Raw genomic sequence first — 115,343 nt, forward strand, 5'->3', positions numbered from 1 at the left:
ACAATACGGTAGTTTTCTTTGGCCTGCTGAATGGCTTCTTCAGCAATTTTAACTTTCTGGTCCGTTTCTTCAAACTTTTTATACGCTTCGTATACATTGTGTCTGATGTTCTCTTCATTTTCCTCGATCTGAAGTTTGGCAAGATCAATATTTTCTCTGGCTTCCTGCATTTTATACTTATTCTTGTACAGGCTTTCAATAGGATAGGTAAGATTTACCCCAACCATTCCCAAACGGTAAGCATAGGGTTCAGGTGGGAAGAACATCATATTCGGATATTTTAAAAAATATTCTCCGCCAGCGGTGATTTTAGGTAAATAATTAGCTTTGGTAATTTTCTGATCCAGTTCCTTCAGTGAAAGATTTTTATGGGTAATTTCAACAGATTCATTTTTGCTCAATGCGGTTTCAGTGAGTTCATCAACATAAGGAATTGAAGCATTATCTGAAATCAGATCTTCTGTATCAGCGTGCATTTCCTGGCTTTCCGGAAGAGAAAGAATTGTTTTTAGTTTGTGTTCTGCAATCTGAATATCATTATCCAGTTCCGTCCAACTCATTGTATGATTGGAAAGCTGCAGTGAAGTTCTTAAAACCTCATTTACTGTCACAACGCCATTAGCTTTCAAAGCTTTTACCTGTCTGATGTTAACGGAATCTTCTTTCATTTTATCATTAATAAGACTTTGCTGCTCCTTTAAATGATGAATCTGCAGGAAAGCAGTAATGATTTCCATTTTAAGCTGTCTTTCATCAAGATGGGTTTTCAAAGCTGAAATTTCAGTATCAATACCCGCTTTCTTTTCTGTGTTCTTGATTTTGCCACCCATATATACAGGAATAGAAGCAGATAATGTAAAGTCGTACATACCATTGATGACATCATATTGGGTTGCTTTGTTAAATACGCCATTCTGATGCTGGAACAGGTTGGTAACCTGATTGTAGCTGGTGTGAAACTCAATATCCGGAAGTTTCTCCATTTTGAGATCTTTCTCTTTGGTCACGGACATTTCCTGTTTCAGATGACTGATCTGTATATTTTTATTGTTTTTCAAACCAATTTCTATAGCTTGCTGTAAGCCAAGATGCTGGTAGTCTATCATCTGTGATTGTAAAAAACTGCTCAATAATAAGCACAACGCTATGCACAGATACCGGCATGCGTTAAATATGATATTCATAAATTAATTAAAGGATTTTTGCTGAAAATGATTTTGATGCAGCAAAGTTACGACGTCATGCATAGTACCCGATTTGTGAAAACAGAAAAAGATTTGCTCATTTGAGCCAAATTGAAAATTCTTCCATACCTTTATGCTATGAACGACAGTCATTTTAAAGCGGTAGAAGAGGATGATGCGGAATTTTATGTCTATCACGTCCTCACAGGTAACGTAACCACGGAGATTCATTATCACAGTTCTGCACAATTGGTTTATGCAGAAGGCGGTATTGTGCATGTTTTTACTGATCAGAAGCACTGGTACCTTCCTGCCAGATGTTTTATGTGGATTCCTGCCGGAACTCCCCATTATATTTTCTCTACCAGTCCCAAGGTGGATTTATATAATTTTTATTTCAAAAAGAAGAAAATGAAAGTGGCTTTTTTGATGAAATCAATATTTATTCTGTCAATAATCTCCTTCGCGAGATGATTTTCTACACTAAAGACTGGGATGGGAAAATCACAAAGAATGATCACTCTAAATATTATTTTCTCAAAGCACTCAAAGGAGTTTTACAGGAAAAAAGCACAAGCATCTGGCGTTTCCCATACAACATCCCTTCCCCAAAGATGAAACACTCCTGAAGGTTGCAAGATACATTCATGCTAACCTTGAGAAGCCCCTTACGATTGAATCTACGGCTAAAGAATTCGGAATGAGCACAAGAACCCTTTCAAGGAAATTTAAAGAGATTCTGGGCATGAATTACGTTCGCTTTCTACGCGCATTACGAATTACCCGTTCCCTTGAACTGATGCTGGAAGGAAAATATAATATGTACGAAATTGCTATGATGGTAGGCTACAACAGCCTGTCGTCATTCAGTAATATTTTCAAGAAAGTTATTGGTATTGCTCCTACGGAATATCAGCATAAACTGAGAGGGGATAAGTAGAGTGGGAGCGTTGGAGGGTTTGAGATCCTGTGATATGGATTCGTTTATAGTGCAGGAAAAATTCCTTACCTGTTTTTTACATGTAAGGTTGTGACACCGTTAATTTAACGAGTAATATCAGTTAATATTTCCTGAATTCCCCTTCCCTGAAGGGGTGGATTTTTGCAAGCAAAAAGACGGGGTAGTTAAGAATCGCCCAATCAATAATTATCATACAAATAAAAAAACCACCTCAATAAATTGAAGTGGTTTATATTGTGAGAAATTCTCAGTCGCTTATTAAGCTTCTTCAGTTTTAGCTTCTTCTTTTTTAGGAGCTGCCTCAACCGGAGCATCAGATACGATATCAAACTCGTAGTTGTACTCAACATTTCTGTGAAGTCTGATAAGAGCTGCGAATTTACCAGTTCTCTTAATCGTGTTACCAGGAATTTTGATGTATTTTTTCTCTACAGAAACACCAGCTTTTTCTAAAGCAGCAGATAGATCAGCATTGTTGATAGATCCGAATAGTTTATCACCAGCACCTACTTTTGCAGGAATAGTGATAGGCGTTTTCTTCAATTGCTCAACTACAGCGTTAGCAGCAGCGATTAATTTAGCTTCTTCTTCTTTTCTAGCTTCTAATGTAGCTTCTAAAGCAGCTTTGTTTTTAGGGGTAGCTAAAAGTGCAAATCCTTGAGGGATTAAGAAGTTTCTAGCATAACCTGGCTTTACATTTACTGTATCAAACTCAAGTCCTAAGTTTTCTACGTCTTTTTTTAGGATAATTTCCATTGTTGTTGTCCTTTTTTAGATTTTAGTAGTCTAAAATCAAGTTAGAATTAATGATGTATTCAGCAACAAAAGAAGAGGTTGCCCTCTTCTTTTATTTATTTTTTGTCTTATTTCAATAAGTCAGCTACGTATGGTAGTAATGCAAGGTGTCTTGCTCTTTTGATAGCAGCAGAAACTTTTCTTTGGTATTTTAAAGAAGTTCCGGTGTATCTTCTTGGTAAAATTTTACCTTGCTCGTTTACGAATTGTAATAAGAAATCAGCATCTTTGTAGTCAACGTGCTTAATTCCGTATTTTTTGAATCTACAATATTTCTTTTCAGATTTTGTATTGATATCAAGTGGAGTAAGGAATTTTACTTCTGATTCTCCTCCTGCTGAGGCTTGTTTAGCCATTTCATCTATTGCCATGTCTTGTCTTTTTTAAAAATAGGGTTAATAATTAAGCTTTAGCTGCTTTTACTTTAGCTCTTCTTGTTACAGCGTACTCAACAGCGTGTTTGTCAAGTTTTGTAGTAAGGTAACGGATTACTCTTTCGTCACGTTTGAATGCCAATTCTAAGTCAGCTACTACAGAACCTTCTCCTTTAAATTCGATTAAAGTGTAGAACCCATTCTTTTTCAATTGAATAGGGTAAGCCAATTTTTTTAATCCCCAGTTTTCTTTAGCAACGATTTCGCAGTTCTTTTCTTTGATTAGATCTTCGAATTTTTTCACTGCTTCCTCCACCTGTGCATCAGATAGAACGGGAGTTAAAATGAAAACAGTTTCGTAATTGTTCATAATGTTAAAAAATTTGTTAATTATTTCGAGGTGCAAAAGTAGAAAATATATTTCTTATATACAAGAGAATGGAGGAAATAGTTGGAAGTTACTGGTCAGATAATAAACATGAAATCTTATTTTTGTATTTTAGTGATCTGAAAAACTTTTAATTAATGAAAACTGAATTGTATCTCCTGCCACTATTATTAATGGGCACTGTTGGCTATTCCCAGGACAAAATTTCCATGAAAAACGGAACTTCGCTAGATGTTAAGCTTGTCGAAATCGGGACCTCAAATATCACCTATAAAGAATTGGATAATTTGGATGGGCCTACTCATTCTTTAGATAAGTCGAAAATATATAAAGTCACTTACAGTAATGGTAAAATAGATATTCTGGGAAAATTTCAAAGTGCTGATGAAGTAAAAAGTTTTATAGCAAATAAAATTAGTGAATACGGGGTGGATCGTGATAATGGTATGCTGAGGCTTACCGCTGAATTTGAAGGAAATAATATTAAAATAAATTCTGTCAGCAATAAAGGCCGTATTTATCATGAAGATAAGTATTGGTGGGACTTAAGTAGAGTCGTAGAATTTCATAATATTTCAAGAAGAAATAATGGTGCCGTATTTTTGAATATAGTGACCTATAAAAATAGAAAATCAAAAACAGAATTGGATAAATTGGTCATTAAGATGGTTGATTATGAAGCAGCAGTTGCATTATTAGATGCATTTAAAGATTTAAATCTTATGCTGAAAGAGAACTAAAAGATTAATTAATTTAATTGGATTTTAATCTTTCTCTCTCAATTCCGCCAGAAAATTCACCTTCAAAACATCATACAGGGAATGTCTGCTTACTAATATGGAAGCAATAGAGGATACCATTCCGGCAAGCATCAGATGGAATATTAATGAATGTCTGTCGGTCATTTCCAGAACAATAATTGCTGAAGTAAACGGCGCTCTGGTAATTCCTGTAAGAAAAGCAACCATTCCGGCCAGGACCACAACATTCGTTTCATTAGGTGTCAAATGAATAGCTCCTGAAATCACGGAACCTATACTGGCTCCTGCAGTAAGGGCCGGAGCAAAAATTCCACCTGCACCTCCGGAAGTAAAGGAAAGGGCAGGGCCAAGCATTCTTAAAACAGGAACATACCAGTCTTCATGTTTGTCTTTGGTAAAAAGGACCCGCTCCATGATTTCTTTTCCCGAACCCAGAATCTCTCTGTTGATGAAATAAGCAATCGAGGCAATAATTAATGCACAAATTACCAGAAATATCACATTCGCCTTATCTGTTTTCAGTTTTTTCTTTTTCCAGCCGTTAATTTTAAGCATGATGACCGAGAGCTGACTGGCCAGTATGCCTGCCGTTGCGGCAACAAGAATGATCGGGAACATCACCGTTAAAGAAACGTCATTGGTTTTCGGATATCCCAGGTATAGATAAGATCCAGCCAGTGTCTGTGCAGTAAGCCCCGCAATAATTACTGCCGTAAACAATGCTGTTTTAAAGTAATTGATATGGGTTTTTGACAATTCCTCTACTGCAAAAACTATTCCTCCCAGCGGGGTGTTAAATGCTGCCGCAAGTCCCGCTGCTGCTCCTGTCATAATCATGTTTTTCTTGGAAATCTTAGGCCACCATTCAGGAAGGTATTCATTGACTTTTCTGAAAACAGATCCTGCAATCTGAATTGTTGGCCCTTCACGTCCCACAGCACCCCCTCCGATTACCAGGATAACGGAAGACAGGATTTTGAAAAAATAATCTTAAGGCTAAGAAGGTTCCTGATTTTCCGGTGTTCTTTAGGATTGGCAAGCTCTACAGCTGCCATCACCTGCGGAATACCGCTTCCTTTGGCATTCGGAGCAAATTCTTTGACGAGCCACCATGAAAGAACAAATCCGATGGGAGCAATAATGAAAATCATCCAGGCATGCCAGTCAAAAATGAAATTCATCAGATGTTCGCCCCATGCAAATACCTGCGCATACATCACCGCAAAAAAACCTGTGATCACAGACCCGATCCAAAAGGGAATCGCCTGAAGCAGGTTATGCTTCAGCTGTTCGTTCCGGATATTGTCGAAGGAATTTTTGAGGGATTTCCGTATCAGGATGAAAATTTTCAGCATTTGCAGGTTTTGAGGGATGAATTTACGGTAAAATTTTGGAAATTATATTTCGTTTAAAAACTTTGAAATCATTTCAGCATTTTCAGCCGTAAGAATATCAGGTATACCAAAGCTTAAAATGCTGTTTCTGACTTCAAGCTTAAAGCCTTCATCAGGGAAGTTTTTTATCATTTCTTTTCTTTGTGTGGTCAGAAAACTCATGGTTTTAAATGAATCACTTCCCACAACATAAAAATCTTTAAAGTCATGATCTTTAAAATTAATGGTAAAACGGCTGAAGATTCCTGCAATCCTATCCATTAACTTCTTTTTATTAATGGAAATATATCCAAAGTCTTCTTCTAGGTTTTTGAGTCCCCAAAGCTGTATCGTGTCATATTTACGATCTAAACGTCCGCCTTTGGAATTTATCCCCACTTTGCTGACGATAAAAAGATAGAAAGGGGTATTGTTCACATCCTTTACCAGATAACAGATGCGTGGAATGAATAACGGATACATATCAAAAGAGCTGAACTGTTCGTAAGGAGACTCTTTAATATCAATAACTGAAATATCATAAGATAGAGAAAGCAGATCATAGATTTCAGTAATGAGCTTTTCATCCTGTTCCGTGAAATCAAAAAACCTTGTAACATCATATTTCCTGTAATCCGGATCCATTTTCTTATATATTATTTGTTTAAAAATAATGCTAATAAATTTAATTTCCAAAAACTTATTATAATATAAGATTGAATTTGGATTATTATTGTTTTGGTATGTAAATTTAAACTTTATTGATTATTTAATAATGATTTTATTTATTGTTTGTTCTTTTGGAATTTACTGGGCTTACCTAAATTAAAAACAAAAAAACCTCCGATTAAATCGAAGGTTTTGTATTTAAAATCTGCAAACTTACTTATTGCTGATTAGTCATTACTTATATTTCTGTGTTCAGATCCCAGTTTTCAAGGTAATCGTGAACATGCTTCAGCATCATTCCTCCCAAAGAACCGTCTACTACTCTGTGGTCATAAGAGTGAGACATGAACATCAGGTTTCTGATGGCGATTACATCACCGTCAGCGGTTTCAAGAACTGCAGGCTTCTTAACAATAGCTCCGATGGCTAAAATAGCTACCTGAGGCTGAGGAATAATCGGGGTTCCCATAAGGTTTCCAAAACTTCCCACGTTAGAGATTGTATACGTTGCACCTTGAGTGTCTTCTGGTCTTAATTTCTTGTTTCTTGCTCTGTACGCCAGGTCATTGATTGCTTTTGCAAGACCTGAAAGAGAAAGCTGATCAGCATTTTTAATTACAGGAACAATAAGGTTTCCGTCCGGAAGGGCAGTCGCCATACCAATGTTGATATTTTTCTTTTTGATGATGTTATCACCATTTACAGAAACGTTGATCATTGGGAAATCCTGAATTGCCTTCACTACAGCTTTTACGAAAATAGGCATGAAAGTAAGTTTTTCACCTTCGCGTTTTTCGAATGCTGCTTTGTTCTTATTTCTCCATTTTACAACGTTGGTAACGTCAGTTTCAATGAAAGAGGTTACGTGTGGAGCAATTTGTTTTGCTTTCACCATGTTTTCAGCGATGATCTTTCTCATTCTGTCCATTGGAATGATCTCATCACCTGCATGTACCGGAACCGTAGCTGCAGGAGCAGATACTGATACTGCCGGTTGTGGGGTAGAAGCTGCCTGTACAGGAGCGGCCTGCTGAGCCGGCTGATTTCCTCTGTTGGCAACGTAAGCTAATATATCTTCTTTTGTAATTCTTCCTTCCAAACCGCTTCCTTTGATGGATTTCAGTTCCGTTTCAGAAATATTTTCCTGTTGTGCGATAGATTTTACGAGTGGAGAGAGATAAAGATCTCCAGAGAATTCTACGTTTGAAGCAGCTGCTGTCTGCAAAGGCTGTTCAATCGTTTTTAAAGTTTCAGCATCCGGAGCAGCCGCCGGAGTTTCAGTTTTTGCTTCTTCTGAAGCTGTGCCTTCTCCTTCAATTTCTAAAATAGCAATGGCTTCACCTACTTTTGCAACTTCATCTTTTTGCTTTAAAATTTTCACGATTTTCCCCGAAACTGGTGTCGGAACGTCTGAATCTACTTTATCTGTTGCAATTTCTACTACGGAGTCATCCTCCTTTACGTTATCACCCTCATTGAATAACCAAGTGATAATTGTCGCTTCCATAACACCTTCTCCCATGGAAGGAAGCAATAATTTGTATTCTGCCATTTTTGATTTTTAGATTTTGACAAATATATAAAAAATCGGTTTTTTTAAGAAATATATAATCTTAGCTAAATTCGATGTAAATATTTTCTCCCACATTCAGTCCAAACAGGCTTTTGGCGCCGTTTTTCTTGCTTCCTTTGTAGATGGTAAGCTCCAATAGCTGGCTATCATTGAAAATAGCAGCAGACTGTCCGTGGAATTCCGTCTCTCTGTCCCAGTCCGAAACCACTTCCGTATGGCTGGAAAATATCCTTGAAAGGCTTAAATTTCTGAATTTTATGGTAAAACCATTGTAGCCTTTACTGATATTTTCGAAAAAATCTTTATTAATATTTGATATTATATTTCCGAAATTGTCAATATAGGTAACTTCTCCAATGATCATACCTTCCGATTCATTGTAAACAGCCCTCGGGAACATTAATTGTTTCGCAGAATGTATTTTTCTTCCTATCACTTCAGGAAGCCCGCCATTGGCAAGATGTACCGCTGCAGGAACAAAAATATCCGTAGAAGTAAAGTTGATGACATCATCAAAGCGGTTGTTCAGCGTAAGTTCATAGATCGCTTCGGGCTTAATGTCAAAAAAGATAAGGCTTAAAAGGCCGTTATCTGCTGCCAGAAAGTAAGATCCGTCAGCTTTATAAATGATATTTTTTCTTGATTTGTGGTGAAAACTGTCTACCGAAAGGATATGGATGCTTCCTTTAGGGAAATATTTGTATGCATTTCTTACAATATACGAAGTCTGTATAAGGTTAAACGCCTGGATTTCGTGGGTGATATCAATAATATTAACCTCAGGGTTTAGAGACAGAATTTTGCCTTTTACAGCGGCAACTCTGTAGTCCAAATTTCCGAAATCCGAAGTAAGGGTAATAATTGACATGAGTAATTTTAGAATAGTGTAGTATTGCAAAGTTATTTAAATAAAAAGAAAGCCCGAAAGATTGTTGAAAAGAATTTGATATAAATTTGAAAAAAGCTTTAATTTTAAAATCTAAAAATAAAAATACTGCATGTTTGAATTAACATATGATTTGGAAGATATCGACGCGAAAATCTTCTATGGAGTTAATAACCAATATTTCAACTTAATAAAATCAAGCTTTCCAACCATTAAAATTACAGGAAGAGATCATTTTATCTTTGCTATGGGGAATCAGGAGGCTTTAGACATACTGAAACAAAAACTGGATGATATTGTCAGTTTTATCTCCAAAAACAATTCAATAGGACTGAAAGACGTTGAAAATATATTGAATATTAAAGACGAAAACGAGAAACAGCTGGTGTTCGACCAGGATATTATCGTAAAAGGAGTCAACGGAAAAGTGATTAAGGCTAAGACGACCAATCTTAAAAAACTGGTGAAGGAAACGGAGAAAAAAGACATGGTCTTTGCCATTGGTCCTGCAGGAACCGGAAAAACATATACCAGTGTGGCATTGGCTGCAAGAGCTTTAAGAGATAAAGAAGTAAAAAGAATTATCCTGACAAGGCCAGCTGTAGAAGCAGGGGAAAGCCTGGGATTCCTTCCCGGTGACCTTAAAGAAAAGCTCGATCCGTATTTACAGCCATTGTACGATGCACTTCGTGATATGATTCCTCATGAGAAACTGGAAGGTTTCATGGAAAAGAAAGTCATTGAAGTGGCACCATTGGCCTTCATGAGAGGGCGTACGCTGGACGATGCTTTTGTGATTCTTGATGAAGCACAGAACACTACCCATGCACAGATGAAAATGTTCCTGACCAGAATGGGGATGAATGCCAAGTTCATTATCACAGGAGATCCAAGTCAGATTGACCTTCCGAAAAATCAACAGTCAGGTCTGAAGGAGGCTATGAGGATTTTAAACGGGGTGAAGGAGATCGGATTTGTACATCTTACAGAAGAAGATGTGGTAAGACACCCGGTAGTAAGAAAGATTATCCTTGCTTATAACGATGAAGAAAAAGATTGAGAAATGACTAATTCTGTATCAGTAAAAGTTTTGTTAACCTTTTATTAACCTTAAAATTAAGACAAAATTTGGTGTTTTAAAAAAAATAATTAGTTTCGCAGTCCTTAAATGTAAAACTAATTAAACATGAAAAAACTTTTACTTGCTGCAGCAGTCGCTGTAATGGGAATTTCTGCAAATGCACAAGAATTCCGATTTGGTCCAAAAGCCGGATACTCTTATTCTACAGTTAAATTAAAAGGAGATAATCAGTCTGAAACTTCAGATCCTTTGCATACATTTTATATCGGTGGTATCGCTGAATATAAACTGAGTGATAAATTTGCCCTACAGGGAGAACTTTTATACTCACCGCTTGGGGGAAAAATAAATGTAGCTGAAGCTGATCCGGAAGATCCGACAACCTTTTTAAATGTAAAAGCAAAGCAGACCTATCATACTTTATTGGTTCCTATTTCTGCTAAGTATTTCATTACAGAAGGATTATCAGTTTCTGCAGGAGCAAGCTTCGGATTTATTCTTTCTGCCAAGCAAAAGCTTACTGCTGACTTTGGATTCGGAATTCCTGGGTTCGAACTTGATGCCAATGACGAAAGAGATATCAAAGACCAGCTGAATACCTTGAACATCGCTCCATTCCTGGGTGCAGAATATGCATTGGAAAACGGATTGTTCTTTGATGCAAGGTACAATCTTGGAGTTTCTAACCTTGCTAAACATGCTGAAGGGAATGAAAAGTTAACCAACAGCTTCGTACAGGTAGGTGTAGGTTTCAAATTCGGAGGAAACTAATTCTGGAATTTTAATATCAATCATGATATAAAGCAGGGCAAATTTTTGTCCTGCTTTTTTCGTTGTAGACTGTTTTGTCTTAATGATGAAAATAATTAGTATTTTTGCAAAGTAAAATTTAAACTTAAAAAAAATGAAAAAACTATTATTACTAGGTGCTTTTGCACTTTTAGGAGGTGTTGCCCAGGCGCAGGAAGGTTTCAAATTGGGTGGACATATTGGTGTTCCTGTATCTGATGCAAGTGATGTATCTTCATTTACATTAGGTGTGGATGCTGCTTATATGTGGAATATTACTAAAGGTTTCGACCTTGGGGTAACAACAGGATATTCTCATTTCTTTGGAAAAGATAACTTTGATGATTTCGGATTTGTTCCTGTAGCTGTTTCCGGGAAATATAAATTTAAAGGTGCTCCTGTTTTTGTAGGATTAGACCTTGGATATGGTATTTCTACAAAGGATGGGGTAGATGGAGGCTTCTATGCACAGCCTAAATTCGGATACCAGATGTCCAAAGGAGAGTTGTATATCGGATATCAGTCTATCAGTAACAGACGTGATTATGGTTGGTACAAGCATAATTGGAACGTAGGAGCTGTCAACTTAGGATTTAACTTCTTTATCAAATAAAGACAGCTTAAAAATAACTGAACTCCGGCCGAAGGCCGGAGTTTTTTAATATATAATAAGCTATACGGATGTTTTTTGACGGAAGTTTTTAAATAAAATGGACGTTACAGCGGACACAAAAGCGAAAAACAGAACCGGATAATAAACATTTGTTTGAATTTTAAGAGTTAATAACTTAAAAATTAACAATTTAGGTTAATTGTTTTTGGCATTTTCCCAGAACTCAAAGTAATATAGAGAAAAAACAAAAATTTAAAAAATTAAATATATCTGGCTCTTGTTGATAAAATGTGATTTTTTTATTCATAATATTGTGAAAAACTCAAAAGTATCTCTTAGGTAGGATTTATTTTTATAAAACCCTAAAATTTAGTACTGATATTAATCACATTAACAAATTTTAATATTCGTGGCGGCCACTGTAAATTTGCCCTCAGAAAGTATTAAAATTTTTTACAATGAAAAAAATATTATTAGCGGGTGCTGTTGCACTTTTTGGTTTATCAAACGCTCAAATTGCTAAAGGAACTACATATTTATCAGGATCTGTTGGTTATTCTCAGGAAGAAACTAACAACGGTAACGATAAAAAAGAAAACTTCAACGTATTACCTACAGTTGGATATTTCGTAAACACTAACTTAGCTATCGGATTAGGAGTTGGTTACCAAACTGAAAAAATACCCTTACTAGTACTGTGGGTAACACAGTAAGCGAAAGCGTAACTAAGCAACCAGCTTTTGTTGTGGCTCCATTCGTAAGAAAATACTGGACTTTATCTGATAAGTTATATTTCTTCGGTCAATTAGCAGTTCCAATGCAGTTTGGAAAAACTGAAAATGAAACTAACTCTGTAACTACAGTAGGAAACACAGTTGTTACAAGCTCTACTTCTACTGAAGCTAAATACACTAAAATTGGTGTTACTGTGAAGCCAGGTTTAGATTATTTCTTAAACAAAAACTGGTCTATCGAAGCTACTATCGGTGAGTTCGGTTATAGCAACTACAAACCAAAAGATGGTGATGCTACAAACAACTACAACTTCGGATTGAATTTATCTTCTGTAACTTTCGGAGTTAAATATGTATTTGCAAAATAATAAACAAAGCATATAGCAAGAAAGCCCTGAGAAACTCTTAGGGCTTTTTTTCTGTAAAACTAATATAATAATCATGAAAAAAATCGTATTGATGGGCGCTGTAGCACTTTTCGGTTTATCGAATGCACAGATTGCAAAAGGAACTTCTTATCTTTCAGGTCAGGTAGAATATTATCATAATGAAAAGAATGAATTCGAAACCAAAACAAAGGATGATGTAATCAGAATTCTTCCTACAGCTGGTTATTTCGTTGGTAACAACTTGGCAATAGGGCTTGGTATAGGCTATAAGAGTGCTGTTACAAAATATAACGTAAGTGGTTTTGGATTCCTTAATACAATTGAAATTAAAAATACGGATAATGCATTTGTTGTTGCTCCCTTTGTGAGAAAATACTGGACTTTATCCGATAAATTATACATCTTCGGACAACTACAGGTTCCATTGGAATTCGGTAATGAAAAACTGGATTTTAACAGTGAAGGTGATGGCGGAGATCCTATACTTTCCGCTCCGTTTACAGAAAAAAATAACTACACCAACATCGGAGTGAATATTAAGCCGGGTCTGGATTATTTCCTGACTAAGAACTGGTCAATTGAAGCTACAATAGGAGAATTCGGGTACAATACTTACAAAAAAGACATTGAAGGAGCAAAAAGAACTGATAATTACAAATTTGGAATCAGTTTAAGTTCCGTGACTTTTGGAGTTAAATATGTATTTGCAAAATAATAGACAAGAATATACTTTAGCCCTGGGTCGATATTCCGGGCTTTTTAAGTTTGAAAACTATTTAATTAATAATCATGAAAAAATCTTATTAGCGTCTGCAATCGCTTTATTTGCAGGTCTGAATGCACAAACTACATTCGGTGTGAAAGCAGGTTATGCTTTATCAAAATTAAATTCCAGCGAGGGTGATTTCGAATTTGGAGGATTCGAAGCCAGTTTAAAATCCAAATCAGGGTTTTATATCGGAGGTTTGGTTGAGCATAAATTCAATAATAAGTTTGCCGTTCAGGGAGAGGTAGAATACGCTAATCTTGGCGGAAAAGCTGAAGTTGGAATACCAGGTACAGGTATTACTTTAACTGAAAAGATGAATCTTAACAGAATTGTTATTCCTGTATCTGCAAGATATTATGCAACGCCGGAACTAGGAATTTATGCAGGTCCTTATGTAAGTTTTAAAACGAATAATAAAGCAAAATTTGAAGTAAGTGGTCCTAATGCCGGTATGGTAGATCCTTCCGGGCTTAAAGAAGGAGAACGTTATTTGGAAAAAGAGCTGAATGACGGTTTGAAATCTACCGATTTTGGTCTATTCCTGGGAGCGGATTACAACGTATACAAAGGATTATTTGTAGATGCACGTTATAGCTTTGGTCTTACCAATATGATCAAGAATCCTGCGGATGGTGAAACATTAAAAATGAATTTCTTCCAGTTAGGAGTAGGATACAAGTTTAAATAGACAGATATCTATATAAAAACAAAAACTCTCAGAATTTCTGAGAGTTTTTTTATGAATGATTTTGTCTTTCTTTTTCTTATTTTCCGAACATTCCACCCATTCCAGGCATATTCGGCATTTTGCTCATCATCTGCATCATTTGTTTTCCCTGAGGTCCCTGCATCATCTTCATCATTTTACCCATCTGGTCAAATTGCTTCATCAATTGATTCACATCTTCGATTTTTCTTCCGGCACCTTTGGCAATCCTGTTTTTTCTTTGTGTATTGATAATAGAAGGTTTTCTTCTTTCTTCAGGAGTCATAGAGTAGATAATTGCCTCAATATGCTTGAATGCGTCATCGCTGATTTCTACATCCTTGATTGCTTTTCCTACTCCGGGAATCATTCCCATCAGATCCTTCATATTACCCATCTTCTTGATCTGGTTGATCTGCTTAAGGAAATCGTCAAAACCGAACTCGTTTTTAGCAATTTTTTTGTGAAGTTTTTTAGCTTCTTCTTCATCAAACTGCTCCTGAGCTCTTTCTACTAAGGAAACAACGTCTCCCATTCCCAGGATTCTGTCCGCCATCCTTTCCGGGTAGAAAAGATCCAAAGCTTCCATTTTTTCTCCTGTGGAGATAAATTTGATTGGCTTTTCAACAACAGAACGGATTGTTAAAGCAGCACCCCTCTTGTATCACCGTCTAATTTTGTTAGAACAACTCCGTCAAAATTCAAAGCATCGTTAAATGCTTTTGCTGTATTCACCGCATCCTGACCTGTCATAGAGTCTACTACGAAAAGGGTTTCCTGCGGTTTGATGAAATAATGTACGGATTTGATCTCGTTCATCATCTGCTCATCAATCGCCAAACGGCCTGCAGTATCCACAATCACAACATCATGACCGTTTGATTTTGCAAAATTGATCGCATTTTCAGCAATTGTAGACGGGTTGGTAGAACCTTCTTCAGTGTAAACGGGAACCTTGATCTGCCCTCCCAATACTTTCAGCTGGTCAATCGCAGCAGGACGGTATACGTCACATGCTACCAGTAAAGGTTTCTTATTTCTTTTTGTTTGTAAATAATTAGCAAGCTTTCCTGAGAAAGTTGTCTTACCGGATCCCTGAAGACCTGCAATAAGGATTACAGTTGGTTTTCCTGAAAGATTGATTCCCTCCTGAGAACCTCCCATCAGGTCTACCAGTTCGTCATGAACAATTTTTGTCATCAGCTGTCCCGGTGTAAGGGAAGTGAGAACATTTTGTCCTAATGCTTTATCCTGAACTCTTTTTGTAAGGTCTTTTGCAACTTTATAGTTAACGTCGGCATCCACCAATGCTCTGCGGATTTCCTTTACGGTTTCCGCCACGTTGATTTCAGTAATTTTTCCTCTACCGGAAATATTATGCAATGCCTTGTCTAATTTATCCTGTAAACTATTAAACATATTTATTGTAAATTATAGGTTTGCAAAAATAAGGAATTTTTAGCATATCCAAAGTGTTTGGGCACGTAATATTATATATATACGCAATATTATTATACAGAGAAAAATGATATATATCAAATCATATGATAATACGATAGAAAAAGTCTATTTTTGCGATCAATTAAAATATAGAATGAAGATCAATCCCAATATCCTTGTTGTCGTTTTATTCTTTCTGACTTTCCTGGTGCATTTTTCTCTATGGAAATTTGTTTTTCACCTGGATGAAATAGTGATCATAAAATTTTATCTTTTTCTGAGTGTCATGTTTATGATGATGATCACCCTTATCATTTTAATCAATAGGGTAGCGCCGGAATTTTTAGGGTTGTCCGTCATAGGTTTGATTCTTTTAAAATTCGGTTTGATGTACCTAATCAGAAAAAAACTGAACTTTGAAGTGATTCCAGGCTATAAATTTCATTTTATTATCCCATATTTTGTCCTGACAGCACTGCTTACATACTATGCCATCAAGCTGATTAATCATGATAAAAAACAGTAAAATAATTTATTGAAACTAGAAAAAATATCATATTTTTGCACAACGAAAAAACCTATCAATGTTTAAGAAATTCGCAGTTTTATTCTACAGTATTTTTGTATTAAACTTAGTGTCTGCACAGCACGGTGAAGCTACTGCTGGGGCAGCTCCTGCTCAAGAGCTTTCAGAGAAAGACAAAGTAAGCAAGGAAAACAAGGAGTTCATCGATCATCACTTATTAGATGCACATGATTTCACATTGATGGTTGATAAAGAAGGTCACCATATCGGTTTCCCTCTTCCTGTTATTTTCTATGATAATGGTTTCCATTCTTTCATGAGTAACAAAGAAGGGTTCATGCACGGAGAGCCTACGGAAGTAGATGGTTCTTATTATGTACTGCACCATGAGAAAATCTATAAGACGGATGCAAAAGGAACTTTAACACTTGGTGAAGATGGTCATCCAACTAATGAAAAGCCTTTGGATCTTTCTATTACGAAAAGTGTACTGATTATTTTATTGGTGTCAATCTTTATGTTTGTATTATTTGTTGGAATCGCTAAATCTTATAAGAAATCAGCTATCCCTACAGGTGCGGCAAGATTCTTGGAGCCTCTAATCATTTTTGTAAGAGACGAAGTTGCTATTCCTAACATCGGACATAAGTATAAGAGATTTATGGGTTATTTATTAACTGTATTCTTCTTTATCCTTTTCCTTAATGTTCTTGGATTAATGCCTTTCGGAATTAATGTAACTGGTAATATTACAATGACATTCTTCCTTGCGATCCTTACTTATCTGATTACAACATTCTCAGCGAATAAAGATTACTGGAAACACATTTTCTGGATGCCAGGAGTTCCGGTTCCAATGAAACTGATTATGCTTCCTATCGAATTATTAGGAACAATCACTAAACCATTCGCTTTGATGATCCGACTTTTTGCAAACATGACAGCAGGTCACATCGTAGTAATGAGTTTGATCGGATTGATCTACGTATTCAAAAACTTTATTGCAGGTGTTGCATTCCCGTTCCTTACATTGGTAATTTATTTACTAGAGGTATTGGTAGCGTTCTTACAGGCTTATATCTTTACAATGTTATCTGCTCTGTTTATCGGAATGGCAGTAGAAGAGCACGAACACGAACATCATGCTGCTCACTAATTGAAATTTAATTAAAGTAAAACAAATTTTTTAAAATTATATATTATGGAAATCCCTAAAATTGTAGGTGCTGGTATCGTAGTACTAGGTGTAGGTATCGGTCTTGGTAAAATCGGAGCTGCTGCTCTTGAAGCTATCGCTAGACAACCTGAGCAATCTGGAAAAATCCAAACAGCTATGCTTATCGCAGCTGCACTTGTAGAAGGTGTTGCGTTTGCTGCTCTATTCGCAGTAAACTAATTAAAATCAAACCATTATCTGTAACGGTTGGTTGCAGGTAATGGTTCTTTAAAAAGTAATAATTATTTATACATTTATATAATGGAATTAATTCATCAGTTTTCATCAGGATTATTTATTATCCAGTCTGTTATTTTTCTAGCATTATTATTTTTGTTAGGTAAATTCGCTTGGAAACCTATTTTAAAGTCTATCAATGACAGAGAAACCTCTATTGTTGACGCTCTTAATCAAGCTAAATTAGCAAGAAAAGAAATGGAAACTTTAAAAGAGGATAACGAAAGAATCATTCGTGAAGCTAAAATCGAAAGAGATGCTATCCTTAAAGAAGCTAGAGAAATTAAAGACAGAATCGTAGGAGAAGCTAAAGATGTTGCTAAAGCTGAAGGAGACAAAATGATCGAAGCTGCTAAACAGACTATCAATGCTGAGAAAAATGCTGCTATGGCAGACATCAAAACTCAAATCGGTACTTTATCTGTAAACATTGCTGAATCTATCTTGAAGCAAAAGCTAGACAACAGCGAAGCTCAAAACGAATTAGTTCAAAATTATTTAAACAAATCAAACCTTAACTAAGAATGCTTACATCTAAAGTAGCTAAAAGATACGCACAAGGTTTACTTGACTTCACCAACGAAGCAGGGCAAACGGCTACTGTATTTTCAGAAATGAAAGATGTAGTAAAGGTAATGGCTGAATCTAAAGATTTAAACAAGTTTTTCCTTACTCCTTACATCGATTCTAAAAGAAAATAGAAGTAGCAAACGAAATATTCAAAGGTTTATCTGTTTCTTCTCAAAATCTGATCAGATTGGTGATTAAACACGGACGTGAAAACCAATTGAAAAATATCGCTCAGGAATTCATCAACAAAGTAGAAGACCTTAGTGGTGTACAAAGAGTAACGCTTACTACAGCAACTCCGCTTTCAAAAGAAAACCTTGACCAGATTTTAAGATCTACAAATCTTGTAAATGCTGATTCAAACTTTGATCTGAAAGTAAATGTTAAGCCTGAAATTCTTGGAGGATATATTCTGAGAGTAGGTGACCAGCAGGTAGATGCGTCTGTGAAGACAAAACTGAACCAAGTTAAAAAAGATTTCCAATTAAATTAAGAAAAACAACCATACAATGGCAGAAATAAATCCGGCAGAAGTATCTGCGATCTTAAAACAGCAATTGGCCAACTTCGATACTCAATCAAACGTTGAGGAAGTAGGTACAGTTTTAACCATCGGTGATGGTATTGCTCGTGTATACGGGTTAGAAAACGTACAATACGGAGAGTTGGTGAAATTTTCTAGTGATGTAGAAGGTATTGTACTTAACCTTGAAGAAGACAACGTAGGTGTTGCTCTACTTGGTGAAAGTAAATTAGTAAAAGAAGGTGATACAGTAAGAAGAACAAACAGAATCTCTTCTATCAAAGTAGGAGAAGGAATGTTAGGAAGAGTAGTAGATACTCTTGGTAACCCAATCGATGGTAAAGGTCCTATTACTGGGGATTTATACGAAATGCCATTGGAAAGAAAAGCTCCTGGAGTTATCTTCAGACAGCCGGTAACTGAGCCTTTACAGTCAGGTATCGTTGCAATCGACTCTATGATCCCTGTAGGAAGAGGACAGAGAGAGCTTATCATCGGTGACAGACAGACAGGTAAAACTACTGTTGCGATCGATACGATCATCAACCAAAAAGAATTCTTTGATGCTGGTAAACCAGTATATTGTATATATGTTGCTATCGGTCAGAAAGCTTCTACTGTAGCACAAATCGTTAAAACTCTTTCTGATAAAGGAGCTTTAGCATATACTGTAATCGTTGCGGCTAACGCTTCTGATCCGGTTCCGATGCAGGTATATTCTGCGATGGCAGGTGCTGCTATCGGGGAATTCTTCAGAGATACAGGTAGACCGGCGCTTATCGTTTATGATGATTTATCTAAACAGGCTGTTGCTTACCGTGAGCTTTCTCTACTATTAAGAAGACCACCGGGCCGTGAAGCTTATCCTGGAGACGTTTTCTACCTTCACTCAAGACTATTGGAAAGAGCTGCAAAAGTAATCGCTGATGACGAAATTGCTAAGCAAATGAACGATTTGCCAGAGTCTCTTAAGCCAATCGTAAAAGGTGGTGGTTCATTAACAGCCCTTCCGATTATCGAAACTCAGGCTGGTGACGTTTCTGCATATATCCCTACAAACGTAATCTCTATTACAGACGGACAGATCTTCCTGGAGTCTGATCTGTTCAACTCAGGGGTTCGTCCTGCAATTAACGTAGGTATCTCTGTATCAAGGGTAGGAGGTAATGCTCAGATCAAATCAATGAAAAAAGTATCTGGTACGTTGAAGCTTGACCAGGCTCAGTATAAAGAATTGGAAGCGTTTGCTAAGTTCGGTTCTGACCTTGATGCTTCTACGTTGGCAGTAATCTCTAAGGGAGAAAGAAACGTGGAGCTTCTTAAGCAGCCGGTAAACTCACCGCTTCCGGTAGACAGCCAGGTTGCTATGATCTATGCTGGTACTGAGAACTTATTGAGAAACGTTCCATTGAACAAGATTAAAGAATTCCAGCACGAGTATATCGAGTTCCTTAGATCTAAGCACCCTGATACAATGGCTGCTATCAAATCTGGAAAAATCGATAACGATATTACAGGTGTTCTTAAGCAGGCAGCTAACGATTTAGCTTCTAAATACAACTAAAAAATTCAATGTTTAAGGTTTAAAATATAGCGTTTTAAGCCTTAAACTTTAGACCTTAAACTTTGAACCCAAATTAATGGCAAACTTAAAAGAAATACGAGGCAGAATTACGTCAATTTCATCTACGATGCAGATTACACGTGCTATGAAAATGGTTTCCGCAGCGAAACTTAAAAAAGCACAGGACGCAATCGTAATGCTAAGACCTTATTCTGAAAAATTACAGGAGCTTATCCAGAATGTAAATTCTAGCTCTGATCCTGACCAGGTTTCTGTATATGCTCAGAAAAGAGAGGTTAAAAGAGTACTTTTCATCGCTGTTACTTCAAACAGAGGTCTTGCGGGAGCTTTTAACTCTTCTATCGTAAAGGAGCTTAACATCCAGTTCCAGAACAACGCTCAGTATGAGATTGAAGTTCTTCCGGTAGGTAAAAAAGTATATGATGCTGTAAGAAAAAACCGTTCGGTTTATGCTAATGGAAGCTCTGTTTATGATAATCTGAACTTTGATACAGTTGCACATATTACTGAAGGAGTAATGACAAGCTTCAAAGAAGGAAAGTTTGATGAAGTTTATGTTATCTATAACAAATTCGTTAATGCAGCTACTCAGGAAGTAACCACAGAAAAACTTCTTCCGATCTCAATGCCTGAAAATACAGAGCCACAGGTTGAAACTGATTATATTTTTGAACCTAACAGAGCTGAAATCCTTGATAATTTGATTCCAAAGTCTATCAAAACTCAGGTTTTCAAAGCGATCTTAGATTCAGTAGCATCTGAGCACGGAGCGAGAATGACAGCAATGCACAAAGCAACAGATAATGCTCAGGCTTTAAAGAATGATCTTGTGATCTTCTACAACAAAGCAAGACAGGCAGCAATTACCAACGAAATCCTGGAAATTGTTTCCGGAGCAGAAGCTTTGAAAAATTCGTAAAGAATTATTTTAACATACAATTAAAGCACCGAACTGATCGGTGCTTTTTTTATTTTACAGCTTGAAAATGCCATTTAATGTCCAAAAAATGCCTTATTGATGTCATAATGAGAATATACCTCAATTATTTTTTTATTGAGAAAAACAGGCCAGATCACTTCAAATTCATCTTTCAAAATTCCTTCATCGAAATAATCTATCCCGGATTCAGGTTATTTTTATTTTACATATCTTTGTACTTAATAAAATTTATACAACTTCTAAATGGACTCGGACATAGTCAGGCTTTTGCTGGCCTTATTTCTTGTTTTACTAAATGGCTTCTTCGTAGCCGCAGAATTTTCAATTGTTAAAGTTCGTTATTCGCAAATTCAGTTAAAAGCTGCAGAAGGAAATTCTATGGCTAAGCAGGCAGAACATATCATCAAGCATCTTGATGAATATCTTTCCGCTACACAATTAGGAATTACATTGGCATCCCTAGCCCTGGGTTGGGTAGGAGAAAGTGCCCTGCATCATATTGTTGAAAATATTTTCCATTCCCTTAATATGGAAATGAGCCAGGCTTCCATTACTTCGGTATCACTGGTGATCAGTTTCGTATTAATCACCATCATGCACATTGTGTTTGGTGAGCTTATTCCAAAATCAATTGCGATCAGAAAATCTGAAGCAACGACCATGGCAACAGCAGTTCCATTGAGAGTTTTCTACCTGATCTTTAAACCGTTTATCTGGTTGATGAACTCGATGTCAAATGGCTTCCTGAGATTAATCAAAATCCATCCGGCTTCCGAACAGGAGATCCACTCTACGGAAGAACTCCAGCTTCTGGTAAAACAGAGTGCGGATAGCGGCGAGATTGAAGAGGAAAACTATGAGATCATCAAAAATGCATTTGATTTTACAGACCATTCTGCCAAGCAGATCATGGTGCCGAGACAGAATATTACTTCCATAGACTTTGAAGAAGATATCAATGAGATTATCAACAAGATTATGGACAGCGGATATTCCCGTATTCCTGTATATATTGATTCAATTGACAATGTGATCGGGATTTTCTATACCAAGGAAATTATAAGGGAATATGTAAAAAGAAAAGGAGACCTTGATCATGAAGACCTTAAAGATCTCATGAGGGATGCCTTCTTTGTGGTGGAAAGCAAAAAAGTTTCAGATTTACTGAAGACCTTTCAGCTTAAAAAACAGCATATTGCCATTGTTATTGATGAATTCGGAGGAACAGAGGGGATTATTACCCTGGAAGATATTCTTGAAGAGCTGGTAGGGAAATTCAGGACGAAGAAGATGATGAGGAAAAAATCGTTGATAAAATTGCTGAGAATACCTATTGGGTACAGGCTACCCAGCCTTTGGACGAAATCAATGAGTTCTTACCTAAAAAGCTGCCGCTTTCTGAAGAAAGTGAATATAATTCATTAGCAGGATTTATTCTTTACGAACTGGAAGAGATTCCTGAAGAAAATCAGGAGTTTGACCTGGCTAACTACCATTTTAAAATTCTGAAGATGAATAATAAAAGTGTTGAGCTGGTAGAGCTGGTGTATGAAGAGCCCAGCACTGTAGATAACTTGGCAGACAAAATCGGAGAAGTTTAAAACAAAACCGTAACAATGAATTTTTATAACAGTATAAAAGATTACGAAAACCCAAAACGTCAGTATGAAGAAGAAGTCCTTGTTCTGGATGATACGGATGACGTTTATAAGCTGGTACTGCACAATGACGATATTCATACCTTTGATTATGTAATTGACTGCCTGATCGAAATATGCAAACATACCCTGGAGCAGGCTGAGCAATGTACAATTCTTGTTCACTACAAGGGTAAATGTACCGTAAAAACAGGTTCAATGGATGTATTGAAACCTATGCATGAAAAATTAATTTCGCGCGAATTAACAAGCGAAATCGTATAAAAATAAAGTCCGGTAATAAAATTTACCGGATTTTTTTATGAAATCCAGAGAGTAAATTTGAGTAATAACAATAAATCATAAAGACTGGCCGGTTTCCTGAAAATATTTTAATCTTTAAAAGCTTTAATCTTTTAATTTCTCAACACACTTACATTGTCACATTTTATCTAAAATAGTATATTTGCACCAACTATAAAGAAACAAAAAAACAATGCTTGTAATAGGAATTGCCGGTGGTACAGGATCCGGCAAAACTACAGTTGTTGACAAAATACTTCAGCAGCTTGATATTGAGGGAATGAATATCCTCTCTCAGGATAATTATTATCACGACAACCAGGGTCTTACATTGACGGAAAGAGAGGCTTTAAATTATGACCATCCAAAATCAATAGACTTTGACTTACTGATAAAACATGTAAAAGCTTTAAAAAACAACGAGCCGATTGAACAGCCGATTTACAGCTTTGTTACTCATTCCAGAACAGGAGATCATGTCACTGTAGAACCTAAAAACGTATTGGTAGTAGAAGGAATTCTTGTTCTTACCAACAAAGAATTACTGAAAGAATTTGATCTGAAGGTATTCGTTCATGCTGATTCTGACGAAAGATTAATCAGGAGGATCAGAAGGGATACCCAGGAAAGGGGAAGAGATCTAAGTGAGGTGCTGCACCGTTATCAGACCACTTTGAAACCCATGCACCAGGAATTCATTGAGCCGTCTAAAAATGAGGCCGATCTTATTATCCCCAATATGAAGCAGAATTCCGTAGCGATAGATTTTTTAACTACTGTTATTAAAAACTCGTTGAAAAAACATTAAAAAAATGGAAGAAAACAACCTTATCAAAGACATTCAGCCGAAATCTGAAACATTCAAACTTATTCAGAAATATGTTTTGAACAAGTATACCATTACGATCTGTCTGTTTTTGGTATGGATGATTTTTTCGACAAAACCTCATTTCTTGTTATTAACGAACTGAATGGTGAGATTCATAAATATGAAGAGCAGCTGGACTATTATAAAAAAGAGTACGAGAAAAATGATGCTTTTTATAAAAAACTGATGAATAACAAATCAGAGAAAGAAAAATATGCAAGAGAAAATTATTTTATGAAAAAACCGAATGAAGAAATCTTCATTTTGGTGGTAGACAGTACAAAAGCCACTAAGAAATAATAAAGTTGAATAGAATTTCAATGTGAAATATATTTAATTTCAAAAATTCACTTGCCAAGCAAAATTCACTATTGACAATTCACAAATAAAAAACTAATGTCAAATACAGATATACTTTCAAACTGGGAAAATTTAGTCAGAAAACAGCTTAAAACAGAGGATATTTATCCTGTTTTAGAGAAACAGAATCTGGAAGGAATAGAGGTGAAGCCTTTTTATACAGAAGTGCAGAAGCCTTTGGCAAACCTGCCCAGAGTTGAAGAAAGTACCCATCTGGTAGCAAGATACCATGAAAGTCTGGAAGAGGAAGTATTTGCATTTATGCTGGACCAGAACGTAGAAAATCTGGATCAGAAGACTCTTTTTGTGAATAATAAAGATCTTGCAGGGCATATCAGTCCTAAAGAAGAAGATCAGTATTTTTCGCTGATCGATGTTTTTAATGAAAAAGAAGGAAGTATTGATGATCAGCTGGCAAAAGAATTGCTGGCAAAAGGTTTTAAAAGAAACATCTGTGTAGATATATCACTCCACCAGAATGCAGGAGCGGCGATTTATCAGCAGCTTGGTATTGCCCTTGCCAAAACCAAAGAATTGATAGAGGCATACGGTGCTGAAATTGTAAACAAACTTATTTTCAGAATAGCGGTAGGAGGAAACTATTTCTTTGAAATGGCAAAGCTGAGAGCTTTTAAAATAGTCTTTAACCAGCTTTCCAAAGAATACGGACTGGATGAAGTTCCTTACATCTTCGCAGAGACTTCACTGCGAAATAAAGCCATTTCAGACAATGAAAACAATCTGATTCGGTCTACACTGGAACTTGCTTCAGCCATGATTGGAGGAGCTGATGCCGTTTTTTCCAACAATTACCTTGTTGACAGAAGTACAGATAACTCGGAAGAAATTTCCTTCAAGCAACAGATTGTTCTGGCCTACGAAAGTATCATCAATGTATTTGAAGACGCATCTAACGGAAGTTATTATGTTGAAGATATTACCCGTCAGTTTGCTGAAAAAGCATGGGCTTTGTTCGTTGAAATGGAAGAAGCGGGGGATATCTTGAGTTATTAAAACAGGGAGTTGTTCAGAAAAAGATCTACGATCATGCGATTGAAGAACAGCAGTGGATTGAAGAAGGAAAAATAAAGCTGATCGGAGTAAATCTATACCCTAAATTAGACGTTAAAAAGTCTGTTGCTGATCTATACAACGAAAAAGAAATAAAAGCGGTTCGCTGGGCTGAAATGTTTGAATAAACTGTATTGTTCCCGCAGATTTCTCAGATGACACAGATTTTACAGGTAAACTGTAGAAACTAAATTATAACACAAATGAATGAGAATGAGATACGTTTTTACATCAGAAAATCTATTTTTTCTGTATATAGTGAACTGGGACCAGGTTTATTGGAAAAAGTTTACGAGAAAGTTTTGGCACTTGAATTGAAAAATAACGGTTTAAGCGTTAAAACCCAAGTCCCAGTACCCATTACGTTTAAAGGAGTTTTATTGATTCAAGCTTTATTGCAGATATAATTGTGGAGGATAAAGTTATTATCGAAATAAAATCAATTCCTGAAATAATTAATGTTCATCACAAACAGCCCTTAACCTATTTGAAATTGACCAACCTGAAATTAGGAATACTGGTTAATTTCAATACTGATTATATTGATAAAAGTATTATTCGAAAAATAAACGGAAACATTTAATAAGCATAATAATCTGTGCAATTTGTGAAATCTGTGGGAAACAAATTACTAAACAAAGAAATCCAAAACTACATCAATGCAAATCTGAATACAGATTTACACACATTACTGCTGAAAAAATCCCCGTTTCCGGAAGTATCCATGCATGAAATTGCTCAGCAGATCAAAGGAAAACAGGTTGCAGAGAGAAAATTTCCTTTTCTGTTGAAAGAAGGGATCATTTTTCCGCCGCAGCTTAACCTTGAGCAGTCATCATCAGAAAAAACAGCCCTTTACAAATCGGAAACTTTACAAGGAAATAAATTCATTGATCTGACAAGCGGCTTTGGTATTGATGCTTACTACCTGTCTCAAAACTTTGATGATATTACTTTAATAGAGCAGAATACAGAACTTATTGAGATTGTTGAACATAACTGGAAGATTTTAGGACGTCAGGCAAAATTTATCAACAGCAAACTTGAGGATTTCCTAAACGAAAATCAGGAACATTTTGATGTTATTTATCTTGATCCGGCGAGAAGAGACCAGAATAAAAACAAAGTTTTCCTTTTGGAAGATCTGTCGCCTGATATTCTTGAAATTCAGGGAAAATTACAGTCTTTTTCCAATCTGGTAGTCATTAAACTTTCTCCGCTCATTGATCTTAAATACCTTGTTTCAGTGCTGCCGGGTATTGTAAGAATTGATATTATTGCCCTGAAAAACGATGTGAAAGAAGTAGTTGTATTTTTATCCAACAAAAATACGGGCAAGATTCTCTGCAATTGTGTAAACCTTGATAACAATGAATCTGCTTTTACTTACACGTTTGGGGAAGAAGAAACTGCACAAGCTGAATACTCTGAGCCTGAAAAATACATTTATATCCCCAATAATGCTGTTTTGAAAGCGGGAATTTTTAATTTGGTTTCACAGAAATTCGGATTAAAAAAGCTTCACCCGAATAGCCATCTCTATACTTCCGGTGAAAAAATAGAAAACTTTCCGGGAAGAATTTTTGAAATGGTAATAATTGATTCTAAAAGTATTAAGAAAAAAGATCAGTTTAATATTATTTCAAAAAATTACCCTTTAAAACCCGAAGAAATCAAAAAGAAATATGGCTTAAAAGACGGAGGAGACCGGTATCTTATTTTTACACAATCCAAAAAAGGAAAAATTATATTAAAATCAGTATAAAAATGTTGCCGAAAAAAGCAGGATTTCTTACTTTTGGGCAATCAAAAATTTAAGCATGAGATCGCTTGCTGTTTGGAAGATTATACAGACTGAAAATAGTGCGGTTTCATATTACCTTTAAAAAATAATTTTACATATGAAAAAATTAGTGATATGTTTGGCGATTGCAACGGTGGCGGTAAGCTGTAAAAAAGTTCCGCAAGGAGGAAACAGAGGTGCTTTGAAACTTGAAGAAGGAGTAGAAAGATATTCTGATGATCCTCAGGGTGGAGCTCACGGGCATGAAGCTGCTGCAGAGCACAAAGAAGAAACTCCTGCACAACCGGAAGCTGCTGCTCCGAAAACAGACAGTACTGCGGCTGCAAAACCTGCTGAAGCTGAAAAAGCTCCAAAAGCTGAACACTAATTACAAGTACAAAATATATAATTGCCCTGTTTCTGCAGGGCATTTTTTATTAAAAAGAGTGCTATAGGGCTCATTAGCATGACGTTGGGAAAATCCTGCCTTTTTGTTTGTCCCTGCCGGCCATTTTTTTTAATTTTAACAAAATAAATTTTTACAATGCAAGAGACATTAAATTACATTAACGAAAACAAGCAGCGTTTCGTGGATGAATTATTTGAGTTATTGAGAATTCCTTCTATTTCTGCAGATCCCGCGTATAAAGATGACGTTTTGAAATGTGCAGACGTAGTGGCAGAACACCTTAAAAATGCAGGAGCTGATCATGTTGAAGTTTGCCAGACCAAAGGATATCCAATTGTTTTCGGAGAGAAAATTTTAGATAAAAATTTACCAACAGTACTGGTATACGGACATTATGATGTTCAGCCGGCAGATCCGTTGGAATTATGGAACAAACCACCTTTTGAGCCTTATATTGAGAAAACGGAATTACACCCTGAAGGAGCAATCTTTGCCAGAGGCGCTGCAGACGACAAAGGGCAGTTTTTCATGCACCTGAAAGCTTTTGAAGCCATGATGAAAACCAATGCTCTTCCTTGCAACGTTAAATTTATCTTGGAAGGAGAGGAAGAAGTAGGATCCGTAAGTTTAGGCGACTGGGTAAATGAAAATAAAGAAAAATTAGCCTGCGATTGTATCTTAATTTCCGATACACATATTTACAGTAACGAACAACCGACTGTTACAACAGGATTAAGAGGATTAAGCTACGTAGAAGTAGAAGTGGAAGGTCCGAACAGAGATTTACACTCAGGGCTTTACGGAGGAGCGGTTCCAAACCCTATCCACGTTCTTTCAAGAATGATTGCTAATCTGATTGATGAAAACGGTCATATCACCATTGACGGATTCTACGACAATGTAGAAACGGTTTCAGATGCAGAGAGAGCTGAAATGAATAAACTGAAGGACAATCCGGAAGAATTCAAAAAATCAATTGGATTAAGCAATATTGAAGGAGAAAAAGGATACACAACTTTAGAAAGAACATCTATCCGTCCTACCTTAGACTGCAACGGAATCTGGGGTGGTTATACAGGAGAAGGTGCAAAAACGGTAATTCCTTCAAAAGCTTTTGCTAAAATTTCAATGCGTTTGGTTCCTTACCAGACTCCACAGGAAATCACAGAAAAATTCACGAAATATTTTGAAAAAATCGCTCCGGATACAGTAAAAGTTAAAGTGACCCCTCACCACGGAGGGATGCCATATGTTTTACCAACGAATACCAAAGAATTTGCTGCAGCAAAGCAGGCCATGGAATCTGCTTTTGGAAAAGAAGTACTTCCATACAGAGGAGGAGGAAGTATTCCGATTACAGCGATGTTCGAACAGGTTTTAGGCGCTAAGTCTGTACTTATGGGATTCGGATTGGATTCTGACGCCATTCATTCTCCAAACGAACATTATGGACTATTCAACTTCTATAAAGGAATTGAAAGTATTCCGTTATTTTTTGAGAATTATTCAAAATAATTAAACAAAAACAAGATATGATAAGGTATTTCTGAGAAGAGATACCTTATTTTTTTGTTTTATTTTCTATCATAAAATACATTTGGAAGGCTGTTTTTAAAGGGCTGAAAAATTAAATTCCCTGATAATAAAAGCGTTATTTTTTATTTGCAATAAGTTATTTCACTATTCATGGAAAGTTTATATTTTTAATACAAAACTTGAATTACTATGAAAAAATACTACTCAATTGCATTTTTAATATCGTCAGTTTGCATTTTTGCACAGCAGTCCATATCCTTTGAGTCTACTGAGGGATTCAGTACTGGAGATATTAACGGCCAGGCAGGATGGATCAGTACTCCCACTGGAGGGGTTCCTCAAAATGTAACCCATCAGACCGTCAGCCTGGATAAAGCAAGCGATGGCAGCAGCTCCTGAAAATTGTTAAGGAAAATACTTACGGGACCCAGAGTGCACCCATTATCGGAGGGTTTTATAACTTGCCGGCGCCTCTTGCCTGCAACAATTTTTCTGTATCATTCGACATTAATATGTCACAGCTTAACGGCTCTGATTTTGGTTTTCAGGGAGTAAATGATATGGATGACCAGTTTGTTGTGAGGCTGGATTTCGAAAAAACAGGATTGGTAAAGCTCCTGAATACGGTATCAGGCATACAGAACCTGATTCCTGTACCTTCAACCTGGCTGCCTAATATCTGGTATCGGATTAAAGTAGTAGGGACCGCTACGGATGTCAGATATTACCTTAATGATCTGTTGATTTATACAGGCCCGCCAGCAAGTTCTTTGCCTATAAATCAGCTTCGTTTTGTGCATAATAATGCATTGGGTTCTGCCTATATTGATAACATTAAAATCAATAATCAAGCAACTTTATCTACAAAAGATCCGGTTAAAAATGAGGTGAAATTATCTGTTTATCCAAACCCGGCTACTGAGGTTATAAAGATCACAACTTCTCAAAAAATAAGGCATATTGAAGTATATGACCTGTCAGGAAAAAGAATGGATGCAACTGTAAGTGGTGATCAGGTATATGTGAAAAATCTGTCTTCCGGGACTTATTTACTCAATGTGGAAACAGACGGAAGAAATTTTACAGAGAAGTTCATCAAAAAATAATTCCTGATAAATTAGCATCAGCAAAACGTTCCGATTGGGGCGTTTTTGTTATTTTAGAGAATTAAAATTTTAATCATATGCCAGAAAATAAAACCGCTTATATAACAGGAGGAACCAAAGGAATAGGTTTCGGGATTGCGAAAATTTTGCTTGAAAACGGCATCTCTGTCGCATTTTCAGGAAGAAAAAGAGAGGATGTGATGAAGGCGGAAGAAGAACTCAGACAGTATTCACAAAACGTATTAGGAATTGTTTCTGATGTAAGAAACCTGGAAAGTGAACAGGAAGCGGTAAAATATACGATTGAAAAGTTCGGAAGACTGGATTATGTAGTGGCGAATGCAGGATTGGGGATTTTTAAGCCAGTAGATGAACTTACCGCAGAAGAATGGAACGATATGATAGAGACCAACCTTACAGGTGTTTTTTACACCTTAAAGCCTCTGTTGAAGAACTTAAAAAAACAGAAGGTTATTATATCACCATTTCCAGTCTCGCAGGTGCCAATTTCTTTGAAAACGGAACAGGGTACAACGCTTCAAAATTCGGGGTAGTAGGTTTCACACAGGCCGCCATGATTGATCTAAAAAAATATAATATTAAATCTACTGTGATTATGCCGGGCTCTGTAGCCACTCACTTCAATGGAAACGTTCCTTCGGAAAAGGACTGCTGGAAGATTCAGCCTGAAGATATGGGGAATCTCGTATTGGATATTCTGAAGATGAATCCACGGGTTTTGCCAAGTAAAATAGAATTCAGGGCAACAAAACCTTTGTAATGATAGCGCTGAAGTATCTCTGTAATAAATGCTTTTAAATTATCAAATTAACCTCTAATGTATTAATCAATACTATTTTTATTCGTACGCAGCTTTCAGGATGTCTGATTAGTCGTAATCTTCAGGAATACGGTGTCTTTATCGGTAAATCTACCTAATAATTGGTATTGATTTCATTTGTAAACTGAAGTAAGTTTGAATCTGAATTAAAAATAGTATATGAAAAATTTTCTATCAATTAATGCATTCTTGTTGATTCTATTTCAAACATTGAACGCCCAGACACTGGAAAGTGACAGTTTTAATGCTTATACCATCGGAAATGTCGGAACGGATATCACTGCATCTGTTCCAGGACAAGGAGGGTTTTATACAGATTTTCCCGGAGGTTCAAATTCAGATGCACAGATTGTGAATGTAGATGCTTCACACGGAAAATCTCTGCAGCTTACCGGAAGTGCGGGTGCATCAGCAACAAAATTTATATGGAAGAACGGGCTGGGAGCAGCCTGGGCGGCAAGAACCTCTGGAAATGATATTCTTAAACTGAGCTTTAGTCTTTACACAGGAAGTCCCACAGGAGGTGTAGGAAGAGGGACTGTTTTAATATATGACGGGACCACTCATAAAACGCTGCTTGGTGCAGGATACGAGTATGATACACAGAGAATTGTAGGAATTGCATATTACACTAAAATATCAAATGGAGTAACAGGCAACTATCTTTTTTATCTGGAGCCACCTGCCTATTCCTATCCACCTAATACCTGGATTACTCTGAACTGTACATTTAATAAAACTACAGGAGCAGTTACGTGGACAACGCCTGGAGGTGTTACTTACGGGCCTGCATCCACGCATGTTCCGGCAGCGGCGGGTGTAGATCCTTTTGAGCTGGATTTTGTATCAGTAGCTGGTGTAGGGAATACCGTAGCACATATCACTTCTTTTGATGACTATATGGTAACCGCAACAAATAATGTGACATTGGTAACCAGAGAGGCTGTGGCGGAAGAACCCAATGTTTCAGTCTATCCGAATCCTGCAGCTGATTTTATTCATATACAATCTGAATCCCCTGTCACTAAAATTGAAATTGTTGATATTGCAGGAAGAAAAAGGAGATGCATTTTGATCATGATAAAATAGATATCAGAAATTTGACTCCCGGAATTTATATCATCAGCATGGAAATTAAGGGAAGCAAATTTTCTAAAAAGTTCATTAAAAAATAAGGCCAATCATTATTTTAATAATCTGTAAACGCCCTGAAATAGGGCGTTTTGTTAATTTTAATGCTCTGAATAGCAAATCAATATATATTATGCATGCATAATATATTTTTTGCTTATATTAGCAAAATTAATTCAAACAGAATCTCTGCAAAAATCGTCATGGATTAATGCACCAAAGGGAAAATAAAATAGTACGCATGAAACCGTAAGGTGACATATGACAATAAAAACAATAAGCAACATATGAAAATATTAGTTTGTATCAGTAGTGTTCCGGATACTACTTCTAAAATTAACTTTACAGCAGATAAATCTGCTTTCGACAAAAACGGAATTCAATGGGTGATCAACCCTCTAGATGAATTTGCATTGACAAAAGCGGTTAAACTTCAGGAATCTCAGGGAGCAACAGTAACAGTAATCAACGTAGGGGATGCTGCTACAGAACCTGTCATCAGAAAAGCTCTGGCTATTGGTGCTAATGATGCAGTAAGAGTAAATCTAGATCCGAAAGACAGTTATTCTACAGCAAAAGAAATTGCTGCAGTAGCTCAAAACGGAGGATATGATCTTATCCTTTGCGGAAAAGAATCTATCGATTATAACGGAGGTTCTGTTCCGGGAATGGTAGCTCAGTTATTAAACCAGCCTTTTGTAAATGCATCAGTAGGATTAGACGTAAACGGAAGCGAAGCTACTGCAGTAAGAGAAATTGAAGGTGGAAAAGAAACTATTTCAGTGAAATTACCGGCAGTTATTGCAGGTCAGAAAGGGTTGGTAGATGAGAAAGATCTTATCATCCCGAATATGAGAGGAATTATGTCTGCAAGAACAAAACCATTGCAGGTAGTAGAGCCTTCTTCTTCAGAAGTAAAAGTGCAGGGTGTATCTTATGACAGTGTTCCGCCAAGAGCAGCTGTGAAAATGGTTTCTCCTGACAATCTGGATGAGTTGGTAAGATTACTTCACGAAGAAGCTAAAGTAATCTAATCTTTAAATTTTCAATCTTTAAATTTTTAAATGTAAAACAATGGCAGTATTCGTATACGCAGAAAATATAAACGGAGTTTACAAAAAAGCGGCTTTCGAAGCAGTTTCTTATGCTAAAGCTATCGCTGATAAGGCAGGAGATAGCGTTACAACAATCTCTGTAAACCCCACTGACTCTTCAGATTTATTATACAAATATGGAGCGTCAAACGTAATCAATATCAAAGACGAAGGTCTTAAGAACTTCTCAGCAAAAGCATTTGCACAAGCGGTAAGCGAAGTGGCAGACGGAAATATCATCGTTTTCCCTCACACTACTGATGCTTCTTCTGTTGCTCCTATGCTTGCTGTGATGAAAAACTATTCTTTAATCACTAACGCATTGGAAGCTCCTGAAAGCCTTTCTCCTTTCCAGGTAAAAAGAAGAGCATTCTCCGGAAAAGGTTTCATGCATGCTAAAGCTGAAGGAAACGGAGTAATCGTTACGGTTTCTCAAAATGCTTTCGGTGTTAAAGAAAATGCAGTATCAGGTTCAGAAGAAGTGAAAAACTTATCTGTAGCGAATGAAGATACAAAAGTAATTTCTCACGAGCAGAGTTCAGGTAAATTAGACCTTAAAGAAGCTGAAATCGTTGTTTCTGCCGGTAGAGGGATGAAAGGTCCTGAAAACTGGGGAATGATCGAAGATTTAGCAAACGTTTTAGGAGCTGCTACAGCATGTTCAAAGCCTGTGTCTGATATCGGATGGAGACCTCACACAGAGCACGTAGGACAAACAGGTAAAGCGATTTCACCAAATCTTTACATTGCTGTAGGGATTTCCGGAGCAATCCAGCACCTTGCAGGGGTTAACTCTTCAAAAACGATCGTAGTAATCAACAGTGATCCTGAAGCACCATTCTTCAAATCTGCTGATTATGGAGTAGTAGGAGATGCTTTCAGATTATTCCTGCATTAACAGAGAAAATTAAAGCAATTAAAGGATAAGAGAGTGAATTGTGAATAGTTAATTCCCTTTGCTCGTCAATTTTTAATTAAATAATTCACTTGCGAAGCAAAATTCACTATTGACGTTTGACAATCATCAACAATACAAATAAAAGCTCGGCTTTCCGGGCTTTTATTTTTGCGTAAAAAGTGAAAACACAACAAAAAATTAATCTATATTTGTAGCTATGGATTATAAACAGCTAATTATTCGCGGAATATCGTACAGCCAGACCCAATCAGGCGCGTACGCATTGTTACTGGAGCATGAAGAAACACACATAAAATTACCTGTTGTTATAGGAAACTTCGAAGCCCAGTCTATCTCTCTAGGATTGGAAAAAGATATTCATCCGCCGCGTCCTCTTACCCATGATTTATTCACAAAATTTATAGTTTCTGCCAATTATGAATTGGTTTCTGTCATTATCTACCAGATTGTAGACGGAGTATTCTTCTCCAATATTAACTTTAAAAATAAAGTGACTGAAGAAGAACTGATTCTTGATGCCAGAACTTCTGATGCTGTTGCAATGGCTGTAAGATTTGATGCACCGATATTTACAACCCAGCAGGTATTAAATGAAGCCGGAATTTTACTGGAGCTGGAAGATGTTTCAAAAGAAGACCAGTCTTTCTCAGAAACTGTACAGACAGAAGATAATCTAAAATCTCTTTCTATGGAGGAGCTTCAGAAACTATTGGATGAAGCTGTGAAAGAAGAAGACTATGATACTGCCCTTGAGATTCAGGAAGAAATCAAGAGGAGGAAAAAGAAAATTGACTAAAGAGATACTTTTTATATAAACTATGAATTTAAAATTACGACTGACCATCCTCAGTTTCCTCCAGTTTTTTGTTTGGGGAGCATGGCTGATTACGATGGCAAACTTTTGGTTTGGCACAAAACATTGGGACGGAACTCAGTTTGGAGCTGTCTTCGGAACAATGGGAATTGCGTCCATCTTTATGCCAACCATTACTGGAATTATTGCTGACCGCTGGGTAAATGCGGAACGTATATTTTCAGTACTCCACATCCTTTATGGGGTTATTCTTTTCATACTACCTCATTCTGCAGATCCTAATTCTTTTTTCTCGGTAATGCTTGTGGCAATGTGTTTCTACATGCCTACCATCGCACTGGCCAATTCAATTTCTTATACAATCCTGAAAAATAACAATCTGGATGTAGTGAAAGACTTCCCGCCGATTCGTGTATGGGGAACTATTGGTTTTATTGTTGCCATGTGGATCACCAACCTTAGTGGAAATAAAGCTACAGAAGGACAGTTTTATATCGGAGGAGCCGTAGCAATGTTCTTAGGAATCTATGCACTTACATTACCAAAATGTCCGCCGCAAAAACTGATTGATAAAAATTCACCGTTATCCGAGCAATTAGGTTTGAATGCCTTTAAGCTTTTCGGAAACTATAAAATGGCATTGTTCTTTATGTTTTCCATGCTTTTGGGAGCAGCACTTCAGCTTACCAATGCCTATGGAGATGTTTTCTTAAGTGAATTTGCCCATTTCCCCAAATATGCAGATTCATTCGTAGTACAGAGATCTACCATCATTATGTCTATTTCACAGGTTTCAGAAACATTGTTTATTCTTGCAATTCCTTTCTTCCTGAAGAAATTTGGAATTAAAAAAGTGATGTTGATGTCAATGCTCGCATGGGTTCTAAGGTTTGGATTCTTTGCTTATGGAGTTCCGGACGGATTCGGGCTTTCGTTGATTATTCTTTCCTGTATTGTATACGGAATGGCCTTCGATTTCTTTAATATCTCCGGTTCACTTTTCGTAGAAACAACTACTGATAAAAAAATACGTTCTTCAGCTCAGGGATTATTCATGATGATGACGAACGGTTTCGGGGCTGTTTTCGGAAGTTATATTGCAGGATGGGCCATCGACAAATTCTTTACCCATAAGTTTTCAACCGCTGCAGATCTGTCTGCTTATCTTGAAACCAGCCCTGATAATCCTACTTTCCTTGAAATTTTGAAGAACAGCTTCAATGCTGCTGTTAATTCAGATGGTACACTATCTTCTGTAGTGATGGTAAAAGACTGGCATCAGATATGGCTTTCTTTCGCAATCTATGCGTTAGTACTGGCGATATTCTTTGCTGTTTTATTTAAACACAAGCACAATCCGGAAGATGTTTCATCCGTAAAACATTAATTGAAACTTACATTGTATTAAGATATTAAATTGCATTTTGAAAAAATGCAATTTTTTTATTTTAAGGTGATTATGCGGAGTAAATCTGCTTGTTCATAAGTACTTTACTTCTGCTTTTAATAATAATGCTTCACTGAACAAAAAATATGGTCTTCAGATAGGAATAAGAATAGCAAATGGTAATTTAAAATTTAATAATAAATTCATTTTTTCTTTACATAATAATTAAAAATATCAAATATTTTTTATGTCTAACAAGTGTTCGGGTGCTAAACTTCTATTTTTAAAACACACTGTTTAAAAGTGTGTTTTTTTTTGTATTTTGGCACTTTAGTAAATATGAAAAATATTCAGTTATTAGGATTAATTTTAGTCATCGTAGGCAGCTTTTTACCCTTGGTACATGTGCCTGTCATCGGAAACTGGAACTATTGGAAGCTTGATCATTATCTGGCTATTATGTGCTGGATTTTTCTGCTTGTGCAGTTTTTGGAATTGTAAATAACAGTACCGGGGTCGTTAGATTTTTTGGTATTCTGCTTATCCTTTTATTCGGATTTACCTTAGTTGCAGTGAAAATGCAGTCGCTTCAATACTTTAGCTTTTTACCATTCAAATCTTGGCAGGAAACCTTTGCAGGAATTGTTAAGCTGAAATGGGGATGGGCGGTAGAGTTCTCAGGTGCTTTGATGATGGTTTTCGCAGGAGGAAATAAAAAAGTAAACAATAGAACACAGATATAAAAATGAATTTATTAAAAATATTTTCAGCTGGAATTTTGCTGACAGCAGCTATTCAGGTAGATGCTCAGGCAACAGGACAGAAAAAGCCGGATAATCCGCCTAAATGCGGCAATATAAAAGAAGGAAAATTTGTAAGACCCAATTATCCGGAAGAAATATGGCATATGACCATTAAGGATAATATTCAGACTGAATATTTGAATAATGGAAAAGATTACATCAAATCGACACTGGTTTTTGTGGATGACTGCAATTACAAGGTAATCGTGATGGAAAAATCAGATAAAAATAATCCTGCACAGATAGGAGATGTCTTCAATAATAAAATTGTAGCCACTCAGGACAACCTTCTGAAAGTGAATACTAAAATTGAAGGAACTCAATTTGATGTGGTGTACGTAAAAGTAAAATAAATTCAAACTATAAAAAAGGGAATTAAATTCCCTTAGCTAAAATAAAAATTATATACATGAAAGAAGTATTCATTGTTTCCGCAGTAAGAACACCTATGGGGAGTTTTATGGGAAGCTTATCAACAGTTCCGGCTACAAAACTGGGAGCAACTGCCGTAAAAGGAGCATTAGATAAAATCGGTTTAGATCCCAATAATGTTCAGGAAATCTATATGGGGAATGTTCTTCAGGCAGGAGAAGGCCAGGCGCCGGCTCGTCAGGTGGCTTTAGGAGCAGGTCTTTCAATCAATACTCCATCTACTACAGTAAATAAAGTTTGTGCTTCAGGGATGAAGGCTGTAACAATGGCTGCTCAGGCAATCAAAGCCGGTGATGCAGACGTAATTGTTGCAGGAGGTATGGAGAATATGTCTTTGGTTCCCCACTATTACAATGCAAGAGTGGCCACTAAATTAGGCGATATCAAAATGCTTGACGGAATGGTACTTGACGGTCTTACAGATGTATACAACAAAGTACATATGGGTGTATGCGCAGAAAAATGTGCTGCAGACTATAATATTACAAGAGAGGATCAGGATAACTTCGCTATAGAATCTTACAAAAGATCTGCAAAAGCATGGAGCGAAGGAAAATTCAATGAAGAAATTGTACCGGTTTCTATTCCTCAGAGAAAAGGAGAACCAGTAATCTTTGCTGAAGATGAAGAATACAAAGCAGTAAACTTCGACAGAATTTCAACACTTCCTACCGTATTCAAAAAGAAGAAGGTACAGTAACAGCAGCAAATGCATCTACTTTGAATGACGGAGCTTCCGCATTAATCCTTGTTTCCAAAGAAAAAATGGAAGAACTTGGACTGAAGCCTCTTGCAAAGATCGTTTCTTATGCTGATGCAGCTCAGGTGCCTGAAAACTTTACTACGGCTCCGGCAAAAGCGCTGCCTATCGCTCTTAAAAAAGCAGGATTGGAAATTTCAGATATTGATTTCTTTGAATTCAACGAAGCATTCTCCGTAGTAGGATTGGCTAACAATAAAATCTTAGGACTGGATGCTGCCAAAGTAAACGTAAACGGAGGTGCTGTAGCATTAGGACACCCACTGGGAAGTTCAGGCTCAAGAATCATTGTAACTTTAATTAACGTATTGAAGCAAAATAACGCAAAATACGGTGCTGCAGCAATCTGCAACGGTGGTGGAGGTGCTTCTGCTATCGTGATTGAGAATATCTAATATTCTGTTTCAGAATATATTACCATTAAGGAATCGATAATTTTTTTAAAAACTTATCCATTTCTTAATGGTTTTTTTATTTTTGTGCTACTAATATTTATTTGAAATGTCTGAAACTGAGAATCGACAGCCTAAAAACATAAAGAATAATCCGAAGATTATGAAGGCCTGGGCTGTGTATGACTGGGCAAACTCCGTGTATTCCCTGGTTATCACCTCTACCATTTTCCCCATTTATTATTCTATCCTTACCACTGCTTACGAGAAAAAAGAATATGTAGCAGAAACAAAATCCTGGATAGATGTCCCGGTAAGGCATACCATCAAAATTTTTGGAGAAGGATATCAGCCGGATGCTGTATATGGGTATTCACTTACCATATCGTTTTTTATTGTAGTATTGTTGTCGCCGTTTTTATCTTCTTTGGCAGATACGATAGGAAACAAAAATCTTTCCTGCAGTTTTTCTGCTACCTGGGGGCAACTTCATGTATGGGACTGGCTATGTTTACAGGAATGCATAATGTCTTTCTGGGGCTTCTATTCAGCATTACGGCCAGTGTCGGCTTCTGGGGAAGCCTGGTGTTTTATAACTCGTTCCTTCCCGATATTGCCACTCCGGACAGGCAGGATGCACTTTCTGCGAGAGGATATGTTTACGGATATATCGGCTCCGTAGTGTTAGTGGTGATCTGTTTGGTACTGATTCAGGTTTTTGCCAAAGGAGCTGCTCAGCAACTACTGTTTACAAGAATCAGTTTCCTGCTTACAGGAGCATGGTGGTTCGGGTTTTCTCAATATACGTTCAAACATCTTCCTCAGTTTGGGGATGTAAAGGATAAGCTTCCTAAAGATCTTGTATTGCTGAACTATAAAAATATCTTCAAAAAGCACGAAGAGCAGGGAGGTTTTTTTGAAGTATTTAAAGATAATCTTAGCTTTTATAAAGATATTGCAAAAGAAAGTTTCCATGAACTGTTCAAAGTAGGCGGAGAGCTTTTCAAAGACAAAAATCTGAAATTCTTCCTGTCAAGTTTCTTCTTTTACAGCGTAGGAATGCAGACTATTTTCCTGATGGCAACCTTATTTGGGAAAAGTGAAATCAACCTGGCTCAGGATAAACTGATCGGAACGCTTCTGGTCATCCAGATTGAAGCGATTATCGGGGCTGTTATTTTCTCAAGATTATCTAAGAGAATCGGTAATAAAAATGTTATTTCAATTGCTATTATACTTTGGATTATAGCTTGTATCTGGGCTTATTTCCTTAATAAAGAAAATCCTACAGTAGAATATCAGTTTTACGGGGTAGCCGCAGTGGTAGGCCTTGTAATGGGTGGACTTCAGGCAATGTCCAGATCCACATACTCAAAGCTGCTTCCGGAAAACTCTATGGAAAATACCACCTACTTCAGCTTCTATGATGTACTGGAGAAAATAGCCATCATCATAGGAACATTTATCTTCGCTACATTAATTGAACATTTCAACAATATGCGTATTGCCGCATTGTCAATGACCATATTCTTCGGCGCAGGGCTTATTTTAATCCGCTTCCTGAAGGTCAAAATGAGAAAAGACAGAGAAACATTATAAAATTGAAAAGGCGTTATTTTTAACGTCTTTTTTATTGCCTTTTTCTTTAAAATTATATTTATTTATCATATTTATTTCGTATTTTTAATAAAAAAACTGAAGAAAGTAAAATAGAAAACAATTCGGCCTGAGTTTTGCTTATATTCAGCGGAATAATTTTAACTTTGCAAAAAGATTTATTGTCAAAATGACCAACCCTTTATTTTATGCAAAAATAATCCTGTTTGGAGAATATGGAATGATTGAAGATTCCCAGGGGCTTGTAGTACCTTACAGCTTCTATAAAGGGACTTTAAAGTTTTCCGGTTTGGCTTCTGAATTTGAGCTTAATTCCAACAGGCATCTGCAGAAATATTCTGAATTTCTTACAAAACTTGATCTTTCCGACGATTTCAAACTGGATATTGAGAGTTTCAAAAAAGATATTTCAAACGGACTTTTCTTTGATTCCAATATTCCGCAGGGATATGGAGTGGGAAGTTCCGGTGCGCTGGTAGCTGCTATTTTTGAAAAATATTCAGTCAGTAAACTTAATCCTGAGAACATCTCCAAGGATAATCTTAAAAAATTAAAAGCTGTTTTTGGTGAAATGGAGAGCTATTTCCATGGCAAAAGCTCAGGAATGGATCCACTGATCTGCTACATGAACCTGCCGATTCTTATCGAAAATAAAGAAAATCTAGACCGGGTAAATATTCCCGAAGGTGAAGAAGGAAAAGGAGCTATATTCCTGATTGATTCCGGTATGACAGGGGAGACAGGACCTATGATTCAGATTTTCTTTGAAAAAATGAAAACAGAAGGTTTCCGAAAAACCCTTAAAGAAGAGTTTATCCGTTACAATAATGCATGTATTGATTCTTTCCTTAAAAAAGATATGAATCCTTTCTTCAGAAATCTTAAAAAGCTTTCTCATTGGGCATATGAGCATTTCCGTCCTATGATCCCTGAAAGTATCTTTAATATCTGGAAAAAAGGACTGGATTCTAACGCTTATTATCTGAAACTCTGCGGAAGCGGTGGAGGCGGCTATATCTTAGGATTTACCAAAGACTATGCAAAAGCAGAAAAAATGCTTGAAGGCTTCCAGAAAGAAGTGATTTACAGATTTTAAAAAGATTGGAATGAATTCTGAAAAAGAACCTTTCCAATCTAAAAACGATCTCTCAAAATCTCTATTTTACAGATTTTCACAATTCGTGGGCTTTTTGCTCGGAGCACGCTTTTTTGTAGCTGCCCTGCTGACATTTGCCCTCTATGTTTCTACTTTTTCCTGTTTAATCAGGATGAATCTTTCAGAAATTTCGTCTTCGATTTTAAAGTACACGGTATTATTTTTTGTACCGTCCTTACCATCCTGGCTGGCGGTATCATCAACCAGTTCTATGACCTGGAGAAAGATCATGTGGTAAAACCATTCAGAACAAGGCTTCAGAGCTTTATCAAACAAAAATATTTCCTGTATGCTTACCTGGCGCTGAGTGCTGTTTCTTTGGGTATTGCCTGGATGATTTCCCACAACGTTTTTGTTTTTTTATAATCTATCAGTTTTTTATGTGGTTTTACAGCCATAAACTGAGCAGAATACTGATATTAAACAACCTTACTTTTGTCAGTCTCACGCTGTATCCGTTCTTTGGAATGATGGTTTACTATGAGACGTTTTCCAAAAAGGTATTCCTGATGGCTGTTTTTCTTTTCCTTATCCTGTTATGTATTGATATTGTAAAAGATACCCTTACCCGAAGTGTAGATAAAGCATTCGGGTATATTACCATTCCTAATTATTTTAAAACCAGAAATACAAAAATCATTCTGACTTCCTTATTGATAATTACGATGGTAGTTTCTATGAAGATTATTACAAAAACCGGTATTACCGGATTCATGGCATATTATTTTGCCGGCGGCCTTTTTGTCATGATCGTATGTATTTATCTTCTTATAAATGCTTCCCGGAGAAGTAACTTCTTTACATTGAATATATTACGGTTCTGGGTTTTCATAGGAATCATAGCAATGCTCTTAAACGGAATAGAGCATAAATTATAAAAAAATTCTTTTAAATAAACTGAGGTTATTATTACCTTTGCATAACTAAATTTAATAAATAGGAATGCCCATTTTTAATGATACTAAAATTGCATTTGCAGACAAGTCTGATGCACAATTGAGAAAGGCTTACTGGATGTTTAAAATGATTGAACAGCCCGCTCTTACAAGCCTTGGAACATCTGTTCTGAATTTCACAGTACATAACAATTTTCCTTTCGTTACAGGAATTGTAAAGAATACCTTATTTGAACAGTTCTGCGGTGGAGAAACCCGTGAAGAAAGTATGAAAGTTGTGAAGCAGCTTTTCAAAAGAGGAGTCGGAAGTATTTTCGATTACTCTATTGAAGGAAAAGAAGATGAGGAAACTTTTGATGCAGTTTGCAAGGAAATTAAGGATATTGTAAGATTCTCAGTAGGAAATCCGGCAATTCCTTTTATCGTATTTAAGCCTACCGCTTTCGGAAGAATTGATCTTTATGAAGCCGTTGGGAAAGGGGCAGAACTTACTACAAGCCAGAAAGAAGAATGGGAAAGAGTGGTAAGAAGATTTGATGAAGTATGTGGTCTTTGCCATGAGAACGATAAAAAAGTAATGGTAGATGCTGAAGAAACCTGGATGCAGGACGCAGCAGACCACCTTTGCGAAGAGATGATGGAGAAATACAACCAGCAGAAACCTATCGTTTGGAATACCATCCAGATGTACAGAACCGGAAGGCTGGAATATATGGAAGCTCATCTTCAGAGAGCAAGAGAAAAAATTATTTCATCGGTTATAAAATTGTTCGTGGTGCTTATATGGAAAAAGAAAGAGCCAGAGCAGCAGAAAAAGGATATGCAGATCCGATTCAGCCGTCAAAAGAAGCTTCAGATAAAAACTATAATGCAGGAATCGACTTTGTAATGGAGCACCTGGATAAGGTTTCAGCGTTTTTCGGGACCCATAATGAAATTTCTTCGGAACTGATTATGGATAAAATGAAGGCAAAATCTCTGGAAAACGGTAACCCACATGTCTATTTCGGACAGCTTTACGGGATGAGTGATAATATCACCTTCTATCTGTCAGATAAAGGCTATAATGTGGCTAAATATCTCCCATACGGACCTGTAAAGGATGTTGTTCCTTATTTGACAAGAAGAGCCCAGGAAAACACCTCTGTGGCCGGGCAGACCGGAAGAGAGCTTGGACTCATCAAAAAAGAACTGGAAAGAAGAAAGAAACAATCATAATAATTGTTCTTAATAAATCAATAAGACCTGCAGTTTTGCGGGTCTTTTTTATTGGGTTAATTCCTTAAATACTGTTAATTGCTGAATCAAAAAATTAGAAATTTAAATTAATTTAATAATAACCAATCCATTTACTGTTTATATTGATTATATATTAAAATAATTATATTTTTATTGTTGATTTGATTTTAAATATTTATATTTGATAAAGACATAAAAACTAACAAATGGAAATGTTTTCACTGACTGTGATAAGTCCCATGGACATCTTACTCATATGATAAGCCACAGTAATTACCCCTAAAAAACCGGCATTATAAAATTATAAAACAGGAGCAGATGATTATAAGATAAATTCTATCAGCTGAGCTCTTGTCAAAAATTTTAAAAATAAAATAAAGCAATAGCTTTAGTTTTCTTCTTCAAATATTTTTTAACCTGATCATTTCTCTGATCAGGTTTTTTAAAACTCAAAACTTTCGAATTTTCCATTTTCGTAGAAGAGAACTATACGTTTTATTTTACTTTGCTGATTACCAAACAGTTGCCCTAAAATCTGATCACCGGAATTTTCTAATCGCTGAGAATCCGATATTTTTTCCTGAGCCTTATCCTTGTCCGTTATAAACGATTCTCCAGCACTTGATTTCGGAGCCTCTGCTTCTGTTTCTTCACTTCCGAATTCCTCATCATCATTCATCATCGTAAAAAGATCGGGTAGTGGAGTTGTTTTTATTTTCTCCTCTTCGGTATGTTCTTCGTTAATTTCTGATGCCGGCAGTTGGGATTTCAGCATCTCACCCTCACCGGTAACCAGCCAGTCCCATAAAAGTTCCGGGAAACGGGATTTTATTTTTATGATAAATTCAAGAGACGGTTTGTTTCTTCCTGATGTGATATGTGAAATGGATGAACGCTGCACATCAATCTCATCAGCAAACTCAGAAGGAGTAAGATTGGAATACTCTATAATTTTTGAAATTCTTTCATTTAAACTCATAAAAATAAGTCTTTAATTATTTTACAAATGTAACATATATAATTTACAAATGCAAAATACAATTGTAAATAAATTTACTTTTGTCTGTATACATTTGTAACCTGATAATAACTCATTGTCAATCAATATAGTATACAGTAATTACAATTGTATTAATAGCAAAATTGTTCTAAATCCTGCCATGAGTAATTTTAATAGGCCTATGGGTTAAACAGCTTATTTACTTAAAAATAAAGTTTAATATTGTAAATTTCTGCTTTTATTAATAACTATTTTGACCTTAAAATTCTCCTGAAAAACTTTATTTACATTATTAATCCATTTTTGATAGGCTGATCTGTTGTAATACCATATTTATATGATTAATAAGCATTTATTTATTATATACAAAAGTAAATTACTGATGTAAATACGGTTTTTAGCCTAAATAAGCATCAAATCTTGAGAAATTATCTTGTTGATAAACTACTTATTTTTCTACCTTTTAAAATTCATGGAAAACAGCGATAAAAAATAAAATATTCCATGGAAATTCTGATTTTTAAGGTATTTACATTTGTATACGCGAATAGATATCTAAGTTTTCCACAATTAGTATGTTTAAAAAAATAACGCTCAATCGCCCTTATACAGCATTATTTTTACTTCAAGTATAGTTCTAAATGTAATTTAAATAAATTTTATAACTAGTTGAATTTAAATATTTTAAATATAAGTAATTAAATTATTCGCAATCCACAATTTTATCCACAGACAATTTGTCCATATGTTTTGTTTAACAATGTTACAAATGTTAACGGGCTTACTTAACTTAAAATTGGTGTGGGTTAAATTTTGTAAATTCATCTTCAACCAAGATGTTAAATGTAAATTCGGTTATTTTATTGATGTTTACAAATGTTAAATTAAATTTTAACCCAAAAATGGCTAAATTTGATTCCTGTAATTATTTCGCAAAATGAATTTTGAACAAATCTATTCTCAGAACCCCGATTTCTCAAATCGCTATATTTCTCCTGAAAAATTATTTTCTTATCTACAGGCAAATCTCAGCGATTACATTCACCAGATCGGAACATCCTATTTAGATAAGCCTATTTATCAGTTAAGTATCGGAACAGGAAATATCCAGGTGCTGGCCTGGTCACAAATGCACGGCAATGAATCCAATGCGACTCATGCTATGCTTGATCTGTTGGTAAGTCTTAATAAAGCTCAGGAAATGAAAGAAGACTTATTCAGTAAAATAAGGCTTGATTTTATATTCATGCTGAATCCCGACGGATCTGAAAGATGGACCAGATTGAATGCAGCTAATATCGATCTGAACAGAGATTTTCACAACGAAGCAAGTAAAGAGATCAAATTCTTGAAAAAAGCAGCCGCTTCCAGGAAATATGATTATGCGTTAAACCTTCATGAGCAGAGAACCATTTTTACCACTGACGGTATTCATCCTGCTACACTTTCTTTTTAGCTCCGTCCGAAAATGTAGAGCGTACCGTGACTGAAAACAGAAAAAAATGTATGGCAGTTATCGGAAGCGTATACAACCATTTAAAAGAATTGATTCCTAACCAGATCGGAAGATATTCCGATGAATTCTATCCCACTTCTACGGGAGATAATTTCATTAAAGCCGGAATGCCGACTATTTTATTTGAAGGCGGACACTTTGTGGATGACTATACCAGAAAAGGAACCAGAAAATATTATACCATTGCCCTTTATTATGCCTTGAAGGCAATCAGTGAACTCAACTCTGATATTACAGGTTGGGAAACATACCTTGAAATTCCGGAGAACAGGGAAACTCATTATGATATCATTTACAGGAATGTAAAATTGAATACTGACCATGAATGTATTTTGGATATTGCCGTTCAATACAGGGAAATCAAAGAAGAAGGAAAGGATGATATTTCTTTTATTCCTTTCGTAATGGAAGCCGGAGATGTGAAACAAAAAAGGCTGGCTGGAAATAGACTGCACCGGAAAGAAATTTATTTCTGCAACCAAATATCCTAAACTGGATGCGGTTGTGGACTTTAAAATAGAAGATTAAAAAGACTTTAAATAATCTTCTTATAAAGTTTCGGCAGCCCTTCAGGGCTGCCGAAACTTTTATAACTAATTTCCAAAATTCAAATGGCTGTCCACTCAATTTATAATGTTATTCAATAGGAATGGGCTTAGCCAAAACTTAATTTTAGAATGTGATTCCTCTAAAGGTTAGTTAACCACTTTAATTCCGTTAGCTACAAACCTGATTTCCTCTTTTGGCTGAGTGATAGCATCAATTTCAGACTGAGGCTTTTTAGCGTCTTCCGCATAATGTTTCTGTTCATTCACAGAAGTTACTTTTCTTTCTGCATTCCCTTCCAGTACTACATTTTTTCCCTTTAAAGCTGTAGGTACAAAGAACGCATAATCTTTCATTTTTACAAAAAACTTGGAATTGTCTTCCGTCTGAATAGTAAGCCAGCAGCCTTTTTTGTCGCAGACATCAGTTACCTTTCCTTTAACAGCAACATTCTCAACTTTTTTATTGTCTTTTTTAAGCTTTTTATTCAATTTATCTGCTGTGATCGCTTTGGATTCAGCGGATGAACTTACCTGATCTCCATAAGTATCACCTACCAAAGCCTTTCCTTCCGGAGGACCGGATTGGGCAAATGCTAATGACGAAGCTGTTAATGCTGCACCAAATAATATTGCTTTGAATTTCATGTCTAATATTTTTTCCAAAAATACTAATTAAAATTGAATCATAACGGAATAAAGAATAACAAAAGGCAGTTGTTTTAAGGAATTTTCAACAAATTTGAAAATCAACGGCAGATTTGATTATATTTGATCCCTATACTTGACTATGCAGAAAAAACTGAAACTATGGGATGCCATCATGCTGGTGATGGGATCGATGATCGGAAGCGGAATTTTTATCGTAAGTGCTGATATGATGCGGAACCTGGGATCAGGTTTTTGGCTGATAATAGTATGGGTCATTACAGGAGTGATGACTGTGGCAGCAGCTATAAGCTACGGAGAACTTTCTGCACTCTTTCCGAAGGCCGGAGGGCAATATACTTATCTGAAAGAGATTTTCGGGAAAAAATGGGATTCCTTTACGGATGGGGACTATTTACGGTAATACAGACCGGAACTATTGCTGCAGTGGCAATGGCTTTTGGAAAATTTACCGCTTATTTAGTTCCGTCATTGAATGATGCTGCCCCGATTTTTCAAAGTGGTGAATTTAAAATCACATGGATCCAGATTCTGGCGATTGGTGTGATTTTGCTGCTTACCTACATTAATACCAGGGGAGTAGAAAGTGGTAAAATACTTCAGAATATCTTTACAGGCTCCAAAATTATTGCATTATTAGGCTTAATTGCTGCCGGTTTTATATTGGTAGACATCTCTCATTTATCAGGAAACTTCAGCTGGGGAACAGATTCCTTTAATAACCTTAAAAAGATCTGAGTGGCAATTTCCTGAAAGAAGGCTGGGAACCAATCGGAGGAATGACTCTTCTTGGGGGAATTGCCGCAGCAATGGTAGGTTCCGTTTTCAGCTCTGTTGCCTGGGAAAGTGTAACATTCGTTTCCGGTGAAATTGAAAATCCTAAAAAGAATGTGGTAAAGTCCATGATTTACGGTACTTCTGCTGTAATGATTCTTTATATCGCAGTAAATTATGTCTATCTCAATGCGCTTGACAGAGATAATATTGCGTTTGCAGCCAATGACAGGGTAGCAGTAGCAGCCTCTCAGAATATATTTGGAAGTGCGGGAACCATTATTATCGCTTTATTGGTGATGATTTCCACATTTGGATGCAACAACGGACTCATTCTGGCAGGAGCCAGAGTTTTCCAGACGATGGCAAAAGACGGTATGTTCTTTAAATCAGCAGTACAAAACAATAAAAATGAAGTTCCTGAAAATGCTTTATGGATGCAGGGAGTCTGGGCTTCTATCCTGTGTCTGAGCGGGCAGTATGGAAATTTGCTGGATATGATCTCTTTCGTAATCGTTCTTTTCTATATGATTACGGTTTTTGGAGTTATCTATTTAAGAATGAAACAACCGGATCTGGAAAGACCTTATAAGACATGGCTTTATCCGGTAACGCCTGTTATTTACCTTCTGATAGGAACCTGTTTTTGTATCTTATTGCTGATTTACAAACAGCAATATACATGGCCTGGCTTTATACTGGTATTACTCGGGCTTCCGGTGTATTATTTTATCAACCGTAAAAAGGCAGATCAGTAAAATACGATACAGAAGAAAAGGGATATAGAATATTCAGGGCTTTCAATTCAGGTTGAAGGCCCTTATTTTTCAATAATATTTTAAAGTATTGTAGCCATTATTTGCCGAAAATGCGTATTTTGGTATTTCGTTTTTAAACAGGACCATGAAGTAAAAACAATAAGTTATGGATACACCAAATTACAGAATGCCTTTCGTACCGTCTACTTTAATGACCGAAGGCGGAAGTATCGATACCTGCGATATGGGGGAAAGTATTGCCCACAATATTATGCTGCTGATCACTACCAAAAAAGGAGAGAACAGATACGATGAAAACTATGGAAATGATGTCTGGAACCTTGAATTCGATAATGGAGTTACAAGCGCCATCTGGGAAAGCGTTTTTATCAAAAGCCTAAGAAGACAGATTCAGGAATATGAACCAAGAATCGTAAACCCGCAGATTGATGCTCATATACAGTTTGTAGAGCACAGCTACGATACTAAAGAACACACCGAAATTAAAAAGAAAGTAAGAATTGCCATCAATGCAAAAATGGAGGAAACAGGAGAACGTTTCAGTTTTTCAACAGAACTGTTTCTGAGTCCAATGTCTATTGATTAATATTTTTAACAGCGAAAGAAAATTATGAATTTAGATCAGAATATTTATTCCAAAGAATCTGTAAAAGCAAGAATGCTGCAGAATGCAACTAAAGTATGGGGATTGAAAAGCCCGCAGTCTTTAGATCCTTTTGTAAAACTGCTGATAGATGCATTCAGTACAGAAGTTTTCAAGGCGAATAATGAAATACAGACGGTAAATGCCCGTATATTGGAAAAGCTGGCAAAACTGCTTACACCATCCATCTACACCCATCCTATCCCGGCTCATTCTGTGGCTTTTACACAGCCTTATGAGTCTTCTGAAATTTTACTGGAACATACAGAATTCTTTTTCCGCAAACAGATGACGTCCACTGTAAAATCAGAATCAGACAAGCAGCTGAACATTCCTTTTACTCCTGTAGGAAATGTAAGGATCAATAAAGTTCATACGTCTGTCATGTTTGTAGGAAATACCTGTTACAGTATTGATGACCGGTTCAATAAAATTCCTGTTGCAAGATTTCAGGGCAGGCCGGAAGATTACAGAAAAATCACAATAGGAGTAGATGTAAGCAAATATGTAAGTGAAAACTTTCCCAAATACCTGAGCATTTTCTGCTCCAATCCGGCTTTTGAGCATCTTGATTTTGTATATAAATTATTGCCTTACATCACTGTGTCAAGTAACGGTAATCCATTGTTTGTAAGGGAAGGATTAAGTTATCTTACAGAAAGTCATTCGGATGGTTACGAACAGATGTTCAAAGAACAATCCATCAGAAATAAGGTCATTGAAGATATTAAAAGCATTTACCGCCATAAGTTTATTGAAGTAACGGGAATCTCCCAAAGCCTTTTTCAGAACCGGGGAGCTTCCGCAGAACCTTGATTTCCTGGCAGGAAAAGAAGAAATCACTAAGTTCCTGGATAATAAACGTTACCTGTGGCTTACTTTTGAGTTTCCACCACAATTTTCAGCAGAAATCCTTGACAATTTTTCCTTTGTTCTGAATGCTTTCCCCATATACAACAGAGGCTGGAAAAAAACAGAATACAGCCTTGATATCATGGGAAATAATATTCCTTTGGTAACAGATGAAGGGGAGCACTTCCTGTATGTGGATGAAGTACAGGACGGTGACGGAAGAAAATATACTGAAATCCCTTTCACTCCGGCTGATGATCTTAAAAAAGGTTTATATACCGTAAGAAAAGGAGGCATGGAACGTTTTACCAGCAGAAATGCCGTTGATATGATTGCCAATGTTCTTGAACTGACAAGGGACGAAATTGCCGCATTTTCCCTTTTGAACAGAGATAATGTAAAAGGAGTTCTCAGCGAAATGTCCGATAAAATGAAATCCATGGTGCAGAAAGTAAACAATGCCAAAAGGAATATCAGACAGGAATTGAACTACGTGATTATGGAGCCCGTAGAAAAAACAGATCATACTTATGCCTCTTTCTGGGTAACACACTGTACCCTGGCCAATCACATGCGTCCGGGAACTGAACTTTCTAACCAGCTAAAGTCTCAAACGGTTGTACTGCTTACAGAAACATTGGGTGGAGCTGAAGAGCAGAAAGGTACTGACAGTATCCAGGCTTATAAATACGCGCTGACAACCAGAGATAAAATTATTTCTTTGGAAGATGTTAAAAACTACTGCCGTATGATTCTGAAAGATGAGGTAAAAGAAGTAAGGGTAAGAAGGGGGACAATGATCAGCAATAAGCCGAAAGAAGGTTTCGTAAGAACCGTTGAGGTAGAGATTGTTCCTCAGAATTATTCCTTCTATGGAAGAGCCTATTGGGAAAATATGGCCAATATTATCAGAAACCAGATTATTTCCAAGGCCATCGACGGAATCGAGTACATCGTAAGGATTACCAATGAAGATGTTGATTTCCAGGATATGTAATTTTTAAGGAAATTAACCAGTTTAAAATATAAATGCCGTCATTAATTAATACGGCATTTTTTGAATGATATCAATAGGAACGGGCTTTAGCCCGTTTTTTATTCAATAAAATTTTCAATCGGCTTTAGCCAAAACATAATATCTAAAACATATGAAATCAAATCAGGAAAATGTAAGAATATAAGTTCCGGTCTGTTAACAAAACCTAAGAATTTTTTATGAAACTTTTATCCCTTTTATATTCAAAAAAAGTCTATAAAATTTCGTATTTTTGCACGTTGTGATTTTCAGGCAAAATCACCCCAAATTATGAGTAAATCAACAGAATATATAGAAGTTTACGGGGCACGTGAACACAATCTTAAAAATATTAATGTAAAAATTCCACGCAACGAATTAGTCGTGATTACCGGCCTTTCCGGAAGTGGAAAATCATCATTGGCTTTTGATACCATTTTTGCCGAAGGCCAGCGTCGTTATATCGAAACATTTTCTGCTTATGCACGCCAGTTTCTGGGCGGATTGGAGCGTCCTGATGTAGATAAAATTGAAGGACTTTCTCCGGTTATTGCCATTGAGCAGAAAACAACCAATAAAAACCCGCGTTCTACCGTAGGAACGGTTACCGAGCTGTACGATTTTCTGCGTCTGCTGTATGCAAGGGTTTCGGATGCTTACTCTCTGTCTACAGGACAGAAGTTGGTGAGTTATACCGAAGAGCAGATTCTTGAAACCATCAAAGAAAACTATAAAGAGAAGATCATGCTTTTGGCACCAGTGGTGCGTTCCAGAAAAAGGGCATTATCATGAACTTTTTGTACAGATGGCCAAAAAAGGATACGGGCAGGCAAGAATTGACGGTGAGCTGCAGGATATTGAATATGATTTAAAACTTGACCGTTATAAAACCCACGATATCGATATTGTCATTGACCGTTGGATCATCGGGGAAAATGCTTCCGAAAGCAGAATGGAAAAATCATTGCGTACTGCAATGGAAATGGGAGAAGGAATTATCGGAATCCAGAAGCTGGGAAGTACAGATATTGAGTACTTTTCCAAAAACCTGATGGATGCAGAAACCGGACATTCTCTGGCACTGCCTGAACCGAATACCTTCTCATTCAACTCACCGAAAGGAAGCTGCCCGAACTGCAAAGGGTTAGGGACCATCAAAAAGATCAATACAGATTATTTCGTAGATAATCCAAAACTATCCATCAATCAGGGAGGATTATTGCCATTGGAAGATATCAAATCTAACAAATGGATACTGTCACAGATTAAAAATATCCTTGAGATTTTCGGATTAGGATTAACAACACCTTTAAAAGATATTCCGGAAGAAGCACTGGATTATATCTACAACGGATGTCACAAAGAGTTCAATAAAGACCTGAAATACGCAGGAATTACCAAAAAAATAAAAATAGGTTTTGATGGTCTGATTGCTTTCATGGAGGAGATTATTGATGATAGAGACTCGTACGAAGCTGTTTTATTGGAAAGACATTTTACCACAGAAGAAACCTGCCCGGAATGTGATGGCACCCGTCTTCAGCCTTCAAGTTTAAGTTTTAAAATTGATGGAAAAAATATTGCTGAAGTCAATGCTTTAAGCTTAGCGGATTTAAAAGACTGGCTGGCTGATGTTAAAGATAAATTCTCAGAAAAAATAAAATCATCGCTCATGAGATCTTAAAAGAAATTGAAACCAGGCTTCAGTTTCTGCTGGATGTCGGTTTGGATTATTTAAGTCTGAGCAGAAGCTCAAAAACCCTTTCGGGAGGAGAATCGCAGAGAATCCGTCTGGCAACACAGATCGGATCTCAGTTGGTGAATGTTTTATATATCCTTGATGAACCAAGTATCGGACTTCACCAGAGAGATAATGAAAGACTGATAAACTCCCTGAAAAACCTCAGAGATATCGGAAATTCTGTACTGGTGGTAGAGCATGATAAGGACATGATCCTGGAAGCTGATGAGGTGCTGGATATTGGTCCAAAAGCCGGGAAATTCGGTGGGGAGATCCTTTGGCAGGGGAAACCGAAAGATCTGGTGAAAGCAGATACCATCACGGCTCAATATATCAATGGTAAAAGAAAGATTGAAATTCCTGCAGAAAGAAGAGCAGGAAGTGGTAAAAATATTGTATTAAAAGGAGCTACAGGAAACAACCTTAAAAATGTAACCCTGGATATTCCTCTTGGAAAACTGGTTGTTGTAACCGGAATTTCAGGAAGTGGGAAATCTTCTTTGATCAACGGAACATTATATCCAATCCTTAACAAGCATTTCTACAGAGCGGTTCAGGAGCCGTTACCTTACAAAAAAATTGAAGGCTTAGAGAATATCGATAAAATTGTAGACGTAGATCAGACACCAATTGGAAGAACACCACGTTCAAACCCTGCTACCTATACCGGGATGTTTACAGATATCAGAAACCTTTTTGCAGAGCTGCCGGAAAGTAAAATCCGCGGATATAAGCCGGGAAGATTCTCTTTCAACGTAAAAGGCGGAAGATGCGAAACCTGTCAGGGTGGGGGATTGAAGGTGATCGAAATGAATTTCCTTCCGGACGTGTATGTTCATTGTGAAACATGTAACGGAAAACGTTTCAACAGAGAAACCCTGGAAGTCCGTTACAAAGGAAAATCAATTTCTGATGTATTGGATATGACGATTGATGAAGCGGTAGATTTCTTTCAGCCGATTCCAAAGATTTTTTCAAAAGTGAAAACATTGCAGGATGTGGGATTAGGATATATTACGCTTGGACAGCAGTCAACAACCCTTTCAGGAGGTGAAGCACAGCGTATCAAGTTAGCAACCGAACTGGCGAAAAGACAAACCGGAAATACCCTTTATATCCTTGATGAACCAACAACAGGATTGCATTTTGAAGATGTGAAAATCCTGATGGATGCCATCAATCAACTGGTAGAACTCGGAAACTCATTCATTATTATTGAGCATAATATGGATGTGATCAAATTAGCTGACCATATTATTGATGTTGGTCCGGAAGGAGGAAAGCATGGCGGACAGATCGTTGCGCAGGGGACTCCTGAAGAAATTGTGAAGTCTAAGAAAAGCCTGACAGGGAAGTTTTTGAAGAGAGAACTGGAGTAAAGATTTAAAAAATTATGCAGCATTTTTGTCATTCCAAAGAATCTAAATAATTTATTTCAGAATATTGATCAACTTTTAAATTAAAAATTGAGATAATAATTGGCTAAGCTTATCAGGTTTAGCCTTTTTTATGCTTAAAAACTACCTCTAATATTAAATTTTCATTTATTTTTAAAATTTATTTTACTGATAATCAATCAATTAAATCCTAATGTTAATTCAATGTTAACTGAATGTAAAATTAATATGAATTATTTTTAATAACTTTGGTTAAGAGATACAAAGATAGGTTAGTATAATATTTAAAACCAGTTAGTTATGAAAAATAGAATTCAAATATGCATTGCTTCACTTTTTGTTTGCGGATTTGCTGCTGTTTTAAACACTGCTAAAGCTCAGACTACAGATCATAGTACCATTCAGGAAATTCAACTGAATAGAAGTGAAACGTTTAATGATATCCGAAATAAACTGGAAGCCAACTTTGACCTTACCAATCCTGATTATAAACAGGGAACTGTAAACTCAGTGGTGAAATTTGATATTGCCAAAAACGGGAAAATCGTTAATGTTCATTCTACAGGAGACTGCAAGACCGTAAGCAGGGAAATTGAAACGGTGCTCAGCGATCTCGACTATAGAGTAGACCGCAAAAAACTGACTGAAAATATGGTTGCCTATACTTATGTAATGCCCGTGACAGTCGAAATTCACAGCAGATAATATTTATTGCATATTATTCAAAAATGTGTGAATAATGAAATCTTATCGTATTAAATTATAATAAAGAATAAACAGATATGTTTTAGTTTTGGGCTACCATAAAATTAAAACTATATGAAAAATTTAAAGAAACTGACAAAATCAGATTTGAAGTCAGTGAACGGAGGAGAGCCGGTAAAATACTGTACATTTTGCGAATGGGCAAATAAAGTAATTTGCAGCGATGTTCCAATCGTTCAATGCCCGTAAAAAACAAAGCCGCTTTTATAAGCGGCTTTTCTATTGTCTTGTACTTTTAACAAATTCTGTTAATCTTGCTTTAAGATCCCTGGAATTCCCTATTGTATCAAAAGCAATATTATCTATCTTCCATTCTTTCCCTGTATTTGTCAGATGTATGGTATCTGTCCATGTTACTTTCGGTGAAGAAAGGTTGTACTCAAATGCCACCGGTACTTCTGCAGTGGTATTGTTTATTCTGACCGATTTAATTTTATAACCTGTAAATCCTTCATATAAACTGGAGAAAAGAGCACCTTCAAAGATTAAAGGCTTTTCATCAGGATGATCACTGTTTTTTACCTTCTCTATATCTGCTTTTGAAGCATTGATAGCCTCTTCCAAAACTTTTTCAGATCTCCGGAAAACAAATCTTCCGGAATGGGTTGATTGTAAATTGCTTCATTAGACTTTCCATAAGCAGTATAAAGCTCATTTACTTTTGCATTGATGGCTGAATCCTGGGTTAAAGCTGGTTGTGCTTCATTTTTTTTACAGGATGCAAATAATAGAAAGATTCCTGAAAGGAGAAATAATTTTTTCATGATGTATTTTATAATATCGAAATTCACAGTCCAGATGTCAAAATTTATACCAACCGTCAATAAATTATTTTTTGCAAATCACAAAAATCAATATATTTGAGCAGATAAAAAAAATTGTGGATCCTATTCTTAACGTTGTTGTCCGTTCCCTCTGCGTTTACCTTTTCATGGTAATTGCCATCCGTTTATTTGGTAAAAACCAGCTTTCGCAGCTCAATGCAGGTGATGTAGTACTCTTACTGCTGATTTCAAATGCTGTTCAGAATGCGATGGTAGGGCCGGATACTTCTTTGCAGGGGGTATTGTTGCAGCACTCGTTTTGTTTCTTGCCAATTTTATTTTAAAAGACTTATGTTTTCCAGCCGTTCCTTTCAGACCTTTATGGAAGATGAGCCGGTTGTTCTTATCAGGGACGGAATAGCAGATCAGGCAGCTCTGAACCGCGTAAAAATTACAGAAAGCGAACTTGAAGAGGCAATAAGGGAACATGGAATTGAAAATATAGATGATGTAAAGCTGTCTGTACTGGAAGTAGACGGGAATATCAGTGTCGTTTCTCAGGATGAAAAAAGCAAGCAGACCCATTATTCAAGGATTAAAAGAAAAATCAAAAGAAAATATCACTAAAACGATGAATTACGAATTAAGAGAAATGCTTCCCACTGATGAAGCCAGGTCCTGGAAATTTTCCGCCAGGGAATAGACGGTGGAATTTCCACTTTTGAAACAGAAGTCCCAACTGCTGAAGCCTGGAGCATGGGATATTTTAACGATTGCCGCTGGGTATTGGAAAATGAAAATAACGAAGTTGTGGGATGGTGTGCCTTAAAACCGGTCAGTAAAAGAGAATGTTATAAAGGAGTTGCAGAAGTAAGCATTTATTTTGATAACGGATACCAGGGAAAGGGATTGGGTTCCGTATTGCTTAAAAAACTGATTTTAGACAGCGAAGATCATGGATTCTGGACATTACAGACCAATATTTTCTCCGAAAATGAAACTTCTATTAAATTTCATCAGAAAAACGGTTTCAGAATGGTAGGTGTCCGAAGAAAAATCGGTAAGCTCAACGGAGAGTGGAAAGACGTTATTCTGATGGAAAAAAGAAGTGAAATCATTTAGAATTATAATTGATGATTTTTGATAAGCGCTAATCTCCATAACAAAATTCACTATTGACTTGCGAAGCAAAATTGACCATTGACCATAAGACACTTTCATATTGCATCTTTAAACCCTGGACTTGAATTTTTGGCATTACCATTGTTATATTACATCAAGTTGAAAAAATAGAAATAATGAAAAATTTGTTTAAGATTACAGGAGTTCTTATCGTGATGTTTATGATGTCATCATGTATAGTTCATGACAACGGCCGTCGCGTTAAAACGATTCCGCCGGGACAGGCTAAAAAAGTATTTGGTGGAAGCGCAAAAGATTATGCTCCGGGACAGGTGAAAAAAAGATATGGTCACTAATCAGGAATAAAAGATTAACAGTTAATTTTTATCTGCGCAACGTTGATTTAAATATTTTTTGGCATCATCATTGATATATTTCGCTATCGAAATTGAAAAAGTGAAAATAATGAAAAGTATGTTTAAGATTGTTGGGGTAGGCGCAGTCCTTTTAATGCTGTCCTCTTGTATAGTGCATGAGCCGCATGGGAGAAGAATTCCGCCAGGCCACGCTAAAAGGTATTACGGAGGAAGTGCAAGATATTATGCACCGGGTCAGGTAAAGAAAGTTTATATTTATGAAGACCGTGGTCATCATCACAGAGGACGCGGTCACGGACATCACAGATAAAAAAGAAAGCACTGAATTTTTTCAGTGCTTTTTTATGATCATTATAATCTTGTTTTTTTCGGATTAAGGAAAGTATTAAAAACCATCACTTCCTGCCCGAACTTTTTCTCAATCCTTTCAGAAATATTCAAAAGCTCACTTTTAATAAAATCTTCACGAAGATCGTTATTATCAAAAATTAACAGAAGATTATAATTTTTTCCTTCCTCAATGAAGTCGCTGTGCACTTCAGAAAGAATATACTTGCTTACATCCATCAGGTTTTCAGTCATTAAAACCAGTGTTTCATCAATATAATTTTCCCATTCTTCTAGTCTGTCTTTTGTGCAGTGGAAAGTTATACTTAATACGCTCATATTTTTATGAATTTTTAAGATTTTTTGGATAAATTCTACAGCAAAAATCGGCATTTTTTTCGTAAATTAGCCCGTTAATAAAAATTGGAAATAAATAATTTTCAGACTTGCAGCTAAGGGTCTGAATATCATTACAATAAAATTTGTTTATGCAAAAAGAAGGAGAAAGACTGATTCCTATCAACATTGTTGATGAAATGAAGTCGTCTTATATCGATTATTCGATGTCGGTTATCGTTTCGAGAGCGCTACCGGATGTAAGAGACGGCTTGAAACCCGTTCACAGAAGAGTACTTTATGGTATGTATGGACTAGGGGTGTTTTCTAATAGAAAATATTTAAAATCTGCGAGAATTGTTGGGGATGTTTTGGGTAAATACCACCCGCACGGAGATTCCTCTGTATATGATGCTATGGTAAGAATGGCTCAGGACTGGAGCTTACGTTATCCTCAGGTAGACGGGCAGGGTAACTTCGGTTCTATGGATGGTGACCCTCCTGCAGCAATGCGTTATACTGAGGCAAGACTGAAAAAATCTCTGATGAGGTTCTTTCAGACCTGGACAAAGAAACGGTTGATTTTCAGAATAACTTTGACGACAGCTTACAGGAGCCGACAGTGATGCCGACAAAAGTTCCGAACCTTTTAGTAAACGGTACTTCAGGTATTGCAGTAGGGATGGCAACCAATATGGCACCGCACAACTTATCAGAATCTGTAGATGCAATCTGCGCTTATATCGATAACAAAGAAATTACGATCGATGAATTAATGCAGCATATCATTGCTCCGGATTTCCCTACAGGAGGTATTATTTATGGTTACGACGGTGTAAGGGATGCTTTCCATACAGGAAGAGGCAGAGTGGTTTTAAGAGCTAAAGTTAACTTTGATGAAATCGGAAACAGGAACGCTATTATCGTTACTGAAATCCCTTATCAGGTGAACAAAGCTGAAATGATTGCCAGAACAGCAGAGCTTGTTAAGGATGAAAAAATCCCTGGTATCCATGAGATCAGAGACGAATCGGACAGAAAAGGACTTCGTATTGTTTACGAATTGAAAAACGATGCCATTCCGAATGTTGTCCTTAACCTATTATATAAATATACAGCACTTCAGACTTCTTTCAGTGTAAATAATATTGCATTGGTACACGGAAGACCGGAGCAGCTGAACCTTAAAGATATCATTCACCACTTTGTAGAGCACAGACATGAGGTAATTGTAAGAAGAACTCAGTTTGAGCTTAAAAAAGCAAAAGAAAGAGCACATATCCTTGAGGGCTTCATGAAAGTGATTGGCACTCAGGATGCTTTAGACAGAGCTATTTCTATTATCCGTCACAGTGCGAACCCTCAGGCTGCAAAAGAAGGCTTGATTGAAGCTTTTGAACTTTCTGATATTCAGGCGCAGGCGATCCTTGATCTTAGATTAGCCCGTCTTACAGGGATGGAGCTTGATAAGATCCGTGATGAATACGATGCGATCATGAAAGAAATCGCGAATTTGGAAGACATCTTAGCGAACGAGCCAAGAAGATTCCAGATCATCAAAGAAGAATTGCTTGAGATTAAAGAAAAATACGGAGACGAAAGAAGAACTGAAATAGATTACTCAGGAGGAGAAATGTCTATCGAAGATATTATCCCGAACGAATCTGTAGTTCTTACTATTTCTCACGCAGGATACATCAAGAGAACTTCACTTTCAGAATATAAAATCCAAAGCAGAGGAGGTGTAGGTAATAAAGCAGCAACAACAAGGGATTCCGACTTCCTTGAATATATCGTTTCTGCAACCAACCACCAGTATATGCTGTTCTTTACAGAAAAAGGAAGATGTTACTGGTTAAGAGTATTTGAAATTCCGGAAGGCTCCAAAACAGCAAAAGGAAGAGCAGTACAAAACCTTATCAACATTGAACCGGATGATAAGATCAAAGCCTATATCAGAACCAACAACCTTAAAGATTCCGAATATGTAAATCAAATGAGCGTTGTAATGGTAACCAAAAACGGAACCATTAAGAAAACATCATTGGAAGCCTATTCAAGACCGAGAGTAAATGGGGTGAATGCTATTGAGATCAGAGATAATGACCAGCTATTGGGAGCTTACCTGACAAACGGAAATTCTCAGATCATGATCGCTACCAAAAATGGTAAATGTATCCGTTTCCCAGAAGAGAAGGTAAGAGAAGTAGGTAGAGGATCTATTGGGGTAAGAGGAATCTTGCTTGAAGACGGTGATGAAGCTATTGGTATGATTGTTGTGAACGATGTAGAGAACGAAACAGTACTTGTGGTATCTGAAAAAGGATACGGTAAGAGAACTGCAGTAGAGGACTACAGAATTACCAACAGAGGAGGAAAAGGAGTTATTACCCTGAACATTACCGAAAAAACAGGTAATCTGATTGCTATTCAAAACGTAACAGACGAAGATGGATTGATGATTATCAACAAATCCGGTGTTGCCATCAGAATGGGAATGGATGAGATGAGGGTAATGGGTAGAAATACTCAGGGAGTGAAACTGATCAACCTTAAGAAAAATGACGAAATTGCAGCCATTGCAAAAGTAGAAATGGATAAAGATGTAGAGGAAGATTCTGAAGAACCTGAAGAAACAGAAGAAGGAGTTGTAGGATCGCTATTTGATAACCAGGAAGACAATACAGTATCTCAGGCTGAAAATGAAGATTCAGCAGAGGAAAATGAGAATTCTGATTCTGAAGAATAAATTGTACAATTAATATAAAATAGTTATTATGAAGAAACTAATTTTAGGAATGGCTATCGTAGCGTCTGCTTTTGCTTTTGGGCAGAAAAAAGATGCCAATGCTCTGAACGCTCAGCTTCAGGAAACCAACAAGGCCGCTATGGATGCATACAATGCAAAAAATTATGCAGCTGCAGCCTAAGTTTATTGAAGTTTATGACTTATTGAAAGCTAACGGACAGGACAACAAAATATACATGTATTATGCCGGATTAAGCCACGCGTTAGCCAATAACAGTGACCAGTCTATCAAAATATATACAGATCTTGTTAATTCCGGATTTACAGGAGTAGAAACTACTTACACTGCAAAAGAAAAGAAAACAGGACAGGTTGTAAATCTTGATAAAGCGACATGGGAGCTAATGAAGAAAAATTCAGACTATACTGATTTCAAAACAGAACAGACAAAAAGTATAGAACCGGATTTATATGAGACCCTTGCTTCATTACTTCTTAATGCAAAAAAACCGGAAGCTCTTGCTGTTATCGAAAAAGGATTGGCAAAGTTTCCTAATAATGCAAAGCTTAAAGAAGCTCAGACTACAGCATACCTTCAGTCAGGAAATACAGACAAATTCGTTTCAGGATTGAAAGAGCAGTTAGCTAAAAACCCTAACGATGCTACAAACTGGTACAACCTTGGAGTAATGCAGGCTAAAAACCCAGCTACAGTTAACGATGCTTTAGAAGCGTTCAAAAAAGCAGTTGAGCTTAAACCTGACTTTTCTGATGCATATCAGAACTTAGTATACACTACTATCGGTGATGATGCTAAAGTAGTAGGTGAAATCAATGCATTGAGAAAAGACAAGCCGGATGAAGCTTCTAAACTGATCGACGCAAGAAGAGAAAGATTTGCAAAAGCATTACCATATGCTGAAGGATGGTATAAAGCCAATCCAAAAAGTCTTGATGCGGTTTCTGCATTAAAAGAAATTTATGTAGTAACTAAAAACATGGATAAAGTTAAAGAAATGAAAGCTAAAGAAGCTGAACTTACAGCAGCTGGAGCAAAATAGTCATTTTGATAACAACAGATATAAAAACCGGAACAGAAATGTTTCGGTTTTTTATTTTAAACAGAAAGTGGTGACTGAGGTTCTATAGGAGCTTTAAATCTGTTATAATTTTGAATTAAAATCTATAAACCTAACAGGTTTCAAAAACCTGTTAGGTTTAATTTGTTACCACCCGGCTATAGGGTTTCTGTTTAAAATTCTCCATGCCCAATTTATGCATTCAAAATTTCTGTTTTTAGAGATGAACCTTAAATTTCACCTTCAGAAATTCTCTGTAATTCCGTATCTTTGAGAAAAATTTTTATAAGATGATCGAGTGGAAAACCGCCAAGGAATACGAAGATATTACCTATAAAAAATGTAACGGGGTAGCAAGAATTGCTTTCAACAGACCTGAGGTACGTAATGCTTTCAGACCTAAAACAACTTCGGAATTATACGATGCTTTTTATGATGCCTATGAAGATCCTTCAATAGGGGTTGTATTGCTTTCAGGAGAAGGGCCAAGTCCTAAAGACGGAGGATGGGCATTTTGCAGCGGAGGAGATCAGAAAGCCAGAGGACACCAGGGATATGTAGGAGAAGATGGAAGACACCGTTTGAATATCCTTGAAGTTCAGCGTCTGATCCGTTTTATGCCAAAAGTAGTTATTGCAGTGGTTCCGGGATGGGCAGTTGGTGGAGGACACTCACTTCATGTAGTATGTGATCTTACGTTGGCAAGTGAAGAACATGCTATTTTCAAACAAACAGATGCTGATGTTACAAGTTTCGATGGTGGTTACGGCTCTGCTTATCTTGCTAAAATGGTAGGACAGAAAAAGCCCGTGAAATTTTCTTTTTAGGAAGAAATTATTCCGCTCAGGAAGCTTTCGAAATGGGAATGGTAAATAAGGTAGTTCCTCATGCAGAATTAGAAGATACAGCTTACGAGTGGGCGCAGGAAATATTGGCAAAATCTCCGACTTCTATCAGAATGCTGAAATTTGCGATGAATCTTACAGACGACGGTATGGTAGGGCAGCAGGTGTTCGCCGGAGAAGCTACCCGTCTGGCTTATATGACAGAAGAGGCTAAAGAAGGAAGAAATGCATTCCTTGAAAAGAGAAAGCCTAATTTCGGAGAAGATCAATGGATATCTTAAAATTGTAAAAAGTACAATGTAAAATGTATTAATGACATTCATTAATGTATTTACATTGTACATCATGCATTGTACACTATACAAATTATGAAGGATTGGATAAAAGCCGCAAGGCTAAGAACTTTACCGCTTTCTTTAAGCGGGATTATTATGGGAGCTTTCATTGCAAAATGGAGACTTTACGGAGAAGGAGGAACCTGGGACTGGAAGATTTTTGCCCTTGCCCTTTTGGTAACGCTTTTATACCAGATTTTATCAAACTATGCCAATGATTATGGTGACGGGGTAAAAGGAACCGATGCCAAAAGAATCAATGAAGCAGAAGCAAGAGCGGTAGCCTCAGGAAAAATTACGGCAAAACAAATGAAAAATGCAGTGATTCTTTTCGCAGCATTATCATTCATTGCAACCATTGCTTTACTGTACGTAGCTTTCATTCCAAACTATATGAATGAATTCTATATCTTCATAGGATTGGGAGTGGCAAGTATTCTGGCAGCCATCGGCTATACAGTAGGTAAAAAGCCTTACGGATACATGGGGTTGGGAGATATCTTTGTGTTTGTCTTCTTTGGATTGGTTTCTGTGTGTGGAAGCTATTTCCTGTTTACAAAAACTTTCAGCTGGGATATGTTATTACCGGGAACAGCCGTTGGAATGATGAGTATGGCGGTTCTTAACCTGAACAATATGAGAGATATTGAAAGCGACAGATTATCAGGAAAAAACAGCTTTGCTTTGAAAATAGGATTCAAAAATGCCATGATCTATGAAATGGTGCTGTTACAGCTTCCATTATTGCTTATTCTTACGTTTTTAGGAATAAACGGATTCATGCAGGAGCAGAACTATTATGTTTTCATTGTAATGATCCTGTTATTCCCGTTATCAAAACTGAGAAGAAAGATTTTATCTGTAAAAGAGCCGAAAGAATTAGATCAATATTTAAAGCAGGTAGGGATCATGACTTTTGTAATGGCAGTCCTTACAGCAGCCGGACTTAATTTATTTCACTAAAAATCCAAAATATTATATCATGAATTCTAATGCATATGTTGACGCTCAAATGCTTATCCGAAAATCGGTTGAAGATGTTTTTGAAGCATTCATCAATCCGGAAGTGACCACTAATTTCTGGTTTACCAAATCTACCGGAAGACTGGAAGAAGGTAAGACCGTTACCTGGGAATGGGAAATGTATGGAGTAAAAAATGTAGTGAAGGTTCACCAGATTATTCCGAACCAACTGATCAGAACAGAATGGGAGAGCCTTCAGTAAATGTAGACTATGAATTCAAAACCATGGAAAAAGGAACTCTTGTTATCATTAAAAGCTATGGATTCAGCCAGACAGGTGAAGAGCTGCTGAAAGTGATTAATGACAATACAGGAGGTTTTACAACGGTATTAGACGGTTGTAAAGCCTATCTGGAGCATAGAATAAAACTCAATCTGATTGAGGATAAGTTCCCATCGAAATAATGAGATTAAAGAAAATACGGATGGCACGAATGCTTTCACGAACGTCACCGATCTATTGTGCTGTTTGTGAAATTATTTGAGTCATTTGTGTTTAATAATATTTAATAATAATTGAAACTAAATTTAAAATGAAAATACAATTCTTAGGGCAAAATTGTTTCCTGTTCACATACAACGACAAAACAATTCTGAGTGACCCTTTTTACAACTACAAAAAAGCAGAATCAGGCTTTGATATTTCTGCGCAAAAATCGACTACATCCTGTTGACTCATGCACACGGTGACCACATTGCTGATGTAGCAGAAGTATTGCAGTACTATCCTGAAGCTACGATTATCGGAGTTCCGGAAGTATGCGGATATTTCAAGCAGGCTAAAAATACAGATGATGTGAACCTTGGAGGATCAGCAAAAATCGACGATCTTAAAATTTCCATGGTTCCGGCCCACCATACAAGCTCTTTCCCGGACGGAAGCTACGGAGGCGTTCCTGTAGGGTATATCTTCAGACTTCCTGAAGGTAAGAACATCTATTTGGCTGGTGATACAGGAGTAATGGCGGATATGGAGCTGTTCCCGAGATTATACGGAAACATCGATCTTTCTATCCTTCCCATCGGAAGCCACTACACCATGTGCCCGAGAAAAGCTTCTTTTGCAGCAGCAGAGCTTTTAAAAACACCGAAAGTAATCGGATGCCATTTTGATACTTTTCCTGCTATTGAAATCAATCATGAAAGTGCATTAAAGCATTTTGCTGATAAAAATGTAGAACTGGTTTTACCAAAATTAGGAGAGACGTTCGAATTTTAATCAATAACGGAACCGGAGGTAATCTGAAAATTAGAAAAATGAAAATGATGCGTAAGGTATTAAAAACAAAAAAGATAATTATCAAATTACCTCTCTTCTTACTTTAAATCAAAAAAATGGCAAGCTACCTAAATCACACCGCTACGACCGATTACCTTTGCTGCGTTCCCACCCTGGAGGATTCTCAGGAGCTGGTTGTTTAGGACTTGCCGTTGCAAAGGTAGGAATATTTTATAAACTTCAAAACTTTATTAGAGAAAATTAGTTGAAAAAATGCAGTGGTAAAGCTAATTGCCTGACATTTAGAGGGAAAATTTTTCAACTTTTTTCTAAAAATTTAAATATGACGAAAAGTCCATCAACACTAGGAATTATACTTTTTATCGCTACAATGATCGTTTTCTTTGTAGTATATGCTTTTTTCTCAGGAATCAATTATTTTGATATCTCACTGAAAGCCAATGCTTTTATTTTGCCTGTTTTGTATGCCGGAGCTGCTTTCTGGTCTGTAAAATCTTACTGGAACAAGCATCGTGTGGTAAAATTCAAAGAAGCTTTCAAAAGAGCATTCGTACCGATGTTCATCGGAGGAATTCTTTCCATCTTCAGCATTTATGCTTTCTTAAACTTTGTAGATCCTGCTGCCAAAAGCCTGCTGAACTATCAATATGTTCAAAGACAAAAATCAGAACTGGATACAGAATATACCTCTGCAAGAAAAATTCTGAAGCATCAGAAAGATATTGATGAGCTGGATCAGAAATACAAAGAAAGACTACAAAGCTTCACTCCTGAAGCAGTTAAAGGAAAAGATATGCTGACAGCGAGTCATTTTTCAGGATATTTTGCAGCAATTCTTATATTTTACGTAGTTTTGTCAGTGTTTTTCGGAGCGTTTTTCAGAACAAGAACAATACATCAGCCTGAAGAAACAAATCAAGCCTAATTTTTATTAAAATTAAATGAATTTATCTATAGTTATTCCGTTACTGAACGAAGAAGACTCTCTGGAAGAGCTTTTTCAAGAATCGATAAAGTATGCACAACCAGTAATTTATCTTATGAAATCTGGTTTGTAGACGATGGAAGTACGGATTTGTCGTGGAGCATTATTGAGAATATGAAAGTACAGCATCCTCAGATCCACGCTATTAAATTTTCCAGAAATTATGGAAAATCCCAGGCGCTTCACGCTGCCTTTGAAAGAACAAACGGAGATGTGGTGATTACCATGGATGCCGATTTACAGGATTTCCCTGAAGAAATTCCGGAGCTGTATAATATGGTGATCCATGATAATTATGATATCGTTTCCGGTTGGAAAAAGAAGCGTTTTGATAATGTGATGACGAAAAATATTCCGTCAAAACTATTCAACGCTGCAGCAAGAAAAGTATCAGGAGTTTATCTTCACGATTTCAATTGCGGTCTGAAGGCCTATAAAAGACAGGTGGTAAAATCGGTTGATGTATATGGAGATATGCACCGCTATATTCCGGTATTGGCTGCCAATGCAGGATTCAGAAGAATTACGGAAAAAGAAGTACAGCATCAGGCAAGACCTTACGGAACTTCGAAATTCGGAACGGAAAGATTTATCAGAGGATTTCTGGATTTGATAACCCTTTGGTTTGTAAGCCGTTTCGGGGGAAGGCCAATGCATTTCTTCGGAGCAGTAGGAACTTTAATGTTTATTGTCGGTTTTCTTTCTGCACTTTGGCTGGGAATTTCTAAACTGATTGATGTCGCCAGAGGAATTTACGGACATTTAATCACCAATAATCCATGGTTCTATATTGCCCTAACAATGATGATTATGGGAACGCTGCTTTTTATCGCAGGATTCTTAGGAGAAATGATTATCCGAACCAACCGTGAGCACAAGAATTATAATATTGATGAAGTGATATAATGGAAGAAAAGCTGCCGAAAATTTATTCTAAGAAAGCCATTTTAGGATTTTCTATTTTTCTTTCCGCACTTTTCGGGGGAGTTTTGTTATACCAGAATTTAATAGAGGTTAACAAAAAGAAAGAAGCATACACCGTACTGGCAATTTCTGTTCTCTTAACGATTATCACAGGAGTTATTGTCAATATTCCGGAAGAACCTAAAAGTTCACTTGCTTATATTTGCGGCCTTGGAGGGGGAAGTTTGCTCTCCTATTATTTTATGCCAAAGTATTTTCCGGACGAAGAAAAATACCCTCAAAAAGCGATATGGAAACCCTTAATTATTGGGGTCGCGATTGTTGCCATCCTTTTGACTTTAATCATTTATGGTGCTTCTGTTGAAAATGGTTAACCATAGAAAAGCTTTAATAGATCATCAATTCTTACAGATTTAGGAATAGAATATAACGAAAAAGCACTCTGTCAGCAGAGTGCTTTTTGTATTTTTATAAAAACTTTTACCTTAATGTTTAAAACCAAATCCATTCTTTTTCATTTTCTTTTATTATTAATGGCTTCATGTTCATCCAGCAAACTTTCCGGTTCCTGGGAGTTTATTGATATTTATGATGGTGAGATCAACCAGACAGATACATTGAAATCCCAGACAAACAATTCCAGGTACGGAACAGGAGTTCTCTCTTTTTATCGAGATCATACCTTCAGTTCTATGGGTGACAGTGGAACTTATCGTGTAGAAAAGAATCTTTTGGAAATGAAGTATGATGATGATGAAAAGGTAACTCCAATGAAAATTTCCTGCATAAACAAAGATCATCTGCTTTTATTTTCAATGGCTGGAAGTCCCAAAACATGGTTTTATAAAAAAGTAAAGAAGAATAGCAGATAAGTCTCTTCCTGAGAAGCAGAAAATTGAAAATTATCAGGTATTTTATTGTCAAAAGACAAAGATTTTTAGAAATTTTAATCCTATTTTTGTTCGGAGTAATTATTGAAGGTCCGGTGAGAGACAGGAAAAGCCTTTCTGAGATTTTCAGTAAAAATCGTTGCGATTGTAATGTAGAATATTTAAAATTAAATATGAAAAAAGTTGTATACACATTAATGCTGGCGGCACTGGTTTCCTGCGGAAAAGTTTCTCCAAAAGGAAATATTGAAAAGAAAGATGTGGATGTACCGGAATTCGTAAACCTTGATCTGGAAGGCAAATTCCGTGTATTTTATGCCAGAGGGCCTAAAAATTTTGTAGAAATAGAAACCTACCCGAATGTGGCCGGCAATCTGGATGTGGACGTGAAAGACAAAACACTTTTCATTAAAGAAAAAAGAGGGACAAAGGGAGTAGATTTTTATAATGTAACGATCTATTCAAAATATAACCTTGAAAAAGTAGCGGTTTCAGACTCTGTGGAAATGAATATTTCAAGCGAGATTAAAACCGATAATTTCAGGCTTGCTATGAAGAACAATGCCAGCTTCATGGGATCTGTAAACACCAGAAGGGCAGAAGTGGAAATGCAGAACAGAAGCCGTGCTAATTTTTAGGATTAACAAAAGAAGCGGTTATAAAAATCTCAGATACAGCGAGTTTAATTGCTCCTTACTGGAAGATCACCAATCTGAATATCGATTCTAAAAACGGGAATTATGCAGAAGTAAATGTAAAAGATTCTTTAAAAGGACACATTCAGAACACTGCAAAATTTGTCTATTATAACGATCCGATCAGGGCTTTTAAGATTGATAAGACGACGAAAGTCGAGAATAAGAAATTAGAGTGATTAGGCGGGAAGAGAGCTGGAAGCTGGTAGGAATGTAGTTTATCATACCTCTTGTATTCCAGATTAAACCTCTTCTTCCAAGTTTGAAAAATAAAAAATAGAAAAAATAAAACAAAGCCGGAATTTTGAAGCCAGGCACCATGTAACTTCCTGCCTCCAGCTTCCCACTTCCAGCTTCATAAACAAAATAATAAATCAAAAGCTGATGGCTGAGCTTGGATAAAAACAACTTCCATCTTCCTGCCTCCAGCTTCCAAACTAAATTAAATATGAATACACTAGAAAAAGCGAAACTTTGGTTAAGTGATACCTTCGATAAAGAAACGAGAGATGCTGTACAATTACTGATTGACAGCAATTCCCTGATCTGGAAGATTCTTTCTACAGAGAACTGGAATTCGGGACAGGAGGAATGCGCGGGATAATGGGAGTAGGGACCAACCGCTTGAATAAATATACGTTAGGCCAGGCTACACAAGGATTGGCGAACTATATGCTGCAGCAGTTCAAGGGAGAGGAAATTAAAGTGGCCATCGCTTATGATGTTCGTAATAACTCAAAAGAATTCGGGAAGCTGGTGGCAGATGTTTTGACAGCAAACGGAATTAAAGTATTGCTTTTCAAAGACCACAGACCGACACCTGAATTATCTTTCACTGTTCGTGATAAAAAATGTAACGGAGGAATTGTACTGACAGCCTCTCATAATCCGCCGGAATACAATGGCTACAAAGTATACTGGAATGACGGAGCACAGATTGTTCCACCTAATGATGAAGCGATTATCAAGGAAGTATATTCTGTAAAATTTGAAGAAATTAAATTCAACGGAAATGATGATCTGATTGAGTGGATCGGAGAAGAGCAGGATGATGTATATATCGATGCTTGTATTGAAAACTCTACTTATCAGGATGTTGGAAAAGAAAATTTAAATATTGTTTTCACATCTATCCACGGAACAACCTATACAACCGTTCCTAAAGCCCTTGCAAAAGCAGGATTTAAAAAAGTAGATCTTGTTAAAGAGCAGATGATCCCAAGCGGAAATTTCCCGACAGTAGATTCTCCAAATCCGGAAGAACCTGCAGCGCTTGAAATGGCAATGGATCTGGCAAGAATCACCAATGCAGACATTGTGATCGGAACAGACCCGGACGGAGACCGATTAGGGATTGCAGTAAGAAACCTTGATGGCGAAATGCAGCTTTTGAACGGTAATCAAACCAATACCATCCTTACTTACTATATCCTGAATGAATGGAGAAAGCAGGAAAGAATTACAGGAAAAGAATTTATAGGTTCTACGATTGTAACCTCGGATATTTTCTTTGACATAGCACAAAAATTCGGAGTTGAATGTAAAGTAGGCCTTACCGGATTCAAATGGATCGGAAAAATGATCCGTGAAGCAGAAGGAAAACAGAAATTTGTGTGTGGCGGTGAAGAAAGTTTCGGATTTATGACCGGAGATTTCGTTCGTGACAAAGATTCCTGCGGTAGTATTCTTTTAGCATGTGAAATTGCAGCCTGGTGTAAAGCCAATGGAAGAACTATGTACCAGTACATGATCGAGATTTATGAAGATCTTGGTATGTATTACGAAGGATTGATCAATATTGTTAGAAAAGGAAAAGAAGGTGCCGAAGAAATTCAGAATATGATGAAAAACTTCCGTGAAAATCCTCCTAAAGAGTTAGCAGGATCACCGGTAGAGGAAGTTAAGGATTTCAAGGAGCAGACAAGCCTTACCGTTTCTACAAACGAGAAAAAAATAATGAATGATATTCCTGCATCCAATGTATTGATCTATTACACACAGGATGGAACAAAAGTATGCGTGAGACCATCAGGAACAGAACCCAAAATCAAGTTTTATGTTTCTGTAAAAGATTCTATCACTTCAGAAGCAGATTTCAGAGATAAATTAAAATCATTGGAAGCTAAAATCGGAGCCGTTAAAACAGATTTGAAACTGGATTAATTTCCCGAAGCAGCAGATGGTCAAAAAAATAATAGCAGTTTGCTTACTCTCTGCAGCCGTAGTTTCCTGTAAAAAGGAAACTGCAGCTGCAGGAATAAAGCAGAATAACGATTCAATTGCCCGAGCTGAACCCCAAGAAGATCAGTACAAACCGATAGATACAGCCTGTTCACCTGCCAGCAAAACGGAGGATTATATCACCTCACTTCAATGGTACCGGACAAAAATCGAAAAAGAAATGGCCGGAAATAATCCGGAACAGAATGACAGAGTATATGAAGATTATTTAAAAATAAGAGATAAGTATACAGAATGTCTGATGAACTTGCATGCTGATATTTTGGATAAATATGTAAATTATTATGATCCTGATAAGGATCGGTACAACTTTCCGGACAATATTAAAAATATAGCTTCAGAACTGAAAAAAGCAGGTCTTGAATTCAGGGAAGTAGGAGAAGGAATGACTGAAATATGGACTGTTCCGGGATATTATTCTTCTTTGTTTAAGAATAAGGTAACTCCGGATTATGAAGCCTATATTTTACAGAATGACAAAGAAAGTGAATCCAATTATGCCGCGGACGCAGGACTGATGATTTCCTGGGAACAGCTGGGAGACAGATTGATATTCTGGGAGAATTTTATGAATAAATACCCTGGAAGTAAGCTTGTAAAGGATGTAAAACAGGGGTATAAAATGTATTTGTCTGATTATCTTTTAGGAATGGATAATACACCTGCCTTCGAAAGAGATTTGGATAAAGGAACCGGAAAACTGTACGATGAAAACAGAGCGGAATTTAACAGGATTATCACAAAATATCCGAATTCCAATACGGCAAAAAGAGCAAAAGAAGCAATAGCCCTTTTTGATGCACAAACACCGGTAGATCAAATATATGAGAAGATCAACAGCGAACGATAATATAAATTTTAAATAAAAAAAGTGAAAGTTTCAAAATTAGCAGCGAACCTGATCGGTTCTGAAATTGTAAAAATTGGTAACGAAGTAAATGACTTAAAAGCAAAGGGAGCGGAAATTGCCAATCTTACTATTGGTGATCTGAATTCTAATATCTATCCTATTCCGGCATTGCTGAAGGAAGAGATTCAGAAAGCTTATCAGAATAATCTGACGAACTATCCTCCTGCAAACGGACTTTTATCTTTAAGAAAAGAAGTTTCCAAAGACCTTAAAAAAAGATGGAACCTGGATTATTCTCCTGAGGATATTTTAATTACTGCAGGATCAAGACCTTTGATCTATGCTGTATACAAAACCATCGTAGATGAAGGAGATAAAGTAGTATATCCTACACCATCATGGAACAACAATCACTATGCTTACCTTACTTCAGCCAATGCTGTAGAAGTAAAAACAAAACCTGAAACCAATTTCCTTCCGACTGCTGATGACCTGAGACCTCACCTGGACGGAGCTGTTTTATTAGCACTTTGTTCACCATTGAACCCTACCGGAACAATGTTTACAAAAGAACAGCTTTCAGAAATCTGTGAACTGGTAATCGCTGAAAACAACAAAAGAGGAGCTGATGAAAAACCGTTGTACCTAATGTATGACCAGATCTATTCTTGCCTTACTTTTGGAGCAGAGCATGTAGATCCTGTTTCTCTTTTCCCTGAAATGAAAGACTACACCATCTACATAGACGGTATTTCAAAATGCCTTGCAGCAACCGGAGTCCGTGTAGGATGGGGATTTGGCCCTTCTCATATTCTTGATAAAATGAAGGCGCTTCTGACGCACGTTGGAGCATGGGCGCCAAAACCTGAACAGGAAGCAACCGCTAAATTCTATGAAAATCCGGAGAACGTGAATACTTTTGTTAACGATTTTAAAGCTAAGCTTGAAGAAAGTTTAAAAGTTCTTCATAACGGAGTTCAGGATTTGAAAGCAAAAGGTCTTTCTGTGGACAGTATCGAGCCGATGGGAGCACTTTATCTTACCATTAAGCTTGATTATATCGGAAAAACAAAACCTGATGGAGCTGTTATCGGAAACTCTTCAGATCTGGTATTCTACCTGATTAATGAAGCAGGTGTTGCTTTAGTACCATTCTCAGCCTTTGGGGAAGAAAAATCAGAACCTTGGTTCCGTGCTTCTGTAGGAGGATTGGCAGTGGATGAGATCAAAGTAATGCTTCCGAAACTGGAAAATGCTTTGAACAATTTAAAGTAACCTTCAGATAAATAAATGCTTCGACTCTGTCCGGCATGACATCGTTAAAACATGAATCAGTATTAGCATTGTCACGTTGAACAGAGTCGGAGCATTTTTATATAGAAAACCATGAAACTTCCACGAAAATCTTTTATTGAGACAAAATATTTGTTTTTTTCAACACTGGCAATTATAGCAATAGTTATAGTAAGCGTATGGCTTGCAGGAAAAGCAGACCATCGTTCATTATTTCAAAATTCTATTTTATCAACCTCCATTTTGGCTGGAGGATTCTTTCTGTTCATCACCCTGGGATTATATTCTGGCTTGAAATTAAAAGATAACGTCGGAAATATTTTAAATAAAGAAAGATTACAACGATATGCTGATAAAACACCTAAATTTGAAGGTTTTGATATTGATCTTCCAGATGCAGGTGATGGGATAGGAGGAGCTATTCTTGCCATTCTTTTGTGGATTATATTTTCTATTCTACTCATCTTCCTTTCCTATTTCCTGGGCCTTTTCTTTTGGTCAGCCGTATTATTGTTAATTGCTATTTTGTATTGGGTATTTTTCAGAGCACTGCGGTTAGTTTTCAGAAATTCAGGGAAATGCAAAGGAAATTTATTAAAAAGCCTGGGATTCGGGCTGTTCTATTCTTTTCTCTATATTGCCTGGATGTATGGAATTATTTTTCTGATTGAATATTTAAACTGATAACATAAAAATTAAATAAATATTAAAAGTTAAATAACAGCTTTGTAAGACACTCAGCCAGGAGCTATCTTTGGGATTACACACCTAAATATAAAAAGTTGAAAATTACAACGATAAGAAAACTGAGATTTCTATAGGAAAAACAAAATATAATCTCAACTTTGTGGCATCCCGCCAATGGGAATACAATATGATAGGGGTAAAACTCTCTTTTTAGGCTGCTGAAATCTCTGTTTTGTATAGTAAATAAGATACTTTTCACTACATTTGATCTCAATAAAAAGGAAACATTACAGCTTGGTATATGCTGAAATGGAAACCTGTTGAATTAAAGAGAATTACTTAATATTTTTACTGAATGAAAATAATCGCTGTTATTCCTGCCCGCTACGAAGCCAGCCGTTTTCCAGGAAAACTGATGCAGATTTTAGGAGAAAAAACCGTTATTACCACAACGTATCAGAATGTAGTGGAAACCGGGCTGTTTGATGAAGTATTTGTCGCTACAGACTCTGAAATTATTTTTGACGAAATTCAAAAAAATGGAGGAAAAGCCGTAATGACAGGCCGGCATGAGACCGGAAGCGACCGTATTGCCGAAGCAGTACAGCATATAGATTGTGATATCGTGATCAATGTTCAGGGAGACGAGCCTTTCCTAAAATTAGAACCTTTACAGCAGCTGATAGAAGTTTTCAGACATGATGATCAACAGGAAATCTCTTTAGCTTCTTTAAAAATACAGCTGCATGAAAAAGAAGAAATAGAAAACCCGAATAACGTAAAAGTGATTACGGATAACAATGGTTTTGCTTTGTATTTCAGCCGTTCCGTAATTCCTTTTCACAGGGAAGTTTCTTATGATGTAAGCTATTTTAAGCATATTGGAGTTTACGCTTTCAGAAAAGAAGCCTTGCTTCAGTTTTCAAAACTGGCTATGAAACCTTTGGAAATATCCGAAAAAATAGAATGCATCCGCTATCTTGAATACGGAATGAAAATCAAAATGATTGAAACCAATTTCATAGGAGTGGGCATAGATACCCCGGAAGATCTGGAAAAAGCCAGAAAACTGATTTAAAAATATTGAAGGCAAAAAAAGCAAATGATCAAACGCTCTTTTGCCTTTTGTAATTTTACAGAAATCCCCCTATATTTGAATTTATAAATAAAATTAATGAAGAAGTTATTATTAGTATTCGGACTGATATTTTCGCATGTCGCATTTGCACAGACCGCAAAGGAAATTATTGACAAAAACATTGAATTCTCCGGAGGATTAACCAATTGGAAATTATTGAATTCGGTATTGCTTCAGGGAAAAGTAATTTTAGGAATCAAAGATGAATATCCGATAAAAATCTATCAGCAACGTCCGAATCTTACTAAAACATTGATTACTACCGGTGGAAAAGAAACCGCAATTGAAGGCTATGACGGAACTAAAGGCTATGCCATGAATTATGCAGCCAATAAGCTTCAGGAATATCCAGAATATGTTCCGGAAAGTTTTGACAATGACTTCATTGATTGGGAAAACAAAGGTTTTGAGGCCAGATATCTTGGAAAAGAAAAAGTAGGAGAGATCTACTGCCATAAGGTTGAACTGACCAAGAATGTCAATAAGAACATGTATTATTTTGATGCAAAGACATATATGCTGATCAAAGAAGTGAAAAAAGATGAAACACTTGTATATTCTGATTTTAAAAAAGTTGGAAACCTTATCATGCCTTTCAGAATAGAATCATCAAGTGCTAAGAAAGACGGAGATTATGTGATGCTGCTCAACAGAATTGATATCAACAAAGTGTTTCCTGCAAATATTTTCAAGTTTTAATCAACTGCGGTTCGCTGCAAAAAATTATAAAAAATGAAAAAAATTTTTTACTGCTGTTTTCATTCATCGCATTTCTGCAAAGCTGCACCAACCAAAAAAGTGAAGTTTCTAAAGCTAAAACCAATGAACTTATGGGAAAAACAATATACGACTTCAAAGTAGAAAGTCTTGATGGTAAAGAAATCAATTTTGCTGATTTCAAAGGAAAGAAAATCCTGATTGTCAATACCGCTTCAGAATGTGGATTTACCCCGCAGTATGCAGATCTTGAAAAAGTATACGAACAGTATAAAGATAAGCTGGTAGTGGTAGGTTTCCCTGCCAATAATTTCGGAGGCCAGGAGCCTGGAACGAACACTGAAATCGGGGCTTTCTGCCAGAAAAACTATGGTGTAACATTTCCTATGGCTGCAAAAGTATCTGTAAAAGGTGATGATACAGCTCCTATCTTTAAGTATTTAACAGAGAAAGAGCTAAACGGAGTAAAAAATACAAGCATCCTTTGGAACTTTACCAAATTCCTGGTTGATGAAAACGGAAAACTGATCGATTCTTTTGTAAGCACTACAAAGCCAACAGATGAGGCAATTACAAAGTATCTGAAATAAGAAATATATATGGATTTTTTGGATCGGTTTGAAGCCTGTATTATTAGAGGAGCAATTGGAGATGCGTGGGGAAGCAGCTATGAAAATGAAATAGAAACCGATGATTCACATATTTATTATTTAGGAAAAAAGAGCATAAAGCGAAGAGTCTGGAGTATTACAGATGATACACAAATGACACTGGCAACCTGTGAGGTTCTGTCTGATAGCTTTACTCCTGAAAATCTTATCAATAGATTTATAGAATATTACAGAAGTCGCAAATTAACAGGTATTGGCGCTTCTACACTTAAGGCAATTTTAGATACTGAAGCAGGTCTTCATTGGAGTCAGGCTGGACGAATCGGAGAGTTTGCTGCAGGAAACGGAGGAGCGATGAGAATTGCTCCTTTTGCTTTTTCTCAGATATTACAAGACAGAATGTTTACGAAGCATGTAAATTAACACATAGAAATGATGAAGCCTTTGCTGGAGCTTTGGCTGTTTTTCTTTCTATAAAAGCTATCCTCAATTCTGACTGGAATGGAAAAAATAATCTTTTTGATATTATTATTCCAGAAATTCCTGATACAAATGTAAGAGACAGGTTAATCGAAATCAATTCAATTGGAAATAACGCTTCAATTTCAGAAATATCAAAATTGGGCAATAATGGCTATGTTGTTAATTCAGTTCCTTTTGCAATTTATTGCTCAACCAAAATTATTGATTTAGGTCTGGAAGAAATGTTGAAACAAATTATCTTTTCGGGAGGAGATACAGATACCAACGCTTCAATTGCCGGACAAATTGCCGGAACATTGATCGGAACTGAAAATATTCCTTATGAATTAATTTTAAAACTTAGGAAATTACCCGATTACAAATGGATCAAGCAGGTTATTGATACAACAAAACACAAGATAAGGTAAAATATTATTGGTTGCTTTTTTCCGCAAAACAGAAAATATTCCCCAGTTTTATACTGGAATAGCCGTTGCTTTTTATTTTCGAAGAATTAATCATAGCCTTTGCCAGGATATCAGTCGGCAGAGGTTTTTGACTTTCCAGCAGTCCAAGTTTATTGGCAAATTTTATAATGCGGCTGCCTAACACCTCTCCCGTTCTCTCAGAATTTTTTCGCTCAAGCATTCCCGGTTTGAAAATAGTGATCTTATTAAAATGTAACTGTTTTACAGCTTCTTCAAGTTCACCTTTCATTTTGGAATAGAAAATTTTAGACTGTGGGTTAGCTCCGTAAGCTGATACCAGAATATAATCTTCCACATTGTTCTCTTTCGCTGCTTTTGCAAACTCATATTGATAATCAAAGTCTACTTTCTTTTGGGCTTCCTTGCTTCCGGCATCCTTTAAAGTAGTTCCCAGACACGAAAAAGCAACATCCCCTTTTACCATATCTTTCCATTCTTCAGGTTTTTCAAAATTCACAACATGAACCTTAAGCTTATCATTTTGAATATCAACAGGCTTTCTGACGAAAATATCCACTTCATCAAATTCTTTATCATTGAGTAACTGATTCACCAGATCTTTTCCTGTGGCACCTGTAGCACCTATTACCAGAGCTTTCATAATAATTGTGATTTTGTGAGATTATTCTTTCTTAAATTTACTAAATTTGAATTAAAGAGTAAAGAACTAATTTAATCATTACTCATTATTGATCACTCATTACTCATATTGAATATGGATGCCAACGAAATTTTAGATTACTGCCTTGCTAAAAAGGAGTTACGGAAAGTTTTCCGTTTGATAACGAAACACTTGTAATGAAGGTAGACACCAAAATGTTTTTATTGATGGGGCTTGAAAGGCAGCCGCTGGCGATCAATGTAAAAACAGATCCCGAATGGAGTGCAGAGCTTCGTGAGCAGTATCCACAGATTACAGGTGCATACCATATGAACAAAACTCACTGGAATTCTGTAACAGTAGATGGATTGAAAAGAGAGCTGATCTTTAAACTTATTGACCAATCCTATGATCTGGTTTTTAAATCCCTGACTAAAAAAGCTCAGAATGAAGTCAATTCTTTATAAAGAATAAGAAATAACACAGGGTATGGTATTTGTTATCTTTCAGCAGTGAAATATGTATTTAATAATAAATAAATAACAAATGAGAAATCACCTTTTATTATTCGTAACGGCCGGAACATTGATGCTGGCAAGCTGTACCAAGCCGGTAAATAAAAACACTGACACAAAAACAAATCTGCTGTACCAGCTTCTGAAAAAACTCCCGGAACTCTTAAAATAGAATTTTCAGGGACAGATCAATTCACCATAAAAAGTGCCCTGCTCAAAGTAAGCTTATATGGGATAGATGAAAAGCTGGCTGATGCCCCTGCCACATTAATTACAGAACAGGAATATGAACAGAAGTCGGTACCTTTTACCATCAATCTGCCTATACCTGAAGATGCAGAAAGCAAGATTAATCCAAAGCCAACAGGTCCTGCCAAATATTATGTGGCGATAAGCTGGGATTCTGACGGCAACGGGAAAGCCGGCGAAAAAGGCGATATTGTTATAGACTATGACAAGCAGTTTCCGAATGTGAAACTGAATAATGAAACTCAGAAAATCTACTTAAAAGTATTGAAATAAATCAAAAGGCTATTCCGTGAGAATAGCCTTTTCTGTAAATAAATCTTTATATCCTAATGCTTTCTTTTCGATCAGATGCCAGGAAATATACCCCAGGAGAATTGAAAGCGGTAATGAAAATATAAACAGCATAGCTGTATCCAGTTTAAAAAGTACATCAGGGCCTGCTGGATCGGGAAGGAATAAATATAAATCCCGTAAGATGTATCACCAATCACTTCTCCTACCTTATTGAGATACCGGGTAGAACTCTTACCAATAAGTATGACAAGCAGAGGCAGGGTAATATAACAGGTATATCTGAAGATGTTTAAGTATAGACTCCCTACAAGAACGATAAAGGAAAGTATAATGAGAATGTTTTCTGTTCTTTTATTGGTGTTCAGATAAGTCAGTACCATTCCTCCGGCGAAAAAGCACATCAGATTGTAAAAATGATTGCTTCCCAATGCCAACTTGTGAAACAATCCGTAAAGAAAATAAGGATGGAAGATGCTTAAAATATAGCTTGATATAAATAGCAGAATGACAACAATTTTCACAAAAGTCTTTTCCCGGATAAAGAAAAGGAACGATACCATAACATACATACTGAATTCATAGCAGATCGTCCATAAGCTCCCGTTGATACTATGCTTATAGGGGTTGGTTTCAAAAACGCCATCAATGCCTTTCTGACGGAAGAATAAAGTAAGATTCTGAGGAATATAAGTATATACGGAAGTATTCTTTAAATACGGAACCGTACTTTCATACACAGCCGGGGCCAGTAATACGGTAAGGAAAAGTACTACCAGGAGTGCGGGAAAAGTCTTAACAGTCTTTTCCAGTAAAAATCCGGAAGACCTTTGCAGCGAAGCAGACTTTTAAAAATCAAATATCCGGAAATAATGAAAAAACCATGAACCCCCAGATAAGAAAATTCCATTTGTCCGTGGGTGAGTTGTGACAGAGGATCGCCTTGGGCAGCTCCTGAAAGAGCATAGGAATGGGTAATGACAACAAGACTTGCAAAAACCAGCCTTAAAAAGTCAAAATTATTACTCCTTGAAATCATATTCCTGTGTTAATCTTTTATCCTCATCCAGTCTTTCAATCAATTTGTCAAGACCTTCAAATTTGATTTCATCATGAAGAAAATCCCTGAAACTTACCGTAATCTTTTCGTCATAAATATCATCATCAAAATCAAGGATATAAACCTCCACAGTTAGTTTTTCTCCGTTTACCGTCGGATTGGTTCCAATGCTCAGCATTCCTTTGTATTGGTTGCCTTTTACAAACACCTCTACAATATAAGCTCCTTTTTTAGGTAAAAGCTTGATAGATTCCGTATCAATATTGGCTGTTGGATATCCTATAGTCCTTCCGATTTTCTTGCCATGCACTACAGTTCCGGAAACAGAATAAAAATAGCCCAGCATTTCGTTGGCTTCTTTAATATTGCCTGCTAAAAGCGCATTACGCACTTTTGTGGAACTGATGTTGTTTTCATGGATATTGATAGCCTCCATTTGTTCAACCTCAAAATCAAGTTCTTTTGACAATTTTTGAAGAAGCTCAAAATTTCCGCTTTTGTTTTTTCCGAAAGAATGGTCATATCCTATAATAAGGTATTTTACATTGAGCTTATCAATTAAAATCTGACGTACAAACTCTTCTCCGGTCAGGTTTCTGAATTCTTCATCAAATTCTTTCAGGAACAGATTATCAATGCCATATTTTTCAACCAGCTGTTTCTTTTCTTCCAGGGTATTCAGAAGCTTTAAATCTTCGTTAGGATTAAAAACAAACCTTGGGTGCGGCCAGAAAGTAAGGATAGCAGTTTCCAGATTGTTTTCTGTACCTATTTTAGCCAGCTCATCGATAATACTTTTGTGTCCGAGATGTACCCCGTCAAACATTCCTAAAGATAATGCTAAAGGCTTTTGTGAGGAATAATCTGTAAAATTCTTGAAAACTTTCAAAACGGAAAAATTTTGATTGCAAATATAGATATAATGTAACAATCTATCAATATAACGATGTATCAATATTTCGGAAGGCAAAATATGAGTGTGGGAGAGGTAAATTGCTGTATTGGTAAATTTGCAAAAGCATGATAAAAATCTTTTTTTACCAATTGCGGGTTTATGAAGAATCACTATATTTGCACCAAGAAAAAATTTAGCAATGGCAAACCAAATTAAAGGTAAAATTTCTCAAATTATTGGTCCGGTAATCGACGTTGTCTTCACAGATGTGGAAGCTGTTCCAGCAATCTATGACGCGTTAGAAATTACAAAAGAAAACGGTGAAAAAGTAGTTTTAGAGGTAGAACAACATATTGGCGAAGATACAGTAAGATGTATTGCAATGGACGCTACTGACGGTCTTAAGAGAGGACAAGATGTAATCGGATTCGGAAATCCTATTATGATGCCAATCGGAGAGGCTGTAAACGGAAGACTATTCAACGTTGTTGGTGATGCTATCGACGGACTTCAAGATATTTCTAAGGATGGTGGTCTTCCAATTCACAGACCAGCTCCAAAATTTGATCAATTATCAACTTCAGCAGAAGTTTTATTTACAGGTATTAAAGTAATCGACTTAGTTGAGCCTTATGCAAAAGGAGGTAAAATTGGATTGTTCGGTGGTGCCGGTGTAGGTAAAACAGTATTGATCCAGGAGTTGATTAACAATATTGCAAAAGGACACGGAGGTCTTTCTGTTTTCGCCGGAGTAGGTGAAAGAACGAGAGAAGGAAATGACCTTTTGAGAGAGATGTTGGAATCAGGTATCATCAAGTATGGTGATGATTTCATGCACTCTATGGAAAACGGAGGTTGGGATCTTTCTAAAGTAGATTTAGAAGCGATGAAAGATTCAAAAGCTGCATTCGTTTTCGGACAGATGAACGAGCCGCCAGGTGCAAGAGCTAGAGTAGCCCTTTCCGGTCTTACATTAGCTGAGTACTACAGAGACGGTGGAGAAAGCGGACAAGGTAGAGACGTACTTTTCTTCGTAGACAACATCTTCCGTTTTACACAGGCTGGTTCTGAGGTATCTGCACTTCTTGGTCGTATGCCATCAGCGGTAGGTTACCAACCGACACTTGCTTCTGAGATGGGTGCGATGCAGGAAAGAATTACTTCAACTAAAAACGGTTCAATTACTTCAGTACAGGCGGTATACGTACCTGCGGATGACTTAACTGACCCGGCTCCTGCAACTACGTTTGCTCACCTTGATGCAACTACGGTACTTGACAGAAAGATTGCTTCATTAGGTATCTATCCAGCGGTAGATCCACTGGCTTCTACTTCAAGAATCCTTGCTCCGGAAGTTATTGGTCACGATCACTATAACTGTGCTCAAAGAGTAAAAGAAATCCTTCAAAGATATAAAGCACTTCAGGATATCATCGCGATCCTTGGTATGGAAGAACTTTCTGAAGAAGATAAAGCGGTTGTATACCGTGCAAGAAAAGTTCAGAGATTCTTATCTCAGCCTTTCCACGTAGCAGAGCAGTTTACAGGTATCCCGGGATCATTGGTAGACATCAAAGATACCATCAAAGGATTTAACATGATTATGGATGGTGAATTAGATCACTTACCAGAAGCAGCTTTCAACCTGAAAGGAACTATCGAAGAAGCTATCGAAGCAGGACAAAAAATGTTGGCTGAAAACGCTTAATAATTAGACATAAAGATAACAGATACAAGACATGAGACTTTAAGGTTGTCTGAAATCTGAAATCTGAAATCTTCCAATCTAAATTAAAATGAATATAAAAATTTTAACACCAGAATACGTAGTTTTTGAAGGTGAAGTAGACTCAGTGTTATTGCCTGGAAAAAATGGTGAATTCCACATCATGAAAAACCACGCAGGAATTGTTTCTTCTTTGGTAGGAGGTGATGTAAAGCTTTTTGCTAATTCTATTGATGAGGCTTTTGCTAAAAACTTCACTAAAGAATCTGGAAAAGACTCTGTTTTTGCTTATGCTATCAAAAGCGGTGTTGTAGAATTTAATCATAATAAAGGCATTATCCTTTGTGAATAATTAAATGAAAAGCTAAATATATTTTCAAGAAAGTGTAACTTTGTGTTACACTTTTTTATTGATGTAAAAGTCTGATTCTATGAAGAAAAGTATAATCATATTCTTTACAGTTCTGAGTGTTTTCCTTCATGCTCAGAATATCAAAACCAAGAGGGGATTATTAATATAGACGGCATTCCGGTGGCTAAGCTATCCAACAAATCCAGCGAATATACTTTTATGGATCTGAAGGAGACCCCGATATACACGATAAAGTTTATTGATAAAAGTATTGTTGACTCTGTACGTGACAGTTATATCAGTATCAACAGGGTATACAACAGGGATAAAACTATTGAAGTAGACTATTCATCCCCTTCTGCATTTTCCGGAGAAGAAAAATCTGCAGTTTTTACTTCAGTTAAAGATCTTAAAATCATTGATAACAAAGGCATTAATGTCAAAAATCTTGATGAGCTTTTTTCCAATGTTCCGAAAAGGAAACTGGACGCTAAAACAAAAGACGCTTATGCGATCAGAAAGAAAATAGACAAGATGAATATTGAGGTCAATAAAGTGGGGAGATTCTCAGCAATGGTGTTCCTGTAGGCTATTTTACCAATTTACCTGTTAGCTTCGGTTCAGAAGATACAATCATGGATAAAACCCCTATAGATATTGAGATCTATGATGCCAAAAGCAAGCTTATCGGAAGATATATCACCACTACAAAACAGCTGAAAACAGCTGGAGGGAAGTCTTTTACAATCTATAGAGAAATGTCCGGCAGAGCTTCAATCCTGAAATTCCCAACCTATAAAGCATTGGCAGAGCGCATGGCTATTATGGATCCTAATTTTATTAAAGTTCAGGAGAAAGTATCTGTGGGTACCGTATCAAAAGAAACTCCCAATTAATTAAGCATTAAAATAAAAATATTAATATCAATAGGAACGGGCTTTAGCCCGTTTTTTTATTATGGATTAAATTCATCCGGCTTCAGCCAAAACCTATAGTATAGAAATCTTATTGATCATTTGCTGAATAACCACCCCGTCAAAAATTCTTTGAATTTCGACACCCCTCTGGAGGAGGGGAATATTTTGCCGTTTTATTTATGATATTTAGAAGTTGGATTTGATTGTTTAGGTTTGAAAAAGTAGAAGATTTTATTCTCTCAAATCAAAATCAAGATCTGTGTAAATCCATGAAATCTGTAGGAGATCATAATTCAATAGAAGCAGATGTTATTCGTTCAGAAAAAATTCACAAAATTCTGCAATCTCAAAAATCCCTGAGAAAAAGCGGTAAATTTTTATAAACTCAAAATCACTCCGTTTTCCTTCAATTGCTGTATCGGTTTTGAGAACCAAAACAGTTCAAAATCATCAAAATTTTCTTCAAACTGATTCTTAAGTTGTTGAACTGTAGGTTTTTTAGAATTTTCAATAGCATTTTCTTCCAATACATTCATCAGCCATTCAGCTTTTTCCTGTTCCAGCTCAATCTTTACAATATTGGTTTTTAAATGGAATGTAAGCAGCGTATACGTACCAGAATATTTCTTTTTATTTTTTATGCGATTCTCAGCGATTACATTTTTCGTAAGAAAGACAACTTTGGAATTGGCCTTCAATTGAAACTGTCCATCTTCCAAAAGACAGTCGTGAATATAATCCGGATGAATGGTTGTTCTTGGAATTTTAAAATCAAACCATTCCTGAAGCGGCAGTTCAAAATTGACTCCATGCATATAATTGAACAGAGATTTTTTTAATCCGAAGCTAAACTTGTTATGATCGATTCCTGTTTTATCTTTAAAATCCACATCATTATTGGCAAACAAATTTCCTGCTTTACGGGAACCACTCCAAAATCTTCCGGGCTCATTCCAACAGGCGAATGTGCCGTCATAGCAAACTGATGCCAGAAACCACTTTGTAGAATACCCATCTCAAACATCTGTCGAACCATTTCTAATGAATCAACAGTTTCCTGAACGGTTTGGGTAGGATAGCCATACATCAGATAAGCATGAACCATAATTCCGGCCTCCGTAAAATTTCTGGTTACTTTGGCAACCTGTTCCACAGAAACTCCTTTATCAATTAATTTCAGCAGCCGGTCACTGGCCACTTCAAGCCCACCGGAAACAGCAACACATCCTGAAAGTTTCAGAAGATAGCATAAATCGCGGGTAAAGCTTTTTTCAAAACGGATATTCGTCCACCAGGTAACCACCAGGTTTCTTCGGAGGATTTCCAGGGCCACTTCTCTCATTAAGGCAGGTGGGGCCGCTTCATCCACAAAATGGAATCCTGTTTCGCCGGTTGTCCTGATCAGTTCTTCAATCCGGTCTACCAGAATTTTAGCAGAGATGGGCTCATAGATCTTGATATAGTCTAAAGAAATATCGCAGAAGGTACATTTTCCCCAGTAACATCCATGTGCCATCGTCAGTTTATTCCACCTTCCATCGCTCCATAAACTGTGCATGGGGTTGGCGATTTCGATAACGGAAATATACTGATCCAGTTTTAGATCTGTATAGTCGGGAGTTCCTATTTCGGACTGTTTAAAATCATGTCTTTTAGAATTGTTCTTATAGACAACTACATTATTTTCGAGTAGAAAAGTTCTTTTAAATTCACCTTCTTCCGTAGTGGCTTCTAAATTCTGATGAAGTAATTCCAAGGGAAGTTCCCCGTCATCTAATGTAATAAAATCAAAAAACTCGAAGACTCTCTGGTCTTTAACTTCTCTTAATTCTGTATTGGGAAAGCCTCCTCCCATTGCAATTTTAATATGAGGATAATGCTTTTGATCCATTGTGCACATTTGAAACCTGAATACAGATTACCCGGAAACGGTATTGAAAAACAAACCAGCTTCGGCTGTATGGTTTCGATTTTTTCCTGAAGAATTTTTAAAGTAAACTCATCAATAAAGGTGGGTTCACCTGATAACTTAGAATGTAATTCATCAAATGAGTTGGCACTTTTTCCAAGACGTTCGGCATATCTGCTGAAACCGAAATCAGCATCGATATTTTCTACAATATAATCGGAAATATCTTCTAAATAGAGCGTTGCCAAATGTTTGGCTTTATCCTGAAGTCCCATATTTCCAAAAGCAAATTCCATATCATCCAGCTGGTTGAAGCGGGACGCTTCGGGAAGAAAATTCATGCTGCAGATCTGTCTTGCCAATGTTGGTGTTTTGCCCTGTAAAAAAGGAATAACCTGGTCTATCGTTTTTAAATATTCTTCTCTTAAAGCATAAATTCTCTGAGAGTTTTCAGAGGTATTCTGAAGATCAATTTTTTTATTGAAAACCTTCTGAATTCCGTCTTTTGAAAATAAATCCAAAATAACATCGATCCCCAGATCTACCTGATAACTGGAAATATTTTTGGTATTTAAAAACCCTTTAATATAAGCCGTTGCAGGATAAGGAGTATTAAGTTGGGTAAAAGGCGGAGTAATAAGAAGCAGGTCTTTCAACAGAAATTTTTGCAAAGTTATTCCAAAGTTTTTTAGAAAAAATTTTTCCCCTGATTATAAACAATGAGGAAAAGACTTTAGAGCTCCGGCTTATTGCAATTTCTGTCTCAAAACAAATCAGCAGGCTTAATAAATAAATTATCCGGAGGATTATTTTCAATAAAGCTTAAAAAGCATCTTCATCGAAATATCCGTCCTGATCAAGAATTGCAGGATTCAACAATGCCATTTCACTGGATTTTTCGAGACTGATATTCTCAATGAATTTTCCGGTTTTCCCGGTTATTTCATTATGAAAACTGATTAAATATCTGGAGTAAATATTTCCTTCAGCTACGGTGTAATGCCCGTTTTCTGCAATAAGCGCGGTCATAATACTGCCTCCGGTATAGGTTTCATTATCATTCCCCGATGCCCCGAACAATACTCTGGCAGTAATGGTTCCTGAACAGTATAAAGAACCGTTGATGATTATATTTTCTGCCTGTATATTACCGGTTACAATAAGAACAATATAGTCTTCCACATATAGTTTTCCGGATAAATGAAGATCACCCTCTATAAGAACAATTTTATATCCTTCGCCTTCTTTGGTAATCAGTTCGAGAGAAGTATTGTTTTCACTTTCTGTGAGGACAATTTCAGGGGCATCATTTTCATGATTGGTTTCCAGAGAGGCTTCTCTTATTTTCTCTGCAATTTCATCATCCAGCATTTCAAGAAATTCAGCAAGACTTTCTTCATCTAAGGGGCTTTCATTGAAAAAGTTGTTTTCAAGAGCTTCATGGGTGATATTGTATAATTTTTCTGAGTTTGCTTTAATTCTATTATATAATTGATCTTTAGTAAGTTTCTGCAATTCTTTCATAGGCTTTTATAATCAATGCATTTATCTGTTATAGAAGGGGAACACCTATCAATAGACACCTGCAATATAGTCAGATTAATTTTGTTATGCCAGAGGCCATAATGGATTGTTGAATTTTTTTCAATCGATCAATAGATATAGATGGTTACTTTTTAATTAAATGGTGTGATCTTATTGATATCATTTCAGGATAATATAGTCTAGGCATGATTCAGTTTTTTACGATCTGTAATTACATTTAAGGTAACTCCTAACAGGATCAGTGTAATCCCGATCAATAAGTTATTGGTGAATTTCTCATGAAACATCAGGACACTTACCAATACGGCTACTACTGGTTCCAGCGCACCCAGAATAGCAACAGGAGTAGATCCGATATATTTGATAGCATATACCAGACAAAGACTGGAGATTACCGTTGTGAGAAATGCAAAAATAAGAAAGTTAATGAAAATCTCAGCCGAAGGGATAGCGAAGGATGCATGAGCCATTGCAGCTTTGCTCATAAAGAACATGGATGTAAAAAGCATAGAATAGAAGGTGAGTTTAAACCCTGAAACCCTGATGTTTGATTTGTTGACAATCACCATATACAGAGCATAAAAAAGCGAACTGAGCATTACAATTCCCAATCCTGTAAAATTGATTTCCAGCCCGTTTCCTTTCGTACATAAAACAATAACCCCGGCAAAAGCAAGAAGTAAAGAAACTATGGATAATCCTGTAAGTTTCTCTTTATAGAAGAAAAACATCAGCAATGCGACAATAACAGGATAAATAAATAAAACGGTAGAGGCAATTCCTGGAGTAAGGAAATCATATCCTAAAAACAGAAACTCTGAAGAAAGCGCATAACAGATACCAAGGATGGCCAGAATTAAAGTTTCTTTTTTATTAATTTTAAAGCTTTCTCTGGAATACAGCAGATATCCTCCCACCATTAAAGCCGAAAAGAAAAATCTGTAAAACAGCGTAATATCCATTGAAAAGTGCGCCTGCTTGACAGGCAGGATAAAAATCGGAATCAGGCCATATGAAACAGCCGACAGAATTCCCAGTGTGTAACCTCTAAGTTTCATGTGCTTTATAGTTATTAAACAAAAAAGCCACTGAATCAATCAGTGGCTTTCTTTTATTTTGATGAATTAAATCGGTTTAAAACTTAATCCTTGTTCCTGCAGTAATTTTTGCTCCTGCTCTTTGTAGTAGCCACCTACCAGTTTATCATGAATAGCTTCAAATGCAGCCAGAGTTTCATTGATTTCTGCATCTGTATGAGAAGCGGTAGGAATAAGTCTTAAAAGAATCATTCCTTCGGAATGACCGGATATACTACCACAGATGTGAAGATACCATAATTCTCTCTCAAATCCTTTACCAATAGAGTAGCTTCTACCGGAGTACCCTGCATCATTACAGGAGTTACACAGGTATTGGTATCTCCAATATTGAATCCTCTTTCTTTAAGTCCGTTCTGTAGTTTGTAAACATTCTCCCAAAGTTTAGCTTTGATCTCTGGTCTTGATCTTAATAGTTCCAGTCTTTTCAGACCTCCGATAACCATTGGCATTGTAAGAGATTTTGCGAAGATTTGTGATCTCAGGTTGAACTTCAGATATCTGATGATTTCTTTGTCACCCGCAAGGAATGCTCCGAAACCAGCCATAGATTTGGCGAAAGTAGAGAAATACACATCAATCTGATCGTTGCAATCCTGCTCTTCACCCACACCGGCACCTGTTTTACCAAGTGTTCCGAAACCATGGGCATCATCTACCAATAATCTGAACTGGTATTTTGATTTAAGATCGCAGATCTCTTTGATTTTTCCCTGCTGGCCTCTCATCCCGAAAACCCCTTCTGTGATCACAAGGATACCACCTCCTGTTTCCTCAGCTACCTTGGTTGCTCTCTGAAGGTTTTTCTCAAGACTTGCCATATCGTTGTGCTTGTAGGTAAATCTTTTACCGGAATGAAGTCTTACTCCATCCACGATGCAGGCATGAGAATCCATATCATAAACAATTACATCATTTCTGCTTACCAGGGCATCAATAGTAGAAACCATTCCCTGATAACCGAAATTCAATAAATATGCTGATTCTTTTTTTACGAAGTCTGCCAATTCCCTTTCCAGCTGAAGGTGCTGGTCTGTTTCTCCGGACATTGCTCTTGCTCCCATCGGGTAGAACATCCCATACTCAGCAGCAGCTTTTGCATCCGCTTCAATTACTTCAGGATGATTACACAGCCCTAAGTAGTCATTGGCACTCCAGAAAATTACTTCTCTACCCTGAAACTGCATTCTAGGGCCGATAGGTCCCTCTAATCTTGGGAAAATAAAATAGCCTTCACCATAATCTGCAAATTGTCCAAGTGGTCCTGGATTTTCTTTTATTCTTTCAAAAATATCCAACATTGTATCGTAATTTTTAAGTAAAAAGCCTTTTTGTCAGAACACGCAAAAGGCTTTATTGTATCGTGATTTTATTCGTTCTTATTTGATAAACTCAGTTTTGAAAACTTCGTCATAGTTGTGAACACAGTTGTTGACAAATCCCTGTTCAGCCATCCATTTATCACTGTAAACTTTAGTGATATATCTTGAGCCATGGTCAGGATATATTAAAACAACCAGGTCGTTTTCTGTAAGTTCATGAGATTGGGCATACTGCATCAGTCCCTGTGTTACAGCTCCGGTAGTGTAGCCACCCATGATCGCTTCTTTCAAAGCAATTTCGCGGGTTCTGTACGCGGACATTTCATCATTTACCCTTACAAATTCATCCACCTTGTCGAAAAGCAGGGCAGAAGGGATCAGGTTTTTACCCATTCCCTCGATCTGATAAGGATGTACATCTTCTTTGTGAATTTCTCCTGTTTCGTGATAGCTCTTCAGAATAGAACCATCCGCATCTACTCCGATAATCTTGATGTCCGATTTTTTCCTTCAGAAACTTCGCTGAACCTGATAATGTTCCACCAGTTCCAGTGCAGGCAAAAAGGTGAGTGATCTTACCTTGTGTCTGTTCCCAGATCTCAGGACCTGTCGTCTGGTAATGTGCATCAATATTAAGTTCGTTAAAATATTGATTGATGTAAATAGAATTAGGAGTTTCCTTAGCGATTCTTTTAGCTACTTCATAATATGATCTCGGATCATCTGCCGGTACATTGGCCGGACATATATACACCGTGGCTCCCAATGCTTTCAGGTAAGCAATTTTTTCGGGTTTTGTTTTATCACTTACTGCAAGAATACATTTATATCCCTTAATGATACATACCATCGCAATAGAAAACCCGGTATTACCGGAAGTAGTTTCTACAACTACAGAATCTTCTTTTAAAAGGCCTTTTTTCTCTGCGTTCTCTATAATATGAAGTGCGATTCGGTCTTTGGTGGAATGTCCAGGATTATATGATTCTAACTTGGCATATACGGTTGCTGGAATATCTTTTGTAACAGTATTTAGCTTCACCATAGGAGTATGTCCTATCAGGCCAAGGATATTATCGTAAACATTACTCATTATTTGTTATTTTCAATAAAAATCTGACTGCAAAAATACAAAAAAATAAATAATTACTAAACTTTTGTTTGATTTCTAGGGCATAGTTTGTAAAAAATTATTTTCGTATTTTCAGTTTTGACACGAGTATAATCGCAAATACTACGCCAAAATTTTTAAATTTTGTTAAAACCCGCATAAAATAAGATAAAAGCCTTATTTTCGCATAATTGATTTAATACTATGAAAAATTGGACTTTTAGGCAATGGAACACCGTCTCAGGATGGGTGATTTTCGTCATTGCGTTTTTCACGTACTTGTCCACCATAGAACCCAATTTCAGTTTCTGGGATTGTGGCGAGTACATTTCTTCTGCAGTAAAACTTGAAGTAACGCATGCTCCCGGAGCTGCTTTATTCCAGATAGTGGGTGCCGTGGCAGCCATTTTTGCATTAGGGAAAGGCGAAAATTACTCCATCGTGATCAACGCGATGTCTGCATTGTTCAGTGCGCTGACTATTTTATTTTTGTTCTGGACGATCACACATTTTGTGCGAAGACTTTTGAACAAAGATTTTGAAGAAATTACGAAACATCAGGAAATCTCTATTTTATTTGCCGGAGCAGTAGGAGCCCTGTGCTTTACGTTCTCAGATACATTCTGGTTCTCAGCAGTAGAGGGAGAGGTTTATTCTATGGCTTCTATGTTTATCGCGCTTTTGGTCTGGTTGATCACCAAATGGGAAAATGAGTATAAAGCGGGAGACAGTGAAAGATGGATTATTCTTATTTTCTTCGTTTTAGGACTTTCTGTGGGAGTGCATATGATGTGTATGCTGGCGATCCCTGCAGTATGTCTGGTATATTATGCAAGAAATTATAAGTTTACCTGGAAAAACTTTATCTGGGCAAACCTTATCACACTGGGAATTTTGATTATTGTTTTCAAAATTATTTTCCCTCTGATTATGACGATGTTTGGAAGACTTGAGATTTTCTTCGTGAATGGTCTTGGACTTCCTTTCCACTCCGGAACAATTGCGGCTTTTGTTTTGATGGTAGCAATCTGCTATTTCTTAATCAAGTATGCAAGAAAAGCAAAAAGAAAGATTTATCAGACGGCTGCACTATCTGTAGTTTTCATGATGATCGGGTTCTCTTGCTGGATGGTTATTCCAATCAGAGCAAATGCTAACCCGCCGATGAACCTTAATGATCCTGACACTGCAATTGGTATGCTGGATTATTATAACAGAGAGCAGTACGGTGACTGGCCAACAATCTACGGGCAGAATTATACTGCATTCCTTGATGCTAACGGAATTGAGAAAAATGAGGATGGAAGCTTCAAGACACAAAAAACCGGTGAAATCTACGAAAAAGATGAAAAAACCGGAACGTACAGAAAAACCGGAGACCGTTTCAATTATGTATTCAGCAAATCTCAGGTAAGCTTAATGCCGAGAATGTTCAACGAAGATAAGGATGTAATGGCAAACTATATTTCTATGTATGGTGCTCCTGATTTTACATTCAATTATGCTAACGAAGATGTGGCAGACAATCCGCAGGCTAAGCAGATCTTTGACGAGCTGAGAGCAAAATATGAAGATAAATCGATTACTGCCTCAGATTATCTGAAAGTAAAACCTTATAACCTGATCAATGTTCAGAAGCCTTCGTTCCTTCAGAATATGGATTATTTCATCACTTTCCAGAACGGATATTACTTTGTAAGATATCTGATGTGGAACTTTGTAGGAAGACAGAACGACCTTGAAGGAAACATGGAAAGTACAAAAGGAAACTGGATTTCCGGAATTCCTTTTATCGATAATGCAGTGGTAGGAAATCAGGATAAAATGCCTGCCAAATTCAAGAATGAAAGTACAGTGAAATTCTTCTTCCTTCCATTAATTTTAGGTTTGATCGGATTCTTCTTCCAATTAAACAGAGACTTCGGAAGATTCTATGCGCTATTATCTTTATTCATTTTAACAAGTGTAGGAATTATCTTCTATACAGGAGTAAAGCCTTTCGAGCCGAGAGAAAGAGACTATGCAATGGTAGGTTCATTCTACGCATTTGCCATCTGGATCGGTATGGGTGCCGGAGCAATTTTATGGTTCCTGCAGTCTAAAGTAAAATCAAACGGAGCTAATATTGCTCTGGGAGTGGTTTTATTAGGAGTACCTTTCATGATGGGCTTCCAGAACTACAACGTTCATGACAGAAGCAACCGATACACAGCATATGATTATGCGTATTCCGTTTTAAAATCATTACCGAAAAACGATATCCTTTTCGTGTACGGTGATAACGATACTTACCCGGTTTGGGCAATTCAGGAAACAGAAAGATTCAGAGATGATGTGAAGGTGGTTAACTTTACCCTTGCTTCAACTCCATGGAACCTTGACCAGATCAAAAGGAGAACTTACAATGCTATGGGAATTCCCAGCCAACTGACACACGAAGATTACAGAGATGGGGTAAACGACCAGATCTATATGATGAAGAAAGAAGATTGGGAAGGTGTATTCTCTATGCTGAAAGAACAGGGAGCTCCGGAAACAGAATTCCAGTCTTTCAGAAAATATCTTACCCAGGATTCTTTAACACTGAAACAGGCGATTGAATTCATTAAATTTAAATCTCCTGAAAAAGATGAATTGTTGAAAATGTATTTCGGGGAAGAGAAATTTGAAAAATACAATATCCTTCCGGTAAACAAATTCATCCTTCCGGTCAATAAAGAAAATGCTTTAAAAGCAGGAATCATCAACAAAGAAGATCTTCCGAATGTTGCCAATCAGATTATGATTACTTACAAAGGAAACACGCTTTATAAGAATAACCTGATCCTGATGGATCTTTTAGCAAACTTCGACTGGAAGCGTCCGATTAACTTCTCATCAGGAGGTATCTATGACAGTGAGAATATTTTCTATCTGAACGATTATCTTCAGTTTGACGGATTCAGTTACAGATTGATTCCTATCCAAACGCCTCCGACGGCTGATGGAGATATGGGAAGAGTAGATGCCAATTCTCTTTATAATGTAGTGAAAAATTTCAGATGGGGTAACTTCAAAAACTTAAATGCTCACTTTGATGAAACGGCTACTTCCAATATCATCAGCTACAGAATGTCAGCGAGCAGAGCAGCAGCAGCCCTTGCATTAAGCGGACAGAAAGCTAAGGCATTGGAAATTCTGGATCTTGCAGCAAAAGAAATTCCGGCAGAGAAATATAATGATCCACGTTCATTAAGTTCAATTGTATCAGGATACATCATTGCAGGGCAGGAGCAGAAAGGTCTTCAGATTGCTGAAGTGCTTAAAAAAGGAATCTTTGAAGAGTATGATTACTATTTAAGCCTTTCCAAAGCAGACCAAAGCTACCTGAGAAGACAGATGAGAACAAAACCTATGGAATATTCTCTTGTTGTTTCTGCAGTAACAGATGCTTATACGAAGATAGGACAGAAAGAAAAAGCATATGCTTATCTTGTAAAATCCATAGAGCCGATTGACAAGAAATTCAATGTGTTTATCAAAGATCTTCAGGAGATGGGCAGAGATAAGGCGATGAAAGAATCTGAAAATGTACAGCAGATCACGCCATTCTATCAATATTTATTTGATGTGATGGAGCCTTATGATTCTACGTATTCAAAAGAAAAAGAAAGTCAGATTACGAACGCGATTATCAAAGCAACAAAATAAAATACTTTAAAACGGAACTTCGGTTCCGTTTTTTTATTATTGGGAATCCTGAATTTAAAGGTTATATTTGTGAAAGTAAAAATACATAATGTCCGAAACACAAAATAGCAAATTCCCAATGTATTCCGTCATTGCTACGGTTCTTTTTAAACTTCTTTTTTATTAACGCACTATATCCAGGAAGATGCGTTTATCACCTGGAGAGTTGCCCAGAATCTATTGGATTATGGAGTAATCGGCTTCAATGGAGATACTAAAATCTCTGCATCTACAACACATCTGTATGTTTTTGTATCTTATCTTTTCAATCTTGTTCTCGGGAAAGAGAATTTTATTGAACCCCTTTTGATTTTTAACTCCATATTGTTTACCATAGGAACTTTATTGCTTTCTCATCTGGTTCTTAAAAATCCATGGCATAAAGCGATTTTCATATTTCTGATCGGTATTTTACCTCCGGCTATTAAAATTTCAATTCTCGGAATGGAGTACGGAATCCTGTTTTTCCTGGAAATGTCATTGTTATATTATGGCTTCCACAAAGGAAAAAAATGGGTGTTGACACTCCTTCCGGTTTTAATTATGTTTACAAGAATCGATACGGTAATATTCCTGGGAATTGTATTTCTGGTAGATGTATTCTGGAACAGAAAGGTCAGATGGAATTATATTTTTGGTGGAATTCTGGGCGTTTTATCAACAGTAGCTTTTAACTGGTTTTACTTTGGTGAGCTGGTGAACAATACCATTACTGCAAAAAAGCTTCTTTACAGTGAAGACCTTACGATCCAACAGCATATCGGTTACTTTTTTAAGAGTTTCGGAAACTTCTGGGGAATGCTGAAAGTTCCCGGAGATTTTAATCCTATCACCATCGTTGTATTGATCTTTGAACTGCTTTGCTTTATTTATCTGATCAGACAGAGAGAGAAAAGAAACTACTTTTTGTGGATGATCTTTATCTTCGGATGGGTAAAACAAATCATCTTTATTTCTCAGAAAAGTTTATTTGACTGGTATTACTGGGTTCCGCAGATTTTACTTTTCGTTCCCGTTCTTATTTTTGTACTGGAACAGAAAGAGAGAAGAAATCTTTGGCTGTCATTATTGATTATATTCTACATTTTCCCGATGCTTGCCTTTCAAACCGTTCATTCTATTGCAACAGGAAACGGGGAATGGAATTACCGAAGAACCATTGGTACTTTTCTAAATCAATATGAAAAAGATAAAAACCAGTGGATCCTGCTTGAGCCGGCGGGGTATGTTCCTTATTTTTCAGGATTAAAAACGATAGATGAGGTTGGATTGGTTGATAAACAGATTCAGGAGGAAATTAAAAAAGATAAAGTAAATTACTGGATCAATACAGTCAGAACAAGAAAACCGAAATACCTTCTTTCCTATAAAAACCTGTATGAAGGGAATGATGCCAATTCAGTCTATTATCAGACCCATTATAAACTTTTAAAAGAATTCAGGGTGAAAGATCACCTGAAAAGCGATAATAAGATTTTAGAAAAAATTTACCATCTGAAACCTTCCGGTACAGACTATAATTTGTACATTAGAGTTGATTAAAATATTTAAATATTTAAGCATTTAAAAAGTAAAAATAGCAAAGAAAAACTAAAAGAAGTCCGAGAACTCTTTACTTTCAAACTCTCAAACTTAAAACCTGCAACCTATTATTTAATCCCTAATCCCTAAAGAAAAATGAAATACTGTGCTTTTCTCCGCGGCGTCAACGTAAAAGGAACTAATATGAAAATGGCGGATGTCTGCCAGGTTTTTAAAGATGCCGGCATGAATGAGGTAAGCTCAGTACTGGCGTCCGGAAATATTGTGTTTTCTTCCGATAAAAAGAGTGAGGAATTAAAGGCAATTCTGGAAAAAGCAATGTCAGGGCATTTCTCTTATGAAGCATTTTTGTTTGTGAAATCTCAGGAGGAAACAGAAGTTTTATGGAACAGTGTTCCTTTTGAAAAGAATGATACATTTCACATGTATGGCTTTGTAGGAATTCCGGGTGTGGAAAAGGTTCTGATGGATGAGTTTCAGAAAGCAGCTCAGGCGGAAAATGAAAAAGCAGCGATTGTTAATGATATATTTTACTGGCAGGTTCCGAAAGGAAATACCCTGGATTCTACCTTTGGGAAAGTACTGGGTAAAAAGAGCCTTAAAGATCAGCTTACCAGCAGAAATGTAAATACGTTTGAGAAGGTTTTGAAGAAGATGGGGTAAAATATTTCACAGGCGGATTTTATATTTTCTGATTATTTTTAGGTTTTGGCTGATGCCGATGGCTGTTTGTTTTATTTGTAAACGGGCTAAAGCCCGTTCCTATTGTTTTTTTAATCTGCAAACAGTAGGGTTTTCCTCAAAAATTACATTATTCCTTGTTTTAGAAATGTTAGAATAAAAACATAGAGTTTGTCATTCCCGGAGGAATCCCGACATAGTATAAAAAATTCCTTCGGAATGACAAGATACTGCCGGGGTAAGAGTTTCTAGACAAAAATAGACATTCGTTTTCCGGTTTTTGGTTAAAGCCTAAACCCATCCGTAAATAATTTCCAAATCTGAAACTTTCTCAGTATTTTTACTGAACTTTTTAATGACAACAAAAATGATTCAGTATTTAGATAATATTTCGCACAAAGATTCAAAAACTTTTTCCTTATTGCCGGACCTTGTATTATTGAAGGGGAAGATATGGCACTAAGAATCGCTGAAAAAGTGATCAGCATTACGGATAAATATAATATTCCATACATTTTCAAGGGAAGTTTTAAAAAAGCAAACAGAAGCCGTGTAGATTCTTTCACAACCATTGGGGAAGAGAAATCTCTTGAAATCCTTAAAAAAGTAGGTGAGACCTTTAATATTCCTACTACAACAGATATCCATGAGAATGAACACGCGGCATTGGCAGCACAATATGTAGATGTTCTGCAGATTCCTGCATTCCTTGTTCGTCAGACCGATTTATTGATCGCTGCGGCAAAAACAGGAAAATGTGTTACCCTGAAAAAAGGACAGTTTCTTTCACCGGAAGCGATGAAGTTTGCCGTTCAGAAGGTGACAGATTCCGATAACCAGAAAGTAGCCATTATTGAAAGAGGGAATTCTTTCGGGTATACAGACCTTATCGTGGATTACAGAGGAATTCCTACCATGAGAGAATATGCTCCTGTTATTTTGGATGTTACCCATTCTTTACAGCAGCCTAATCAGAACTCAGGGGTTACAGGTGGAAGACCGGATCTTATTGAAACGGTTGCCAAAGCGGGAATTGCAGTAGGAGCAGATGGAATTTTCATCGAAACACATCCTACACCGGAAACCGCATTATCTGATGGTGCCAACATGTTAAGATTAGATTTATTAGAAGATTTGTTACAAAAATTAACAAGAATTAGAGAATCGATTTTGTAATTGTTAAAAAAACATTAATTTTAGAAATTCTAAAACATTTCTTTTGAAAAAACTAGTTTTACCGCTAAGCCTTATGGTCCCGTTTCTGATTTTCTCCCAGCAAAGAAAAAAGATACAGCGACCACTAAAGTGACCGATATAGAGGAAGTTGTCTTCCAGAAAAAGCAACAGGAAGAACCAATGACCTTACCAATGTAAGAATTTCAGCGAAAGAAGCAAAATCCGTAGCTTCTATTAATGGTGGAATTGAAGGACTGCTTAAAACCTTACCTTCTGTAAACTCCAATACCGAGCTGTCTTCCCAATATATGGTTCGTGGCGGAAACTATGATGAAAACCTTATCTACATTAATGACATTGAGATTTACAGACCTTTCCTGATCAGAAACTCTCAACAGGAAGGGATGAGTATCATCAATCCCGATATGGTTTCTACAGTGAATTTCTCTGCAGGAGGATTTGAAGCTAAATATGGGGATAAAATGTCTTCGGCTTTAAATATCTATTACCGGGAACCTGAAAAATTTGAAGTTTCAGGGGAGGCCAGTTTAATTGAGGAAGACTGACAACAGGTTTGGCTTCCAAGAATAAAAATTTACAGCCTTATTTTCAGGAAGGTACAGAAATACCAATCTTGTTCTTAACACTCTGAAGGAAGATACAGACTTTAACCCGACCTATTGGGATTTCCAGTCTTATCTGAACTATCATGTCAGTGATAAGTTTTCCATGTCATTCATCGGATATTATTCCAAGAATGATTATGAGATGATTCCCAGAGCAAAAGTGTTACATTCGGAAGCCTTCAGCAGCCTATAACCGTGAACATAGGATATGCGGGTAAAGAAAATGACCAGTACAAAAATATGATGGGTACATTTTCCATGAACTATAAGCCGGCCGATAAATGGAAACTTACATTGGATGCATTTGCTTATCAGAACAGAGAAAGAGAATATTATACGATCAATTCAGGATATGAATTGCAGACCTTTGATCCTGTGACGCAGCAGCCTGTAACATCATTTGATGTGGGCGGACAGATAGAACACGCAAGAAATGATTTGTTTGTAAGAACCTACGGAACCCAGTTCAGAGCCAAATTTTCTCCCAATGTAAATACCGACTTTGAGGTTGGATTTAAATATGAGAAAGAAAATCTCAAAGATCTTACCAATGAATGGAAGGTTGTAGATTCTGCAGGTTACAGCCTGCCAAGACCTGAAATTATTGATCCGAGAACAGGAATGACAGGAGATCTTAAGCTTGCTTATTATATTGCCGGGCAAAACAATATTGAGCCTACAAGACTTTCAGCATACGCACAATATTCACAGAAGTTCTACTGGGGAGCCAGTAAGGTATTTGTGAATGCCGGAGTACGTGTTGCCAACTGGAGTTTCAATAAAGAAACAATATTCTCTCCAAGAGCCCAGTTTGCGATAAAGCCTGATTGGGACAGTGATATGCTGTTTAAAATTTCGGGAGGAATTTACTATCAGGCTCCTTTCTACAAAGAGATCAAGGATTTAGATGGTAATTTTAACGCTAATATAAAATCGCAGCGTTCTATCCAGGTTATTCTTGCCAATGATTATGAGTTCCAGATGTATGACAGACCATTTAAACTGACTACGGAACTTTATTACAAGAAAATGGATAACCTGATCCCGTATTATATGGATAATGTAAGAATCCGGTATTCCGGGCAGAATAATTCCAAAGGATATGCGTATGGTATTGATACGAGATTATTCGGGGAATTTGTGCCGGGTGTAGATTCTTGGTTATCCGCGAGTTATGCGAGGGTGTATGAAAATATAGATGGAAGAGGAGATATTCCGAGACCTACAGACCAGAGGTTGAGGTTTGCCATGTTCTATCAGGATTATATGCCGAGCTTCCCGTCAATGCGTGTCAATCTTACCTTGGTATATGCTATGGGATTACCTACAGGAGCTCCCGTAATGTTCAACAGCAACGGACAGCCGGACTTTGGTTCAGCGTATAATTATCAGCAGACCCTTCCTTCCTATAAAAGGGTAGACTTAGGATTGACAAAGGTATTTATTGATCCGAAAGAGAAAAATAAGAGATCAGGATTCTGGGGTAATTTCGAGGAGCTGACATTAGGAGTTCAGGTTTTCAACGCATTCAACATCAATAACACGGTAGCGAACCAATGGATCACTGATTATAACAGCAATTATATGTATCCAGTTCCGGTACGTCTTACAGGACGTTTCTTCAATGTGAAGTTAGAATTTAAACTGTAAAAAATTAAAAGATGAGGTTGATGTTAATCTCTCAAAAAATAAATAAAAGCTTTCGGAGAAATTCGGAAGCTTTTATTTTACCCGAATTTTGTAACAACATTACCAAATTTTATAACAACGGTCTCAGAGATATTTTTATCTTTGTCCTACCAATGAAAAAGATTCTTGCCATATTGTTTTCTATTTTCTACTTCGGGTTTTCTTCCGGAGCAGCTTTTAGTATTCATTATTGCATGAAGGAATTTGTTTCTGTAAGCCAGAAAACAGATGGTATCTGTGCAAAATGCGGTGTTAAAGACAAAAAAGGATGCTGCAAAACAGAAATCAAAGTAGTAAAAGTAGATGATTCCCAGAAATCAGACCTGCTTAAAATTGACTTTTTAGGCCAGATTTCAGAAATTCCGGTGAAACATCAGTTTGCTGTTATTGATAAGTCTTTTTCAGCCACCAAATTTACTCAGATCCGGATTAATGCACCGCCTGAATACCGGCCGGTACCTATCTACATCAATCATTGTAATTTTAGAATTTAGAATCCGTCCGTCGTTTCCGGTATCATGAATTGCATACCGTTACGGGCGACATGTTCTGACGCACTTACTGATGCGTTACCATTATTCTTTATTAAAATTAATTCTAAAATGTAAAACAATGAAAAAATATATCATCACAGCAGCCTTATCTGTATTCTCAATCATTTCACTATCAGCACAATCTAAAAAGGATGCTCAGGTTTCTAAGCTGTATCAGAACTATATCGCTATCAAATCAGCTTTGGCTTCAGATGACGCTGATAAAACATCAAAAGCAGCAACAGAATTTATTAAGACAGCTTCTGCCATTGACTATAAAGTAGTATCTGAAGGAAATCTTAATATTCTCAGAAAAGATGCCTCTGCTATATCTGAAGCAAGAACCGTTGCAGCACAAAGAGAAACTTTTTTCAACCTTTCGGACAATATGATTGCTTTGACCAAAGAGTTTAAGCTTTCTGAAAAGCCGGTATATGTACAGTATTGCCCAATGGCAGATGGCAGCTGGCTGAGCGATGAAAAACAGATCGCTAATCCTTACTATGGGAAGTCTATGCTTTCCTGCGGAAGTGTAAAGTCAGAAATTAATTAATTATTGTATTTTTCTTAAAAACAATAAGTTGTATAGCTTAAGTTATAATTAAATTTAAGCTGTGCAGCTTCTAAAAGTTCGAAATATTATGAAAAAATTAATAATGTTTCTGATGCTTTTATTCTCTGTTTTTACTTTCGCACAAACTACAAAAACGTATTATACCTGCCCGATGCACCCGGAAGTGGTGTTATCAAAACCCGGAGACTGCCCTAAATGCGGAATGACTCTGGTGAAAAAAACAGCAGTTATAAAATCCAAAGTAACAGCAAAAGCGGAAACGAAAGCTATCCCTGCAACAGAGATTAAAAGAAAATCTTTAGAAACAAAAATAAATAAAGTAAAGGAAGCAACTAAGGTTGAGAAAGCAAAAGTAATAAAGCCTTCTGTTCAGCCAGAGAAAAAAGTCTTAACTCAAGCTCAAACTGTTTACACCTGTCCGATGCACCCCGAGGTGACTTCAGACAAGCCTGGGAAATGTCCCAAATGTGGAATGGACCTGGTAGAAAAAGAAGATCATTCCCATCATGCAGACGCTGAAAGTCCAAAAGAAGAAAAGTCTGTTTTAAAACGTAATTCAGAAAACGGGAGAATTACTTTTGGAGGAAAAACAGTTCGTTATGACCTGTATGTAAAAGATACTATTGTCAATTTTACAGGAAAAAACAGAAGGGCCATCGCAATCAACGGGAAACTTCAGGCTCCGACCCTGTATTTTACAGAAGGAGATACTGCTGAAATTTACCTGCACAATATGCTTAAGGAAAATACCGGATTGCACTGGCATGGAGTAATTCTTCCCAATGAACATGACGGAGTTCCATATCTTACCACTAAACCTGTAAAACCGGGAGAAACCCATCTGTATAAATTCAGAATCTCACAAAACGGAACCTATTGGTACCATTCCCATGAAGCCCTTCAGGAGCAGATAGGAATGAACGGCATTCTGGTCTTCAAAAGAGAAGGCGAACCGAAAACGGAGTACAATGCTGAAATTCCTGTACTATTGGGAGATTGGAGTGATGATGATCCGATGCAGATTGCAAGAAGGCTTCATATGGCGAATACAGACTGGTATGCTGTAAAGAAAATGCAGTACAGAGTTACTGGGAAGCCATTAAGTCCGGAAATTTAGGAACAAAAGCACTGAATGAATGGAAAAGGATGGAAGCGATGGACGTAAGTGATGTTTATTACGATAAATTTCTGATTAACGGTACTCCAAGTTCAGATTATTCCCAATTAAAAGCTGGTGACAAAGTAAGGCTCAGAGTGGCCAACGGAGGCTCTTCCACCTATTTCTGGCTGAATTATGGAGGGGGAAGATAAAAGTAGTGGGAAATGACGGGAATGACGTGGTACCTGTAGAGGTTGACCGTCTGATTGTAGGAGTTTCCGAAACCTATGATATTGAAGTTACCATCCCTGAAAATAAAAGCTTTGAGTTCCGGGCAACCTCAGAAGATAGGATAGGACACGCTTCTCTTTGGCTGGGTTCCGGTGAAAAGATAGAGGCTCCCAATCTTCCAAGACTCATGCTTTTTGAAGGAATGAAAATGATGAACGGAATGATGGAGATGAGCGGCAACATGAAACCGATGAATATGACGATGGGGAATCAGATGATGGATATGAACGAAGTAATGTATCCGGAATTATCTGAAAACCAAAGAAAAACTACAGCAAAACACATTAATGAGATGATGGGAGTGAAAACAAAAGAAGATAAGAAAGAGGATCATTCCCAACATTCAGGTATGGATATGAAGGAAGAAAAAACCATCAGGAGATTGTCTTACAATATTTTAAAATCCCCTGAAAAAACCATCCTTCCTGCAGACAGCATCCGTGAAATGAAATTTACGCTGGAAGGAAATATGAACCATTACCTGTGGACTCTGGATAATAAAACCGTAACAGAGACGGATAAAATTCTGATCAAAAAGGGAGAGGTTCTCAGAATCAAGATGTATAATAATTCAATGATGCGTCACCCGATGCACCTTCACGGTCATGATTTCAGGCTGATCAACTCAAAAGGGGAATACTCTCCACTGAAGAATGTAGTGGATATCATGCCGATGGAAACCGTAACGATAGAATTTGCAGCGAATCAGGATGGAGACTGGTTTTTCCACTGTCACATTTTATACCACATGATGGCAGGAATGGGAAGAATCTTCAGCTATGAAAATTCAAAACCCAATCCGCAGCTTCCGAACAGAAAGCTGGCCTGGAAAAACTTTTTACAGGATAATAAAATGACGAGTTCTATGGCAATGCTGGATGTGGCAAGCAATAAGGTCCATGCAGAAACCATGACGATGTTCGGACCAAGATGGGCTAACCTTAACGAGTTTCACTCCAACTGGAATTTTGATCATTTCGAAGGAAGTGCGAAAGTAGGACGGTTTTTAGGAAAATTCCAATGGGCACTTCCTTATGCAGGGATCAGGGTCCAGAAAAATCATGAGATTATGGAAAGACAGATGGCAGAAGATATAGGGATGGATTTTCATGGCAAAAAGACCTGGTTCGGACAGCAGAAAGCTTCCAAAAACAAGTTTGCATTTATAGTGGGTATGCAGTATGTGCTGCCAATGCTGATTACTGCTGACGCAAGTGTGGACCAGAACGGAAAAGTATTACTGGAGTTGAGCCGTGAAGATATACCGCTTTCCAGAAGGCTGAGAGGAAATTTCAGTGTCAATTCAGACGGAGAGTTTACAACCGGAGTGAGATATATTCTTCAAAAGTGGTTATCCGTTTCCGGAAATTATGATAATGAAATGGGCTGGGGAGCAGGTGTCACTTTAACGTATTAATTTTTTAAAACCATATTATTGAAGAAACAATGAAAAATATAATAACCGTACTGCTTGTGGGAGCCACATTATACTCTTGTAATAAACCCGACAGTACAATATCTGAAAAGAAAGCAGAACCGGAAATTAAAAGGACGGATAAAACTGAACCTGATGAAAGTTCAGATCGGGAGGTAAAAGAAAGCCCGGAAGGAAGTAAAAAAGAAACAGGCCAGCTCTCAGCTTTTCCAATCCGGCAAATTATCAAAAGCTACCTTCCTCTAAAAAATGCCTTAGCTCAAGATGATTCTGAAAAAGCTTCCCATGCGGCTAAAAGTCTGTTTTCTGTATTAAAGAAAATAGATATCAGTAAAACCGATGCAAAAAGCAATTCTGAGTTGCGTGATATTGTAGAAAGTGCATCGGAAAATGCAGCGCATATCGGAGAAAACGCTGATGATATAGCACACCAGAGAGAGCATCTGCTTTCCCTCAGTAATGACATTACCGATTTAATAAAAGAGCAGGGAACAGGAGGGCTAAAGTTATACCAGGATTTCTGTCCTATGTATAATAACGGAAAAGGAGGAACCTGGATCAGTGAATCAGAAGAGATTATCAATCCGTATGAAGGTCAGAAAATGATTAACTGTGGTTCTGTAAAAAAAGTATTTTAAAACATAAATAGGGATGAGCCGGAACATTAGAAATATATTTTTGGGGGTTGTTCTCATTTTTTTGCTTATTCAGTTCATTCAGCCTGTCCGTAATACTGATTACGGGCAGGTACCTTCAACAGATATTTCAAAGGTTTACAAGCTTCCTCAGAATGTGCAGTCTGTTTTGAGAAATTCCTGTTATGACTGTCACAGTAATTCTACTCATTATCCCTTCTATTCTTATATACAGCCTTTAGGATATTTTATTGAAAAGCATATAAAAAAGGGAAAAGAAGAATTGAATTTTAATGAATGGAGTAGTTACAGCCGTCGTAAACAGGCTCATAAATTAGAATCTGTTGCGAATCAGGTACAGCAGAAAAAAATGCCGCTTACCTCTTATACTTATCTTCATCCGGAAGCTGCCCTTTCTGAAAGTCAGATAAAAGAAATGGTTCGCTGGATAGAGTTGGTGCAGACTGAAAATAATAAAGCAAATAAGAACTAAAAATAAAAAGCCATCCGTTGACAGGGTGGCTTTGTTTATAGAGATAAAAATTTAAGGTTGAAGCTGGGTTTAATTTAAAATGATAAAATATAACTCTCCGACACCTTTTTGAAACCGTATCTACTGAAAAAGTTGTGAGCACCATGATTGTTGACTCCACTTTCTAATAAGATAAAACTGATATTCCAGCTTTTAGATTCATGAATGGCTTTCTCCAGCAGTTTGCTTCCAAGGGATTGTCCTCTCACAGACTGATCCAGGAGCATATCTTCCAGAATGGCATATTTTTTAAAAGGACTGTTGATCACGTTAAAAACCATCATGCCGACAATTTCCCGGTTTTCATTTTCCGCAATCAGAATATTCAGTTTGGAACTGCCATCGGAATTAAAATCGGTGATCAGCTGCTCTGTCAGAATCAGCTCAAGATCAGGATTCCAATGGTGTGGATCTATCGCTCTGCCGGACATCATTTCGCCATGAGAAATATAAGCATCTGTTTTGTGGGTAATAAAAAAGTCGACGAGTTCTTTCACGCGGCTTTTATCGGTAAGCCATTGGGTAGTATATTTCATGAGGTGTAATAATGTGTTTATTTTAATTTTTTCAATTCTTCCAGCAGTTTATTCTGCTTGTTGATAAATTGATTGAGACTGTCTGTTTTCAGAGGATGCGCCTTTTGGTATTTTTCAATTTCAGGAAGCGTTTTTCTTATTTTGAATGCGGAGTAAATACTGTAAATGCTTTGCTTATTCCTGTTGATCTGATGTTTAAGTTCTTTTATTTTTTGAACCTTCAGATCATAGTTTTCTGAACTCTCTTTGATAAGTTCAGCCATTTCCTTTTCCGAATCGTTAATGGCTTTTGCCTCATTTTTCGCAATCAAATAATAATCTTCTGAATTAGAAATAATACTGTTATATATACTTTGCATTTTATGAGCATCTTCTTGCATTAAAGATATTTTCTCATCTATTTTCCTGAGCGCCTGATCATTTTTGATTTTTTCATAGTAGATGCCATCAAATATATTCTGGGTTTTACTTAGCCGTTTTATAGGAATACCGGATTCTGTGTTCTCAGCTGCTTTTTCTACAATATTATTGTTTTGCGATTTATTTTCTCTGCAGGAAAGAGTAGATAAGGCTAGAGCAGAAGCGAAAAGTATTTTTTTCATAGTCTGTTTTATTTTGGTGTATAATCAACGTCATATCCCTTCTACTAAATAAATCATTTAGATTTATCATCAGTGATGAAAGGATTCTAATTAGTTGAGCAAACTTTGAAAAATGTTACACCAATAAAAAACGGAGCCTGAAACCAGACTCCGCCTATAAAATTTTTACGCTAAAATTATTTACCCAGGTAAGATTTAAGGATCTTGCTTCTGGTATTGTGTTTTAGTCTCTTAATTGCTTTTTCTTTGATCTGACGAACTCTCTCTCTTGTAAGATCGAAAGTCTCACCAATTTCCTCTAAAGTCATTGGGTGTTTTCCGTTCAGTCCGAAGTACAATCTTACCAAATCAGCCTCTCTTGGCGTCAAAGTATTCAATGCTCTTTCAATCTCAATTTGCAGAGATTCAAGCATCAGATCTTTATCAGGACTTGGAGATTCTCCTGAACGTAATACATCATAAAGATTAGAATCTTCACCTTCTACCAAAGGCGCATCCATAGACAGGTGTCTTCCGGAGTTTTTCATAGATTCTTTAATATCTTCCTCGCTCATGTCAAGAACTTCAGCCAATTCTTCCGGAGAAGGTGGTCTTTCATTTTCCTGTTCAAGGTGAGCGTATGCTTTATTGATTTTGTTGATAGATCCAATCTTGTTCAATGGTAATCTTACAATTCTTGACTGCTCAGCCAATGCCTGTAAAATTGATTGACGGATCCACCATACTGCATAAGAGATAAATTTGAAACCTCTAGTTTCATCGTACCTTTTGCCGCTTTCATTAATCCTAAGTTACCTTCATTGATCAAATCGGGTAAAGAAAGACCCTGGTTTTGGTATTGCTTAGATACGGATACTACGAAACGAAGGTTGGCTTTGATTAATTTCTCAAGTGCGGCTCTGTCGCCGGCACGTATTCTTTGTGCCAATTCTACTTCCTCGTCCGCAGTAATCAGTTCCACTTTACCAATTTCCTGCAAATACTTGTCTAATGAAGCAGTTTCCCTGTTGGTAACCTGCTTAGTGATTTTTAATTGTCTCATTTATTTTATCCTCAAAAAAGAGTTACTATAATATATACGTATGAAAAAGTAAAAAGGTTACACAGGATTTAGTTTTTTTGTACAATGTACAATGTAAAAAAGTATTAATGATTTTTAATAACAGGCTATATTATTGATAATTAATTTATTATGTGTTTTTACTTATGATTAAAAATATATCAATTATAAAAGAGGTAAATTCGTTTACAAACTTTATAATTTCCCTAAACCCTAAACCCTAAACCCTAAACCCTAAACCCTAAACCCTAAACCTTGAACTCTAAACTTTAAACAAAAAAAAAACGAAACCGAAGTCCCGTTTTTATATCTAAAGTACTATTTCAGGTTTATTGAGTTACCCCGCAAACCCAAAACTCGCAATTCGTAACCTGCAACTAAAAAAGCTCGTTCAGCACTTTCGCCAGTCTCAATCCTCCGTACAGTAACTGTCTTTCCATCGTTTCATTAAACTTGTACTGGTAGTCGTAAGATAACTTAGAATCGTTAGGAGTCTGTGCATAGATCTTATTGGCAATTTTATGAGAATCGTACAACCAGTCCTCCAGGGTTCCGGACTGAATCTGTGCTACTTCTTCTTTGGATTTGATATCTAAAAGCTTGGAATATTCAGTATAGCTGTATTTTTGAGAATCTACTAATTTTCCGTCCCATACGGAGTGTAAATTTGTTTTTTCCCCGAAATAAGTAACATTGATTTTGTTTCCGCCTAAATCCTCTGCTCTTCCTACGTGGAGCGGCTGTGCAAGGTCTCCCATGATGTGAATAAGGAAAATCAAAGCAATTTTTCTGTCTTTTTCGGAAGTGTTTTTATCTTTGATCTGGCTGGACAGGGTGTTTACCTGAGTATAAAGGCTTGGTCCGGCCTGTGCTTTTAAGTTTTGTTCAAAAGCCTTAAAATCAGTCATTGGATCAATGTTTACATAGTGCCATGATGAAGCCTGCTTCCATGCGCCTGTTGTATCAGATTTGATAAAATCCGGCCAGTTCGCCCAGTAAGCCAGGCGCTCTTTCCCCATGATTTTTTTAATCTCTCTTCTTGCTTTACGGGAAAGGTGGTTTTGTGCAATGTCTGCAATCACTCTGTGTCCCGTTAATCCCCACGCATAAGAATAAAGTGAAGAGGCCATGAATGCTAAAATCAGAATTTTAGAATAAATACTTTTCATTTTAAATAACAATTTTCAGTCTGCAAAGATACGGCCCGCTTTCGGAATGAGCATGCATTATCCTGAATTTATTCCATAAAGATGATGTTAATAAAATTTAATGTAAATAAAAGTGGTAATTATGGTAGGTTTGAAGGCTTAAAAATCCAGAAAAAGTATAAATGACAGGACTGATAGAGATAGACTGTAAAGTTTTTTTAGAGATTAAAATAAAACTCCTCCCAGCTTTAAATTTAAACATTGAACCTTAATCGTCTGATCCTGAAAGGATAATTTTAAATTTAAAAAGCAAATAAACTCTTTAATTACCGTATTTTTACGGAATTTGCCGGAAATTATTCCTTTTAATGTCAATAAATTAGTATTTTTAAAATAAAATTATTGCCAAAATATTTTTTCAAACTTATGAGATATATTATCTTTACAAGTCATAATCAGAGGAAACACTATGTATGAGAATAATATTGTAGATATGCATTACAATAAGCTGCAGACAGACTTTAAGGCTGAAGCTGTGGCGGTTAATCTCTTGAAATACCACCGTGCGGTAAGCAATATATTCATAGAGCGTGTCGGCGTAAATGACCGTGCATACCTGAAGGATATCAAAAGTATTTCAAGCAGTTATTTAGGATTTGATGAAGAAGTATTTACCATAGAGACTTACAGGGAGGGCATTTATGACTACCTTCCGGAAGGTTTGTTCCATCCGCCGTCTCTTGGAGCTTCCAGAAAAAATGTAGATTCTGTGGTAAGGGAAATCCGCAGGCAGAAAAGAGTGGAAGATGATGCGCGCAAATTTTTCCGTCCTTTTGAACTGGAGGTCTTCTTTACGGAAATCAGTGCCCTGCTAAAGGAATCTGAGTTTGATATTACAAGCGATACAGATTCTTTACTGGAAACGATAAGTGAGCTTTGGCCTCTGATAAAGATGCTGGATAAACAGAATGCATATATCTTTATGCATATTTTACCTTTTTTCATCAGATCAGAGGGGACAAAAGATGGTTTGAAAGATGTATGACCGCTTTTCTGCAGGTACCGGTAAAAGTAACTTTTTCTCCCAATATTATTGATGAAATCGAGAAAAATGACGACTCCATGCTATTAGGAAATTCACGATTGGGAGTTACCTATATTCCCAGCGGTCCTCACATGGACGGACAGCGGAACTGGGTAGTGAACATTGGTCCTATTCCTCATAGAGATATGAAGAGGTATATCCCGGGAAGTCCTTTCAGAAATGTACTTCAGGCTCTTTATGATTATTTTCTTCCGGTAACTGTGGATGTGGAAGAGAATTTTGTTACAGAAAAGGAAGAATATTCCTTCAGTCTTGAAGACGATGAAAGAAATGCCAGCCGCCTAGGATACTCTACATTCCTCTAAATTATTTTACTATATTTACAACTACCAACAAAGTATAAATTCGAAAAGAAAAAAATGGAAATTTCTTCAGTAAAAGGTATTTTTTTAAGGTATATCTTAATGCCTTTAATCGCTATTATTATGATGGTTATACTCGGTGTAATCAGGAGAAATAAACCTGCGATAAAAATTAAAGTAATTATTGTATACGTATTGCTGTGCAGCTTATGTCTGGCTGTTCCTGGCTTTTTCGGATTTGCCGGAAACCTTTTTAATCCGTACTGGTATCTTATTGCACAGGTTATCTACCTTATTTTGGGGATTATTCACGTGAACCTTTTACATAAATATTTCAAAAAACATATTGATTCCCTTGCGATGAGCATTTTGTTTGAGTCTATACTGTCTCTGACATGTATTGCTTTGGGAGGGTATCTTTTTACCCTGATCTTTAAGTGGATGAGTAACGGATTGGGAAATGGAGTAATGGCAGCAACAAGTATGCTGATTTTTGTCGTTCCGATGGTATTTTACTACTGTTACATCCAGTTTATCAGCATTCCTTTTGATATTTACAAGACATGGAGGTATTCTCCGGAGCAGAAACTGCCTGATTTTGAAGGAGCAGATTTTGACAGATTAATGGTATTGAATGTGGAGCTGAGCAAAAAATTAGAGGATACCAACCGCTTCAGAATTAAAGCCAAAACACTTCCGACAGGAGTGACTTTCGGAGATTGGTTCTACAGGGTGGTAGATGATTACAACCATAAGAATCCTGGGTCTGTCATTCATCTTTCAGACGAAGGAAATGAGCCGTATTACTGGATCTTTTACACCAAAAAATCGTTTTTCAGCTTTAGAAAGTATATAGATTTCGACCACGATATTACCACAAACAACATTTCTGAAAATGAAGTGGTGATTTGTAAGCGGGTTATTCAGCATGAAGAGGAAGGAATTGCAAGAAAATCATAAACACAAAAAAATTAAAAAGTATTAAACATGATACAGCCTATTAAACATTTTGCTATCAATTGGGTGGACGGGATGAAAGTTTCCCAGAGACACCTTAATGATCAGGATAACTTCTTAATTGATACCATCAGAGATTCCAATTCCCTTGGAATTACTACATATAATTACGGGCTTTTGCCTATTTCCAACGAATTTACAGACCGTACCATCTTTGATGTCCATAATACGGCAACCAATGATGTACAACTGGTAATCAAGCGATGCAGTGCAGTTACCATGGCCGGCTACCGTATTGAGCTGACAGACAGGAGAATCAGTGTGAAGTCTCTGGCAAAATCAATGAATGAAGAGCAGGCAGATGGTGAGTATTATATTCTGATCTCTGTAAATCCTTTTGATAAAGTACCTTTCGGGGATATTGACCCTGAGGAAATTCCGCCGCGCCATCCAAGTGCACAGCCGAATCATCATATTGAGCTGCTTCCCGTAACATCTTTGAACAGCAGTTATTCAGGAGGAAATTACCTTATTATCGGAAAGGTAGATTTAAAGGGGAATATTGCCCAGGTGGATTCCAACTTTATTCCGCCATGTACTTCTGTACAAAGTCATCCGGCTTTGGTAGATTATTACAGCAGCTATGCAAAGTCTATCGGAAACCTTCAGCAGTATGCCTTTAAAATCATTCAGAAAGCGTCCCATAAGAATCAGAATACAGCTTTGGCACAAAACGTCAAGTTCCTGTGTACAACCATGATCAATACTTTTGGAGATATGTATTTCCAGTTCAGAAATATTACCCCTTGGCAGCCGCCTGTATTTTTGATTGAGTCTTTTGCAAGACTGGCGCTTCATTTATACAACTCAACCCAGCTTCTTGTTCCTGCTGAACTTGAAGAAATGCTGAACTACAGTTTAGAGTGGAGCGAAATTGCCCCTCATACTTTACTGAACCAGCTTTCTATTGTAGCGGAGACCAATTATGACCACCATAACTGTGGTGAGCCGTTGCTTTACATTCAACAGATGCTGAGAAGCCTTGAAACCATTTTCTCTAAGCTGAGCGAGCTTGATTACATCGGTCAGAGAAAAGAAAATATCATTGTTAATGAACAGGAAGTTTCTACCAACACCAATCCTAAGAGAGGCTGGAGTGTTTTAGATTAAATCACTTATCAAAAATAGAGTCCCGGGTGAAAATCCGGGATTTTTTATGTCCTGTATAGAAAAAATTAAAAGTAAATTTGTTATAAGGATTGATAGAAATGAATTTAGAGATTATCAGACAGGAGACTCCGGGGTGTTCGGATAAAATATTTTTAAACAGTGCAGGGGCGTCATTAATGCCTAAGACCGTTACAGATACTACCGTTAAGTTTTTATATGAAGAGCAGGAGTTTGGAGGATACGCTGCTTTCACGCGGAACTCAGATCAGATCAGCAGGTTTTATGAAGAGGCTGCAAAGCTGATCAATACAAAACCTTCCAATATTGCATTTGTAAGCAGTTCTACCGATGGCTATGCCAAAGCGTTGTCCAGTATTGATTTTAAAGAAGGAGATTGTATCATGACGACCAATGATGATTATATATCCAATCAGATTGCTTTTATTTCTCTGCAGAAAAGATACCATATCGAAATCATCAGGGCCGCCAATCTTTCTGACCATGAGCTTGATCTGGAGGATTTTGAAAACTTAATCAGAAAGCATAATCCTAAATTAATTGCAGTCACGCATATTCCTACCAATTCCGGATTAATCCAGAATATAGAAGGAGTAGGGAAGTTGTGTAAGCAATATGATATTCTTTATCTTGTAGATGCCTGCCAGTCTGTAGGGCAGATCGTGGTAGATGTTGAAAAAATCCATTGTGATTTTCTGACAGCAACCGGAAGGAAATTTATGCGCGGACCAAGAGGAACAGGCTTTCTGTATGTTTCCGATAAAGCTTTAGATAAAAATATGTACCCTTTATTTTTAGATAGTATCGGAGCCAGATGGTCTTCCTTTGATGATTTTCAGCTTAATGATACCGCCAGAAGGTTTGAACTTTTTGAAAGACCGTATTCAGCGTTGCTGGGATTTGCAGAAGCTTTGCGTTATGCGAATACGATTGGTATGGATAAGATTGAGCGTTACAATCGTACATTGTCAGGGACTTTAAGGGCTCATCTTCAGAATAGTGGTTTCAGAGTTTTGGATAAAGGGAATAGATTAAGCAGTATTATTGCCTTCTGCCAGCCGGACGGAAAGGTGGAAAAAATTCACAAAATTCTGAGTGATAACAATGTATTTTTTAAGGAAAACCGGAGAGGAGATGCATTAATCGATTTTACTTCTAAAAATGTGGACCATGCGATCCGTTTATCACCTCATTATTTCAATACGATGGAAGAAATTGAAATCGTATCAGAGCTTTTAAAGAGTATCACTCAGTAGCATTCTGTTTTAAATATTGCGGGCCCCGGCATTTGCCGGGGCCCGCAATATTTATTTTTTATTTAAAAGGTCAAGCGTGTGCTCTACATGGCCGCCGCCTTTCCATTCATCATGGCCCGGAATAATCAGGGTTGCCTGTGAATATTTGTTTTTCAGTTTTGTCATGGTTTTCGGCCATTCTGCAACATTGGCTTCTCCGGTGTAGCCAAGATCAGCTGCTGCTTTACTTTTACAAGACAGCCTCCGTCCAGAATTTTATATTTCGGGAACCATACCACTACATTGTCGGCTGTATGTCCTTCACCCAGAAAGTCTACTATAAATTCTTCACCACCGATACGGTAAGGTTTTCCTGTTTTGATAAGTTCGGTAGAGGTAGCTTTTCCCTCTTTTTTTAACAGTTCATTGGTTTTTGCCGTAGCGTAGGTTTTGATTCCTTTGTTATTATAAAAGCTTAAATCTCCGGCTCTGTCTTCATGCGAATGGGTAGCAAATACCGCAATCAAAGGAAGGTTATGGCGTTTCTGAATAGTATCCATCAGGCTTTGGTATTGTGTTTTCTGCCATGGAACATCAAACAGGACAACTCCTTTTTAGTCACCAGATAAACGGCATTGGTAGAATATTCTTTTCCACCGAATACCCCGAAAGTCTTGTAAATATAAAAGTTGGGTTTAATCTGTGGTTCAATCACAAAATCCCGTACCTGAGTGTCCTGAGCGTTTGCCAATGGACTCAGCAACATCGAAATAATAAACAACGGAATGCTTTTTTCATAATTTTTTGGGTAATAATTAATGTTTGTATTTGTCAGAAAAGACAAAGTCTGTAGATTGTTTTGCAAACCTAACTAAAAATAAAGCTTTCGACTTTAAAGAGAAGGAGTTTAACCGTTTTTTAACAGTTTAAGGAATACGGTAAATGCAGATTTGCATAAACATCAAACCTAACAGGTTTTAAAATCTGTTAGGTTTATTTTTTCAGTTTTAACGATTATTTTTTAACGAGTATCTTCTCAGTTGCTTTTTTACTTAAAATTTCAGTCTTACCATCAATTTCTATTGTCATTGACATATCAAAACTTTCGATTTTAATAATTTTTACCTTACTGTTGAGGAGAAGTTTCCTGTCATTCAGGTACGACAGGAAAGCATCATCGGAAAGAGTAACAGATGCAAAAGTTACATTTTCTCCCGGTTCACAGCTGCTTAATTTCTGCAGATCCTGAGCAATGATATTACCATCTTTGTCAGGAATAGGTTCTCCATGAGGGTCGAATTTAGGATGATCCAGAATTTCATCCATTTTATCAAAGAAAATCTGGGAATGCACGTGCTCAAGCTGTTCCGCAATCTCATGAACATTTTCCCATCCGAAATTCATTTTTTAACCAGGAACATTTCAGTAAGCCTGTGCTTACGCACAACAAGGGCAGCTTCCCGTCTTCCTTTTTCTGTAACGATTAATGGTTTGTATGTTTCGTAAATCACCCATTTTTTCTCGGCAAATTTCTTCATCATGTTATTGACACTCGGCATTTTTACATT

The 115,343-nt window shown here is 36.8% G+C and carries 97 protein-coding genes, 1 other RNA gene and 32 pseudogenes (2 of these 130 only partly in view); 100 read left to right on the top strand and 30 right to left on the bottom strand.

Annotated features, from left to right (window positions below; all coding sequences use genetic code 11):
- Positions 1-1,106, bottom strand: the 5' portion of a protein-coding gene (locus OWR28_RS10650) for a TolC family protein (RefSeq protein WP_332386599.1). It extends 151 nt beyond the left edge of the window; 1,106 of the gene's 1,257 nt are visible here — the first part of the coding sequence; its start codon is at positions 1,104-1,106; its stop codon lies off the left edge, out of view.
- Between the two features lie 189 nt (positions 1,107-1,295).
- Here OWR28_RS10650 and OWR28_RS10655 point away from each other — a divergent pair, with 189 nt between their 5' ends.
- Positions 1,296-1,658: an AraC family ligand binding domain-containing protein gene (locus OWR28_RS10655; RefSeq protein ID WP_332386600.1), complete on the top strand. Its 363-nt coding sequence runs from the start codon at positions 1,296-1,298 to the stop codon at positions 1,656-1,658.
- Between the two features lie 226 nt (positions 1,659-1,884).
- Entirely contained in the window at positions 1,885-2,124 is a 240-nt protein-coding gene (locus OWR28_RS10660) for a helix-turn-helix transcriptional regulator (RefSeq protein ID WP_332386601.1), read from the top strand.
- A gap of 279 nt (positions 2,125-2,403) precedes the next feature.
- Here the strand turns inward: OWR28_RS10660 and rplI are convergent, their stop codons facing one another.
- From rplI to rpsF, 3 genes are all read right to left on the bottom strand, one after another.
- Positions 2,404-2,901 (bottom strand): 50S ribosomal protein L9, encoded by a 498-nt coding sequence (gene rplI, locus OWR28_RS10665; protein WP_332386602.1) that lies wholly within the window; start codon positions 2,899-2,901, stop codon positions 2,404-2,406.
- Positions 2,902-3,008: 107 nt separating this feature from the next.
- Complete coding sequence (gene rpsR / locus OWR28_RS10670; RefSeq protein ID WP_002979091.1) at positions 3,009-3,311, bottom strand: 30S ribosomal protein S18; 303 nt, start codon at positions 3,309-3,311, stop codon at positions 3,009-3,011.
- 31 nt (positions 3,312-3,342) lie between these two features.
- Positions 3,343-3,684, bottom strand: coding sequence for a 30S ribosomal protein S6 (gene rpsF / locus OWR28_RS10675; RefSeq protein ID WP_002979092.1), 342 nt, complete (start codon positions 3,682-3,684; stop codon positions 3,343-3,345).
- Between the two features lie 155 nt (positions 3,685-3,839).
- On the opposite strand from rpsF, the gene OWR28_RS10680 reads away from it, so the two are divergent.
- Positions 3,840-4,442, top strand: a complete 603-nt coding sequence (locus OWR28_RS10680) for a hypothetical protein (RefSeq protein ID WP_332386603.1) — start codon at positions 3,840-3,842, stop codon at positions 4,440-4,442.
- A gap of 24 nt (positions 4,443-4,466) precedes the next feature.
- On the opposite strand, the pseudogene OWR28_RS10685 reads toward OWR28_RS10680, so the two are convergent.
- The 4 genes and pseudogenes from OWR28_RS10685 to OWR28_RS10700 form a co-directional block, all read right to left on the bottom strand.
- Positions 4,467-5,818: pseudogene (locus OWR28_RS10685) on the bottom strand (chloride channel protein).
- 42 nt (positions 5,819-5,860) lie between these two features.
- Positions 5,861-6,481: a hypothetical protein gene (locus OWR28_RS10690; RefSeq protein WP_332386604.1), complete on the bottom strand. Its 621-nt coding sequence runs from the start codon at positions 6,479-6,481 to the stop codon at positions 5,861-5,863.
- 262 nt (positions 6,482-6,743) lie between these two features.
- On the bottom strand, positions 6,744-8,057 hold the full coding sequence (locus tag OWR28_RS10695) for a dihydrolipoamide acetyltransferase family protein (RefSeq protein WP_332386605.1): 1,314 nt from the start codon (positions 8,055-8,057) through the stop codon (positions 6,744-6,746).
- Between the two features lie 61 nt (positions 8,058-8,118).
- Entirely contained in the window at positions 8,119-8,946 is an 828-nt protein-coding gene (locus tag OWR28_RS10700) for an SAM hydrolase/SAM-dependent halogenase family protein (RefSeq protein ID WP_332386606.1), read from the bottom strand.
- A gap of 130 nt (positions 8,947-9,076) precedes the next feature.
- Here OWR28_RS10700 and OWR28_RS10705 point away from each other — a divergent pair, with 130 nt between their 5' ends.
- From OWR28_RS10705 to OWR28_RS10735, 7 genes are all read left to right on the top strand, one after another.
- Positions 9,077-10,024: a PhoH family protein gene (locus tag OWR28_RS10705; RefSeq protein ID WP_332386607.1), complete on the top strand. Its 948-nt coding sequence runs from the start codon at positions 9,077-9,079 to the stop codon at positions 10,022-10,024.
- Between the two features lie 126 nt (positions 10,025-10,150).
- A complete protein-coding gene (locus tag OWR28_RS10710; RefSeq protein WP_332386608.1) occupies positions 10,151-10,816 on the top strand; it encodes a porin family protein in 666 nt (221 codons plus the stop codon).
- A 133-nt stretch (positions 10,817-10,949) separates the two neighbouring features.
- Positions 10,950-11,447 carry a hypothetical protein gene (locus OWR28_RS10715; protein ID WP_332386609.1) on the top strand — a complete coding sequence of 166 codons (498 nt, stop codon included), beginning with the start codon at positions 10,950-10,952 and terminating at the stop codon, positions 11,445-11,447.
- Between the two features lie 458 nt (positions 11,448-11,905).
- Positions 11,906-12,160, top strand: a complete 255-nt coding sequence (locus OWR28_RS10720; RefSeq protein ID WP_332386610.1) for a hypothetical protein — start codon at positions 11,906-11,908, stop codon at positions 12,158-12,160.
- A 32-nt stretch (positions 12,161-12,192) separates the two neighbouring features.
- On the top strand, positions 12,193-12,549 hold the full coding sequence (locus OWR28_RS10725; protein WP_332386611.1) for a hypothetical protein: 357 nt from the start codon (positions 12,193-12,195) through the stop codon (positions 12,547-12,549).
- 73 nt (positions 12,550-12,622) lie between these two features.
- On the top strand, positions 12,623-13,285 hold the full coding sequence (locus OWR28_RS10730; protein WP_332386612.1) for an outer membrane beta-barrel protein: 663 nt from the start codon (positions 12,623-12,625) through the stop codon (positions 13,283-13,285).
- The gene (locus tag OWR28_RS10735) at positions 13,275-14,027 is read left to right on the top strand and encodes a porin family protein (RefSeq protein ID WP_332386613.1); all 753 of its coding nucleotides are present in this window, start codon (positions 13,275-13,277) and stop codon (positions 14,025-14,027) included. Before OWR28_RS10730 ends, OWR28_RS10735 begins: the two co-directional genes overlap by 11 nt.
- 76 nt (positions 14,028-14,103) lie before the next feature.
- Here the strand turns inward: OWR28_RS10735 and ffh are convergent.
- A pseudogene (gene ffh, locus OWR28_RS10740) lies at positions 14,104-15,464 on the bottom strand (signal recognition particle protein).
- A gap of 106 nt (positions 15,465-15,570) precedes the next feature.
- Here ffh and OWR28_RS10745 point away from each other — a divergent pair.
- The 33 genes and pseudogenes from OWR28_RS10745 (at position 15,571) to OWR28_RS10900 (ending at position 43,615) form a co-directional block, all read left to right on the top strand.
- Positions 15,571-16,011, top strand: a complete 441-nt coding sequence (locus OWR28_RS10745) for a hypothetical protein (protein WP_332386614.1) — start codon at positions 15,571-15,573, stop codon at positions 16,009-16,011.
- A gap of 58 nt (positions 16,012-16,069) precedes the next feature.
- Entirely contained in the window at positions 16,070-17,167 is a 1,098-nt protein-coding gene (atpB, locus tag OWR28_RS10750; protein ID WP_332386615.1) for a F0F1 ATP synthase subunit A, read from the top strand.
- Between the two features lie 45 nt (positions 17,168-17,212).
- Positions 17,213-17,407, top strand: a complete 195-nt coding sequence (gene atpE / locus OWR28_RS10755; RefSeq protein WP_002979108.1) for an ATP synthase F0 subunit C — start codon at positions 17,213-17,215, stop codon at positions 17,405-17,407.
- An 81-nt stretch (positions 17,408-17,488) separates the two neighbouring features.
- Positions 17,489-17,986, top strand: coding sequence for a F0F1 ATP synthase subunit B (locus OWR28_RS10760; RefSeq protein ID WP_002979110.1), 498 nt, complete (start codon positions 17,489-17,491; stop codon positions 17,984-17,986).
- A 2-nt stretch (positions 17,987-17,988) separates the two neighbouring features.
- Positions 17,989-18,527, top strand: a pseudogene (gene atpH, locus OWR28_RS10765) (ATP synthase F1 subunit delta).
- Between the two features lie 16 nt (positions 18,528-18,543).
- Positions 18,544-20,121 carry a F0F1 ATP synthase subunit alpha gene (gene atpA / locus OWR28_RS10770; RefSeq protein WP_002979113.1) on the top strand — a complete coding sequence of 526 codons (1,578 nt, stop codon included), beginning with the start codon at positions 18,544-18,546 and terminating at the stop codon, positions 20,119-20,121.
- A 76-nt stretch (positions 20,122-20,197) separates the two neighbouring features.
- A complete protein-coding gene (atpG, locus tag OWR28_RS10775) occupies positions 20,198-21,061 on the top strand; it encodes an ATP synthase F1 subunit gamma (RefSeq protein WP_002979116.1) in 864 nt (287 codons plus the stop codon).
- A 264-nt stretch (positions 21,062-21,325) separates the two neighbouring features.
- Positions 21,326-22,683, top strand: a pseudogene (locus tag OWR28_RS10780) (hemolysin family protein).
- A gap of 15 nt (positions 22,684-22,698) precedes the next feature.
- Positions 22,699-23,004, top strand: coding sequence for an ATP-dependent Clp protease adaptor ClpS (locus tag OWR28_RS10785; protein ID WP_002979120.1), 306 nt, complete (start codon positions 22,699-22,701; stop codon positions 23,002-23,004).
- 211 nt (positions 23,005-23,215) lie between these two features.
- Positions 23,216-23,830 (top strand): uridine kinase, encoded by a 615-nt coding sequence (gene udk / locus OWR28_RS10790; RefSeq protein ID WP_002979122.1) that lies wholly within the window; start codon positions 23,216-23,218, stop codon positions 23,828-23,830.
- Between the two features lie 4 nt (positions 23,831-23,834).
- A pseudogene (locus tag OWR28_RS10795) lies at positions 23,835-24,190 on the top strand (FtsB family cell division protein).
- A 321-nt stretch (positions 24,191-24,511) separates the two neighbouring features.
- Positions 24,512-25,449, top strand: a pseudogene (locus OWR28_RS10800) (methylmalonyl-CoA mutase family protein).
- 75 nt (positions 25,450-25,524) lie between these two features.
- A pseudogene (locus tag OWR28_RS10805) lies at positions 25,525-25,904 on the top strand (GxxExxY protein).
- Positions 25,905-25,937: 33 nt separating this feature from the next.
- A complete protein-coding gene (locus tag OWR28_RS10810) occupies positions 25,938-27,086 on the top strand; it encodes a class I SAM-dependent methyltransferase (RefSeq protein WP_332386616.1) in 1,149 nt (382 codons plus the stop codon).
- Positions 27,087-27,222: 136 nt separating this feature from the next.
- Positions 27,223-27,492 carry a hypothetical protein gene (locus OWR28_RS10815; RefSeq protein WP_232720057.1) on the top strand — a complete coding sequence of 90 codons (270 nt, stop codon included), beginning with the start codon at positions 27,223-27,225 and terminating at the stop codon, positions 27,490-27,492.
- A 156-nt stretch (positions 27,493-27,648) separates the two neighbouring features.
- A complete protein-coding gene (locus OWR28_RS10820) occupies positions 27,649-29,028 on the top strand; it encodes a dipeptidase (protein WP_332386617.1) in 1,380 nt (459 codons plus the stop codon).
- A gap of 210 nt (positions 29,029-29,238) precedes the next feature.
- On the top strand, positions 29,239-29,448 hold the full coding sequence (locus tag OWR28_RS10825; RefSeq protein ID WP_332386618.1) for a hypothetical protein: 210 nt from the start codon (positions 29,239-29,241) through the stop codon (positions 29,446-29,448).
- A 113-nt stretch (positions 29,449-29,561) separates the two neighbouring features.
- Positions 29,562-30,155 (top strand): T9SS type A sorting domain-containing protein, encoded by a 594-nt coding sequence (locus tag OWR28_RS10830; RefSeq protein WP_332386619.1) that lies wholly within the window; start codon positions 29,562-29,564, stop codon positions 30,153-30,155.
- 77 nt (positions 30,156-30,232) lie between these two features.
- Positions 30,233-30,936, top strand: a pseudogene (locus tag OWR28_RS10835) (SDR family oxidoreductase).
- Between the two features lie 270 nt (positions 30,937-31,206).
- Positions 31,207-32,085, top strand: a complete 879-nt coding sequence (locus OWR28_RS10840; RefSeq protein WP_332386620.1) for a T9SS type A sorting domain-containing protein — start codon at positions 31,207-31,209, stop codon at positions 32,083-32,085.
- Positions 32,061-32,171, top strand: a complete 111-nt coding sequence (locus OWR28_RS26955) for a T9SS type A sorting domain-containing protein (protein ID WP_494168450.1) — start codon at positions 32,061-32,063, stop codon at positions 32,169-32,171. Before OWR28_RS10840 ends, OWR28_RS26955 begins: the two co-directional genes overlap by 25 nt.
- A gap of 243 nt (positions 32,172-32,414) precedes the next feature.
- Entirely contained in the window at positions 32,415-33,161 is a 747-nt protein-coding gene (locus tag OWR28_RS10845; protein WP_047429867.1) for an electron transfer flavoprotein subunit beta/FixA family protein, read from the top strand.
- Between the two features lie 40 nt (positions 33,162-33,201).
- Positions 33,202-34,148: pseudogene (locus tag OWR28_RS10850) on the top strand (electron transfer flavoprotein subunit alpha/FixB family protein).
- Between the two features lie 188 nt (positions 34,149-34,336).
- The gene (locus OWR28_RS10855; protein WP_332386621.1) at positions 34,337-34,936 is read left to right on the top strand and encodes a bifunctional nuclease family protein; all 600 of its coding nucleotides are present in this window, start codon (positions 34,337-34,339) and stop codon (positions 34,934-34,936) included.
- A gap of 22 nt (positions 34,937-34,958) precedes the next feature.
- The gene (locus OWR28_RS10860; protein ID WP_332386622.1) at positions 34,959-36,341 is read left to right on the top strand and encodes a nucleoside permease; all 1,383 of its coding nucleotides are present in this window, start codon (positions 34,959-34,961) and stop codon (positions 36,339-36,341) included.
- 339 nt (positions 36,342-36,680) lie between these two features.
- Positions 36,681-36,842 (top strand): hypothetical protein, encoded by a 162-nt coding sequence (locus tag OWR28_RS10865; RefSeq protein ID WP_332386623.1) that lies wholly within the window; start codon positions 36,681-36,683, stop codon positions 36,840-36,842.
- A gap of 77 nt (positions 36,843-36,919) precedes the next feature.
- On the top strand, positions 36,920-37,084 hold the full coding sequence (locus OWR28_RS10870) for a hypothetical protein (RefSeq protein ID WP_332386624.1): 165 nt from the start codon (positions 36,920-36,922) through the stop codon (positions 37,082-37,084).
- 2 nt (positions 37,085-37,086) lie between these two features.
- Complete coding sequence (locus OWR28_RS10875; RefSeq protein WP_332386625.1) at positions 37,087-37,497, top strand: hypothetical protein; 411 nt, start codon at positions 37,087-37,089, stop codon at positions 37,495-37,497.
- Between the two features lie 56 nt (positions 37,498-37,553).
- Positions 37,554-38,731, top strand: a pseudogene (locus OWR28_RS10880) (acetyl-CoA C-acyltransferase).
- A gap of 106 nt (positions 38,732-38,837) precedes the next feature.
- A pseudogene (locus tag OWR28_RS10885) lies at positions 38,838-40,327 on the top strand (MFS transporter).
- A 187-nt stretch (positions 40,328-40,514) separates the two neighbouring features.
- Positions 40,515-41,441, top strand: a complete 927-nt coding sequence (locus tag OWR28_RS10890; protein WP_332386626.1) for a mevalonate kinase family protein — start codon at positions 40,515-40,517, stop codon at positions 41,439-41,441.
- A gap of 10 nt (positions 41,442-41,451) precedes the next feature.
- Positions 41,452-42,379, top strand: a pseudogene (locus OWR28_RS10895) (UbiA family prenyltransferase).
- 64 nt (positions 42,380-42,443) lie between these two features.
- Positions 42,444-43,615, top strand: a pseudogene (locus tag OWR28_RS10900) (proline dehydrogenase family protein).
- A gap of 463 nt (positions 43,616-44,078) precedes the next feature.
- Here OWR28_RS10900 and OWR28_RS10905 read toward each other — a convergent pair.
- Positions 44,079-44,615: a helix-turn-helix transcriptional regulator gene (locus OWR28_RS10905; protein ID WP_332386627.1), complete on the bottom strand. Its 537-nt coding sequence runs from the start codon at positions 44,613-44,615 to the stop codon at positions 44,079-44,081.
- Positions 44,616-45,573: 958 nt separating this feature from the next.
- Between OWR28_RS10905 and OWR28_RS10910 the strand changes: the two are divergent.
- Positions 45,574-46,680 (top strand): annotated as a pseudogene (locus OWR28_RS10910) (M14 family zinc carboxypeptidase).
- A gap of 167 nt (positions 46,681-46,847) precedes the next feature.
- Here OWR28_RS10910 and OWR28_RS10915 read toward each other — a convergent pair.
- Entirely contained in the window at positions 46,848-47,345 is a 498-nt protein-coding gene (locus OWR28_RS10915; protein ID WP_332386628.1) for a DUF4920 domain-containing protein, read from the bottom strand.
- A gap of 142 nt (positions 47,346-47,487) precedes the next feature.
- On the opposite strand from OWR28_RS10915, the pseudogene OWR28_RS10920 reads away from it, so the two are divergent.
- The 7 genes and pseudogenes from OWR28_RS10920 to OWR28_RS26960 all read left to right on the top strand — a co-directional run bounded on the left by OWR28_RS10920 (position 47,488) and on the right by OWR28_RS26960 (position 55,521).
- Positions 47,488-48,898: pseudogene (locus OWR28_RS10920) on the top strand (APC family permease).
- Positions 48,899-49,064: 166 nt separating this feature from the next.
- Positions 49,065-49,505 carry a GPW/gp25 family protein gene (locus OWR28_RS10925; RefSeq protein WP_002979175.1) on the top strand — a complete coding sequence of 147 codons (441 nt, stop codon included), beginning with the start codon at positions 49,065-49,067 and terminating at the stop codon, positions 49,503-49,505.
- A 24-nt stretch (positions 49,506-49,529) separates the two neighbouring features.
- On the top strand, positions 49,530-50,378 hold the full coding sequence (locus OWR28_RS10930; protein WP_332386629.1) for a type VI secretion system baseplate subunit TssF: 849 nt from the start codon (positions 49,530-49,532) through the stop codon (positions 50,376-50,378).
- A 178-nt stretch (positions 50,379-50,556) separates the two neighbouring features.
- Complete coding sequence (locus OWR28_RS10935; RefSeq protein WP_332386630.1) at positions 50,557-51,411, top strand: hypothetical protein; 855 nt, start codon at positions 50,557-50,559, stop codon at positions 51,409-51,411.
- A 309-nt stretch (positions 51,412-51,720) separates the two neighbouring features.
- Positions 51,721-54,549: pseudogene (gene uvrA / locus OWR28_RS10940) on the top strand (excinuclease ABC subunit UvrA).
- Positions 54,550-54,867: 318 nt separating this feature from the next.
- Positions 54,868-55,272: a hypothetical protein gene (locus OWR28_RS10945; RefSeq protein ID WP_332386631.1), complete on the top strand. Its 405-nt coding sequence runs from the start codon at positions 54,868-54,870 to the stop codon at positions 55,270-55,272.
- Positions 55,273-55,386: 114 nt separating this feature from the next.
- Entirely contained in the window at positions 55,387-55,521 is a 135-nt protein-coding gene (locus tag OWR28_RS26960) for a bacteriocin-like protein (RefSeq protein WP_002979182.1), read from the top strand.
- Between the two features lie 30 nt (positions 55,522-55,551).
- Here the strand turns inward: OWR28_RS26960 and OWR28_RS10950 are convergent, their stop codons facing one another.
- Entirely contained in the window at positions 55,552-55,896 is a 345-nt protein-coding gene (locus tag OWR28_RS10950) for a hypothetical protein (protein ID WP_332386632.1), read from the bottom strand.
- Entirely contained in the window at positions 55,860-56,096 is a 237-nt protein-coding gene (locus tag OWR28_RS10955) for a hypothetical protein (protein WP_332386633.1), read from the bottom strand. The genes OWR28_RS10950 and OWR28_RS10955 overlap by 37 nt, the downstream gene beginning before the upstream one ends.
- Before the next feature lie 116 nt (positions 56,097-56,212).
- Between OWR28_RS10955 and OWR28_RS10960 the strand changes: the two are divergent.
- The 4 genes and pseudogenes from OWR28_RS10960 to OWR28_RS10975 all read left to right on the top strand — a co-directional run bounded on the left by OWR28_RS10960 (position 56,213) and on the right by OWR28_RS10975 (position 57,905).
- Positions 56,213-56,723: pseudogene (locus tag OWR28_RS10960) on the top strand (DUF421 domain-containing protein).
- Positions 56,724-56,852: 129 nt separating this feature from the next.
- The gene (locus OWR28_RS10965) at positions 56,853-57,218 is read left to right on the top strand and encodes an N-acetyltransferase family protein (RefSeq protein WP_332386634.1); all 366 of its coding nucleotides are present in this window, start codon (positions 56,853-56,855) and stop codon (positions 57,216-57,218) included.
- A 215-nt stretch (positions 57,219-57,433) separates the two neighbouring features.
- Positions 57,434-57,574 (top strand): quinol oxidase subunit 4, encoded by a 141-nt coding sequence (locus tag OWR28_RS10970; protein WP_433986067.1) that lies wholly within the window; start codon positions 57,434-57,436, stop codon positions 57,572-57,574.
- Positions 57,575-57,683: 109 nt separating this feature from the next.
- Positions 57,684-57,905 (top strand): hypothetical protein, encoded by a 222-nt coding sequence (locus OWR28_RS10975; protein ID WP_332386636.1) that lies wholly within the window; start codon positions 57,684-57,686, stop codon positions 57,903-57,905.
- Between the two features lie 41 nt (positions 57,906-57,946).
- Here the strand turns inward: OWR28_RS10975 and OWR28_RS10980 are convergent, their stop codons facing one another.
- Positions 57,947-58,261 (bottom strand): DUF4286 family protein, encoded by a 315-nt coding sequence (locus OWR28_RS10980; RefSeq protein ID WP_041461755.1) that lies wholly within the window; start codon positions 58,259-58,261, stop codon positions 57,947-57,949.
- A gap of 149 nt (positions 58,262-58,410) precedes the next feature.
- Between OWR28_RS10980 and gyrA the strand changes: the two are divergent.
- The 8 genes and pseudogenes from gyrA to OWR28_RS11020 all read left to right on the top strand — a co-directional run bounded on the left by gyrA (position 58,411) and on the right by OWR28_RS11020 (position 65,508).
- A pseudogene (gyrA, locus tag OWR28_RS10985) lies at positions 58,411-61,007 on the top strand (DNA gyrase subunit A).
- Between the two features lie 28 nt (positions 61,008-61,035).
- A complete protein-coding gene (locus tag OWR28_RS10990) occupies positions 61,036-61,188 on the top strand; it encodes a hypothetical protein (protein WP_332386637.1) in 153 nt (50 codons plus the stop codon).
- On the top strand, positions 61,160-62,068 hold the full coding sequence (locus OWR28_RS10995) for a hypothetical protein (protein WP_332386639.1): 909 nt from the start codon (positions 61,160-61,162) through the stop codon (positions 62,066-62,068). The genes OWR28_RS10990 and OWR28_RS10995 overlap by 29 nt, the downstream gene beginning before the upstream one ends.
- Positions 62,069-62,376: 308 nt before the next feature.
- A pseudogene (locus OWR28_RS11000) lies at positions 62,377-63,212 on the top strand (1,4-dihydroxy-2-naphthoyl-CoA synthase).
- 87 nt (positions 63,213-63,299) lie between these two features.
- On the top strand, positions 63,300-64,229 hold the full coding sequence (menA, locus tag OWR28_RS11005; RefSeq protein WP_332386640.1) for a 1,4-dihydroxy-2-naphthoate octaprenyltransferase: 930 nt from the start codon (positions 63,300-63,302) through the stop codon (positions 64,227-64,229).
- 19 nt (positions 64,230-64,248) lie between these two features.
- Entirely contained in the window at positions 64,249-64,491 is a 243-nt protein-coding gene (locus tag OWR28_RS11010) for an SRPBCC domain-containing protein (protein ID WP_332386641.1), read from the top strand.
- Positions 64,473-64,694: a hypothetical protein gene (locus OWR28_RS11015; RefSeq protein ID WP_332386643.1), complete on the top strand. Its 222-nt coding sequence runs from the start codon at positions 64,473-64,475 to the stop codon at positions 64,692-64,694. Before OWR28_RS11010 ends, OWR28_RS11015 begins: the two co-directional genes overlap by 19 nt.
- 128 nt (positions 64,695-64,822) lie before the next feature.
- Positions 64,823-65,508: pseudogene (locus OWR28_RS11020) on the top strand (metal-dependent hydrolase).
- Positions 65,509-65,622: 114 nt separating this feature from the next.
- On the opposite strand, the gene ffs reads toward OWR28_RS11020, so the two are convergent.
- An RNA gene (ffs, locus tag OWR28_RS11025) (signal recognition particle sRNA small type) lies at positions 65,623-65,720 on the bottom strand.
- A gap of 131 nt (positions 65,721-65,851) precedes the next feature.
- On the opposite strand from ffs, the gene OWR28_RS11030 reads away from it, so the two are divergent.
- The 14 genes and pseudogenes from OWR28_RS11030 to OWR28_RS11095 all read left to right on the top strand — a co-directional run bounded on the left by OWR28_RS11030 (position 65,852) and on the right by OWR28_RS11095 (position 77,450).
- Positions 65,852-66,454: a DUF4199 domain-containing protein gene (locus OWR28_RS11030; RefSeq protein WP_332386644.1), complete on the top strand. Its 603-nt coding sequence runs from the start codon at positions 65,852-65,854 to the stop codon at positions 66,452-66,454.
- A gap of 16 nt (positions 66,455-66,470) precedes the next feature.
- Positions 66,471-67,420 (top strand): annotated as a pseudogene (locus tag OWR28_RS11035) (glycosyltransferase family 2 protein).
- Entirely contained in the window at positions 67,420-67,812 is a 393-nt protein-coding gene (locus tag OWR28_RS11040; RefSeq protein ID WP_332386645.1) for a hypothetical protein, read from the top strand. Before OWR28_RS11035 ends, OWR28_RS11040 begins: the two are co-directional and overlap by 1 nt.
- 114 nt (positions 67,813-67,926) lie before the next feature.
- Entirely contained in the window at positions 67,927-68,310 is a 384-nt protein-coding gene (locus OWR28_RS11045; protein WP_332386646.1) for a hypothetical protein, read from the top strand.
- A gap of 191 nt (positions 68,311-68,501) precedes the next feature.
- A pseudogene (locus tag OWR28_RS11050) lies at positions 68,502-69,202 on the top strand (GIN domain-containing protein).
- 269 nt (positions 69,203-69,471) lie between these two features.
- Positions 69,472-71,186 (top strand): annotated as a pseudogene (locus tag OWR28_RS11055) (phospho-sugar mutase).
- Positions 71,187-71,202: 16 nt separating this feature from the next.
- Entirely contained in the window at positions 71,203-72,114 is a 912-nt protein-coding gene (locus OWR28_RS11060; RefSeq protein WP_332386647.1) for a hypothetical protein, read from the top strand.
- Between the two features lie 21 nt (positions 72,115-72,135).
- On the top strand, positions 72,136-73,389 hold the full coding sequence (locus OWR28_RS11065) for a pyridoxal phosphate-dependent aminotransferase (RefSeq protein ID WP_332386648.1): 1,254 nt from the start codon (positions 72,136-72,138) through the stop codon (positions 73,387-73,389).
- 111 nt (positions 73,390-73,500) lie between these two features.
- Positions 73,501-74,091 (top strand): hypothetical protein, encoded by a 591-nt coding sequence (locus OWR28_RS11070; RefSeq protein ID WP_332386649.1) that lies wholly within the window; start codon positions 73,501-73,503, stop codon positions 74,089-74,091.
- Between the two features lie 358 nt (positions 74,092-74,449).
- Positions 74,450-75,172, top strand: coding sequence for a 3-deoxy-manno-octulosonate cytidylyltransferase (gene kdsB / locus OWR28_RS11075; protein WP_332386650.1), 723 nt, complete (start codon positions 74,450-74,452; stop codon positions 75,170-75,172).
- 96 nt (positions 75,173-75,268) lie between these two features.
- Positions 75,269-75,931 carry a histidine kinase gene (locus OWR28_RS11080; RefSeq protein ID WP_332386651.1) on the top strand — a complete coding sequence of 221 codons (663 nt, stop codon included), beginning with the start codon at positions 75,269-75,271 and terminating at the stop codon, positions 75,929-75,931.
- A gap of 131 nt (positions 75,932-76,062) precedes the next feature.
- Entirely contained in the window at positions 76,063-76,539 is a 477-nt protein-coding gene (locus tag OWR28_RS11085; RefSeq protein WP_332386652.1) for a glutathione peroxidase, read from the top strand.
- Between the two features lie 9 nt (positions 76,540-76,548).
- Positions 76,549-76,983: an ADP-ribosylglycohydrolase family protein gene (locus OWR28_RS11090; protein ID WP_332386653.1), complete on the top strand. Its 435-nt coding sequence runs from the start codon at positions 76,549-76,551 to the stop codon at positions 76,981-76,983.
- A complete protein-coding gene (locus tag OWR28_RS11095) occupies positions 76,947-77,450 on the top strand; it encodes an ADP-ribosylglycohydrolase family protein (RefSeq protein WP_332387445.1) in 504 nt (167 codons plus the stop codon). Before OWR28_RS11090 ends, OWR28_RS11095 begins: the two co-directional genes overlap by 37 nt.
- Before the next feature lie 4 nt (positions 77,451-77,454).
- On the opposite strand, the gene OWR28_RS11100 is transcribed toward OWR28_RS11095, so the two are convergent.
- Positions 77,455-78,111: an NAD(P)H-binding protein gene (locus OWR28_RS11100; RefSeq protein WP_332386654.1), complete on the bottom strand. Its 657-nt coding sequence runs from the start codon at positions 78,109-78,111 to the stop codon at positions 77,455-77,457.
- 114 nt (positions 78,112-78,225) lie between these two features.
- On the opposite strand from OWR28_RS11100, the pseudogene OWR28_RS11105 reads away from it, so the two are divergent.
- The 3 genes and pseudogenes from OWR28_RS11105 to OWR28_RS11115 all read left to right on the top strand — a co-directional run bounded on the left by OWR28_RS11105 (position 78,226) and on the right by OWR28_RS11115 (position 79,148).
- Positions 78,226-78,578: pseudogene (locus tag OWR28_RS11105) on the top strand (MmcQ/YjbR family DNA-binding protein).
- A gap of 79 nt (positions 78,579-78,657) precedes the next feature.
- Complete coding sequence (locus OWR28_RS11110; protein ID WP_332386655.1) at positions 78,658-78,798, top strand: hypothetical protein; 141 nt, start codon at positions 78,658-78,660, stop codon at positions 78,796-78,798.
- Positions 78,799-79,010: 212 nt separating this feature from the next.
- Positions 79,011-79,148, top strand: a complete 138-nt coding sequence (locus OWR28_RS11115; RefSeq protein ID WP_332386656.1) for a hypothetical protein — start codon at positions 79,011-79,013, stop codon at positions 79,146-79,148.
- Positions 79,149-79,219: 71 nt separating this feature from the next.
- On the opposite strand, the gene OWR28_RS11120 is transcribed toward OWR28_RS11115, so the two are convergent.
- From OWR28_RS11120 to OWR28_RS11130, 3 genes are read right to left on the bottom strand one after another with little or no spacing between them, the layout of a single operon-like run.
- Positions 79,220-79,906: a hypothetical protein gene (locus OWR28_RS11120; RefSeq protein ID WP_332386657.1), complete on the bottom strand. Its 687-nt coding sequence runs from the start codon at positions 79,904-79,906 to the stop codon at positions 79,220-79,222.
- A 32-nt stretch (positions 79,907-79,938) separates the two neighbouring features.
- Positions 79,939-80,205, bottom strand: coding sequence for an acyltransferase family protein (locus OWR28_RS11125; RefSeq protein ID WP_332386658.1), 267 nt, complete (start codon positions 80,203-80,205; stop codon positions 79,939-79,941).
- Positions 80,189-81,115, bottom strand: coding sequence for a bifunctional riboflavin kinase/FAD synthetase (locus OWR28_RS11130; protein ID WP_332386659.1), 927 nt, complete (start codon positions 81,113-81,115; stop codon positions 80,189-80,191). Before OWR28_RS11130 ends, OWR28_RS11125 begins: the two co-directional genes overlap by 17 nt.
- A gap of 205 nt (positions 81,116-81,320) precedes the next feature.
- Here OWR28_RS11130 and atpD point away from each other — a divergent pair, with 205 nt between their 5' ends.
- From atpD to OWR28_RS11150, 4 genes are all read left to right on the top strand, one after another.
- Positions 81,321-82,829, top strand: a complete 1,509-nt coding sequence (gene atpD, locus OWR28_RS11135; protein WP_002979246.1) for a F0F1 ATP synthase subunit beta — start codon at positions 81,321-81,323, stop codon at positions 82,827-82,829.
- Positions 82,830-82,917: 88 nt separating this feature from the next.
- Complete coding sequence (locus OWR28_RS11140) at positions 82,918-83,199, top strand: FoF1 ATP synthase subunit delta/epsilon (protein WP_041461756.1); 282 nt, start codon at positions 82,918-82,920, stop codon at positions 83,197-83,199.
- Positions 83,200-83,379: 180 nt separating this feature from the next.
- Entirely contained in the window at positions 83,380-83,787 is a 408-nt protein-coding gene (locus OWR28_RS11145) for a hypothetical protein (protein WP_332386660.1), read from the top strand.
- Positions 83,788-83,834: 47 nt separating this feature from the next.
- Positions 83,835-84,095: a hypothetical protein gene (locus tag OWR28_RS11150; protein ID WP_332386661.1), complete on the top strand. Its 261-nt coding sequence runs from the start codon at positions 83,835-83,837 to the stop codon at positions 84,093-84,095.
- A gap of 398 nt (positions 84,096-84,493) precedes the next feature.
- On the opposite strand, the pseudogene OWR28_RS11155 reads toward OWR28_RS11150, so the two are convergent.
- The 5 genes and pseudogenes from OWR28_RS11155 to OWR28_RS11175 form a co-directional block, all read right to left on the bottom strand.
- A pseudogene (locus OWR28_RS11155) lies at positions 84,494-86,681 on the bottom strand (B12-binding domain-containing radical SAM protein).
- A 166-nt stretch (positions 86,682-86,847) separates the two neighbouring features.
- A complete protein-coding gene (locus tag OWR28_RS11160) occupies positions 86,848-87,540 on the bottom strand; it encodes a hypothetical protein (protein ID WP_332386662.1) in 693 nt (230 codons plus the stop codon).
- A 209-nt stretch (positions 87,541-87,749) separates the two neighbouring features.
- Positions 87,750-88,628 carry a DMT family transporter gene (locus tag OWR28_RS11165; protein WP_332386663.1) on the bottom strand — a complete coding sequence of 293 codons (879 nt, stop codon included), beginning with the start codon at positions 88,626-88,628 and terminating at the stop codon, positions 87,750-87,752.
- A gap of 66 nt (positions 88,629-88,694) precedes the next feature.
- A pseudogene (locus OWR28_RS11170) lies at positions 88,695-89,968 on the bottom strand (aminotransferase class I/II-fold pyridoxal phosphate-dependent enzyme).
- A 78-nt stretch (positions 89,969-90,046) separates the two neighbouring features.
- Positions 90,047-91,082: pseudogene (locus tag OWR28_RS11175) on the bottom strand (PLP-dependent cysteine synthase family protein).
- Positions 91,083-91,304: 222 nt separating this feature from the next.
- On the opposite strand from OWR28_RS11175, the gene OWR28_RS11180 reads away from it, so the two are divergent.
- The 11 genes and pseudogenes from OWR28_RS11180 (at position 91,305) to OWR28_RS11230 (ending at position 105,603) form a co-directional block, all read left to right on the top strand.
- Positions 91,305-94,790: a DUF2723 domain-containing protein gene (locus tag OWR28_RS11180; RefSeq protein WP_332386664.1), complete on the top strand. Its 3,486-nt coding sequence runs from the start codon at positions 91,305-91,307 to the stop codon at positions 94,788-94,790.
- Between the two features lie 219 nt (positions 94,791-95,009).
- Positions 95,010-96,371 carry a DUF8728 domain-containing protein gene (locus tag OWR28_RS11185; protein ID WP_332386665.1) on the top strand — a complete coding sequence of 454 codons (1,362 nt, stop codon included), beginning with the start codon at positions 95,010-95,012 and terminating at the stop codon, positions 96,369-96,371.
- Between the two features lie 135 nt (positions 96,372-96,506).
- Positions 96,507-97,034 (top strand): DUF1697 domain-containing protein, encoded by a 528-nt coding sequence (locus tag OWR28_RS11190; RefSeq protein ID WP_332386666.1) that lies wholly within the window; start codon positions 96,507-96,509, stop codon positions 97,032-97,034.
- Positions 97,035-97,419: 385 nt separating this feature from the next.
- Positions 97,420-98,228 (top strand): annotated as a pseudogene (kdsA, locus tag OWR28_RS11195) (3-deoxy-8-phosphooctulonate synthase).
- A gap of 254 nt (positions 98,229-98,482) precedes the next feature.
- Positions 98,483-98,794 (top strand): Plug domain-containing protein, encoded by a 312-nt coding sequence (locus tag OWR28_RS11200; protein ID WP_332387446.1) that lies wholly within the window; start codon positions 98,483-98,485, stop codon positions 98,792-98,794.
- A 255-nt stretch (positions 98,795-99,049) separates the two neighbouring features.
- A complete protein-coding gene (locus tag OWR28_RS11205; RefSeq protein WP_332386667.1) occupies positions 99,050-100,504 on the top strand; it encodes a hypothetical protein in 1,455 nt (484 codons plus the stop codon).
- A gap of 152 nt (positions 100,505-100,656) precedes the next feature.
- Positions 100,657-101,037, top strand: a complete 381-nt coding sequence (locus OWR28_RS11210) for an HYC_CC_PP family protein (protein WP_332386668.1) — start codon at positions 100,657-100,659, stop codon at positions 101,035-101,037.
- 118 nt (positions 101,038-101,155) lie between these two features.
- Positions 101,156-101,629, top strand: a complete 474-nt coding sequence (locus OWR28_RS11215; protein ID WP_332386669.1) for a DUF3347 domain-containing protein — start codon at positions 101,156-101,158, stop codon at positions 101,627-101,629.
- Positions 101,630-101,732: 103 nt separating this feature from the next.
- Positions 101,733-104,457 (top strand): annotated as a pseudogene (locus OWR28_RS11220) (multicopper oxidase domain-containing protein).
- Positions 104,458-104,486: 29 nt separating this feature from the next.
- A complete protein-coding gene (locus OWR28_RS11225) occupies positions 104,487-105,113 on the top strand; it encodes a DUF3347 domain-containing protein (protein WP_332386670.1) in 627 nt (208 codons plus the stop codon).
- Positions 105,114-105,126: 13 nt separating this feature from the next.
- The gene (locus OWR28_RS11230) at positions 105,127-105,603 is read left to right on the top strand and encodes a heme-binding domain-containing protein (RefSeq protein WP_332386671.1); all 477 of its coding nucleotides are present in this window, start codon (positions 105,127-105,129) and stop codon (positions 105,601-105,603) included.
- A gap of 74 nt (positions 105,604-105,677) precedes the next feature.
- On the opposite strand, the gene OWR28_RS11235 is transcribed toward OWR28_RS11230, so the two are convergent.
- The 4 genes and pseudogenes from OWR28_RS11235 to OWR28_RS11250 all read right to left on the bottom strand — a co-directional run bounded on the left by OWR28_RS11235 (position 105,678) and on the right by OWR28_RS11250 (position 109,009).
- On the bottom strand, positions 105,678-106,178 hold the full coding sequence (locus OWR28_RS11235) for a GNAT family N-acetyltransferase (protein ID WP_332386672.1): 501 nt from the start codon (positions 106,176-106,178) through the stop codon (positions 105,678-105,680).
- 17 nt (positions 106,179-106,195) lie between these two features.
- On the bottom strand, positions 106,196-106,780 hold the full coding sequence (locus OWR28_RS11240; RefSeq protein WP_332386673.1) for a hypothetical protein: 585 nt from the start codon (positions 106,778-106,780) through the stop codon (positions 106,196-106,198).
- Positions 106,781-106,956: 176 nt separating this feature from the next.
- A pseudogene (locus OWR28_RS11245) lies at positions 106,957-107,822 on the bottom strand (sigma-70 family RNA polymerase sigma factor).
- A gap of 395 nt (positions 107,823-108,217) precedes the next feature.
- Positions 108,218-109,009 carry a S1/P1 nuclease gene (locus tag OWR28_RS11250; RefSeq protein ID WP_047374592.1) on the bottom strand — a complete coding sequence of 264 codons (792 nt, stop codon included), beginning with the start codon at positions 109,007-109,009 and terminating at the stop codon, positions 108,218-108,220.
- A gap of 448 nt (positions 109,010-109,457) precedes the next feature.
- Here OWR28_RS11250 and OWR28_RS11255 point away from each other — a divergent pair, with 448 nt between their 5' ends.
- From OWR28_RS11255 to OWR28_RS11275, 5 genes are all read left to right on the top strand, one after another.
- On the top strand, positions 109,458-110,033 hold the full coding sequence (locus OWR28_RS11255; RefSeq protein WP_332386674.1) for a hypothetical protein: 576 nt from the start codon (positions 109,458-109,460) through the stop codon (positions 110,031-110,033).
- A complete protein-coding gene (locus OWR28_RS11260) occupies positions 110,030-110,398 on the top strand; it encodes a type VI secretion system baseplate subunit TssG (protein WP_332386675.1) in 369 nt (122 codons plus the stop codon). The genes OWR28_RS11255 and OWR28_RS11260 overlap by 4 nt, the downstream gene beginning before the upstream one ends.
- A 54-nt stretch (positions 110,399-110,452) precedes the next feature.
- A complete protein-coding gene (locus OWR28_RS11265) occupies positions 110,453-111,355 on the top strand; it encodes a TssN family type VI secretion system protein (protein ID WP_332386676.1) in 903 nt (300 codons plus the stop codon).
- A gap of 27 nt (positions 111,356-111,382) precedes the next feature.
- The gene (locus OWR28_RS11270) at positions 111,383-112,522 is read left to right on the top strand and encodes a hypothetical protein (RefSeq protein WP_002979280.1); all 1,140 of its coding nucleotides are present in this window, start codon (positions 111,383-111,385) and stop codon (positions 112,520-112,522) included.
- A gap of 98 nt (positions 112,523-112,620) precedes the next feature.
- On the top strand, positions 112,621-113,796 hold the full coding sequence (locus tag OWR28_RS11275; protein ID WP_332386677.1) for an aminotransferase class V-fold PLP-dependent enzyme: 1,176 nt from the start codon (positions 112,621-112,623) through the stop codon (positions 113,794-113,796).
- A gap of 51 nt (positions 113,797-113,847) precedes the next feature.
- Here the strand turns inward: OWR28_RS11275 and blaIND are convergent.
- Positions 113,848-114,541 (bottom strand): annotated as a pseudogene (blaIND, locus tag OWR28_RS11280) (IND family subclass B1 metallo-beta-lactamase).
- A 248-nt stretch (positions 114,542-114,789) separates the two neighbouring features.
- Positions 114,790-115,343: pseudogene (locus OWR28_RS11285) on the bottom strand (metal-dependent transcriptional regulator); it runs 99 nt beyond the window's last position.

Origin of the sequence: Chryseobacterium sp. 1B4 (assembly GCF_036631475.1) — a bacterium.
Classification (GTDB): Bacteria; Bacteroidota; Bacteroidia; order Flavobacteriales; family Weeksellaceae; genus Chryseobacterium.

Coding starts and splice junctions, on each gene's coding strand:
- OWR28_RS10875 (WP_332386625.1), top strand. CDS start 37,087: ATGAATTTATTAAAAATATTTTCAGCTGGAATTTTGCTGACAGCAGCT.
- OWR28_RS10705 (WP_332386607.1), top strand. CDS start 9,077: ATGTTTGAATTAACATATGATTTGGAAGATATCGACGCGAAAATCTTC.
- OWR28_RS11070 (WP_332386649.1), top strand. CDS start 73,501: ATGAAACTTCCACGAAAATCTTTTATTGAGACAAAATATTTGTTTTTT.
- OWR28_RS10820 (WP_332386617.1), top strand. CDS start 27,649: ATGCAAGAGACATTAAATTACATTAACGAAAACAAGCAGCGTTTCGTG.
- OWR28_RS10760 (WP_002979110.1), top strand. CDS start 17,489: ATGGAATTAATTCATCAGTTTTCATCAGGATTATTTATTATCCAGTCT.
- OWR28_RS10660 (WP_332386601.1), top strand. CDS start 1,885: ATGAGCACAAGAACCCTTTCAAGGAAATTTAAAGAGATTCTGGGCATG.
- OWR28_RS11080 (WP_332386651.1), top strand. CDS start 75,269: ATGAAGAAGTTATTATTAGTATTCGGACTGATATTTTCGCATGTCGCA.
- OWR28_RS10690 (WP_332386604.1), bottom strand. CDS start 6,481: ATGGATCCGGATTACAGGAAATATGATGTTACAAGGTTTTTTGATTTC.
- rplI (WP_332386602.1), bottom strand. CDS start 2,901: ATGGAAATTATCCTAAAAAAAGACGTAGAAAACTTAGGACTTGAGTTT.
- OWR28_RS11180 (WP_332386664.1), top strand. CDS start 91,305: ATGAAAAATTGGACTTTTAGGCAATGGAACACCGTCTCAGGATGGGTG.
- OWR28_RS10855 (WP_332386621.1), top strand. CDS start 34,337: ATGGATTATAAACAGCTAATTATTCGCGGAATATCGTACAGCCAGACC.
- OWR28_RS11045 (WP_332386646.1), top strand. CDS start 67,927: ATGTTTAAAACCAAATCCATTCTTTTTCATTTTCTTTTATTATTAATG.
- OWR28_RS10720 (WP_332386610.1), top strand. CDS start 11,906: ATGAAAAAAATATTATTAGCGGGTGCTGTTGCACTTTTTGGTTTATCA.
- OWR28_RS11235 (WP_332386672.1), bottom strand. CDS start 106,178: ATGAAATATACTACCCAATGGCTTACCGATAAAAGCCGCGTGAAAGAA.
- OWR28_RS10905 (WP_332386627.1), bottom strand. CDS start 44,615: ATGAGTTTAAATGAAAGAATTTCAAAAATTATAGAGTATTCCAATCTT.
- OWR28_RS11100 (WP_332386654.1), bottom strand. CDS start 78,111: ATGAAAGCTCTGGTAATAGGTGCTACAGGTGCCACAGGAAAAGATCTG.
- OWR28_RS10695 (WP_332386605.1), bottom strand. CDS start 8,057: ATGGCAGAATACAAATTATTGCTTCCTTCCATGGGAGAAGGTGTTATG.
- udk (WP_002979122.1), top strand. CDS start 23,216: ATGCTTGTAATAGGAATTGCCGGTGGTACAGGATCCGGCAAAACTACA.
- OWR28_RS10700 (WP_332386606.1), bottom strand. CDS start 8,946: ATGTCAATTATTACCCTTACTTCGGATTTCGGAAATTTGGACTACAGA.
- OWR28_RS10870 (WP_332386624.1), top strand. CDS start 36,920: ATGCAGTCGCTTCAATACTTTAGCTTTTTACCATTCAAATCTTGGCAG.
- OWR28_RS10945 (WP_332386631.1), top strand. CDS start 54,868: ATGAAAAATAGAATTCAAATATGCATTGCTTCACTTTTTGTTTGCGGA.
- OWR28_RS11165 (WP_332386663.1), bottom strand. CDS start 88,628: ATGAAACTTAGAGGTTACACACTGGGAATTCTGTCGGCTGTTTCATAT.
- OWR28_RS10990 (WP_332386637.1), top strand. CDS start 61,036: ATGAAGAAACTAATTTTAGGAATGGCTATCGTAGCGTCTGCTTTTGCT.
- OWR28_RS10915 (WP_332386628.1), bottom strand. CDS start 47,345: ATGAAATTCAAAGCAATATTATTTGGTGCAGCATTAACAGCTTCGTCA.
- OWR28_RS10980 (WP_041461755.1), bottom strand. CDS start 58,261: ATGAGCGTATTAAGTATAACTTTCCACTGCACAAAAGACAGACTAGAA.
- OWR28_RS11225 (WP_332386670.1), top strand. CDS start 104,487: ATGAAAAATATAATAACCGTACTGCTTGTGGGAGCCACATTATACTCT.
- OWR28_RS11230 (WP_332386671.1), top strand. CDS start 105,127: ATGAGCCGGAACATTAGAAATATATTTTTGGGGGTTGTTCTCATTTTT.
- atpG (WP_002979116.1), top strand. CDS start 20,198: ATGGCAAACTTAAAAGAAATACGAGGCAGAATTACGTCAATTTCATCT.
- OWR28_RS11060 (WP_332386647.1), top strand. CDS start 71,203: ATGGTCAAAAAAATAATAGCAGTTTGCTTACTCTCTGCAGCCGTAGTT.
- OWR28_RS10815 (WP_232720057.1), top strand. CDS start 27,223: ATGAAAAAATTAGTGATATGTTTGGCGATTGCAACGGTGGCGGTAAGC.
- OWR28_RS11265 (WP_332386676.1), top strand. CDS start 110,453: ATGGAAATTTCTTCAGTAAAAGGTATTTTTTTAAGGTATATCTTAATG.
- OWR28_RS11275 (WP_332386677.1), top strand. CDS start 112,621: ATGAATTTAGAGATTATCAGACAGGAGACTCCGGGGTGTTCGGATAAA.
- atpB (WP_332386615.1), top strand. CDS start 16,070: ATGTTTAAGAAATTCGCAGTTTTATTCTACAGTATTTTTGTATTAAAC.
- OWR28_RS11030 (WP_332386644.1), top strand. CDS start 65,852: ATGACGAAAAGTCCATCAACACTAGGAATTATACTTTTTATCGCTACA.
- OWR28_RS11215 (WP_332386669.1), top strand. CDS start 101,156: ATGAAAAAATATATCATCACAGCAGCCTTATCTGTATTCTCAATCATT.
- OWR28_RS10865 (WP_332386623.1), top strand. CDS start 36,681: ATGAAAAATATTCAGTTATTAGGATTAATTTTAGTCATCGTAGGCAGC.
- OWR28_RS11085 (WP_332386652.1), top strand. CDS start 76,063: ATGGGAAAAACAATATACGACTTCAAAGTAGAAAGTCTTGATGGTAAA.
- OWR28_RS10925 (WP_002979175.1), top strand. CDS start 49,065: ATGGATACACCAAATTACAGAATGCCTTTCGTACCGTCTACTTTAATG.
- OWR28_RS11255 (WP_332386674.1), top strand. CDS start 109,458: ATGTATGAGAATAATATTGTAGATATGCATTACAATAAGCTGCAGACA.
- atpE (WP_002979108.1), top strand. CDS start 17,213: ATGGAAATCCCTAAAATTGTAGGTGCTGGTATCGTAGTACTAGGTGTA.
- OWR28_RS10975 (WP_332386636.1), top strand. CDS start 57,684: ATGAAAAGTATGTTTAAGATTGTTGGGGTAGGCGCAGTCCTTTTAATG.
- OWR28_RS11240 (WP_332386673.1), bottom strand. CDS start 106,780: ATGAAAAAAATACTTTTCGCTTCTGCTCTAGCCTTATCTACTCTTTCC.
- OWR28_RS10785 (WP_002979120.1), top strand. CDS start 22,699: ATGAATTTTTATAACAGTATAAAAGATTACGAAAACCCAAAACGTCAG.
- atpA (WP_002979113.1), top strand. CDS start 18,544: ATGGCAGAAATAAATCCGGCAGAAGTATCTGCGATCTTAAAACAGCAA.
- OWR28_RS11125 (WP_332386658.1), bottom strand. CDS start 80,205: ATGATTTCAAGGAGTAATAATTTTGACTTTTTAAGGCTGGTTTTTGCA.
- rpsF (WP_002979092.1), bottom strand. CDS start 3,684: ATGAACAATTACGAAACTGTTTTCATTTTAACTCCCGTTCTATCTGAT.
- OWR28_RS10730 (WP_332386612.1), top strand. CDS start 12,623: ATGAAAAAAATCGTATTGATGGGCGCTGTAGCACTTTTCGGTTTATCG.
- OWR28_RS10715 (WP_332386609.1), top strand. CDS start 10,950: ATGAAAAAACTATTATTACTAGGTGCTTTTGCACTTTTAGGAGGTGTT.
- OWR28_RS10955 (WP_332386633.1), bottom strand. CDS start 56,096: ATGAAAAAATTATTTCTCCTTTCAGGAATCTTTCTATTATTTGCATCC.
- OWR28_RS10745 (WP_332386614.1), top strand. CDS start 15,571: ATGATATATATCAAATCATATGATAATACGATAGAAAAAGTCTATTTT.
- OWR28_RS10890 (WP_332386626.1), top strand. CDS start 40,515: ATGACCAACCCTTTATTTTATGCAAAAATAATCCTGTTTGGAGAATAT.
- kdsB (WP_332386650.1), top strand. CDS start 74,450: ATGAAAATAATCGCTGTTATTCCTGCCCGCTACGAAGCCAGCCGTTTT.
- OWR28_RS10830 (WP_332386619.1), top strand. CDS start 29,562: ATGTCACAGCTTAACGGCTCTGATTTTGGTTTTCAGGGAGTAAATGAT.
- OWR28_RS26955 (WP_494168450.1), top strand. CDS start 32,061: ATGCATTTTGATCATGATAAAATAGATATCAGAAATTTGACTCCCGGA.
- OWR28_RS11190 (WP_332386666.1), top strand. CDS start 96,507: ATGAAATACTGTGCTTTTCTCCGCGGCGTCAACGTAAAAGGAACTAAT.
- OWR28_RS26960 (WP_002979182.1), top strand. CDS start 55,387: ATGAAAAATTTAAAGAAACTGACAAAATCAGATTTGAAGTCAGTGAAC.
- OWR28_RS10860 (WP_332386622.1), top strand. CDS start 34,959: ATGAATTTAAAATTACGACTGACCATCCTCAGTTTCCTCCAGTTTTTT.
- OWR28_RS10930 (WP_332386629.1), top strand. CDS start 49,530: ATGAATTTAGATCAGAATATTTATTCCAAAGAATCTGTAAAAGCAAGA.
- OWR28_RS11270 (WP_002979280.1), top strand. CDS start 111,383: ATGATACAGCCTATTAAACATTTTGCTATCAATTGGGTGGACGGGATG.
- menA (WP_332386640.1), top strand. CDS start 63,300: ATGAAGGATTGGATAAAAGCCGCAAGGCTAAGAACTTTACCGCTTTCT.
- OWR28_RS10970 (WP_433986067.1), top strand. CDS start 57,434: ATGTTTATGATGTCATCATGTATAGTTCATGACAACGGCCGTCGCGTT.
- OWR28_RS10710 (WP_332386608.1), top strand. CDS start 10,151: ATGAAAAAACTTTTACTTGCTGCAGCAGTCGCTGTAATGGGAATTTCT.
- OWR28_RS11040 (WP_332386645.1), top strand. CDS start 67,420: ATGGAAGAAAAGCTGCCGAAAATTTATTCTAAGAAAGCCATTTTAGGA.
- OWR28_RS10825 (WP_332386618.1), top strand. CDS start 29,239: ATGAAAAAATACTACTCAATTGCATTTTTAATATCGTCAGTTTGCATT.
- OWR28_RS11090 (WP_332386653.1), top strand. CDS start 76,549: ATGGATTTTTTGGATCGGTTTGAAGCCTGTATTATTAGAGGAGCAATT.
- OWR28_RS11250 (WP_047374592.1), bottom strand. CDS start 109,009: ATGAAAAGTATTTATTCTAAAATTCTGATTTTAGCATTCATGGCCTCT.
- OWR28_RS11210 (WP_332386668.1), top strand. CDS start 100,657: ATGAAAAAGATTCTTGCCATATTGTTTTCTATTTTCTACTTCGGGTTT.
- atpD (WP_002979246.1), top strand. CDS start 81,321: ATGGCAAACCAAATTAAAGGTAAAATTTCTCAAATTATTGGTCCGGTA.
- OWR28_RS11150 (WP_332386661.1), top strand. CDS start 83,835: ATGGATAAAACCCCTATAGATATTGAGATCTATGATGCCAAAAGCAAG.
- OWR28_RS10995 (WP_332386639.1), top strand. CDS start 61,160: ATGCAAAAAATTATGCAGCTGCAGCCTAAGTTTATTGAAGTTTATGAC.
- rpsR (WP_002979091.1), bottom strand. CDS start 3,311: ATGGCAATAGATGAAATGGCTAAACAAGCCTCAGCAGGAGGAGAATCA.
- OWR28_RS11260 (WP_332386675.1), top strand. CDS start 110,030: ATGACCGCTTTTCTGCAGGTACCGGTAAAAGTAACTTTTTCTCCCAAT.
- OWR28_RS11010 (WP_332386641.1), top strand. CDS start 64,249: ATGAATTCTAATGCATATGTTGACGCTCAAATGCTTATCCGAAAATCG.
- OWR28_RS11140 (WP_041461756.1), top strand. CDS start 82,918: ATGAATATAAAAATTTTAACACCAGAATACGTAGTTTTTGAAGGTGAA.
- OWR28_RS10965 (WP_332386634.1), top strand. CDS start 56,853: ATGGGATATTTTAACGATTGCCGCTGGGTATTGGAAAATGAAAATAAC.
- OWR28_RS10845 (WP_047429867.1), top strand. CDS start 32,415: ATGAAAATATTAGTTTGTATCAGTAGTGTTCCGGATACTACTTCTAAA.
- OWR28_RS11015 (WP_332386643.1), top strand. CDS start 64,473: ATGGGAGAGCCTTCAGTAAATGTAGACTATGAATTCAAAACCATGGAA.
- OWR28_RS11110 (WP_332386655.1), top strand. CDS start 78,658: ATGAGAAATCACCTTTTATTATTCGTAACGGCCGGAACATTGATGCTG.
- OWR28_RS10680 (WP_332386603.1), top strand. CDS start 3,840: ATGAAAACTGAATTGTATCTCCTGCCACTATTATTAATGGGCACTGTT.
- OWR28_RS10935 (WP_332386630.1), top strand. CDS start 50,557: ATGGGAAATAATATTCCTTTGGTAACAGATGAAGGGGAGCACTTCCTG.